This window comes from Spirosoma lituiforme, assembly GCF_054776635.1.
On record NZ_BAAHBO010000008.1, the window covers coordinates 1 to 115343 of the forward strand.

Consider the following 115343-nt stretch of genomic DNA (forward strand, 5'->3'; position numbering starts at 1 on the left):
AGCTCGTCTTCGACTGACGGTGAGCGATTTGCCCGATGGGGCGTATCAGGTTCGGGTCAGCAACGGGGTTGAGGTGACGACCCACTCCGTAACGTTGGCTACCCGGCAGCCCAGCGCGCCCAGCCGTCTGATAGCCATCAACTGAGTTTAAATTCGTATCACAACGACACCCTAAAAAAGCAGCCATTCGGAAGAGTGGCTGCTTTTTAGCATGAACAGAATTTGCTCAATTAATAAAAAAAATAAATCTGATTTACAGAGGTTTAATTTCTCGCCAGAACCGCCAGATAAACGCCCGTTCTTTATGGGAGACGCCATCGTGGGCCTTGGCCACCCGAAGCAGGAGATGAACAAACCGCTTTTTCGTTTGCTGGCTGAGTTCGTTTCGTTTATACGCCATTCGTCGCAGGCCAAAGGCGAAAGCCTCTTCGACGCTTTCGCCTACCGTATCGCGCAGGAAAACGGAGCCAATGGCCAGGCTACTGTGTGGATAGTCAGCCAACAACTGACGAACGGCTTTTGCTTCTTTCGGCTGCAATTGACCGTCTGATTTTAATAGCGCGTAGACAATACTGCCTAGCCCCATCGCTATATCGGGAGAATACATAATTCAGGAAAAGAGTAAGGGTTAGTCTTTAAGCGAATGTCTGTACTTACTGCCCCGTTTGGGAAGTCGGTTGGCTGGACGTCGAATTACCGGACTTAGCTAGTTCGCCAGATGTAGAATTCGGCTCGCTCACCCGCTGAATTTTATAGTTTCGCAGCGTTACATCCGTTTCCGGCGTGTGTGGCACGACTACACCGCCTATTGGCGTGGCACCCGGTACGGGCTGTTTATAGTTTGCCAAAGGACCTGTGCTCAATCCGGGTGCACGAACCGAAGCCCCCGACTTGTTTTCCCACTGGCGAGCCGCAGCAGCTTTGTTGCCGTGCTTGTAGTTATGCGTTGAGTACGTGTGATCGTTCCGTACGTTCTGATTATCCTGAGCCGAAGCTGTTATGAACGAGAAGCTGATAAGGGCTGCAATGAATGATATCCGTTTCATGGTTTGTCGAGTTTATCGTCATCCAGATCGCCGTAAGATCAATTGACCTTATCCGCTGGTTGACTTGACAAAGGTCGCACCCCGGTGTTAGGCTCGTGTTAGAGCCACATTAGAACGGAATTAGAAATGCAGTTAGTTGACTGGGGGCTGGGGGAGTAGACCGAGTCACAAATTCGGGCTCTTAGTGTGGTGTCAGGTTCAAGAACCTGACCTAGAAAAGGCGGTACGGCGTCGGGCAAAAAATTAAAAAATGGTAACGGCCTATGGTATCAACGGGGGAGGATAACGGTAAACGTCGTTCCGGCTTCAACGGACGAATCGGCCCGGATTTGTCCCTGGTGCAGGTGAACAATTCGCTCCGTGAGCGCCAGACCGATGCCGTGTCCGGGGTAGCCGCTGGCGTTACGTCCCCGTTGGAAGGGGCTGAAAATAAGGGCTAGCTGGTCGGGAGAAATAACGGAGCCCGTATTGTGGACGGTCACCTGCATGGTGGTGTGCTGAGCGGTCAGCTGCACGAAAACGGTATGATCGAGTGAAAATTTTCCGCCATTATCCAGCAAATTGTAAAAAGCCGTTCGCAACAGGGGCTCGCTACCCATTAGTTTCCAGACAGCCGGGCCAGTCGCTGTTGAATCAATGCGTAAATGAATTGTGTACGTTGGCTGAATTCGTCGAAACTCCAGTTGGATTTGTTCCAGCAACGTATCCAACTGAACGAGGTCCATCGGTACGGCAGACGTATCCATGCTGGCATTGGCCAGGGCCAGTAGTCCATTGGCCATTCGGTTTAACCCACGCACATCATCCAGAACCGACCGGAGCGTAGCCCGTATTTCGTCGGGTTCATCGTCGGCCAGGAGCGAGACTTCCAGCTGACCCGTAATAGCCGTAAGGGGCGTTCGTAATTCGTGGGAAGCGCTCGATACGAACGAACGCTGCAACCGAAAAGCTTCCTCCAGTCGGCCCAGCATTCGGTTAAAGTGCTGAGTCAGCTGGGTCAGCTCGTCACCCTGAGAGCCTTCGGGTAGGCGCAGCGAGAGATTGGAGGCCGTGATAGCGTCGATCTGCCGGTTAATCCGGCCAATGGGCCGAAGCGTACGGCCCGCAAAAAAACGGCCCGCCAGCAGGAGCAGACCAATCATGACACACCAGCCGATACCCAGCAGGTTGCCAAGGCTCGTTACAGTACGGTATCCATACGTATCCACCGCGGAAGCAACGATGATAAACGGCTGACGATGGTTGGTAAACAGGATACCCACAATCTCGCGGTCTGCTTCTTTCCAGACCACGCGTTGGTTTTGTCGTATCTGGTTCAGTTTTTCGGGGTCAGGCGAGAGGTAGTCTGTCCCGCTTTCGTACACCAGTTTATTCTGCGTGTTGTAAATAATGATCTCTTCGTCGGGAAGAACCGTCAGCTGATTTTTGTCTAATAATTTATAGAGGGTTGGTCCCACTCGTTCCTGCGTCAGCAGCAAATGACCCGCCGTTGTTGCTTCGGCCTGTAACCGTTCCTGAAACTGGCTCTCCCGGTATTGCCCGGCCAGTTTGACTAGAAGCCCGCAAAACAGAGCCAGCAAAATGGAGACAATGGCGGTGAACAAAAGCGTTAGTCGGGTGCGAAGGCTCATTTTTCTTTCAGCACATAGCCCATGCCAATTAGCGTGTGAATGAGCTTGACGGATGAATCTTTGTCAATTTTCGCGCGCAGATAGCTAATGTACACGTCAATCACGTTGGTGCCGGTATCGAACCCAATGTCCCAGACCTGTTCGGCAATGTCGACCCGCGAAACAACCCGGCCAGCATGACGCATCAGGTATTCCAGCAGCGAAAACTCACGGGCGGTCAGGTCAATTGTTTCCCCCCGCCGACGGGCTACCCGCTGGTGAAGGTCCAGTTCCAGATCGGCCACGCGAAGGATCTGGCTTTCTTCTTCGTTCGGGATTGATCGGCGAAGCAGGGCTTTAACCCGGGCCAGTAACTCAAGAAAATCAAATGGTTTGGCCAGGTAATCATCGGCACCGGCGTCAAAACCCAGTAGTTTATCGGCGGTCGTATCTAGCGCCGTCAACATCAAAATGGGTAGCCGACTCTGCTGGCTGCGGATGTACTCGGCCAAGTCGAGCCCGCTCATACCGGGCAGATTAACGTCCAGAATAACCAGCTTGTAGGGCGTGGTATCGAAAAGTTGCTTGCCTTCTTCGCCGGTCAACGCCACATCGACCGTGTAGGCCTGGGTCTGAAGCCCTTTCTTGATGAACGTAGCTACCTTGGGCTCGTCTTCAACCACCAGCAAATGCGCACTGACACCCGACATCATAAGGTTACGGTTAATCCGGGAAACAAAACCGATTCCAGGTACATGACACAACGGATGGCAAGGTAGGCATCAATATGATTAGTTCGTTCTTGGCTGCGACAGACTAACGTCGAAACAGGTTCCCTGTTCGGGAACCGAGCGAATGGTGATTGACCCGTTCAGCGTATCGACCAGGTGCTTGACAAGGGGTAATCCAAACCCGTAGCCCGACTCCCCGTCCGTACCCTGGCTCGACTGCCCCTGACCGTTCAAGATATGATTGACCTTTTCCTCACTCATGCCCACGCCGGTATCCCGAACCATAAGGCGGAGCATGTTGCGCGAGCCCTCCATGGTTAACCTGGTGTGAACCTCAACGCGGCCCGCCTGCGGGGTGAACTTGATTGCGTTGGAAATCAAATTTCCCACAATCTGAAGCACTTTATTGCGGGAAAAGGGCATCATTTCGGTCGATGTTTCCGTAGAAACGGAAAAATGTACGCCTTTTACTATGGCCTGAGGGGTATACAATTTTTCGAGGGTGTCCTTTAGTTTTACCTGATGGAACACCTCCTCGGACGGCTTGTTCTGACTTTTCCACTTGTCGTCCTGCACCAGTATTTCGTCTGCCAGTTCAAGCAGCGATTTGCTGCTCATTTGAATCAGTTCGATAAAATCCAGTATTTCTTTCAGCTTGAAGCTGTCTCCACTGGCAATAACCAGTTGAGCCATGGACATAATGCCACCCAAAGGCCCGCGAATATCATGGGCTACTCGTTTACGGGATTCGTTCAGTTCAGCCGCTTGCTGTTTTAAATAGCGTATTTCCCGAATGGTATTCAGACGGCTAACGATTTCAGCGGCTACAATTCGCAGGAGTTCAACTTTTTCCGGATCAAGTTCTTTAAGGCGGGTGTCAAACACGCAAAGTGTACCAAGGGAGTTGCCCCGGCTGGACTTAAGGGGTATGCCAAAATAATACCGCAATCGGGGATCGTCAGTTACGTACGACTGATGGGCAAATCGCTCATCGTTTTGCATGTCCTTAACCTCGAAGCTATCGTTCTCCAGAATGGTGTATTGACACACAGCATCTTCGCGAGGCATAAACGTTAAATCCAGTCCATGACTACTGATGGTCCACAGGGTATACGAGTCAATCAGGTTGATCAGGGAAATATCAGTGCCCGTAACTTTGGCCGCCAGGGTAGTCAGGTCTTTAAACTTATCCTTCAGGGTTGTATAGTCGAGATCGAAGTCAGCCAGATCAACAAGACGGTCAAATTCATTTTCGGCAATTGGGTAGCCAGCGTTCATAAAGTATAGAAAAGAAGAAGTTCGTTTTTTTATGATTCAAATTGTACGTCAGTCCACCTAACGTTTTTGTACGTGCCGCATACAACAGATTTCGTTGAAGAAGTATAACTTTTTTACGACAGGCTGATCGTTTAGGTCGGCTATTGATCACACCCGGCAATTTACCTTACGTCCATTAATGGTAAACCGGTATTTTCATATATTTAATAAGTGGTTAATAGAGTAAGCGCTCTGGTAGAAAGCGTAACTGCTAAAGAAGCCTCGGCAATAGCCGCTATTCGGGAGAGGGTCAACACCAGCGGCTTATGGGCAATGCGGGAGAGTCGTCTGGAGGTTAAGCTGTGGGAAGACAGGCAAGCAATGGTTGAAGAACAATGCGCCATGTGATGAGTTAGGCTTACAATCACCCATTTTCCCAAGCCTGTTATGTCTTTTGAGCACCTGGTACTAACCTACGGCTATCCTATTTTATTCTTAGGTGTGCTGATTGAAGGGGAAGCTTTTTTACTAGTTGGCGCTTATCTGGCCCATAAGGGCTATTTTTCGATGCCGATCGTGATTGGGATGGCTGCTCTGGCAACTACTCTGGTCAGTCAGATTTATTTCTACATCGGTCAGCATTACGGGCAGCAGTTCATACACAAACGGCCAACATGGCAACCACGATTTCAGCGGGTGCAGCAATTATTGACCAGGTACGGAGCCCTACTGATTGTTGGTTTTAGAGCCTTGTACGGACTTCGGATAGTTATTCCGGCTGTAGTGGGCGCGTCGGGATATGGATGGCTGGGCTTCTTGCTGCTCAACGGATTGGGGGGCGTGATCTGGGCATTATTGCTGGGCCTGGTCGGTAATCAATTGGTACAGTTAATCGAGCCAGTGCTGGCCGATATCCGGCACCACGAACGATTACTGGTGGGAATACTGGTTGGATTGGGCCTGGTATGGGGTGCTTACCGGCATTACCGTCAACCGCGGCTGATTCAACAGGCAATCGAAGAAGAATAGGGAACTGAGCAATTCCACCAATGCAGTAAATCCGTACGGTTCAGCTTCGTCCAAATTCAATCCTGTATTTCGAGGGTGTCGTCTGCTTGATTTCTTTGAATTTTTTGCTGAAATGAGCCCAGCTGTTAAAACCACTCTTAAAGCAAATATCCAGGATGGGCAAGGTCGTGTCCGACAGAAGTTTACAGGCGTGGCCCACGCGTACTTCCTGAAGAAAATCGAAATAACTCTTCTTAACATTCTTTTTGAAAAACCGGCAGAAGGTCGGAATGGTCATACTTACCTCGGCAGCCACCTGCGACAGGGTTATGGGCGTCAGGTAATTCTTGAACGAAAACTCAAAAATGGCTTCAATCGTGGGATCGATTAATTCTTCCTGGGTTGCCCGATAATTGGTTAATGCAGACCAGGAAGTGGAAGCCGCTATCTGGTCCAGGCAGCGTAAAAGAGTGCTTAGGCTGGTAAATCCATTTTGTTGCCCAAGCACGACTAGCAGCTCTCTGGTCTTATCCTTCAGATCTTTCTCCAGGCGAATACCTTCCTGCCTTTTTAGAAGCTTATGAATCGCTTTTAATTCGGGCATTTCTAAAAAAGTATCACCGAAAATATCCCGTCGGAAGTGAACGACAATGGCACTCCCAACCATCTCCGGATTTTCTTTTCGGAACGAGTGAGGAAGTTTACTGGCTATGAAATAAATCTCGCCGGTATGGTAGAGCCCGATGTAATCGCCCATTAGCAACGTTCCGTGTCCACGGGTAATCAAAATAATTTCGTAGTCGTCATGTTTGTGCCAACTGGACTCGAATTCGGGTGTAGTATACTCCCGGCAGGCAAACGAATGGAGGGGATCAATCTGAGGCTTCTGAATAAGTGTCTTGCGTTTCTTCATTTAGAATAGGCATTGACTACCAGACCAACAGGTTGCGGGTAGCTAATACATTACAGTTGGTATTTTAACCAAACTATTGGTATATAATGTAATTTAAATGATAAAATAACGGACTTTTTTCTGAAAATAGGAGTTGCTTCATCGCCAGAGGGTGGGTTATTTTGCACTATATTTTATGGGCAAAATGCAATAGTTAAAGGTATTCCTTTATCTTTTCTTAATAACTATTAAAAGAAACTACCCCACTCATTGGCAAAGCATTAAACGTGCTGAACTACTGACTGGTCATTCCTTAACCCAAACACCTATGTATTATGAATAAAATTTTCACTGGAAAATGGCGACGCAGCCTTTACATCGGGTTTTCCCCGTTTTTATGTGTACCGGGTAGCGTTTTTGCCCACGACATGGTTCTGCCGGGTAGTCAATCGACGGATCGGCGAATACATGTAAATGAATCGAAAGGTGTTTTCGCGGGTGCAGGAGGTTCACTAAAAAAAGCAGGTAGCTCCGTATTGGCTGCGAATCTGGCTGACCGCGCCATCACCGGTACGGTGGTCGATGAGCAGGGGGCTGTATTACCCGGCGTTTCCATTGTGGTTAAAGGCAGTCAGCGGGGTACTACCACCGACAAGGACGGAGCCTACCGGCTCACGATTCCAGACGGGGGAGTGACGTTGACATTCAGTTTTGTCGGCTATTTGCCGCAGGATGCCGTTGTCAATAACCAAAGCGTTGTCAATATTACCCTGAAAACCGATACCAAGTCGCTGGACGAAGTTGTGGTAGTGGGTTACGGTACTCAGAAAAAAGCCGACGTTACCGGGGCTACGTCTACGGTAACCTCCAAAGAGTTCAACGCCGGGGTTATCAACAACCCGCTGCAATCGGTACAGGGTAAAGTAGCCGGGCTAGTCATTCAATCGCCCAATAGCGATCCCACCAACAACCGCCCGGCCATCCGGTTGCGGGGTACATCGTCTCTGAGTGCCAATAGTGAGCCTCTGATCGTGATCGATGGAGTATCCGGGGCAAACCTGAACAGCGTAGCACCCGAAGATATTGAGCGCGTAGACGTCTTGAAGGATGCTTCGGCGGCCGCCATTTACGGGTCGCGTGGAGCAAACGGCGTAATCGTTGTCACGACCAAACGGGGTAAAAGCGGCCAGACCCAGATTGAGTACAATGGGTTCGTCGGCGTTCAGAACGTGGTCAAAAACCCGGACGTTCTATCGGCCGATGCCTTCCGGCAGAAAGCGCAGGAACTGGGCGTCAAAGCCATCGACGGGGGAGCTAGTACCAACTGGTTCAAGGAAATGGAGCAAACGGCCATTAGCCACAATCATTCGATAGGCATTTCGGGGGGATCGGATAAATTCACCTACCGTGGATCGCTGGTTTACCTGAATCAGCCGGGGGTTGTCAAAAACTCGGGCTATGACCGGCTTAACGCCCGGCTGAACCTGACCCAGAAAGCCTTTAACGATCGTCTGGAAGTTCAGCTGCTGGTTTCTCAGCAATTTTCAAACAAGAAGTTTGTTGACTATAATGCGTTTCGGGCGGCTATTAAAATGAACCCGACCTATCCGGTTTATAACGCCGACGGGTCGTTTTTTCAGCTAGCCAGCCCGCAGATCGAAGAAGAGAATCCGGTAGCCCGTCTGATGCAGATACAAAATGACGCCAAAGAAAAGCAAACGCTTATTAACGGCAAGGTATCGCTGGAGGTCGTAAAAGGGCTGAAGATCGGTGTCAATGCGTCGCTGAGCGACTACAATTATTTTTCCGGTTATTTTGTGCCAAGTACCTTCCGGGGTTATGCCAATACGGGTAAATCGCTGGCCAACCGGAATCAGCGCGAAGTAATCGATAAGCTCATTGAGTCCACCATCAGCTATACCAGGGCATTTGGCAAAAGTAATTTGAACGTGCTGGCCGGGCATACCTACCAGAAACTGAGCAGTGAGGAATTTTTCGCCGAGAACCGGGATTTTCCGGATATTTTCGGTTACAACAACCTGGGTGCTGGTAATCCCCTGCCCGACGGCGGAAATACACGGGTTGCCACGTCGAACAAGTACGAGGCTATTCTGGTCGGTTTGTTGGGCCGGGTCAATTATTCCTACGATGATAAGTACCTGCTGACCGCTAACATTCGACGGGATGGTTCGTCCCGTTTTGGGGCCAACAACCGGTGGGGGGTATTCCCCTCGCTTTCGGTGGGCTGGCGCGTTAGCCAGGAAGCGTTCCTGAAAAACAGCCGCGTCATCAACGATCTGAAAGTACGGCTGGGCTACGGCGTAACGGGTAATCAGGACGGGATTGGGGACTATGCCTCCCGGCTGATTTTTACGCAGAGCGGCTTCTACCCAACCAATGGGGGGTTCCGGTCGGCTTACTCGTTTACGCAGAACGCCAACCCCGATCTGAAGTGGGAAACCTCGGCCATGACGAACCTGGGTTTCGATTTTTCGCTGCTTAATTCGCGCTTGCAGGGATCGCTTGAGTTTTATAACAAAGACACCAAAGATCTGCTGTTCAATTATCCGCTGGCCATTGGCCAGAAGTACGGTTCGGAAAATCTGACCGCCGTGGTGAACAACATCCTGGCCAACGTAGGGCAGGTCAACAACCGGGGTGTCGAATTGAGCTTAACGTACCAGGTGATCGACAAAGCAAAATTCAGCTGGCAGACAACCCTCAATCTGGCCCATAACCGGAACCGGGTCGGGTCGTTGAGTAACAGCTTCTACTCCTACAATACGTCTAACCCAACTACATACGGTGGAATCGGTAGCGGACAGGGCGGCTTTGCCAACACATTCCCCATTGTGCTCCAGGAAGGCTACCCGATCGGTGAGTTCTATGCGGCCCGCTTTCTGGGATTCGATGATAAAGGGAATTATATTTTCCAGGACAATGGCGGGGGCGGCAAAGATCCGGGTGGAAAAGATCGTACGTATCTGGGTAGTTCACAGCCTTCGCTCACCCTTGGCTGGAACAACAATTTCCAGTACGGCAATTTCGATCTGAACTTCTTTATCCGGGGCTCATTGGGGCAGAAGGCTATCAACGGGCCGTACATACTGTACGCTAACCCCGGCAATTTTCCCGGTAATAACGTTCTGAATTATGCGTTTCAGAGCGGCATTGGCCAGGGGGTAGCGTCGCAGCTGTCAAGTTTGTGGCTCGAAAATGCCTCATTCATTCGGTTGGATAACTTCCGGTTAGGTTACCGGATTCCGGGTCTCGGCCGAAATATCAGAAACCCGCAGGTATACGTTTCCGGTCAGAATTTGTTTGTCATAACCAAGTACCGCGGTATTGATCCGGAATTACGTACTGGATCGTCACGCGACGTGTACGGCGGACCGACTGATAACAACGTCAACCTGTCGCCAGGTATCGACCCGGTCAGTTTCTATCCGCGAACAAGATCATTCGTTTTAGGCGTCTCTGTCGCATTTTAAGTATGGTCTCACTTGAACGATATAAAAAACCTATGAAATACTCCCTCATCGCCAGCCTGCTGGGCGTTCTTACGATCAGCCAGTCGTGTACTGACCTGGATTCGCAGGTATTCAATCAGGCATCTGCCGACAAGTTTCCTTCATCCGCCGATGAATTAAATTCGATCGTCGGGTCTGCCTACGGACAATTACGGTTTGCCATCAATGACGTGCGTACCTGTAACGAAGCCGCATCCGACGAAATGGTTGTGCCCACCCGCGGTCCCGACTGGTTCGACGACGGACGCTGGCAGAAGTTTGCCCGTCACGATTTTTCTTCGGTGACGCCCCCGCAGATTAACGGTTCCTGGAACTACGCCTACACGGGCATTGCCCAGACGAATCTGTATCTCTCGTACCTCAACGCCAGTACGCTGACCATTCCTGGTAAGGCGGCAACCGTGGCCGAATTGCGTACGCTCCGCGCCTGGTATTATTACGTCCTCTGCGATTTCTTCGGTCGGGTTCCGCTCATCACGGAGAAATCACCGGCGGGCAGCGTAGCCCAGAGCGAGCGAAAAGACGTTTTCACCTTTATCGAGAGTGAACTGAAAGCGGCTTTGCCCGACTTGAGAGCCGATATTTCTACGGAAACCTACGGACGGATGACCCAGGGAGCAGCTCAGGCATTGCTGGCCAAACTATACGCCAATGCGGAAGTGTATACCGGCACAGCCCGTTGGCAGGATTGCGCAACGGCCTGCGATGCCGTTACCAAGCTGGGTTACAAGTTAAATAGTGATTTCTTCGGGCTGTTCGCTACCAACAACCAGAGTAACGGCGCCAACGTTGAGAATATCATCGTCGGCGTATTCGATAAGAACTACGCGACTGGTAACAACCTGACCATGGAAACCCTGCACCCTACATTCAAGGCTAAGTACAGCTTGGGGGCCGATAGTCCCTGGAACGGATACGCCACCTACGCCGACTTCTACGGTACGTTTGCCAACAATGACGTGCGTAAGAATCAATGGCTTCAGGGGGTGCAGACCGATAAAGCCGGTAGTCCTATTATCTACAATGACGCTGTAACGGGCGAAACCAACAAGACGCTGAACTTCACCGCTAAAATAAACTCGATCGAAAAAGCGGCTCAGAACGAAGGTGTCCGGCTCATCAAATACCAGATTCAGTCAAACTTACCTGGTAACAATGCCGATAATGACTGGGTAATTCTGCGTTACGCCGATGTACTGTTGCTGAAAGCCGAATCGTCATTACGTCTAGGTAATACGGCAGACGCGCTGGCGTCGCTGAATCAGGTACGAACTCGGGCGGGACTGGCCGCTGTAACGACGCTGACACTTGATGAGGTGCTGGCCGAACGAGGCCGGGAGCTAACCTGGGAAGGCTGGCGTCGGAGTGATCTGATCCGGTTCGGTAAGTGGGAGGGTAACTGGACCACGAAAGCCGAAAACTTTGCCACACCATTTGAACTGGTTAGCCGCGACCCTAGCCGCCGGATATTTCCAATCCCCGCCAATCAGCTATCGAGCAACCCATTGCTTAAACAGAATCCGGGTTACTAAAATTTAGTCGAGTGTACGCTTTTACCAGACAGACTTGATGGGTTCTTTTACCTGTCAAGTCTGCTCTATTTCATAGTCAACATACGTTTCATGCGCGTTAGCCTGTTTTTGCTGCTGTTTTGCAGTTTGTTTGGTTGCCGGAATGAGGCTGAAACGGAAGATCGGCTGTTTGAGAAACTACCATCTGCCGAAACGAACATTGCGTTCAGCAACACCGTCGCCGACGATAAGGAATTCAATATTTTCAACTACCGGAACTTCTACAATGGGGGAGGAGTGGCCATTGGCGACATTAACAACGATGGCTTTCCGGATGTGTTCCTGATTGCCAACATGGGCGAGAATAAGCTGTACGTAAATAAAGGCAAACAGACCGACGGCTCCATTCAGTTTGATGATATCACGACCAAAGCAGCCGTGGGCGGCAAAAAGGCCTGGAGTACAGGTGCTACATTTGCCGACGTCAATGGCGATGGACTACTTGATCTGTACGTTTGCAACGCCGGAATTCGTCCGGGCGACGACCGGGCGAATGAACTCTACATCAACAACGGTGATCTGACCTTTACCGAAAAAGCAAAAGAATACCACCTGGATGACCGGGGGTATTCGACCCATGCCGCTTTCTTCGATTACGACCGGGATGGGGACCTGGACATGTATCTGCTCAATAATAGTTTTATCCCCGTCTCGCGGCTGCAATACGCCAACATTCGGGATCAGCGTGATTCGCTGGGTGGCCATAAACTGATGCGGAATGACGGGAATCACTTTACCGACGTCAGCGAGCAGGCGGGTATTTACGGTAGTCTCATCGGGTTCGGGCTGGGTATCACGATAGGTGATGTCAACGACGACAACTGGCCGGATATTTACATCTCCAATGACTTCTACGAACACGATTATCTGTATCTCAATAACCACGACGGTACCTTTCAGGAAGCCGTAAAGGAGTCGATGCCACACATTAGCATGTCATCGATGGGCGCTGATATTGCCGATGTCAACAACGACGGGAAACTGGATATTTTCGTGACCGATATGCTGCCGGGTAACGACCGACGGCTGAAACTGACCTCTACGTTCGAGAGCTATGACCTGTTTCAGCTCAAACTCGGCCGCGATTTTCATTACCAGTACATGCAGAATACGCTGCAACTGAATCGGGGCAGCACGGCTCCGTTGGGTGGAAAATCGGCAGTACCGTTATTCAGCGATGTGGCCCGATTTGCCGGGGTTCATGCCACCGACTGGAGCTGGGGCGCTCTGATTTTCGATATGGATAACGACGGGCAGAAAGATATTTTTGTGGCCAATGGCATTGCTAAAGATCTGACCAATCAGGATTTTGTCAGTTACCTGGCCGACCGCGAAAACATGGTTCAGATTGCCCGGCAGGGCACGCTCGATCCGAAGAAATTCCTGGATCAGGCCCCGTCCGAACCCGTGCCAAACTACGCGTTCAAAAACAACGGAAACCTTCAGTTTGTCAACAAAGGGGTGGCTTGGGGACTCAGTGAACCCGACTTCTCGAATGGGGCGGCCTATGGTGATCTGGATAATGATGGTGATCTGGACTTGATCGTCAACAACGTTAACGCGCCCGTGGCCGTTTACAAAAACTTGTCGCGGGAGAAGAACGGGTCGAATTACCTAACAGTAAACCTGATTGGAACGGGTAAAAATCGCAATGCCATTGGGGCCAGCGTTTACCTGTATGGACCGGATTCAAGCGGCAACAAACGGCAACAGCTGCTCCAGCAAATGCCTAACCGGGGCTTTCAATCATCGGTCGATCTGTCGCTGCTGTTTGGTCTGGGCAATCAGACCCGAATTGATTCCGTCGTTGTTGTCTGGCCCGACGACCGGACGCAGACGATTCGACAGCCCAAAGCGAATCAGGTATTAACGCTCCGTCAGCAGGACGCAGCGACCACCCGGCAGCCTTCCGGCAACCAGCCAGCTCCCTGGCTCACTGATGTAACAGCGGGTAGTGGGTTGACGTACACCCACCAGGAAAGTGCCTTTGTCGACTACAACCGAGATCCGCTGCTAAAACAGATGCTGTCTACGCAGGGACCGGCGCTGGCCGTTGGCGACGTAAACGGGGATAAACTGGACGATGTATTTTTTGGCAGTGCCGCCGGTAAACCGCACAAGTTGATGATTCAGCAGTCCAACGGCCACTTTCTCGACAAAACGCCCCCTGCGCTCTTACAGGACACAAAGATCGAAGCCGTCGATGCGCTTTTCGTTGATGTGGACCAGGATGGCGATCAGGACTTGTTCATGGTGTCGGGGAGCAACGAATTTAGTGCGGAAGCCGACGAGTTGCAGGATCGGCTGTACCTCAACGATGGTCGTGGTCATTTCAGTCGGGACACCCGTCTGCCCAATCTGGCGGCCAGCGGCTCCTGTGTCAGGGCTGCCGACTTCGACCAGGATGGCGATCAGGACCTGTTCGTTGGCTCGCGGATGGTGCCGGGCCAGTATGGCTACATGCCGCCCAGTTACCTACTCGTCAACGATGGAACGGGCGTATTTAAAAATTACACCAAACGATTCCTGCCCCAGGCGGCTCAGCTGGGCATGGTGACCGACGCGGTGTGGGCCGATCTGAACGCCGATTCGTACCCGGAGCTAATTGTTGTCGGTGACTGGATGCCAATTATGATTTTCGACAATCAGCGGGGAAAGCTGGTCCTGCGCAATGAAGGGTCTATTCAACACCAGACCAACGAACCCCTCAAAACTGGTGGCTGGTGGAATTGCCTGAAAGCGGGAGACGTTGATGGGGATGGTGACATCGATCTGGTTGCGGGCAATTTGGGTACCAACAGCCGGATAAAAGCGACCCAGACTACTCCGGCAGAATTATATACGGGCGATTTCGATCAAAATGGCACCATCGAACAGATTATCAACTGCGCTGATGAGACCGGCAAGCTGTACCCGATGTTGCTGAAGCAGGAATTTCAAAAACAGATGCCCGGAATCAAGAAAAAGTACGTTAAGTATACGGAATACGCGGGTCAGCAAATCGACCAGTTACTCAACGAGAGTCAGTTACGCAGTGCTGTCGTGAAGCAGGCAAATTTGGCTGAGTCGGTTGTTTTACTGAATACCGGTCAGGGCAAGCTAACCCTCAAACCACTGCCGATGGAAGCGCAGCTATCGCCGGTTTGTGGTATCGAGATCAGCGACGTTAACAGCGACGGGAAGATGGACCTGGTAATGGGAGGTAATTTCTACGACGTACTGCCCGAACTAGGTCGGTACGACGCCAGTTACGGACTTGTTTTGCTGGGTCTGGGTAATGGGCAGTTCAACGCTCTATCTGCGAAAGCCTCGGGGTTAGTGGCCAAAGGGCAGGTTCGCCGGGTAAAACGCCTGGCGCAGGGGCAATTTGTTTTTGCAAAAAATAACGCATCCGCGCAGGTGTTCGCACCCCGAAAGCGTTGATCAATTTTGATAGTTTACTGAACACCAATGAAATTAGTTTATTCCGGATTACTTGTTTCGCTTCTTCTTTTCGGCTGTCTGGGCTGTACAAAAAAAAGTGAGCCTGCCTTGTTTGAGCAGCTGGACTCCACCAAAACGGGTATCACCTTTGTCAATCAGGTGGCTGCAACGGCCAAGTTAAATATTCTGGAATACCTTTATTTCTACAACGGGGGGGGCGTATCGGCGGGGGATGTTAACAACGACGGAAAACCGGATCTGTACTTCGTCTCGAATCAGGGAAAAAACCGGCTATATCTGAACCAGACGAAGCCGGGGCAATCGCCAGCCTTTGTGGATATTACCGAAAAAGCGGGCGTTGATGGCTTTTCCGATTGGCAGACGGGGGTCACGATGGCCGACGTCAACGGGGATGGCCGGCTGGATATTTACGTCTGCGCGGTTGGTAACTACAAGGGGCTGGAAGGCAATAATGAACTGTATATCAACAACGGGAATGGCCCGGATGGCGTCCCTACCTTCACCGAAAAAGCCGCGGAATACGGGCTTGATTTCACCGGGTTTTCAACGCAGGCCGCTTTCTTCGATTACGACCACGATGGCGATCTGGATTGTTTTCTGCTGAACCACGCAGTCCATACCTCCCGCAGTTACGACCGGGCTTCGGCGCGCACCAGCCGTCAGCCTGAATCAGGAGACTACCTGTTCGAAAACCCACTTATTTCGGCCGATAAATCGACGCCATTAACATCCCCAAAATTTACCGACATCAGTGCGCAGGCGGGCATCTACGGTGCCGCAATGGGCTACGGATTGGGGGTATCGGTGGCGGACCTGAACAACGACGGATGGGAAGATATTTACGTCTCGAACGATTTTCACGAGAACGATTATTACTACGTTAATAATGGCAAAAAACAAGCGGGTGGTCCCGCCTTCACGGAGAATGTCCAGAACGCATTTGCCCATGTGAGCCGTTTTTCGATGGGAAATGACATTGGTGACGTGAATAACGACGGCTTTCCGGATGTGATGACGCTGGATATGTACCCGGACGATGAGACGGTCGAAAAATCATCGCAGGGAGAAGATGCGCTGGACATCTACCTCTACAAACTGTCGTACGGTTACATGAACCAGTACAGCCGCAATTGTCTGCAACTGAATCAGGGTGGGCAACGGTTCGTAGACATTGGTGCGCTGGCTGGCGTGGCAGCTACCGACTGGAGCTGGTCACCGCTGCTGGCCGATTATGACAATGATGGCATAAAGGATTTGTTTATTGCAAACGGCATTGCCCGTCGCCCCAATAACCTGGATTACATCAAGTATGTCATGAGCGACTCGGTTCAGATGGCGCTGACTACGTCGCGATCGGTAGCCGAAAAGGCCATAAGCCGAATGCCCGAAGGAAAAGTGCATAGTTACCTGTACCGGGGTACGCCCAGTCTTCAGTTTGAGGATAAATCGCTCAACTGGGGCTTCGACAAGGCAGGGCTGGCCAACGGAGCCGCCTACGCCGACCTGGATAATGACGGCGATCTGGACCTGATTACCAATAACATGAACGAGTCGGCGGGCGTTTACCTGAACCACGCCCTCGATCTGTTTCCGCAGAACCATTATCTGAAAGTCAGTTTGCGGGGCAGCGGGGCTAATACGTTCGGTGTCGGGGCTAAAGTGATCGTGAAAACCAAAACCGGTTTGCAACTGCAGCAACTCATCCCAACGCACGGGTTTGAGTCATCCGTCGAACCGGTGCTGACCTTTGGCCTGGGAAGCCAGACAATGATCGACTCCTTAATTGTCATTTGGCCAAACCAGCGGATGGGCGTTCGGACAGGCGTACGCGTCGATCAGTTGGTCGACCTCAAACAGACCGATGCCAACCTGGATGGCAGCACGTACCGGTACACAGCAGCCGAATTGCCGGCGCTCCTGTCTGATGTTACGACTCAATATCCAACTCTGTTCACGCATCGGGAAAATACCGATTACTATGATTTTTTCCGGGAATCGCTCATGCCCTTCAAGGTATCGACCGAAGGCCCGAAGCTGGCTGTCGGCGACGTTAACGGCGATGGGCTGGCCGATTTTTACGCCGGTGGCGGTAAGTGGCAGGCGGGTATACTGCAACTTCAGCAGCCGAACGGACAGTTCAAGCCATCGCCCCAGGCGGTTTTCCGGCAGGATTCACTCAGTGAGGACGTCGACGCGACCTTTTTCGATGTTGATGGCGACAAGGATCTGGATTTATACGTCGTATCGGGCGGTAACGAGTTTTCCGATAAAGCTCCTCAACTCCTGGATCGTCTGTATCTCAATGATGGGAAAGGGCAGTTTAGCCGCTCCACCGGACTGCCCCCTATGTATGATAATAAAAGCTGCGTTCGGCCGTATGATGTCGATCAGGATGGCGACTTGGACGTATTCGTTGGTGGCCGTGTTCTGGCAAAAGCTTACGGGAAAAGCCCCCGGTCTTACTTATTGATCAACGATGGACGTGGTCATTTCAGCGATCAGACCGATCGGCTTGCTCCACAACTCCGGCGGGTCGGTATGGTAACGGACGCCACCTGGACCGACATAGATAACGACAAGCGTTTTGACCTGGTCGTTGTCGGCGACTGGATGTCCGTTGAAGTTTTCAGCAACAAAGGCGGCCGATTAACCCCCCGAGCCGATGTGGTTGGCCCGGAGGCAGCACTTAAAGGGTTCTGGCAATGCGTGACAGCCGCTGATTTTGACGGGGATGGCGATCAGGATCTGGTGGTAGGTAATCTGGGGCTGAACAACAAATTCAATAAACATGCCTCGCCCGAACTGGCCATGTGGGTTAAAGATATTGATGGCAACCAGACCACCGACCACATCCTGGCCTGCAAGCGAAACGATGCGGCAGGTAAGCCCCGCTGGTATCCGGTAGCCTTCAAAGATGAACTGGGCAAACAAATGCCGGGCGTGATTAACAAACGCTTTACGGATTACGAGCAGATTGCCGGTAAAACGATCGAGGAGATTTTTAATGATGGGGAACTGGCTAATGCCGAGCAGCACATTGTTAACCAGTTTGCGTCGGTTTACCTCGAAAATAAAAATGGTCAATTTACGGTGCGTTTACTGCCAATGCTCGCTCAGGTATCCAAACTCTACGCCCTGACAGTTGCCGACATCGACCATAACGGAAAACCTGATTTGCTGGCGGGGGGGAATTTTCATGGGGTCAGTACGTACCAGGGGCGGTACGACGGCGACAACGGGCTGGTTTTACTGAACCAGACTGGGGGGCAACCTAACGAAAGTCCGTTTAGGGCACTCATGTCGACCCAAAGCGGTTTTCTGCTGAAGGGGGAGATCCGGGACATAAAGCCCGTAACGACGTCGGCTGGTTTGCTATGGATAGTTGCCCGAAACAACGCCCCGTTACAGATTTTTGCACCAGTAAGCTCACGTAACGCGAATAAACTTCAGTAGTTTCCTGGGACGATAAATCGTAAGCTCGCTCAAAAGCTTGCATCCGTTCGAAAGTCATAGATATGAAAAATTAGTATGTAGCCACCACATAGCCTAAAATAAAATGGAAAATCAGAACGCAAATCCACTCCTGTGCGACATTGAAACGGGTCTTTGCCAAGTTCCTTCTCCTACAACAGCTGAAAATACGTCGGCTATTCAGTCTGACAGGAAGCCTGTTAAACTCATTTATTTTACTGACCCAATCTGTTCGTCCTGTTGGGGTATTGAGCCACAGCTCCGGAAGATGAAGCTCGAATATGGGTACTTTCTGGATATCGACTACCGCATGGGGGGGCTGCTGCCCGACTGGAGTTACAATAGCGGAGGAATTAGTAAGCCGTCGGATGTTGCCCATCACTGGGATGAGGTGAGTCAGCATTATGACATGCCCATCGACGGTGACGTATGGCTGGAAGATCCGCTCAATTCCTCCTACCCGCCCTCCGTTGCGGTCAAGGCCGCCCAGATGCAGGATGCCGAGCTGGCTGTTGACTTTTTGCGTAAACTTCGCGAGATGGTTTTCCTGCAAAAGAAAAACATCACGAAGTGGGAACATATGGCCGAAGCCGCCCAATCGGTAGGGTTAAATGTTGCCCGGCTGAAAGCTGATTTCGAAGGTGAGGCCAACAAGAAGTTTGAGGAAGATTTAGCCCTGGGAAAGACGTTGGGCGTCCGGGGATTTCCATCTATGTTTTTTGTCGATGACGCGGGTCATCAGGAATTCGTTTACGGAACCAAGCCCTACCATGTCTATGAGAATGCCTTGAAAACGGTACACGCTTCGATCGAGAGAAAGGAAATCGACCCGCAATGGTCCAGCTTGTTTTCAAAGTATCCATCGCTGACCACCCGTGAATTTGCGGAATTGTCGGGTGTACCGCGCCAGAACACCGAAGCGTATTTACAGCACCTGGCCGATCAGGGAAATTTGTCCCGGCTCAGGACAAAAAACGGCGATTTATGGACACGTGAGTCTGCCGGACAAGCCATATCGATCGATTAATTTGACGAATCGGCAATTCTTGCCAGAACGAACTCGATCTCCTTGTCCCGATTGAGCAGCACATCCTCGATCGTATACGCAGGCATATAATCTGGCACAAGTCCGGTTCGTTGGCTTGATTTGTCATCCAGAATTAACCGATAAACGGGAAAGCGAATCTGCATTTTTGAGTGGGGGAGGGTGATAAGCGGAAAACTTCCCCCATTGTTTCCATTATAACCGCCTGCCGCCTGACTGCCCACAAACACCGCGCTGGTGTGCTGCTTAACCCAGGTAGTTACCATGGTGGCCGCAGAAGCGGTAAACCCATCGGTCAACACATACAACTGGCCCCGGTAGCTTTCTTTAACAGGCTGATAGCGATACCGGAACTCTGTACCAAACCCGGTTCGGTGCCGCTTGAAAAAATGACCTACCTGATACTTGAACCTGGAAAGGAGTAAATAAAATCGGCCGGTTGGGTTCAGAAACGGTCCGGGCCGAAGCTTGGGTTGTAAAATCGAATAAGAGAAGGGTTGATCAACAAGCTGTTTTGCCAGGGTGACGCTCGCGCTTCGGTTGCCTCCCGTATTACCGCGTAAATCAAGGATAAGATTGGTCAGCCCCGCTTTCTTGATTGTCTCAAACGCTTGTTTGATAAAGGCCACGTCTGATCGGGAAAAGGTCTTGACCGTCAGCAAAGCAACCCCGGGGGCAAGTTGCGCAAACCGATTTTCCTGATTACGCAACAGGCTTGTTTCTTGGTTAGAAGGTCTGTAACCCGTGACTGGTGTCTGGATGGCCGCAATGACTACATCCTGATCCGGGAACTGGAGCTGATACTGATCCGGGTAGTTGAAGTAAAAAGCCAGTAAGCCAGTGCTGGCCCGGTTAATGTACTGCTGCGCGAAGGCCTGCCCCCCGCCATCGCTGGCTGCATACTGGAGCAACTCACCGACAATCTTACGAACAGAGACGCCATTGATGGCTACAATTTCCTGGCCTTCATACGCCTGTTTATCCGCAGATTGCCTGCCGACGTATAGTTTTTGATGAAGAAGATACGTAACAAAAGGAAAGTATCGGGACGGATGATGCTCTGAAAGGGGATTCCTGACCACCGACGTATGAACACACCCAATTCGTTGCAGCGCCGAGCCGATCACCAGTCGGTAGGCGCTTACGGACAAGCTTGTCTCGCCCAGGGTGTTAACGCTGTCGATGAGTTGAGCCAGCGGTGCCGCATCCTGGTGCTCGTAATTGACGGGATGCCCCCGTCTGACGGCCTCGTTCAAAAAGGTCAGATCCTGCGCCAGTCCCTGCCTGGAAAGCGTTTGCCCCAGCGAACTGATCGTCAGGCAAAGTAAAAGTAACGTACCGGCAACGTGCATGCGAAGTGTTTCGTTTGTTTACGAGCTAGCGAGCCATTTTCCGGCTGACGACAGTACTATACTATGTCTAAGCCACTCGGCTAAAAATCACCTATTTGTTTTTCAGCACGCCTTTCTTCTTGTAATACCGAACGACATAGTCTATCCAGTCGGGATCAGTTGGCGAAATAGAAACATCGGGTGAAAATCCCTGGTTGTCGATCGGATTCGTATCTACCCAGCCCGAGCGCGTAGTGGGCAACCGGAGCGCAAACCGGGGGCAACTCATTACCTGAGCGCGTACGTTGCCGTAATCCATGACGCCCCCCGTATGCTGACCGAACAGGCGCGTTTTCCGGCTTTGTTTGGCGTAAAAGGCAAAATACTCTGCACTGCTGTAGCATTTATCGTTGATCAGTACGGCCACCTGAGCCGGATACGTCAGTACTGGGTCGACCAAGATCCGTTCGCCCTCGGTTCGATAAAGCTGGTCAGGATGCTGTTTGGCCTGGGCAACTTGGCCTGCCCAGGCGTTGAGCACACTGTCAACGTCCCATTTTCCGGCTCGGGCTCTGGCTACCATCGCTTCTTCGGCGGCAATGTTATCCGGTGAGGTACGCATATAACTATGGGTATCCTGAAAATTATCGGTATTCATCAGCCGTAACAGGGGGGTGAATGACGAATTACTGCCACCAGCGTTGTTGCGAATGTCGATGATCAGCAGCGGTGAGCGCGCCAGGGCCGACCCATTGGCCAGCACCATGCTGTCAACCTCCGACTTGGGTACGTTAAAGGTATTCACGCGTAGGTAAGTAACCTGAGGATTGATCTGCCGAAATTCAAGGGGTTGTTGAGCGCGCTCATACGTTTGCCGTTCGAGGGCCGTGATAGTTTGAGGGAATAGCCTGATCCAGGTGCCGTAACCACCAATGTCGAAGAAATTACCCCGCTGGGTAAGCTGAACGACCTGATCGTCAAAGGCTGCATTGCGGTAGTGGGCATCGAACGTACTGGCTTTTGTTGGCGTCAATTCCATCTTGACAGTGCCGGGTTTCCAGTTGGTATTAGCCGCCGTTAGTATCACACCGACCAGCGAACCGTTCTTTTCGGGGTCGGGTACAATGGCAATCTTATAACCGTGATCCGGAGTTTCCCAGATGCCTTCTATCGGGCTGCGCTTTTCTTTCCGTTCGAGAAGTTGCCGCTGAATGTCCGCTTCGAGCAGGGTAATGCGCCGGAGAGGAATGGCAGGCTCGGTGGTTGATGAACGCAGCGATACCTGAAAATGGCCGTCGCGGAAAAACGCCTTGTACCGTTTGAGCAGGGTCATACAAGCCGTATCGGAGGTCGTCTTTTGGGCTAGTGCCTGAAGACTGTCCACCAGAGTAGTGAAGGCGGGGCGGGTTTTGTCGTTGACTTTATCGGCCCAGCCAGCATAGTTAGCGGCCGTTCTCTGGTGAACCTGCTTGAACACCTGGCCACAGCGGCACGAATCAATTGATGGTTGGGCATGTAGGCTGGTGGTCAGCAGCCATAGCCCCATTGGCAGGATAAAGGTACGCATGACGTGAAAGGATTTGGCGAAGATAAACCGGATGGAGCTGATTGACGTTGATGTTTCGTAATAAAAATTGCTACTGCAAACTTGTGTGGAGTTTGCGGTTTACTTAAGTAGGTTACCGCGTTGTATACATTCAGACCTTAACATCCACACAGGAACAACGTCATATATATTGATGTTTTAATGCAATTATAGTCAGCTTACTTAACGTCAAGACCCGTATGAGCAGTGCTTTTTTGAAAAATGAAACGGCAGACGCGCCGGTTGTTATTCCGGCCCGTGCGCCGTTGCCACCCGGCACGCCCAATTACGTTACGCCCCACGGTCTGGCGCTGCTGCGTGCCGAACTCGTTGATTTAGAAACGGAGCGTGCTCATATACAGGCCGCACAAGTCGAGGACCAGAATGAGCGTAGCCGACAGCTCGCTTTGCTCAATGGGACTATCGCTAACCTGAATCAGCGAATCGCCAGCGCTAAAGTGGTTGATACGCAGGCGCAGGAACTGGTTCGATTCGGAGCAACGGTTGTATTGCGCGTACAGTCGGGGAAGCTGGCCGGTACAGAACGGCAGTTTACCATTGTGGGGGTCGATCAGGCCAACGCTACGCAGGGGCTTCTTGCTTTCACCTCGCCACTGGCCCGCGCCCTGCAGGGGAAGCGAATTGGCGAAACGGTTGCCTGGCCTACCCCAAACGGCCAGCAGGTCATGTATGTACTATCGATCAAATGATGAAAAATTTATAACCATTGTCTATAGAATTAGTTAGGTAAAGCAACAGGCATTTGCCCGCAAACCGACTAAACAGCACTGGTATGATCTTAAAAATGGACCGGCTTCCTATTGAGTTGCCAATTCCCAAAAACCCCTCGGCCAACGATGCTGCGGCCATTCAAGAGTTGTTAGGTGGGAAATTTGGCGAGATGTCCACGCTGATGAACTACACCTTTCAGTCGTTCAACTTCCGGGGCCGCAAGAAGATACGCCCTTTTTATGACGTCATTGCCAGTATCGCCGGCGAGGAGTACGGCCATATTGAAGTGGTGTCGTATGCCATTAACCTGCTGTTGACCGGTGTTACCAAACGGGGACATGATCCGGTACCCGGTCCGTTGGCCGATGCCGTAGATGCTCGTAACACGTATCATTACATTGCCAGTGGTCAGGGCAGCCTCCCCGTCGACTCGATGGGTAATTTCTGGAGTGGTCAGAATGTGTTCAGTAGCGGCAATCTGAAACTGGACCTGTTGCATAACTTTTTTCTGGAATGTGGAGCACGCGGTAACAAGATGCGCGCCTACGAAATGGTGACGGACCCTACGGCTCGCACTATGGTCGGGTATCTGCTGGTACGGGGTGGTTTGCACATTGTGGCCTATGCCAAAGCCTTGGAGAAATTGACGGGTGTAGAGGTAACCAAACTGTTGCCCATTCCGAACCTGAGTAACAATGCGTTTCCAGAAGCCAAAAAATTCATGGAGCAGAAGTTGCACTTGCAATTGTACACGTTCAGTCAGGACGACTACAAGCAGGCGGGGCTGATCTGGAATGGCCCTCATCCAGACGATGGCCAGGAGTGCGTTGTGGTAGAAGGCGCTATGCCTGGTTTCCCGGTTCCGGATCTGGAAGAGGAACCCCAGCTCAATTCACCGGGTGCCGATGATTTTGACCCCCAGGTATTTTCGGACATGGCGAAGAAAATGGGTATCAAATACGATTATTGAGAAATGAATATAAGGTAAACGAGCTAGGCCCCCATTGACTCAGGATTGAGTCGATGGGGGCCTAGCTCGTTTGTATCTTCTCCGGGTTAACCGTTGTCACCAGCGTCACCCTCAATTTAGTTAGTGATCTGTTCGTCGATTGGGCTGCTAAACGTTATTGCCTGTCCTGGCGAGTCATCGTGAATTTTCGGTGGAGTAGTTTGATGCCTTTGTAAATGGTAACGTTAATGGCATCTGGTTTGGACATTTGTACCTCGGCGCTTAACGAAATTCCCGTTTTAGGATGAATCAGACGGCCTCCCGACCAAACTGCTCCGTCGTAACGGAGGTCACGGATCAGAACACTATCTTTCATTAAGCCAAAGTTTTGCTCACCGGCCTGGTCAACCCGGGCTACCCGGGCAAAATACAGGTCTCCCTGTCGATAAATATCGACGCTGGACCCTTTGCTCGGAAATTGCCAACGGCCAATGAGTCGGTCGGCTGGTTGATCAGGTCGAGCCCCTAACAGTAGCAGAGGCACTAACAAAGACCAAACTCGACATCGATACAGAATGATGCGTACGGGTTGCGAAAAGGATCTCAAAAGAGACAAGTCTTTAAGTGAACAATAACTGACCAGAATGATAAGTAACAAAAATAACATCGTGGCCTTATTTCGCAAGATACGCCGAGACTTTTGTAAAGTATACGCCATACCCCGTAAAAAGCCTGATAGGCTTGTCGGGCCTTTAAACAATTGGCCGTTGGCTAAGGTTGTTCTCCCACTACTAAATAGACAAACACAATGAGCAAAGGCGCCCCCCAACCAACTGTCCGTGACATGGCTGACGAGACTAAAAAGTACGAGTTAAATACTAATTTGCCCGACGAAGCCCAGGGTAAAACCTCACGGGGTAAGCATAAAAGCAAACAAAGCACTGAGGATAAGCATGATGCGACTGGCTCAGTTGAAAAAGCACATAAAGGTGAACACGATCACTCGGACCAAAGCAGCGAGGACGAATCGGATACGGAAAAAGACGCCTAGTCATTTAATTGCCCTGTCCGAACGGTCTGTAAACGAGCAGGCAATACAGACTGTTACGGAATACGCTAGACCACTAGTGTACGTAAAGACGGTTTTTGTGAAGCTCATTTTGAGTAATTTCCTAAAAGCCACATTCTTTAGAGGTACCTGTGCTAATACACAGTGTATAACAGCAAAGGCCCACCTCAAACGAGATGGGCCTTTGCTGTTATGTATGAAATCAATACGAACAGGCAGATTGGCGCTTAGGGCCGCAGTAGCTTGAGACTCTGCTGCTGCGTGTCGGTGCTGACGCGCAGCAAAAGCTGACCTTGGCTGCTGCCCAGCGGCAGGCTCACATGCTCAGTGGTACTTGCTTGTTCGATGCGTTGTTCATGGATGGCGCGGCCCTGTAAATCGACCAACTTCAGATTGACCGCCTGACCTGCTACGCCCGTAATTTCGACCTCGGCACGGTTACCTACCACCGGATTTCCCAACAGACGAGTCTGTAAACGAGCCGTACTCTCCAGCACGCCAACCCGGGCCGGTGCCCCCGAAGGTGGGGTTCCGTAAATGAGCTGGTTGTTCAGATAAGCCGTGATTCGGTTATTGAGTCCCACGGTGCCGTAGTTAGCCCCGTAGGAATAGTCGTTATTCTGGTCAAACAAGCCGTTGTCCGAACGTACCAGCCGAAAGTCAATCACGCCTAGGCTGCTTAGCGCGTTTACCTGCATGGAGTTTCCCGCAAAGCTTAGCTCCACGTAGCTATCGGCCCCGTTGACTGGCGAGGGTAGCCGGACCACCCGGGCCTGCACATTGCTGGCGCCGATATCGGCGTAGTCTACGAAGACGTTGGCCGTCTGACCGTTGTCAGAGGTAAAGTAATACCGAAGCTTGAGGCTCGAGACGGCTAGTGCCACATTACCCGTGTTGCGCAGTTCTACCCGGGTCTGAATCTGGGAGGTTGTCGTGCCGTCTTTCGCTTGGGAGTAAACTTGCACCGCTGTCTGGGAGGCCACCGCTGTTGGCTCCTGACCCCAGACAATGGTCCCATTGCGGTAGGCCGTTACCCGCACGTTGGGGATATAGTCGGCGTAGTTGGCCTGGTAAGAGTAATCGTCGGATTCATTGAAGTTTGACCCGTCGGTTTTCTGGATGCCATTCTCAATGGGCCCTGAGTTTCCGTTCGCTGGTAGACTACCACCTCCGGGAAAGCTGTACTCCACATAGCCAAGTGCTCCTTGCCGTGGCTGAGCCAGGGCTACGTACTTCGTAGAAACAGCCCCTAGCTGAGCGTAATAGACGGCCAGGTTGGTCGGCAGCGAATTACCTTCGGAGGTAAACCAGTAACGCACCGTCACCTCACCGTATGGGATAGATTGACCACCTGCATTGGCCAGCTTCAGGAAGGGCTTGATGATGTTATTGCCCGTGTTGCCATAATCGGCATCGCGGTACAACACACTAAGCGTGGTGGGCACTACCGTCAGAACGAAACTGGCCGCAGGGCTGGTACAGCCGTTCTGGGTACAGGTAGCCGTATAGGTTTGGGTGCCGCTGTTAGCCGTGGAAATAGTAAAGCTACTGGCAGGGCTGCCGTTAGCCAGCAGCTGGCCGTCATTACAGCCCGAGGCTATCAACCTGACGGGTCCTGTGTTCTGGCTGATGGTCAGGCTGCTCACCCCAGCGGAATAAGGGTAACCATTTTGAGTCACTAGCGTTGGTGCAGCCGGCAGGGGTGTGACACTTAAAGTAGCGCTGGCGGTAGCCGAGCAGCCATTACTGTTGGTACCCGTTACCGAGTAGGGACCGGCCACGCTCACCGAAATGCTGGCCGTTGTTGCGCCTGTACTCCATTGATAAGCATCCGCGCCTTGGGCTGTAAAGGTTGCCGACTGGCCCTGGCAGATGGTCTGGGCAGTTGGACTAATGCTCACGCTGGGCGGAGTGGGGTTACTCAGATCAACCGTTGCGTTACTAGTGCCCGTACAGCCGTTACTGGTTAAACTGAAGCCGTAGTAGCGCCCACCCGATAAGCCCGTTAAGGCTAGCTGCCCATTGGTAACAACCAGCGAAACAGTTTGAAAGCTCCCGGCATCTTTTCGATAGCTGAATGAATAGCTGCCATCGGCCAGGTTGGTGGTAAAGCCCACCTGCCCGTTGGGGGTGTCACACCGGCCGGACGACGCGGTACGGCCTGCATCAAAACTTAGCGTCGGGGTAAGTTTTACCGTTAACGTTGCTGTTGCCGTTGCCCGACAACCGTTGGCCGCAACTCCCGTTACGGAGTACGTGCCTGTTTCACTCACTGAAAGGTTGGCTGTGGACTGACCATTACTCCAGCTATACGTCGATGCCCCCTGAGCGGTGAAGATGGCGGTTTGCCCTTGGCAGATGGTCTGGGCAGTTGGACTAACACTAACATTGGGCGCAAGGGTGTTGCTGGAGACGATGGTGGTAGCCGTGGCCGAGCAGCCACCCGGTGCTGTAACGGTGACACTGTAGGGCCCGGCCTGGCTTACCGTAGCGGTAGACAGGTTGGCTGAATTGGCTTGAGCACCACCGCTGTAGGTATAAGTTGCACCCGTCGGTCCGCCAGTAGTTATCAGGGTGACCCTGGTCTTGGCACAGGTCAACGGGCCGTCATTGGTCAGGTTTGATGTGAAAGGAGAACTGACGGTAATCTGTTGCGATGCGCACGAACCGGGGGTTACACAGCCCCCTTCGCCCCGGACATAGTAGGTCGTCGTTGAGCCAGGGCTTACTTGTATGGATGAGCCGGTACCTACCAGCGTGCCTCCGCAGCTACCTGAATACCATTTCCAGGCTGTAGCATCATTCAGGCTTCCGGTCTGAATGGATAACGTGGTATTGCTTCCGGCGCAGATCGCTGTTCGTGTGGCAGATATCGTGGGTACGGTTGGGTTTGTGCAGGTGTTTTCTCCTCCAGTAGAAACTACCGTAACTCGAATTGACCAGCTTGTCCCAACGCTATAATCGACTGAGGCCAGACCGATGTACGGATTGCTGGCCGAATTGGGTCCCAAGTCACCCGAGCGTGTAACGTTTACTCCATCGCTACTAGAGAATGAAGCCGCTGAGTAGCCACTGTAGCCATCGGCAAATGCCACAAATCCGGAAGGCTGTTGCTGAGAGGCACCCCCGGAAGCTTGAAGAACGGCTTTAGTTATCTTAAACCCCGTTGGTATAATCACCTTGACCGCATCCTGCTGATCATTTGGTGTTTGAACGGTACCCGAGAAGGTGTAGTCACCAGCCTGGCTTAGTACATAACTGGCTGCCCCGGATATGCTGGGAAAATCGTTGCCTTCAGAATAAGTCGTTTGCGCCATCAACGTAGTGGCAGTCAACCAACTCACCAGGAGCAGACAAATTCTCAACCAGGTGAAGGAAGTAAAAAGTTTATTCATAAATAACCTTGATTAGTTTTTAACTAGTTGATAATAAACAGGCAAGCGTAATAAAGAAGAGCCAGGAAGACTTATAGATGAACTTCTTGGTCATTGGCAAGTAAGCTAGCGATAGTCATGCGTAGAGACTGGTTGTAAAAAGAAGTAACTGGCCCGGATGTATAGCTCTATTGGGATACAAAAGCCTGGCTGTAGTATATAAATACTATACATCAAGCAGATTTATTTTAGAGTAACTTTCTGTGTATGAGTCAATAATCAATTTGTTGACTCGATCAGAATAGTATTTTACCGCTATAGTAGCTTTCGCTTCACGGCAAGGCGATCAGGTTGGTGAGTTGGAGTTTTCACAGCAAGGATTTAAGGGAACAATTCTTTTGGGGACTGGTGCAGGCCCATGCCTTGTGTAATCCGCCAACTGGCGATTCAAGAGGGGTGCCTATCCGCCGAAAGGAGCCGCTGAAAGAAATGATAAAATCCGCTGATTGTATTTATTGGAGAAGCTGGGTATAAACGTAACTCGACAAGCAACAAATTAAAATAGTATATTTTCTATAATAGAAACCCTATCCCAGGGGTTGTGGTATAGCTTACTATGTTGGTTTATAGGGTAATAGCACACGACCGGCTACCGCTTGTCCTCGATGTTAATGCTCACGATCATCGTCGTTCACGGGCCAATCCTCTTCGCCCGGCCAGGTGCTTTGCTGACGATCTGCGGGAGGTACGGCAAAAATATAGGTTAGCCAGGAATGGATTTGGTTGATAAGGCGAGTCCATTGACCAAAAACGTAATAAGCACCAGCCAGCAAAGCAAAACAGCCTATCGATTTCCACAGATAGGGAGTAAGAACCAGAAGCATACGAAGAGTGAAAGTTAAAGCAGTTTGTTACAGAAATAGACCAACCACATAAGGACATCGATCTATTGACTGAGATTTACTTTACCGAATTGTGTTTAAACAGTAGACAAAGTAACTAACAAAAAGGTAAGATCGATTTATTTTTAAACTTGTTATTGACTAAACGGGCTAATAATGAACTAAATGCTTTGGTGCCTGTATGGACCAGACCTATCTATATATATCTTGGTGACCAGACATAGTTGCCTGTGTGCTGGTAGTCGGCGTTTTATTATCGAATGACGACGGTATCCTTAGACTGATTAATAAGCGAACAGGTTACCGGATTGAGAAGGACACATCGCAGTTGTATCCTCTCAATCCGGTAACCTGTTTCCTTTTGCTGTTAGAATCGGTAACTGATGCCTAGCCGAGAGTTGCGGCCCGGCTCGGCCTGCCAGTAATAATAGGTTCCGTATGGCGAGCCAGAATACAAATAGGCATCCGTCAGGTTAAAGACGTTCGCTGTAATCCGGAAGCGATCCTGTTCCCAAAACAGACCACCGTCAAGTTTGGCATAGTCGGGCAGCGCCTGCTGGGTCGTTGCGCCAGTCCAGGCCCAGGTTGTGCGTTCGCCCTGATACGTAAAGCCCAGCGAAGCTCCGAAGCCGCGAAGAGCCCCCCGCTGCACCCGGTAGCTTAGCCAGGCGTTGGCGTTGTGCTTGGCGTAACCGGGCACCTTGTTACCCACCTGCGACTCCGTAGCGGACTCCGAAATCTTTGAATCGGTCAGCGCGTAATTGGCGACCAGGTTCAAGCCCCGAACGATTTCTCCACGCAGATCAAACTCAATGCCCTGTGTCTTCGTCTGGCCAAACTGAACCACAAACTGTTCGCTTCCCCGGTTGGTGGGATCCGCTGCGTTCTGGTTGTTTTGCAAAATGCTGTACAGAGCGAGTGTTGTGCTCCAGCGACCACCCAACCAGTCACGCTTGATACCAATTTCCCGGTTATTGCCCGTAACAGGCTTAACGTCGCCACCGTCGCGTCGTATACCCGTTTGGGGTACGAAGGACTGGTCGTAAAGAGCATAGACTGATGTCTGCGGATCGAGCGAAAAACTCAGGCCCACACGGGGGGTGAAGCGCTTGCCGGTGGTGATGGTACTGTAAGCATTCTGCCGAACGTCGGTGTAGCGGCCCGCCAGCGTCAGGCGGATGCGGTTGTTGAGAAAGCCCAGCTCGTCCTGTACATAAGCCCCCGTATAGGTCTGCGAAACGATCCCGTAGATGCCCGCCCGTTGTGCCAGACTCTGGCTCCGGTTGAAAGTGGGAAAACCACGAAGGGGCAACCCGCGGCTGGCCTGATCACGATAGATGTTGAATGAACTGGCCGAATCCAGGTTATAAGACTGGTTCCAGTCGGCCAGGTATTCTTTGCTGCCCATATCCAGGCCCGCCAATATCCGGTGTTGAATGCCGCCCGTTTGCGCCGTGCCGTTCACATAAACCTGCCCGAACTTCATGATGGCTGATGCATCCCAGATGCTAACGTACCGAACGACGTCACCGTTGGTTGCCACCGAATTTACCCACATCGAACTGCCCATTTGCTGGTAGTTGAAATACGATCCCTGTGCGGTGATTTTCCAGTTTGGGTCGATCTGGTGCTGTAGGTTAACCGTCAGGTTATGATCGTTAATGGTCGTGGGGTCAAGGCCGCGTTCGGCAAATGTAAAGTCGCGGGGCAGCGTGCCGTAACCACGCGTATCGAAGACGTAATAACTGCCTACGTTCGACATTTTCGCGTATTGATAAATGTACTCAGCCGTTAGCGTAGTACGATCGCTCAGCCGATAGCTGATAACCGGTGCAATGCTGTATCGATTGTTGTATTCGTAGGGGCGGAACGAGTTTTTAGTCTGTCCCATCGCATTGAAGCGGTAAAGCAATCGCCCATCAGAACTAAGCTTCCCATCCAGGTCGAGGGTGGCGCGGTAAAAGTCGTAGCTGCCCATGATCAGGCTGGCTTCCCCCTTGGTAACGCCGGTTGGCCGTTTGGTCACTACGTTGTAAATACCCGTCGGGTCGCCGTTCGACATCATAAAGCCAGCCGGGCCTTTTACGAATTCAATATGATCGACAAAGCTCATGTCTTCGGTGAGCGGCCCCCAGGTAGAGGTAATGTTCATGCCGTTGCGAAAGGCTGATAGCCGACCACCACGCGCGTTGACCCGTGAATACATATCGCCCCAGTGTTCGAGTTTGGTGGCCCCGCTGACATTGCGAATCACCCCGTCGCTCATACTGGTAACCAGCTGATCTGACAATACTTTGCTCGTAACAACCTGAATGTTCTGAGGAATTTCGATGATTGGCGTGGCCAGCCGTAACGAGGGCGATACATTGGGATCTGTGTATTTACCCTGTCCGGCGGTTACCATCACCTCCTGAAGCTGGTTCGTATTTTCATTCAGCATGATGGTCGGTACATCCGTGGTTTGATCAGCCTGTACGCGTACCGCCTGCTCCTTTGTTTCTAACCCAACCAGAGAAATCTGTAGCGTGTAGTCGCCTGCTTTGACCGTTTTAAATTCGTAATGGCCATCTGTCGTCGACATAGTACCTTGTCGGGTTCCTTTCAGACGTATGGTAACGGCCTCAACCGGGTTACCGTCTGCCGAGACAACCTTCCCGCGAAGAGTACCTGTCTGGGCAAACAAGGCGTTGCTGCAAATGCCCAGCAACAGCACAAGTGTATATAATTTAGTCATCGTGTATGTGATAGTACAGACACAAAAGTACGAATCATTTTTATTTAGACCATTTATAAACAATTTTTATCGCATGAGGAAACCTCATGAGGAGCCATCGGCTTCACTCATGAGGGAAGAATCAGTATCTAGCGAGTGTATTTCAGATGAATGGTACGCGCAACAACACATGCCCTTACAGACGTCAATACCCGCAAAGGGTAAAACGGCGGCTTATGAAAACAGGCGTTGTATTCGGAGTACACGTTTCCCCGTTAACGCATTAGCGGCTGATAATTTTAACCAGAGAGCCTCTCGCGACACGGTCATCAGCCTTCAGGCCGTTCAGTATACCCGCTTCTTCGACCCGACTCGCCGGTACGCCCAAGGCGGTTACTACCTCACGAAATGAACCATCACGGGGAGACGATTTTACATAGACGCGCTCGGGTTTGCGGTTGAGTTTATCCGGATCGGAGAGGGAGCGGAAATTCTCGGCTACCTGCTTGAACGTGCTGTAGCTGGAACTGAAATCGGCTCCGGCCGACAAGCCATGCAATGCATAAACGGCATTGTTGTACTGAATCAACCAGGTGCCGATTTGAAGTGCCGTTTTAGGGTCTTGCTGCTGCTGCGGCTGGCCCTGCTGTTGCTGTTGTTGCCGCGAAATGAGTACGTAGGCCGGATTGCCATTGATGGTGGTTTTACTGTTTTCCAGTACGTTCAGGCTTAATTCTTTCACTAAATTCTGAGCAGCTTCGTCCAGTGAGCTTCCTTTTGCCAGCGTGAGAATCATGGCAGATTTACCGTCTTTTGCGGCCATCTGAAACTGACTCGGCGAGTTCTGCGACTGCCAGCTACCAGGAACCGGAAATTGAAAACGTAGCTCAGGATGATAAAAATAACCGTTCTCGACAAAGCCCTGTTTAGGGTCCTCACCGTACATAATTCCGTTGATAAGCCGCAGGTACTGATCCCGATCTACCTGGTACGAAGCGGGATTTTTGGCCTGGTATTCTTTGGCCAGTTCATGCACGCGCGTGTACCGATTGCCGGGATCGGGGTGAGTCGACATAAACTGAGGAATGGCTTGTCCGGACTTTTCGGAAAGGCGTTTGAGCGTACCAAAAAAATCGGCCATCTGGCGGGCATCGTACCCAATTTTACTGGAGTACTCCACCCCTAGTTTGTCGGATTCCGATTCGTGATCGCGGCTGTATTTCAGCGACAGAAGTCCGATTCCCTGTTGAAGCGCTTCAATGTTCTGGCCAACAACCTGAGGAGCCAGCACCGCTCCACCGATCAGCGCAATCGTACTGAGTAACTGGCTTTTCTGTGAGCGGGCTGCGTGCTTTGCCGTAATATGACCAATCTCGTGGCCCAGCACCCCGGCAAACTCGGCTTCATTGTTGAAGTGGGCCAGAATACCCCGCGTGAAATAGACATAGCCACCCGGTACGGCAAAGGCATTAACAATCGGTGAATCAACGATGTAGAACTGGTAAGGAAGGTCGGGCCGGTGCGAAATTTTAGCCATTGCTTTCCCTTTCTCGTTCATAAACGCCTGAAGGTTTTTGTCTTCGTACAAACCCATAGTAGCCACAACCGACGGGTGAGACTCTTTGCCTATGGCAATTTCCTGCTCGGTCGACATCAGGTTTATTTCCCGCTTGCCGGTAACCGGATTACGGGCGCAGGCGGATACAACCAGTACTGCGATGACGACAACAATTTGTTTGTAGTAAGTGAATGGATACATGGTAGGTGTTTAAAAAAGGTGGAGAGTGTCGCTTTATCTAAATTAAGGCAATCAGATTGTTACTAAACCCACCATAAACACCAAACAACCTACCCTTTGTTTAATCCGATTTTAATAGAATGGCGTTGTTCTCCGCTATATACGTCCCTGTATCTAGGCCAGCGGAGCAGTCGAGTGGGGCAATAAAATAGTGAACTCGCTGCCTTCTCCTTCCCGACTTTCTACCAGCAACGACCCTCCGTGCCCTTTGGTAATGATGTCATACGAGAGGGATAAGCCCAACCCTGTACCTTCTCCCGTCGGTTTGGTGGTAAAGAAAGGCTGAAAGATTTTTGCTCTTATCGGCTCAGCTATGCCCGTTCCATTGTCACCAATCTGTATTTGGGCGTGCCCATTGACAAGACAGGTCTGAAGGGTAATTTCAGGCCGATAGTCGGAGATGGCGGCCTGTTGCTTTTCGCGCATGGCATAAAAGGCGTTCGTGAACAGGTTTAACAGCACGCGGCCAACGTCCTGGGGTATCACCTCAACGAGTGGTAACTCAGCGTCAAAATTGGTGGTCAGCTCGGCCATAAATTTTTTATCCCTGGCGCGCAGGCCCTGGTAAGCGATCTGAAGATACTCGTTCGCCAGCGCGTTCAAATCAACGAACTGGCGCTCGCCCGAAGTTGACCGGCTGTGTTCGAGCATACCCTTGACAATGGCTGAAGCCCGCTTGCCATGCTGGGTAATTTTCTGGAGGTTTTGCTTGATGTCAGTTAGTAGTTCCGTTTCCAGGTCGGTATCGCGGACCAGCTTCTGCTGTTCAGCCCGTAACTCATCGACCAGCTCGTCCGAAACTTCGGAGAAATTGTTGACAAAGTTGAGCGGGTTCTGAATCTCGTGGGCAATACCCGCGGTCAGTTCGCCCAAACTGGCCATCTTCTCTTTCTGAATAAGTTGCTGTTGAGTACGACGCAAATTCGCCAGTGAGTGAGTCAGCTCGGCGGTTCGTTCGGCTACCTGCTGTTCCAGTAACTCATTCTGGCGGGCCAGCAGGTGCTGTTTTTCCTGCTCCTGACGCAGCGTCTGCGCCGATAGCTGTTCAACTTCCTGCCATTTCGCCTGTAGTGTCCGATACGTACGGGCGTAATCGCGCACCAGTGAGAACGATAAACCCAGCGGAATACTGAACAACGCAATAATAACCAATAGCAAGACGGGAACCATAACCCAATCCTGCGCAGTATCTATCCTGAGTGTACGCACTAAAATACTCATCACGATGGCGATCGGAATGGTTGCCAGTCCAGCATACAGGGTTACTCGTAACGAATTCCAGGGTAGCCGGGCATCGGCATCGGAATGGTGCCGTTTGGCCAGCCAGCTTACCCGGATGTATTCGATCAGTATAGCCGCAGAGGGAATCCAGAACAAATTCTGGGGTAAGGGTGCAATAAAAACGTCGTAGCATGCGGTGATCATCTGCACCGCTACCAGACTCCAGAATAGCCTGCCCGGCGGTCGACCCAGGTAGGTGTAAACCGACAGGAGTAACAATGCGAAAGCAGCATTGATATTGAGTTCCTCTACAGACCCGTTCAGGGAGTCGAGGGTTAACGTGCCAACATAATATTCCGCATATTCAGCTATGAAGGTCAGGGCAAACGCCAGCATGGTGGCGCTTAACACCCGATGGACCGGTTGCGACGGATTTGCCCGGTAAAATAGAAAATGCAGTAAACTCAATAATCCGAAAACGCCGAACATCAGTCCAGTCAGGCCCGCTTCGAGTTGCTGAACGTCGAGCAGGTTAATGCCCGCCCGGTCAGTAAATCCAATACCCAACTGAAGTGCTTTCTTGTTAATGACAGTACCAATCAGCGGGTCTTTCCGGAAAGCGTAGCGTATTGCCAGCGTATGCCGATTGGTATCGGCAATCGGAAGGGGTAGTAGCTGCACGATCTGTTGGGAGCCACCGGCGTCGTAGCGAACAGGTTTGAAGAGGGCCAGCCTTCGCCCATCGAGGAAAATCTCCGAGCGACCGAACTGCTGCACAGATAGTGTCAGGCTCTTGCCAGAAAGTCGATTCAATCGAAATGTTTTACGGAACCAGCCGTGCCCTGCCTGCCAGAGTCGGGGGTTTTCGTCCAGCGATATGCTGGGTGAAGCGTACGACCAATGGCGGTCGTTGTACGCAGGGCTGGCCCAGCCCGTACTGTCACCAGCTCGAAATAGCCATTTGCCATCAAAAAACAACCGGCCATCGACTGTTTCGTTAATAACGGACTGAGCGGTTGCACGGCTTCCGCCAGCCAGCAGCCCCACACTCATCATCAACAGGCACAAGAATCGCATCATCGAGCCAAGTTACGCTTGGTAGGCTGGTTGAGCAAAAGTTGAGATTGCGGCTTACCTAAACATTTACCCCCTGCCGGTACTTATACCCGACATATCTACTAGTATTTTCATGAAAGCCATAGCTTTTAGTGTAGGTTCTTTCGAGGAGCCTTTTCTGCGCGACACCAACCACGACCTGACGTTGGTGAAGGATCGACTAAGTTCCGATACGGTTGATCAGGCTGATGGCTACCAGGCAGTACTGATTTTTGGAACCGATGATGCCTCCAAAGACGTGCTTACCCGACTTCACCAACTCGGTGTACGGTACGTGTTAACCCGGTCGGCTGGTACCGATCACATTGATCAGCCAACGGCCGATGAACTGGGCATAGCGGTCAAAAGCATTCCGGCCTATTCGCCCGGAGCCATTGCCGAGTACGCCGTTGCGCTGATGCTGGCGCTTGGCCGTCATTTGAGGCAGTCGACGGATAATGCGCGTGCGTTCAACTTCAAGCTAACCAGGCAACTCGTCGGTTTCGAACTTCGGGGAAAGACTGTGGGCATTGCTGGCTACGGAAACATTGGCCAGACACTAGCTACCATCCTGGCCGGTTTTGGCTGTAAACTACTGGCTTACGATACCAATGCTGAAGTAGCTCGGGAAGAGCAGCAGGTGCCCATCGAATTCGTGTCCCTGGAGGATTTGCTCTCCCGGTCGGATATCATTTCGGTACACTTACCCCTGACCGATCAAACAAAGGGTCTGTTCAATAAGGGAACCTTTGAGCAGATGAAACAAGGAGCTATGCTGATCAATACGGGTCGGGGTGGGGTTCTGAACACTCGCGACGCCATTGGAGCATTAAAAAGCGGGCAATTGGGATACCTGGGTATCGACGTTTATGAGCACGAAAAGGGCTTGTTTTTTGAGGACCAGTCGGATGCCGACGACCACGATCCACTCGTGGAAGAGCTGTTATCGCTGCCGAACGTGCTGGTAACGGGGCATCAGGCGTTTCTTACCGAAGAGGCTTTGCAGGCCATTGCTCACCAGTCGATGGAGATTTTAAGCGAGTGGGAAAAGTAGACGTTCTGGCCAGACCTAACAGGTTAATCGGAGGCAATCGACCGGGTAATGAAAACAAAACACGAGTTCAAACTGAATGATCTGGTAACACTGATTGACCCGAAGGCGGCTCAGGCCTTCGAAACGGCCAATCCTGATATCGACTGGCCTGTACCGGTGATCAGTCAATACGGGCAGCGGGTGCATTGCTGGAACAGCCAACGGCGCGAGTTTACCATTACTCTGAGCGCTACAGAAATTAAGAAAGCAGACTAGGAAGCAAGACCAATACAGCTATGATTTATGGTATGTGCTTCGACGGCAGCGTTGTGCGGGGGCGGGGTGACGACGGTCGCTGGCTGCATTTCTCCAACACCTGGGCTACGGGCCACAAAAGCCAGATGGAGAATAACTACCGGCGGGGCCGTCAGATGGGGATTACCCTCTTTCGCGATACGGTGCTCTGGGACGAACTAAACCGCTGTCCGGATTATGCCTGGCTGGACCGTCTGCAAGCCACCAGCAACGGCCAGACTGAGCTGGTTTTGAATCACTACGGGTTACCCGAGTGGATCGATGAAGCGATGTTCTGGGACGGGCAGGCTGCCGATGCGATGTACGAGCAAGCTTATCAGATTGCCAAACGTTACCGGGGCGCTTTTCGCAGTTACAACATTGGGGTGGAGCTGGGCATCTGGACTGATTGGATTGCAACGCCCAACAACCGGCAGTGGCCTTTCGGTGGCCGATCCTGGTGGGAGGTCTATCGCCAAACCAGCGCCATCACCATCGCCATTGCGAGAGGGCTTAAAGCGGCTGATCCTGCCTGCCTGACGGCCATGAGCGAGCCCTGGGGCTGGGGCGATATGCCTTATCCAGACCAGGCCCGGCCTTTCGCTACCGTGTTGGGGCAGAACGACGAGGTGGCCCGGCAAAACAACTGTTTCACCTGGCAGCAGGGCCACGCGGGCTTACTCGACATCATTGGTCTGAATATTTATTTCGAGAATAATATTCCTTATATGCTGGTAGCGGCCCGGAATTTGTTTCCGGGAAAAAAAGTCGTGGTAGCGGAGACGGCCAACATTTACCGTCCCGACTGCCACCCGCCCGCGTTATGGTGGGCGAAGTTCGAAGCCCTGAACGAAGCCGAACTGGAGGTGAGCTGGAACCCAGGATTTAGTATGCTGACCCATGAACTGGGCGAACCAATGGCGGGGAATCTGCTGAGTCCAGATGGCACGCAGCACTGGCAGAAACCCTGATGCGAATCCGCCGTTGGTCAGAACTCAACATGCGTTCGTAACGCGAACAGATTGACCGCCGATCGGTCGCCATTGTAACCGGGATGTTGAACAAGCTGATAATTCAGCGTCAGGTAAAGCGTACGGGCCAGCCGGGCTTTGTAGAATGTTTCCAGAATGTTCTCCGGCTTGTAATTCGGCAAACTACCGTCGCCCAGCATAAATCCGCTTCCACCGGCGTTGAGGAAAGCCGCATGATCGGCCGAAATGCCATTTTTGGCAACGGCGATTCCAAGCACATCGTTTGATCGGTGCCAGCGCCTGCCACCCACATAAACGCCCAGGGTGAAACTCTGGTCAATTTCGGTGAATGCCCAGGTGGCGGTTTTACCATTGTTCCAGCTGATTCGGCTGAATACACCACCGACATCCCCCAGCGGCTGTTCGGCGTTGAGTCCGAATCCGTATTTCACCCCTCCATAATTAGTTCCGGTGAGGATGTACGGTGGGGAATCAGGGTATGCGTTCGACTCCAGCAGTTGCGTGGCCGAGGTATAGGTAGGCGCTTTGGTCACATTACGAAACGCCAGCAAGCGCACAGTACCTGGTCGACGCAGTAGCCGGAACGCATGTTCTACTTCGACGGTCAGTGAATGGGCTTTCCCGATATGCCAGTCCAGCACATTACCATTAGCGGCAATCGGCATCAGAGAAGCGCCCGCTCTGATGGCATACGTAGGTTGGATATACTCCGTTACCAGACTCCAGGTGTAACCGCGTGTGTTGGCCGGATAATCCCAGGCTCCTAGGTTCATCAGCGACCAGTTGAAGAACTGACTTCTGGGGTCATGTGCGTAAGCATTGTTGTCGAACATATCGGCAATGGAAAATTTGCCGGCGGTTATCACGACGCGGGAAGCAGGGATGGAATCTTTAACCTGATTGGCTTCCGATTCGGCTTCTGTACGTGAACTCCCGTTTAGCGGAATGATCTGCTCAACATAGAAGCGGGCAATGTAAAGCGCCGGGCGGGCACTACCGATCCGAAACGTTTCGCCGTTTGGGAAGCCCGCAATACCGACGGCTGGCGCGTACAAACTTTCCTCGTAGGGAGACTGGCTATTACGGTGGCCAACGCCCCGGCCACCCGCCAGTTCGGGATTCAGATACACCGCAGCCCCGCGCCACAACCGACGTCCCAGAAAAAGCGTCGTTGTCACAGACAGCGCCGTATCGGCTTGGGCACTCAACGTATTACGGCCATCGTAGCCCGCCCCGTTAAAACCGGCGTGACCCTGTACAATGGTCGTAAACTGGAAATGCAGGCTCCATTTTTGGAGCGAGTCGAGGTAATTATTGTTATTGTCCTGCTGAGCCTGAATCGGCCCCGCGGTCAAGATAAGAAATAACAGAAACCAGCCTGGCAATGGAAGCCACAACTTTAAATGAACGCAACGCCCTCCGCAGATTCGGGGTTTGCTACCTACTTGTACCATTTCTTGCATGTCAACTAACGCAGGCAAATGTAGTACTCTTCACAAAAAAGTGCTTCACATTTGTGTTAAGCGTAAAGTAACAATTGCCCGGCACGCAGTCGCAGCAAGCCGTTAAAAGTAAGGTGGTCCGTTCACTAACTGCGTCTTAACAGCGGCCTGATTAACACCCATGAACGGAGCAGTTATTTTAGAGGTAACTGATTAACTGCTGCACGGACTTGTGATACGCGTTGGCCGCCATAACCGACAAGCTGTTCGAAATGACTTTGGTACAGGATGCGTTCAGATTAAGGCCACCTCCGTATACTGTTGAGTGTCGCTTGTCAGCTCATTGTCAATCCCTACAAATAATGAACTGATCCCTGTCGAGCAACAACGTTTTTATAGCTTAACTAAGTAAAACAGGCTGTGGAGTTAATTAAACTTCGCTGATGGTAATAATCAAACAAGATAACCGCTATAGGTTGGTCGCGTCATAAACTAGTAAAGCCACAAAAGGGGTTTATAGAGTGCATGCGTACAGGAAAGAGGTAAGTTAAGCCGATAACCAAAAGGCATGGCCTGGTTTCGTATATTACGCTCTTAGGTGAGTAGGAGCATAGCCATAATGGGCTTGAAAGACTTTGGCAAAGTAGGATGGCGAACTAAAACCAACCTGGTAGGCTACCTGCGCGACGTTCAATTCTCCGGCTTGCAGTAACTCGGCCGCCCGCGCTACGCGTATTTGCTGAATAAATCGGTTTGGGCTTAAGTTGGTCAGGGCGGACAGTTTACGATTTAATTGCGTGCGACTCATACGGGCCTGAGCCGCCAGCCAGTCAACGTCAATCGATTCGGTCATGAGGTTGTCTAAAATAGTTTGACGCAACCGGTTCAGGAAACGGGCTTCCCGCTCATCAGACAGGTCCACCGAGGGAGTTAACAAGGCGGAATGGGGAGACGGTGAAAACCGTTTCTGCCAGTTTTGACGGGTGCGTAACGAATTCCGAATCCGTAAGACTAACTCGAGCAGGCTGAAGGGTTTGACTAAATACTCATCTGCTCCGGCGTGCAGACCCTGCATGCGGCTTTCGGAAGCAGATCGGGCCGTTAGCAGGATAACCGGAATATGACTCGTACGCTCGTCGTTTTTGAGCCGATCCAGTAGCTGATATCCGTTCAGTTCGGGCATCATCACGTCGCTCACGATTAAATCCGGCACTTGGGCCAGTGCCTGACGCCAACCGTCCCCGCCGTCGACGGCGGTCAACAGCTGATAGTCACTGGTCAAGTAGTCCACCACCTGCGTTCGTAGATCATCGTTGTCTTCAATTACGAGTATCAGGGGCTTATCCGGCGCACGCAAAGAGGCAGGTTGGTTGAATAGATCAGAATGGGAAGAGACGACGGTATACGCCAGATTTCCGACGGGTTGATCATTCACCGCTGGTGCTGACGCGAGGGCCGGGGGGGCTTGGTCAGCCGCAGTCAGCGGTAACTCCGTGGTAAAGGTACTTCCCTGTCCCACCTTACTGGTCACCCGTACCTGACCCCCTAACCACTGGGTTAACTCCCAGACCAACGCCAGGCCAAGGCCCGTACCCGCATAAGCCCGGGTTGATTGAGCATCGAGTTGGTGAAAGCGGTCAAAAATCCGGTCTAGTTGATCGGCCGGAATGCCAATGCCTGTATCACTCACTTGGAGCGTGAACTGGCTGGTTGTGCTAACCAGCCCCGTTACCTGCACCTGCCCGCCGGGGGGTGTAAATTTCAAGGCATTGCTGAGAAGATTATAAACAATCTTCTCCCACTTCTCTCCGTCAAACCAGTGGAAGTCTTCATCCGGCGAAGCTACTAAATTAGTGGCGGGATGCGCATTGTAGGTAAGAATGATTTCCCGCTGCTCAGCCAGCCCCGCAAACTGCGCGACGATCTGTTCAACAAACCAGACGGGATTGCCCCGTTGTGGGTGCGCTTCCAGCTGGCCGGCCTCCAGCCGGGCGATATCAAGCGTTTCCGTAATTAACCGCAGAAGCTGAGTTGCCTGCCGCTGAATGAGTATGATGGCGGGTGATTGTTCCGAATGAGCGGTTCTGGTGGACAGTTGCTCGGCTGCATTCAGAATAATCGTCAGTGGGGTGCGAAACTCATGGGTGACATTGTTGAAAAACCGGGTTTTCAGTTCGTTAAGTTGCCGCTGATTGGTGGCTTCCTGCTGTTGGTGAGCAAGCAGTCGGGTAAGTTTACGCCGTCGGTAATACAGCCGAATGAAGTAAAAACCCAAGGCCGCGACGGTTAATAGAACAACACCTAAAAAGAGAGGTGTCTTCCAGAAAGGCGCGACAACCACAATGGTCAGCGTCGCCGGTGTTGTTTCCCAGACGCCGGCGCTGTTCCCTCGAACAACAGCCAGGGTGTAGGTACCCGCCGATAACTGATAGCTGGCCTCGCCCGTGGAGTGCTGAACAGAAGCCCACCCGAGGTCATACCCTTGTAAGCGCCAGCGAATTGTACCCGGTTTATATTGGGCCTGCAACGTAAATTGCAGGGTAAAGGGGTCATTCTCGCGGACGGTCAGCGTGGGGTGCCCATGCGCGTCGTAAGTCAGATTCTGCGTAGCGTTTGTATTGTCCTTTAACGGGGTTCCGTTGATTAACAGCCGGGGAAACAGCAGCGCAGGGTACACCCGGTCTGGGCTCAGGGCGTATTGGTAAAGTTGAGTTGTTGAGTTGACCCAGAGTCGGTTACGTGAATCTACGTATACGCTGTTGACGTAATGCGTAGGGGCGTGAAGCCCAAGTTGCTGAAGGGCACCCGCTACCGTGTATCGGAAGATGCCCTCGTCGGTGATGAAGTATGCATTGCCCTGATTATCAAGCCTAAACCGGACCACGGCCGACTGGAAGCGGGCATCGGGGGTCAGCGGAAAATGGGTGTGTAAGCCGATGGGTGTAAACTGCTCATTAGTGGGCGAGTAAATCGTTACCTCGTTGGTAAGCCCTACCAGCAGGCTGCCATCGGGCCGGGCTAGCACCCCAAACGTAGCGTCATTACTCAGGGAGGTCGTCTCCTGCTCGTTGTGCTGGTAGCGGGTTATGCTACTCGTTCGGGGATTGTAGCGGTAAAATCCCCGGTTGGAAGAGGTAAAATAAATGATCCCCTGCCGGTCCTGAGCAATCCCCCGAACATCTAGTCCCTCATCTATAATAGACTTTACAGCGAACGTATGTGAGTCAACTTCCAGTAGCCCGTGGTTTTTCAGGCCAATCCATAAGGTGCCATCGGCATCGACAAACACATAATGAGAGCCATAACTAGCTAAGTAGTCGCGTACCAAGCGGGTTGTATCAGGTACACGAACAATGCTGGCCTTTACGGGGTCGAGGTAGGAGAGTGAATGGCCCGAGCCCATCTTGAGCCAGATTCGCCCATCGGGGGCGGGCACCACCTGGTAATAAAAATCACCTTCTTTGAGGAGTGGATCGTGAAAGACCCGAAACTGACGACCATCGAAGCGAACAATTCCATTGGTAGAAGCTGCCCACAAAACGCCCCGCTGATCCTGAATGATGTCGGTCAGGGTTAGGGTTAGCCCTGGCTTTCCTTCGAACTGCCGCAACAGTCGGGGAACGACCAGCTGGCCCGCACCAGGTCCGGCAGTCAGGCTTAGTGACAGACAAAAAAAGAAGCTACGCAGCCACATAAAAAAAGGAAGGATCAGAGGCTAATGATTCCAGGCTCATCGTTCGTAACCGACCGAACGTTTAATGGCTGCTTTCGTCAGCAACACCGATAAGAAATCCGCTCGTCGGCTGAGCGGGTTGTGACCAGTTAAACTAGCCAATGATTAGTACCCAATGATGGGTCTACTGTTAAAGCCTAACTTCATTCTACTGGTAAGGGTTTGGCGGAAATTAACATCCAGCGAAGAAAAATAGCCTTTTAAATACCCATATTAACTGGATTAGCCGCTTCGGTTTAGGCGACGCTGCTGGATCTCAAAAGGACCGTTCCCCGTTGCATATACTCCAACTCTTTACCTTTTGAAGCGCATAAGTACCTGAACAAAACCATAAAATGGTTCGATTATGAGCATAATGGTTCGATATCGATAGACTTAATCTAGTTGAATGCGCCACTTTTGTGCTCATCCAACAACTGCCCGGAAACGGCTAATGTATTACCTTATGAAAAATGTATATAGACTTCTTGCTACGCTGACATTACTTATTACACTCAGCACAGCGTACGCGCAAAAGATCACGATGGAGCTAATTAAGTACAGTAATAATAGTTCGCTTCCGACCTATACGGCTCCTATTCCGGTAACGAGTGCGCAGTACAGTTTTAGTCAAACCCTGAACCTCAGTTCTCAGTCATCGGGAACTGGAGCGGGTAAAGCGACTTTCCTCCCTATGGTTATTACCAAACAGGTAGATGGGTCTACTGCATCTCTGCAAACGTCTCTCTTTACCGGGGCACCTTATCAATATGTACGGCTGAGTTTCTACCGGGCTGACGGAACGCTGGCCTACCGGGTTGTGCTGGGTTTGGTTGCCGTCAGTAATTATTCAGCGAGTGGGGCCACGGGCTGTACCAGCGGTTGCCCCGCCTTATCCGAAACGGTCAATTTTGAGTACGGCGCAGTAGCCACGTACGATCCCACAGCGAACACCATTGTGCGGTGGAGTCGAATCACGAATACGTCGAATAGTAATGACATACCTGATTCTGTCATCAAGCAATAAGCCGGGTATTTATTCATCTCCTAGAGCGCACAACCATGAGACAGCTATTCCAGATAGCCGGGTTACAACTAGCCTTGCTGGGAATTATGGCGGTTTGCGGGCTGATTGTATCGGTTCAGGCGCAGGTCAGGCCCCCTCGTTCGGCCACCCAGCGAACCGTCGACAGTTTACAACAACTAACCCAGCCGGGATACTATAGTGCCCTTTTTGCCGCTAAGCAGTCCACTTTGGACACCCATCCGGTGATTAATACCTGCAATACGTACCTATGCACGCCCACGAACACGCCCCCTGTTGCAACAACTAACGCCAATCAAACGACCGCTGTAGGGAGTACGTTTTCTTATACGGTGAATGCGTTCACGGATGCCCAGACTCCCAACAGCCTGACCTACGCGGCTGTCGTTACCCCAGACAGTAACAATACCCTGAGCCTTAACTCCACTACCCGCGTGTTGTCGGGTCGGTTCAGCGCGCCCGGTTCGGTCAGCGTAACTATTACCGCCACCGACCCGGGCGGGCTAACGGCCATCACCAGTTTCACAATTCTGGTCAGGCCATTCATTGTGGGTAACTCACCCCTACGAGCCAGTTTGGCAGCCAGTTCCCCAACGCTGCTAAGCACAGGGACAACCGCGCTATCTGCAACCGCAACGGGTGGAACAAGACCCTACAGCTATCGCTTCACCGGGCCGGGTACCATTACCCCCACCAGCAACACGGCGATCGTATCCGGATTACCCACGGGTGTGCAAACGTTTACGGTACTGGTCACCGATGCCGGCTCACCTACCCCCCAGACTATCAGTGCAACGGTCAGTGTGACGGTTACCGCCCCGCCAGCGGCCAGCCTACAGGTACTGTATCAGGATGCGGATTACGGAAACACAGGCAACGCTATTGTTAAGCCTTTTCTGCAACTCAGCAACACGGGTGAAGAAGCCATCCCTTATCAGGCGCTAACGCTGCGTTACTGGCTAACGGCCGAGGGTAATGCGCCCCCCACCGACCTGGCGGTGTACTATGCCCCGCTAGGCGCCGTTAACATGAAGTATGTCCCATTGGGTCAACCTCGCCAGGGTGCCTTTGGGTACATTGAGTACAGTTTTCCTACGGGCGGTAGTCTGCCGGGCGGGGGCAATTCAGGACCTATCGAAAACGGCATTCGGAAGACCGACGGGTCAGCGTTCAACGAACTGGACGACTACTCTTACCAGGCCAATTCGGGCACTTACCAGCCTAACGCGCGGATTACGGCGTATCGTCTGGGAGCCGATGGGAAGTCAGTACTGATCTGGGGCCAGGAGCCGACGCCGGTAGTCTCTCAAACGGCGGTGGCTATCTACTCAGCGGCTAAAGACAGTCCAGCCACCTCCCAGATTCAGACCCGACTGGAACTGCGCAACACGGGCAACGTAGCCCTGCCGGTGGGAGATCTCAAGTTGCGGTATTACTTCACCTCGGATAATAACCAGTTAGCCAGTATCTACGTGGACTACGCCGACATCGGAGCTTCCAGTGTAGCCGCCCGGGTAATTAAACTGGCCTCGCCCGTGGATGGAGCCGACAGTTATGCAGAGCTGAGCTTTCCGGGCAACACCACGCAGCTGAACGCGCTGAGCAGTCTGGGGGGTATCGACTTCCGACTGGTGCGTTCGGATTACGGACTATTTGATCAGACAAATGATTACTCCTATACGTCCAATTACGGCAGTGTCGGTTTAAACAATAAAATAACGACTTACCTCAATAACCAGCTCATCTTCGGTACTCCGCCCTTAGGAGCTGCGGCCCGGGTAGCGGTCTCTGAGCCGGTGTTAGCCTTGCAGGTAAAGGCGCTGGGTAACCCGGTGGTGAGTAGTCAGGCTCAGATCGAGATTCGGGGAGTCCAAGGTCAAGCGGTTACCTTGCGGCTGGTCGATTTGCAGGGTCGGTTAGTCCATGAACAGTGCATTGAGCAGGCCGGTGACATCGAGCAGGTGAGTTTGCCACTGGGTACTGGACAGGGGACATTGCTGCTGAACGTGAGCACGGTCAGTCAGCAACAATCGCTGAAGTTGCTACGGCCTTAGGACTCGCCCCATCTGCATTCGTTGCCTTCCTGTATGCCGACCAATGCCCCTCGCCTGAGTAGGGCGTTGGTCGGGTAATCAGTAGGGATCGCCAACGAAAACAAAACAATGGACCGCTAAACTGGTCTGCCTCCTTTATTGACTTTGTCGGTCTCAGGGAAGCAGTTGGTGAGCGTAGATAAACACGGATCTACTTGCCCAATTTTACTCGCGGACTCTCATTTACCGAGCTGATTCAGCTTATCGACTTAAACGAGCCGGGAAGTCTTTCTTACTTAGTTGAGGTATGAGCTAGACGGCCCATCCGGTGGGGTTCAAAAATAAAGTGCCCGAAGCCAACCAAACGATGGGTAAATTCATCATCTCCGGTATGCCATAGTTCCGGAGCCGATATGCCCTTTAGTTTCCTGATCCGTACGCTGAATGAGCTGATCAGCTTGTGGCTTACCGACTGATTCACAATAAATTAGTTTGTCTTTTCGAAAAAGAGTATCACCATGTACGCACGCATTGTTCGCGCTTCGCTGACGGCCGAGACGGCCCAAGAAGCTGTTATGTATTTCCAAAACACAGTACTGCCTGCCCTCAAGCAACATGCTGGATTTGTGTCGGGTTATTGCTTTTACGCGCCGACGGATCACCATATGCTGATGGTATCGGTTTGGGAGTCGGAGGAAGCCCGCCTTAGTGCGGAAACCAGTGGTTTACTCCATGAGGCAGTCAGTCACCTGAGCGATTACTTCGAGGGCAAACCCACCGTAGACTATTACCAGGTAGCGATTTAAACTGGCTGGTCCGGGTCCTTCGCTTCTAGGCGCAGATTGCGGCAATGGGCACGGCTCAGCCGTGCCTATTGATCACTCTTGCCGGGTACAAAAGTCATCCAGGCTACGTAACAAGAGTTTGTGTTAAGAGCTGGCAGTACCAGGATCCAGTTCTTAACACAGCGGTTACAACATCGTTTCGAAGCATAGACGCACGCACAAGCCGAAGGCGCGTTCGTGAAGATGACTGATTACACTGGTAAATACCAAATTGGGTTTGACTATCTATAGGAAAAGCAATTTTTCGACCAGCACGTAAAAACAGCGTCTTCCTAGGCTAATTTGTTTTTTATAAATGTCAACACTAGTCCGTTGCATACGGAATCCATATTATGGTTGCTTCATTTACAATTCGCCCCTATCAACCAGCTGACTATGAGGCTCTAGCTGCCGTCATAAAAGCCAGCTATGATTACGTAGATGACGATATCGCTGCTACCCGCCTGCAGGTAGACCTATTGCATAAGCTTCACCCTAGCGGACAACTTACAGCTTGGGTAGGAAACCAATTAGTAGGTGTTAACTTGACTCGTAAGGTACCTGCTTATCGTTATGGAGATGGGCACACTGAAGCGACGGCTTTTGATACGACTCTGTTTGTCGAGGATGCTCAATTAGCTGATTCGCTATACTCCCTGGACTTAGTTGTTCTGCCTAGTTTTCGAAAGTTACAGATTGGAAAAGCACTCCACGAACAGCTCATGCAGCAAGCATTTGCAGAAGGCTTTACCTATGTAATTGGCTTGAGTCGACTCAACGGTTACCACCGTTACCAACAGCAACTCAGTGCTGAGGAGTATGTCCAAAAAGTCCTCGCTCGGGAGTTAACAGATCCGTCGCTGACGTTTAACCTTCAGTTTGATCCTAGAGTAATGGGCGTTGTGAAAAATTGTATTCCCCGCGATACCAAATCTTGTGGGTATGCGGTAGTTCTTCATGTAATCAATCCTAGATTCACACCGCTGCTTAATGGTTCACAAATAGTCACAGAATCAACTGAATGATAGGCTGGCTAAAGCAAAGCTTGTTTGTCGTTGTAGCCGCTCATGCTTACGGTTGTTCTGGTAAAATCAGTAAAGCTTACCAATCTATCCAGACTCAGCTGGAAAATGTTGAGGGAGCTTACCCATCACCACGGGTGCACGTATCAATACGGATGGGGCGAAACACTGTTTTTTAGCTGGCTATCCGTAGGTTTCTGCCTGACGGTGATGGTATCCGATTGGTCGATCTGTATCAGGCCCAAGTCTGCAAATGCGTTCAACCAGCGCTGCATGGGCAACACATGCCATTTTTGCTTATACCGGGTTGCGTTCTCAATAATCGACTCAAAATGGTTTACCGGCGGATCGTGCTTGTCGTGATATTGGTGTAATACGTAGTCGTGTACAAAGATCAGCTCGACACCCGCCCGATAAAACAGCATGGCAAAATCGGTATCTTCGGCCCCATACCCTGTAAAGGATTCGTCAAAGCCACCAATCGTGTCGAACGTTTGCTTTTGAATCGCGAATATCAACGACCAGAATTGAAGATGATCAACCGGCTGGCCGACCGGTATGCGCTCCCGGGCGGGATGCGGTACCGCCTGGTGCTGTAAATCACTATAATTACCCGTATCCGGCACGATCGGCAAATACAAGGGGTACGCTGCTAGTATCGTTTCAGGTTCCAAACTCACCAGCATAGTAGCAAACAGAGTTGGCGAAACGATGCAGTCTACATCGATAAAGATGACATTGTCCGTTTTTGTCGCGGCAATCCCCCTGTTCCGGGCGGCAGCCAGTGGCAACGCATGGGTTTCTTTACTGACATGGATACTCACGGGCAAACCCTCAGGAATAGTAATTCCGTCCGGGTCGTCCATACAAACGATTTGTATATCGTTGGGGAGGATCGTCGAGGCTTTTACCGCGTACAGAAGATTGGCTAACTGCTTTCGCCTTCCTTTAACAATCGTTACCACACTGAATTCAGGCATACCAGTCTCTTAGTTGATGCGCTATGGCTTCGGGTGCTGATGCATTCACCAGATTTTCGTACGAAGGGGTCAATACGTTCGCTTTTTGCCGTATGTTTTGCCACTGCTCAGGGCTGAACGTTTCCTGCGCTAACAGGGCAATATGCTGATTCGCCAACACTGTTGCATGGACCAGTTGCTCGTCATAGGGTCTGGGCTCCGGAAGCAGGATCAACCGTTTGTTAAGCGACAACAGTTCGGCAATGGTATTTTGACCGGCGGCAGAAATCACGATGTCTCCGGCAATCGCTTCGCTGATGTCTTTAACCGGGCCGAGCTGTACACAGTTTTCAGTTAAATCATACTCTTGCTTATTACCGATAATGTTAAAGAGTGTGTTTTGATCATTTGTGATCGTTCTAAGCACCGATCTATCGTAATTATCATAGCCTAGCAAAATTGTTACATTGTTGATAGGCAAGCGGTTATCTGGCTTCAATCCACGGCCAGCGTACTGTGACATGTAGCCGCTGTAGTACGTTTTGGCCGCAAATGAGTAGTTCGCCTGTTCCAAGGAAGCCGGAAAATGAGCGACGATATGATCCGCCAGTTCATGCGCAAAAACCTGTGTCGGATCGTTCATGACATGTCCGGGCAGGTGGACCAACACGACGGGTACTCCCATGCCCCGAACCATGATGGCCAGCTCAGGAACACCGTCGCAGTAGAAAGCTCTGGGCCGGTAGCGCTCGATCGCTTCGGCCAGTGCTTGGGCCCGCCCGGCCGGTTCAATCGCGTACGGGGTCACTTCAAACGCTTTTGAAAACGTATGCGCTGGTATGGCGTAGCCCGCCGGGTATTTTGGCGGCAGCTCCAGCACGTCAACGTCGTGTTTTTTACGCAAATACTCCGTGACTTCGTTGTTCGTCGTTAGCGCGATAACCTCAAAAAAAACGGACAATGCCGGGTACAGCAGATTGAAGGTTGCCCGATGGCCGTTCCCGTGCGCATGTACGAAATAGAATATCGTTGGCTTCTTCATCAGATCCTGGCCGGTTGCATTACGCGTTCGTAAACGTTTACATACGCTGCCGACATGTTTGCCATATCGAATGTGGCTGCAAACTCCCGACACGCTTCCGGTTCCGACTGTTTAGCAATAGCCAACGGCCCTATCAGATCCCGCCAGTCCTGGGAGTCAACGGCTATGGATACGTTTTCGTGGCGCAGTTCCGGAGGGATGGCGGTCGTAAAACCGACCACGGGTAAACCGCTGGCCAGCATTTCCACCGTACTCAGGCCGAAAGGCTCCTCCCAGCTGGCCGTTGCCAGATAGGCCGAAGCGCCTGCCGCCAGTTTACTTAATTGCTGCTGGGTGGCATGGGGTATATAGTCAATATATTCGTTTAGTTGCGGCTGCACGTGGTCGCGGAAATAGGGGTTGTCAAACACGGGGCCGACAATCTTGAGTGGCTGTTTTAAATAAGTAGCCAGCTGGATGGCGGCTTCCACGTTCTTTTCTCTGGCAATTCGCCCGCTCCACAACAAATATCCGTCAGCCTTTCTTGCGTGTAAGGGCCACTTGTGGAGTACGATTCCATTTAAGATTACGTCTACATCCTTGTCGAGTGCAGCCTTCCATTGTTCGCCCATTCGATTTGAAATACCGATCGGTACGACAGGCGCATGCTTCATGAAAAATGTATACATCAGGACAAATTTCTCGGTTGGCGGCAGGTGCAGTGTGAGTACACTTGGCGTTTTGACGAGTGCACCGACGGCATAGATTTCGGGTATAAATGAATTGTAGTGAATGACATCGTACTGACTAACGTCGAACAGTCCGTACTGTAGCGTCTGATAGTGCTGCTGGCCGAGTAATTCCGGAGTTGGTCGGTACGAATCATCTTTCATGCTGAGCGGGCTTTCGCGAAATTCAACTACCTGAAACAGATTTCTTTCGTCGGCATCTTTGGCTATAACATCAACGGTATGCCCCAGGCGTACTAATTCGTTGGCGAGCTCAACAATGAATGCTTCCGTGCCGCCATTATAGGGCTCACGCAGCGAGATGAACGGACCGGCAACCAGGAGTATCTTCATCGTACGTTCTCAAAATACGTTATGTAGCGCTCAGCCATTGTTTTCAGCGAAAATGTTTCGGCGTGGCGCCTTACGTTGGCGCTCTCCAGGGGTATCGCAGCGACGATTGCTTTAGCGAGCGATTTTACGTTTTTCTGATCGGCCACAACTCCGCTTTCCGCATTTACCAGCTCCCGAAAAGCACCGCGGTCAAACCCGGCCACCGGCACGCCCGACGACATGGCTTCGATGGTCGTGAGGCCAAACGGCTCTTCCCAACGGACGGCATTGACCATAGCGGCTGCCCTTTCCAGGTGCATCCGTATTTCAGTCTGGTTTAAGTGACCAAGGTAGGTATCAGTTTCCGTCATGCGTGGCCTGATCTGGTCCTCAAAATACGTTTTATCATCGAGCGGTCCGGCAAACTTTACCGGCATGTTTAGCTCGTGTGCTGCGTCAATCACAATGTCCAGCCCTTTAGCGTGCACGATCCGGCCAAACCAGAACAAATAGTGCCGGTTTTTGCGGACCAGCGGCCACTCCACTAGGTCGACACCGTTAGGAATGATGGTGGAGCTATTATGCAGGTAGGGCTGCCACGTAGCATCAAACGATTGGGATGGCACAACAAAATGAAGATTTTTGGAACCCGAGCAAAGCGTAATCGCTGCTTTTAATTTGCTGATGGGGGGCGTATGGATGGTTGTGACCACCGGCATCTTGGCCTTCATCCCCCATAGTATGGGTAATTCATGCGTCGAATTGTTATGAACGACATCAAAATCATGTTGCTCAATATCCGCCAGTATGGATAGGTATTCGTCGGTCTCATAGAGGTCGAATAGCCTGTCTTCCCGATGCGCATCGCCGTAAAATCCTTTCACATTCAGCTCAGGGTCGCTATCGGCATGGGCATACAGCGTAATGTTGTGACCGAGACGTATGTACGCTGTGCATAGTGCATGGGTGAACGCTTCCAGGCCTCCTCGAAATGGCTCCGCTATCGGTAGTCTCGTTTTGGCTATAACCGCAATTTTCATGGGCCTACGTTAAGGGTTGTGGTTGGTGAGCGGTCCCTGGTAATCCGCGTTCTTCCACAAGAATGGCTTTTTCGCCAGTCTCTCGTTGCCGCAATACGGCTCTGTAGAGCTTCACGTAGTTCGACGTCATGTGTTGAATATTCATGTTCGACGCAAAGGCGGCACAGGTACCTGGACTGATCGTATGACTTTTTTCGACCAGCTCTACTAAGTCTTGCCAACGGAGCGACGCCGTTGTGGATACACTTTCATGCGCCCAACTGGGCGGAACAGCCGTATCAAACCCTACGACTGGCACACCACTCGCCAGCATCTCCAGAGCCGCCAACCCAAACGGCTCCTGCCAGGTTGCCGTTGCCAGGTAAGCAGACGCTTTTTTGGCCAGGCTGCTCAGTTCACGCTGCGTTACGTGCCCGACATACTCAATTTGATTGTCCAGATGCGGTTTAACCCGCTTATCAAAATAATGCTGGTCCGCAATTCGGCCAGCGATCTTCAGCGGCAGCTGCATGTGTTTTGCTACGCGAATGGCCGCTGCAACATTCTTTTCTTCGTTGATTCGGGCCGACCACAGCAGGTACTCACGGCCCCCGGAGCTGCTCGTCGGCCAAAGGTTCATGTCGATGCCGTTGTGTATGAGTGGTATATCGATGCCGAGCGCCTGGTCCCATTCCCGTTTGACCCTGTCCGATATGGCAACGAATGTCATATCGCTTCGCCGGGAAAGTTCTTTGTACACGGCTATTCGTTTTTTGTCAGCCGGTGAATGCAGCGTCAGAAACGAAGGTTTATTGAATGGCAAGCCTGCCCTTAACAGATGCGGATAAAACATGTTGTAGTGAATCACGTCATAGGAATCGACAGCCAGCTTTTTGAACTGACGCTTTTCCCTGAAGCGTTCAAAAAAATTAGGTTTATCAGTAGCCGATCCGGGAAACGGATTGCTAAGTGTGAATTCAGCGTCGGATGCTGCCTCGCCTGCAACAACATCTACCACATGCCCTTCATTAACTAGTTGGCTGGCGAGTGAAACTATAAACGCTTCTATGCCACTGTTATAAGGTTCTTTGAGTGATATACCAGGACCTGACACAAGTAAAATATTCATAGTAAAAACAGCCCTGTGGGCGCACCACATTTAACACGAGTTAAGAGCGTGTTGGGGGATTATGTTTGGTAGCGGGCTGTATATCGGAGTCATGGCCGTAGCGAAATAGCCTGATCCAACCTTAGGTTTTGCTGCCGGTACGTGTGGGGTTATTCGTCTATGTAGTGCATCATGCGGCCGAACAGCCTTGTCGCCTTCCAACTATGTTTTGGTTACGTATCTTTTCCAGATTAAGCAATGATCCAGGCGGGATTTTAGCAAGCAGGGGGTTGCTGAACTGACCGCTTGTTCTATGACCTACAGACCCAAGCCCTGCTCAATATCCACGGCAGAACAGACTGATAGCGATCTATCTTCTCATCGGTGTTGATTATCCCGCTCCTGTTATCGGCATCAAGGCCACTAGTGTTCATGCTCGTGCCTAACTTGACCAGCCGCATTAAAGCAAATGAAACCTAAAGGCACACTCATTTTTCTCTGTTTAAATACCACGATGGTCCGCTCTAAAATACAGATTAATTTTATTTGATATTTTGCTGCAAGTCCCAACTAAGTCAGCAAACAATATCCATAGACAATTGGATAAACAAGTAAACTCAGTATAGTATTCAGCCTCGTGAAGCCCGTTTTCTTTACTGAAAACTAGAATCATTCCAAAGCGGAATAAGTCGAAACTGACTCACAAAAATTTACAGCCAGCCTGATTAAAATAGTATTGAGTATCAAGCCTCTTAATAAACTGCCTGATTATCGGTCAGTTATGGTTGGGAACAGGGGCTGTAACCAGCGTGCCTGTAGGCTTGATATAGCTATACTTCTGGTGTTCGCTAAAAAATGAATAGCAATTCACTTGGTTGCCCTGAAGAAGTTGATCAACAGGCAACTAAGCGCTGGTTGAGCAGTGAACTTTTCAGGTGTCAATAGTGAGCGTGTTTGACCAACCAGGAAGAGGTCAACACTCATTCAAATTTTAAAGTAACTCTATGAAGAAAACACTACTACTGAATTTACTAATGCTGTTGACAACCCATTCGATGTTATGGGCGCAGGGTCGTGACATTACCGGCATCGTAGGTATGGCGGACGCAAACGGCGGTTTTGCCGGGGCAACGGTCATCGTGAAAGGATCAACCACAGGTACCGTGACAGACGCAAACGGAGCGTACCGCCTGACAGTTCCCGCGTCGGCTACGGCGCTGCTGTTCTCAGCGGTGGGCATGCAAACCATCGAGGAGCCTATCGGCGGGCGGACAACAATCAACGTGCAACTGCAAACCGATACCCGGCAACTCAGCGAAGTCATCATTACGGCCATTGGTACGAAAGCTGAACGCGACAAGTTTGCCTCGTCTATCACCACGGTGGAGGGTAAGGCCATTGCTAAAACGGGCGAAACGAGCCTGCTGACGGGCCTGAGTGGTAAAGCCGCCGGGGTACTTATCACCCGTAACGGTGGCGATCCCGGCGCGGGTGCTTACATCCAGATTCGGGGACAAAACACCATCAACGGCAATATTCAGCCCCTGTTCATCGTCGACGGGATGCCGGTCAGTAACGCTAGTGACAACCTCGGTACGGCTGCCGGAAACGGAATCGTTCAACAGTCGCGTATCAACGATATTAACCCCGAAGACATCGAAAGTCTGGAGGTGCTGAAAGGAGCGTCGGCGGCTGCGCTGTGGGGAACGCGGGCGGCCAATGGTGTGGTCGTGATCACCACAAAAAAAGGGCGAAATACGAACGGGAAGGTGAACATCACGTTCAAATCGACGGTTTCGTTCGACCGGGTGAACAAAATGCCCGCGCTGCAACAGACTTACGGGCAGGGCTCGGGCGGGCTGTACGTACAGGGGCAGCGGAACAGTTTCGGCGATCGGATTGCCGACCGGACGGGTGGTTCGGATACCTACATCACCGATCCCACGGCGGCAGGTTATCAGGGATTCGTTACATTTCCCGACGGTAGCCAGCGGTACGCCATTGCGTCGGGGACAGCGGCCAGTCCGCATGGGGGCAAAAATACCCGCGACACCTACGACCACACCACCGATGCGTTCCAGACAGGTCATTTCACGGATAACAGCATCAACATCAGCGGGGGCAACAGCCGGTCGAACTTTCTGATCAGTTACGGTAACCTGAACCAGGAGGGAGTTATTAAAGCGTACAGCAATTATCAGCGGAATACGGCTCGCATCAGCGTATCGAGTCAATTTACCGACTGGTTTCGGGCGTCGGCCAACGTGGGCTATACCAAAACCTATTCATCACGGACGCAGGAGGGGGACAACGTCGATGGGATTATGCTGGGTGCCTTGCGGACCCCGCCCGATTTTGACAACGGCTATTATACCGGTACATACACCAACCCAACCGGGCAGGTATTCAACAATGCCCACGTTTCGTACCGTAATCCGCTGGGTAAGGATCTGAGCACCATCTATTCCAATCCCATCTGGACGATCAATAACAACCGCAACACCAGCGATGTCGACCGGCTGATCGGTAATCTGGAACTGGACATTACACCCGTGTCGTGGCTGACCATAACGGGTCGCACGGGGATCGATAATTTTACGGATAACCGGCTGGAACGCTTCGCCCGTAATTCGGCTCTGCAACTGAACGGTTACCTGTCTAAAAACTGGATCACCGAGAAGCAGTTCAACACCGATGTATTCGCCAGCGCCAACAAGACGTTCAGTAACAATTTTAGTGGGTCATTGCTGGTAGGCGTCAATTACAACAGCCGCCGACGGGCCACGCTATCGGATGCCATCACAAACCTGATCGTGCCAACGGCCCCCGACATTCTGACCAACGCGCTGAACTCGAACCTAACGGCGGGAAACTATAATTCGCTCATTCGCACGTATGCTTACTACGCCCAGGCGGAGGTTCAGGCGTACAATCAATTGTTTCTGACGCTAACGGGCCGTAGTGAGAGCGCGTCAACGTTTGGCGCTAAAACGGACCCTAGTTTCTTTTTTCCTTCGGCAGCACTGGCCTGGCAGTTCAGCAAGCTGGGTACGCTTGAGAACAGTTCGTGGCTTAGTTTCGGTAAACTGCGGCTCACGTGGGGGCAGGTTGGTATTCAACCGCAACCCTACCTGAACTTCACAACCTTCGGTCCAGCCGGGTACGCCGATATGTTTACACGGGGCCTGACGGGGACGAGCGCGCTTTATGGTGGGGGCTACATTCGCAGCAGCGTAGCGGGCAACGATTTCCTCCGTCCGGAACGCAAAACCGAAGCCGAGATTGGCGTTGATCTGCGCTTTTTCAAGAACCGGTTCAGCCTCTCCGCGACCGCCTACAGCAATTACACCCGCGACGTGATTTTGTCGCTCAACGTACCGAACGAAACCGGCTATACCATCCGGAACACCAACGCGGCCGAACTCTCAAATAAAGGGCTGGAACTGGAAGCAAGCGCCGACCTGATTCCACGTGGGGATTTTCGCTGGAACCTATCCGCCAATTATTCGATGAACCGCAACAACGTGGTGTCGCTGGCGGGAGCATCCGTTTATACCCTGCCCGATAGCTACATGCAGAATTCGTCGCTGATGCCGGGGCAGCCGTTCGGTATTTTTTACTCCACCGATTTCCGCAAAGATGAGTCGGGGAAGTACATACTAGATGCCAACGGGTTTCCGCAGGCGGGCATCAATAATGAAATCATCGGTGACCCAAATCCCACCTGGCGGGGTGGGCTGGGCAGCACATTCGGTTACAAAGGACTATCGCTGTACGTGCTGTTCGACCGGGTAGCGGGGAACGATTTTTTCAACGGTACGCGGGGATCGCTTTACAATTTTGGCGTTCACGCCGACCAGGGATACACGGTAGTGGCCCCGGCTGGTGGGCTGAAAGATGTCAACGGCAACACGATTGCGGCTGGCACGGCCTTTCAGGGACAGATTCAGGATTTCGGGGCCGGTCCGGTCGCCATCAATCAGGCATGGTGGCAGGGGCGGGGTTCAGCCTCGAACTCAGCCTCCTACAAGCAGTTTGTGGAAGATGCCAGCGTAACACGATTGCGCGAGATTACGCTGATGTATAGCCTGCGCAGTCCGGGTTTCCGCCGGTTCACGCACCTCTCTACCGTCGATTTCAGCCTGACCGGGCGCAACCTGGTATTGTGGACCAAGTATACCGGCACCGATCCTGAGGTCAACATTACCGGCGCGGGCCTGTCGCGGGGGCAAGACTGGTTCACCAATCCCAACACGAAGTCACTGCTTTTTTCGATCAAAATAACGTACTAACCCCGTTGGCGTCACTGCCGTACATCGGTGTCAATTCATGAAAAAATCGATTTCCTATAAAGTCATTATTGCGCTGCTGGCCGTTAACCTGCTAAGTGGTTGCCAACGCCTGTTCGAGGAGCCCGCCATCCAGAGCAATCCCAACGCCGTAACCGACGTCGATGTAGCAACGCTGCTGGCGGGTACGCTCCTCGGCGTTTCGTTCCTGCACGAAGATACCGACGTCCGGATTGCGTTGATGTGGGCGGGTGAGTTGAACGGCCTGTCGCGGGCGCATCAAGGCTTTGCGCAGTACATCGTCTCGTCGCAGAGTTTTACGTGGAGCCCCCTGTATCCGGTGGCGGGGCAGGCCCGGCTGATTCAAACCAAAGCCGATGCCGTGGGCGACAAATGGACAAAAGGCGTAGGGCAGGTACTGGAAGCGCTGGTCATTGCCAAAGCAACGGACCTTTACGGCGACGTTCCTTACAGTCAGGCATTTGATGACGTAATGTATCCTACTCCGGTCTTCGACAAACAAACAGACGTGTACACCGCGTTGCACACCACGCTTGACAATGCCATTCAGAATCTGTCGGCCTCATCGGGATTGGCTTTTACCAGTCAGGATTTTATTTACAAAAGTGACGTCGCCAAGTGGCGGGCGGCAGCCAATACGCTGAAAGCCCGGTTGTATCTGCACACTGGCGAGTATGCTAAAGCCGTCACCAGCGCCAGTTCGGGCATCAGCAGCCCGGCGGGTGACGCCTTGATTCCGCACGGTACGAGCCTGGGGGTAGATTTGAACCAGAACTATGATTTCTTCCGGGTCAACCGGGCGGGCGATACGGGTTTCGACGGAGCGTACCTGCCCGTATTGCTGCGATCACGCATTGGGTCAGCTAACACTAAAACCGACGAAACGGCGCTCTATAACCATTACATCAAAGTAGGTATTACGGCCACGGGAGCACTGGACCCCAACACTACAGACGGAGCGTTTACGGCCAATGCGCCCCATCCCATCCTGACGTACTACGAGAATCAGCTGATTCTGGCCGAAGCGCAGGCCCGGCTGGGGGCGTCCGACAAAGCGCTGGCGGCTCTGAATACAGTTCGTGTAGCCCTATCTGCCGGATACGTGAACGGTAAGACAATTTCGGCCACCGGTCGGAAGTATGACGCCTACACCCTGGATGATTTCGGCCCCACCGGACTGGCTAACCAGACGAAATTGGCGACGGTACAAACTGCACTGCTGTACGAAATTATCAGCCAGCGGTTTCTCCTTTTTTTGATGCAATACGAAGCGTTCAACGATTACCGACGGCTGGCAAAAGCGGTGCCCGTTGTACAGTTACCCATTCCATTATACACCGGTTCTCAACGCCCGCAGCGGTTCATTTATCCGCAGGTCGAGATCAATACGAATCCGAATGTGCCCAAACCGCTACCCGATCAGTTTACCAAAGTAACGGTGTTCTGATAGAACGCAGATGGTTATGATCCTTGCGATTTATTGGGAGCATAACCATCTGCGTTCCAGACGTTCTACTACCTCTTTCTAACCACTTGATTCACCCTCGATGACTACCCGTACTAGTTTGCCGGTCCTTTCGGAAAGTGCCTTCTGGCGGTATTTCGCGTTTACGGCCTTGTACTTCGCGGAAGGGCTCAATATGGGACTATTGTTCGTCGGAATTCCGGCCTGGATGGCCCAGAACAGCAAGACGCCCACCGAAATCGGTCAGTTTGCAGCCGCCTGCGCCCTACCCTGGACGTTCAAATTCATCGTGGCCCCACTCATGGATCGCTATGCGTACCTGCCGATGGGGCGTAAACGGCCCTGGGTGTTGTTTGGGCAGCTTGGCCTGATGGGAAGCCTGATCGTGATGGCGTATATTCCCGACCCGTTGAACAATCTGAATCTTTTCGCGGGAGCCGCCTTTCTGGTGTCTTCGTTCGGGGCCATTCAGGATGCCGCTGTCGATGGCATGGCCGTTGACGCGATTCCCGGTGATCAGCAGGCCCGCGCCAACGGGTTTATGGGGGGTGCCCGCATGATCGGCAGTTCGCTGTCGCTGGCCGGTGGTAGCTGGCTGATGAACCAGTATAATTTTACGGTATCGACCCTGGCCCTGGCGGCTCTGATCGGGCTGATGACGCTGGTGCCCCTCGTGTTGCGGGAAGACCGGGGCGAAAAAATCCTCCCCTGGACGGCAGGAGCGATTTCCCCCGAAGCGCAAAAGATGCAGATTACAAGCTGGACTACCATTCTGCAATCGCTGTACAGTCTGTTTCGCCTGAAAAATTCGTTGCTGGTGGCGCTGCTGATGTTTATCACGATGGGGTCGTACAACTACTTCGAGACGCTGCTACCCCTGTTTGCCGTCAACGTCTCCGGCTGGACTAACGTTTCGTACTCCCAGGCGTTTGCTTCGGCCGACCTAATCGGGGGTGTCAGTGGTATTTTGCTGGGTGGCGTGCTAATCGAACGGTTTGGGAAGAAACGAATGATTGGTCTGTATTTTCTGGGTATCATGGGCATTACGACCGCCCTCGCCTTACTGACGCCCTATTGGACCAACAGCGTATTTATCCAGGGCTTTATTATCGTTTACCGCTGGCTGAACGCCTTTGCCAAAATCGGCGTCTACGCGATCGCCATGGAGTGCTGCTCGAAAAAAGTATCGGCCAGCCAGTTTACATTCTACATGACCATCGGAGCCGTTGGATCAATGGTTGGCGCGACGCTGATTGGCCCCATTAAGGAGAATTTTAGCTGGCCGTTTACGATGCTGTTATTCGTGGGACTGATCGCTCTTGCCTGGCTGGTGATGCGGTTGCTGAACATCAGTAAGCTGGAAACGCAAATCGCGCAACTGGATGAAAAGACTATGGAGGATGAAGTATATTTGATGAATTGAATCCATAATACGAGAAACAAATTAACGGTTAACTCCGCTGCCTGTTCGGTCCGCCGATTTTTTATCGGCCATGCCGCAACAGCGAGACTGCCGGGTAACTGATCGCGTGCTATGGATACGGGACTACCTCTTTAGTCTCAGTCGACAGCAGTTGGCTAAGTAAGGGCGACTAGGTTAGGGTTCAGGTACGTACCAGAATGGAATCGTCGCCAGTTCATCGGCTTCTTTTTTTCGGGGGTCTTGCAGGGCCACGCGGAGTAGGTTACGGCCTGTTTTGAGATTGCCTGGCACCAACACGGTTTGCCAACCCCGTTGCTCCTGAATTCCGGTTTGGGTGAACAGCAGGTCAGGCTGGGCACAGGTCGAATCGTTAACGGAGATACGAATCAGCCGATTGATCTGCTGGTTGCTCCAGACAGCCTGCTGTTGCCGACGCGCTTGCCTTGACAGCGTATCGCTCCAGACTGGTTCGGAGGCCACCTGCCTGAGCTTCGTATCGAGCGCTTTGGGATAGGCAATGAACAAGCGCAGGTAGGGTTCCCGAATCACGTCCGACTGGATGGAAGCCGCGCTGACAAACGCTCCCTCGGGGCGCTGGTTGTCATAGGCCGTAGGCTCGATGTAAAGACTATCGACACGGGCCGAGTAAAGATGTCGGCTGTTGAAAAGTGACGTCCGCCCGCTGGTACGCGAGATATCGTTGGCGTATTCAAGAAAGAACACCCCAAAAAATACGACTATGAAAATCGCTGCCGTCTGAATTAACTTGCCGGGCCGGATATTGGTGTAAAATGTGTTGGTAACATAGGACGAGTGTTTGTACATGCCCAGCATCATCAGTCGCCCCACTTTGGTAAACCGGTAGTTGAGTTGAATGCCCCTGGGTGTTTCTTTTATTTTCTTCTGACTCAGCAAGATTGAAGCTAAGAAAAATAAGGCCATTAGTATACCCAAGGCAATTTTGACCCCAAACCAGACGTCGGGGGTTACGTTGGGCTGGACCACTAAGTAGACCAGCAACCCCAGCAGGTAGAGTATGGCAACGACCACCAGCAGAAATACGAACTGAAACGAGAGGGCAAACACGATGTTGCACCGTTTGTCGAGCCAGAGAATATAGCGGTCCAGTGGGCCAAACTCGTCGGCCAGGCGCTGCTGGGTATAAGGCGTAGAGAAGGGAATACGGTCGTAGTGGATGCCCGACGGAAAAACGGCCAGCAGACCGACCAGACCCACCCAAAACGCCCGCATCACAAAATTGGTCAGAAAAGCCGCGAACAAGACGTGACAAGTGGCTCGAATCAAGCTATACACCATCGACGGCAACATGACCGCTGCACCCTCGGTGTGGGTCATGTAATTGTATCGGATGTAGCCAAACGCTGACTCCAGCAAATCGGGCAATTGCAGGATGGCGAACATGGCCACCCCGGAGATGGCTAGTTCGAGGTTCCAGCTCTGGGTGGTTAATTCCCGGAGCTTGTCTTGCTCGTCAGGTGTAAGGTGGGAAGCGGGCGATGGGTTGTTATCAGACATGAACGATCGTGTATACGGACGGTTGTAATCTAAGTCGTAGAATCATCTTTATAGTAGCCAAAATACGAAAATACCACGCTAACAACAGTCATTCGCGTCTTCTGAAAAACAACGTTATTCGCTGTATCCATTCGGCTACGGGAAGTTCGGTGGGTTGGTTGGCTGTTGGCCGGTAGGCTGCCGATTGGCGTACCCGGCTCCGTGGCAATGGCGTCTGATTTAGGGATGACCAATTGCTGGGAAGCGTATAGGCTGTGATGACCCGACATCAGGAAACTAATTACGCAGGATACGGCGGCATAGGGGGCAATCTGCGCTCCGAATAATTCGATCGCTAAAATACTGGTTGCGATGGGCGTGTTGGTTGTTCCGGCTAACAGGCTCACAAAACCAATGGCTGCAAAGGTGGATTGGTCGGCCCCGACCAGGTGGGCAAAGAAACTTCCCGCCGTGGCACCGATAAACAGGATTGGTGTGATAACACTACCACTGCGGCTGATGCTGAGGGTAATGATGGTGAACAAGGCTTTCAGCAGAAATGCATACCAGTTAACCGACAACCCTTTAATGCAGTCCTCCATCAGATTCAGACCCAGTCCTAAGTAGTCCCGCGAAAACAACAGGGTCAGGCCGACCAGCACCATCCCGCCCAGTAAGCCTTTTAGGGGGCGCCAGATCGGAATGGCCTGGGTAAGGGTCGTACTTTGCTGAATGGCCCGAATCAGGGCATAGGCGCACAACCCGAAAAACAGTCCTCCGGTCAGAAGCTGTAGGAAAAAGCCCTGTCCGAAAGCCGGAACGAACGTCAGGGGGTAATAAAAAAAGGTGACACCCAGGGCTGATGAAACCTGATAGGCCGTTACGGAAGCCACAAAGGCGGGTAGTAATACGTCGTAAAAAATAACCCCAACGGCCAATACCTCGATGCCAAACAAAGCCCCCGCCACGGGAGCGCCGAAGACACAGGCAAAGCCGGCACAGAAGCCACACAAAACCATCTTCCGGCGATCAATGTCATCGACCCGAAACAGATTGGCGCACACACTGCCGATGCCCGCCCCGATCTGGGCGCACGGACTTTCTTTTCCCGCCGAACCGCCCGTCGCCAGAATGAGCACTACATTGATGACTTTAGTCGGGATGAAGCTACCCTCCAGCTTACCGTACTTGGTGTTGATGGCATCGATCAGGGCGTCGGTTCCCAAATGGCGTTTCAAGACAAACTGGCTGAGCAGATTAGCCAGAAAAAAACTGAGCGGCAGTAGATAAAAAATGTGCTGGTAGTGATTGCTCTGCTCGATGATGTAATGAAGCGAGAGAATGAAACCCGATGCGACAGTACCAACCACACAGCCAATGATACTGGCCACAACCAGCCATTTCAGGATGGAAAAAAATAAGATGAATTCGTTCGTGACCCGCATCAGGGTGTAAACTTACTAAATGTGCTCTCAGTATCGATCTTCCGTTGACCGACCACGTAGCTCACTACCTATTTTTTACCACTACTGAGCCGCTGGCAGCGTTATACAAGTTGCCGGGGTCTCGAGTTATATTGTTTTTGGTTTATAGAAACTGTTGATTTCCTGGAAAAGTAACTTAACAATTTTCATGTAAGGCATTAGAAAAGCAGTTCACTTTGCTATTTAGAAAAACAAATTGCACTCAATTTGACTAGTTACCGAGTTTTAGGAAACAAGTACATACTAAGAAGCCAGTACATACTATGGAAAACTCGGGTCCATAACTTGCAGAATACCGCCATGTATGTCTTACGTATAGGTATTTCTTATTCAGTAAAAGGCCCGGTATTACTTAAGCAATTTTTCCACCAATAATTATGTAACTCTATCATTTTAGTCTATTTCCAAATTAAGCAGTATTGAAACTTTCGCCCACTAGTAATGTTGAGTCAATATGAGATCAGTTATTGCCTTTGTGTTAGCGTGCTGGATGCTGGGTGGGAGTTTACTCCCTGGCTTCGGCATTGATCAGTCGGCCCACTGGGGCGATCTGATGCTGCACTTTCAGCAACACCGACAGACCGATCCTAGCCTGAATTTTACGGAGTTCCTCAAGATGCATTACGGAGCTAATTCTGAGCACCAGAAGCATCCGAACCATTCACACCAGAATCTTCCTTCCAGCAGTCATTCTGTCTCGGTTTACACCCCGAACGCGGTTCAGTTGGTGGCTATTTCGCCAATACAGTTGCTGATTTCAGCCAGAGCTGATTTCTTCCGCAAGGCGGACCTATATGCCTTTCTGGCGGTTTTCGCCATGATCACCCCCCCCCGAGCGTAGTTTGTAGTATGCTCCTGGCCAAAGTGCGTCCATACAAATCGTATAGTATGGTTACTCACCTGCCCCAATCGCTGTCTTTTTACGGATTATTTACTGTTCAGTAGCCTTCGAGACCGGATTTACCGCGCTCTGGGTTGTAGTTATCCTGTTCGCTTAGGCGTACTGGACACCGCTGACTAATCTCTCTCGTTGATGCCAACCGCACCAATGAGTTCTGCACCCGGCTGACCATCTTCAGCTTATTGTATACCCATTTACCCTAAAAATTCATTTCGTATGCATCTCAATGGAGCACACTGGCACCTGCTGGTGAATCACTTCCCAATTGTTGGTAGCCTGCTGACCACTATCATACTGGGCTATGGCCTCGTTCGTCGCCAAGAGTCTATTGTTCAACTCAGTTTTGGTCTGTTCATTTTAATGAGCGTCGCGACGCTGCTTACTAACCAGACGGGTGAGCGTGCGGAACATTATTTGAACTCGATCCACGCGCTCGACCGGCCACGGCTACATGTACACGAAGAAGCGGCCGACGTAGCTAATATCGGTATGTACCTGGTGGGCATCCTGTCCTTACTGGCGCTAAGCTGGCAACGAGCCCGACAACTTCGGTTTTTGCCAGGGCTGATCTTCGTTCTGTCGATCATCACCTTTGGCTTGATGGCCAACGTGGGCCGTTTGGGGGGTCTTATCAGGCACACTGAGTTGTATGAGGAATCAACTAATAGCGCCCCAACGACCAAATAGCTTTTTCATCGCGAATACCAAGTACCTATTTTATAAACAGTTCATCTTTTAACTCAATTTTATTAAGTCAATAGTTATGAAAATTCAGCGTAGTAAATTGAAAATGTGTATCGCCAGTGGTGTAGTTGTCCTGGTACTAGCCGCTCAACCTGGCCTGGCGCAAACCCGGCGTAACAGCGCAACAGCCCAGCCCAGCCCTGCCGGGACAACCCCTGCACCGGGTGTTTCATCCGGATCGGAGTTAGGTAATTACCGCAATGAAAAAGCGGATCAATGGATTCCGTTGGAAGCCGAAAAGCGGCAGGCTATTAACACCGATTTGCAGGCTACGGTGGTGGAACTGCTGGAGCTTTTTCACGACGCCAAACAATCGCACTGGAACCTGCGCGGACCACTTTATTTACCGTTGCACGAACAATTGCAGGAGTACGCGGATACGTACCGCCAACAGGCTGATCTGCTGGCCGAGCGACAGCTTCAAATCGGTATTCCAACCGACGGGCGCACCGAAACAATCGTGCAAACCGCTAGTCTGCCCAAGTTTCCGGCTGGCTTCCTGTCAGATCGGCAGGTGCTGGAGATCATGACCGAACGCATTTTTACCATCGCCAAACGCGTCCGTCAACGGGTAGAAAGCACGGCTAAAAATGGCGACGAGGTTACCTCCAATAAATTTCAGGACCTAAGTTATATGCTGGACAAGCAGGTTTGGCAGTTCCGCGTACACATGCAGTAAAGCGTCGGCTATCCGATCCCATCACTACACTACCTTTTTTTAATTAGTACACCGGTTTATTCATTACAAAAATTCAACATGAACTTCATTGATAATCCCGAAGGACTTGAGCAATGCCCATTCAGAGGCACCCGCGTAGGCGGTGCCTTGGGAACCGCCCCCCAGATTGACGATTGGTGGCCCAACCGCCTGCCGGTCGAACTGCTTCACCAGGATCAGCCAGCGGCCAATCCCCTGAGCGACGAGAGTTACAAAGAACTGTTCAACAAGATTGACTTTCCGCAACTCAAGCAGGATATCAAAGCGCTGCTCGTCGATTCGCAGGATTGGTGGCCCGCCGACTATGCCAACTATGGGCCGCAAATGATTCGCATGGCCTGGCACTCGGCGGGTACCTACCGCATTGCCGACGGACGAGGGGGCGCGGGACAAGCCATGCAGCGCTTTGCACCCATCAATTCCTGGTGGGATAACGGCAATACCGACAAGTCACGCCGGTTGCTGTGGCCCATCAAGAAAAAATACGGGGCGTCGTTGTCCTGGGCCGATCTGATTGTATTGACCGGCAACTGCGCGCTCGAAATTATGAATTTCCCTACGTTTGGCTTCGGGGGCGGACGCCGGGATGCCTGGGAGCCCGACCGCAGTACGTACTGGGGGCCTGAGTTCTGGGGCGGCAAACCCGTCGATCAGGTGCCGGCATCGGCCAACCACAAAGGCCACCCCGACGAGATGGTAAACAACAACTTGCGCTGGGTGGGTCAACCCAAAGATGCCCACTACGATCTGGAAAACCCGCTGGCCGCTACTCACCAGGCGCTGATTTACGTGAACCCGGAAGGACCGGCCAACAACGGCGATCCGCAGGATTCGGCTCGCGAAATTCGCGAATCGTTTGCCCGGATGGCCATGGGCGATGAAGAAACGGTAGCCCTGATTGCCGGTGGACACGCCTTCGGAAAGAGTCACGGCATGGTGGCCCCGGAAAAGATTGGCGCTGCTCCCGAAGCTGCCCCCATTCACGCCCAGGGCTTTGGCTGGCACAATCCGGTCGGTTCGGGCAACGGCGTAAACACCATGACGAATGGGATTGAGGGTTCCTGGACCCAGCATCCTACCCAGTGGGACAACTCGTACCTGGAAAACCTGCTCACGTTCGACTGGAAGAAGGTGGAAAGTCCGGCTGGTTCGACCCAATGGACGCCTATTGATCCAACCGCACCTAAAACGCCGGATGCCCACGTCGCTGGTCAGCTGAACAATCTGATGATGATGACCTCCGACATCGCGCTCAAAGTAGACCCGGAGTACCGCAAAATATGCGAGAAGTTCCTGTCTGATTTCGATTACTTCACGGACGCGTTTTCCCGAGCCTGGTATAAGCTGACGCACCGGGATATGGGCCCAAAAGAACGCTACCTGGGTCCCGAGGTGCCCGCCGACAACATGATCTGGCAGGACCCCCGACCCGATCGGGATTACGAGCTGATCGACGAGGCTGATATCGCTACCCTGAAGCAGCACATCCTGAACAGTGGTCTCACTGTGTCGGCGCTGGTATCGGCGGCCTGGTCGGCGGCTTCGGTGTATCGCCATTCGGACAAGCGGGGTGGTGCCAACGGGGCCCGCATCAGTCTGGAACCCCAGAACAACTGGGAACTCAACCGACCCGACGAACTGAACCGGGTGTTGCAGACATTACGCGGTATTCAGAGCGAGTTTAACAACCGCCAGTCGGGAAACAAACGCGTTTCGCTGGCTGATCTGATCGTACTGGGTGGCTGCGTGGCCGTCGAAAAAGCGGCCCATGATGCGGGCGTTGCGGTGAGCGTTCCGTTTACGCCGGGCCGCGTTGATACGACCCTGGAACTGACCGATGTGGAAAGCTTCAACTGGCTCAAGCCGGTGTCGGACGGGTTCAAGAATTACCATAATGACAACGTAGGCTACCGGGTGCCTCCCGAGCGGATCTTCCTGGATCGGGCTCAACTACTGACGCTGACCGCGCCGGAGTGGACGGTACTGGTGGGTGGCCTGCGGGTGCTGGACCAGAATTACGATTACTCGAAGCACGGGGTGTTTACGGACCGTCCGGGGCAGTTGACCAACGACTTTTTTCAGGTGTTGACCAGCATGGATTATGTGTGGTTTCCTCAGGATCCGCAGGAGATGTTCTTCAACATCCGGGATCGGAAGAGTGGCGATGTCAAGTATACGGCTACCCGGTGCGATCTGATTTTTGGGTCCAATGCGCAGCTGCGTAACATCGCTGAAGTGTACGGGGCCGATGATGCACAAGAACGTTTTGTGCATGATTTCGTGGCGGCCTGGAACAAGGTGATGATGCTAGACCGGTACGATGTCAAAGACGAATAACGTCTGGATACATAGAGACTAATGAATCAATGCCCGGTACCTCCTTGGAGTGGTATCGGGCGTTGGTTTGTGAACCTACGAAGCCGCCATTTCATCATCTGTAACCAATTGGTCTCTGACTGGCTGGTTTACCGTACCCATTGCAGGCGAACGCAACACGTAATTCATTCCTAAATAGATGGCAGATACGGGTTATATCCACCATGAACAGCATCTCCGCAGTTCAGCCATGATTTCCGACATCGTTATTGGTATGTCGGACGGATTAACGGTACCCTTTGCTTTAGCCGCAGGACTGAGCGGTGCCGTGGCCGATTCATCCCTGGTCGTTACGGCAGGTATTGCCGAAATTGTAGCCGGATCGATTGCCATGGGCCTGGGTGGCTACCTGGCGGGACGTACCGAAGCCGACCACTATGAGTCGGAACGTCGGCGTGAGATGATAGAAGTGGAAACTGTTCCCGAACGCGAAAAACAGGAAGTCCGGGAAGTCTTTGCAGAGATGGGCTTGAGTCCGGCCTTGCAAACGACTATCGCCGATGAACTGGCGAAGGATAAAACCAAGTGGGTGGACTTCATGATGCAGTATGAACTGGGGCTTGACGAGCCGGACCCCAACCGGGCCACGAAAAGTGCGCTAACCATCGGGCTTTCCTACGTAGCTGGGGGACTGGTGCCGCTATCCCCTTATTTCCTGCTTGCCAGCCCGCATGAGGCCCTGCTGTATTCGTGCGGACTGACCCTGATCTGTTTATTCGTCTTCGGCTACTTCAAGAGCAAAGTCACTGGACAGCCACCTGTTAGCGGGGCGTTTAAGGTTATGCTGATTGGTGCGTTGGCGGCTGCGGCTGCCTTTGGCGTTGCCCGTTTAATTCAATAGATTACCCGTCCCCGTACAGTCCATTTGCTATGTTATTCATCAGCAAACCACCTGATACAACATAGCCGATGCTGTGCGGTTGTTGCTGTATACGCACACGATACCGAGCGTAAGGCCATCCCTGCTTCGTAAAACGGTGTCGTTCCTCAGCGACCACCGGGCATCCTGTTAGCCAAACTAAATCAGTTAGCGGCACCTGTTTCAACGAAGTAAAGAGTTAGTTTCTGATCTACAACAGAACAGGTAGTGCCGCTCTTCTAATGTTAACTTCTGTACCGGCTACTGGTTGGGTGCTTTTATACGTACTTATCTATACTCATTATATATAGATTGTTAATTGCCACGATCTGGAATTACTCAACGTAACCATGGATAACTACTCAATCGTTTATCACTCCCTGTACTTGTATGACTCGCTATGAGTTTCTAAAATCAATGGGGTTTACGGGCGCTGCGCTGATGGCGGCCCTGACATCCTGCGTTCGGCCCGAAGATACCGTCGTTGATGCATTAACGATTCCCGGCACAACGGCTCCTGTCTCCAGTACGACTACGTCACCGACAACCACCACGGCTACATCGGGCACCACCACATCACCGTCCACGACCACCACCGCGAGTGGCGTCGACCTGAGTACCATTACAAACCGTCTGCTGACGATCGATCTAACGGCGTCGGCAGCGTCGGCGCTGAAAGCGGTTGGTGGCTATCTGGTGCAGAGTGGCATCGTGGTGGCTCAGACAAGTGCCGGTGTCTACGCAGCCGTCACTCAAACGTGCAGTCACGAACCCAAAAAGGCCATTATTTTTAACAAAACCGAGTTTTACTGCACCGTACACGGCGCCCGGTATGATCTGACGGGTAAAGGCAAAAACAGCTTTGGCAGCAAAGGAATCGCCGTGTACAAGGTCGCTATCGACGGCAAAACGCTCGTCGTTTACAGTTAAAAATCACCGTATAGTCAACGAATCAGACGTATCATGAAACTGCTGTTATTATCGCTCCTCTTCGGTCTGTTGACCATCGCGCCCACCTGGGAACTCAACTTCGATCGGGCAAAAGCCGAAGCGGCACAGGCGCATAAATTTATTTTGCTGAATTTTTCCGGATCAGACTGGTGCGGTCCCTGTATCAAACTCAAAAAAGATATTTTCGAGTCGGCTGAGTTCGGGCAGTTCGCCACCGATCACCTGGTGCTGGTGCGGGCCGATTTTCCGCGCAAGTCAAAAAACCAGTTAGACGCCAGTCAGATAACTCACAACGAGGCTCTGGCCGAGAAATACAACCCGCAGGGGAAGTTTCCGTACACGGTTTTGCTGGATGCCAACGGTCGCGTGCTGAAATCCTGGGATGGCTATCCCCAGGCGCTCACGGTCGCGTCTATGGTTGGGGAAATTCAGGCGGTTGCGTCGGTGGCTAAATGAATCAAACGCCTTGTCTCCACCAGCGCGTCCAGCGGCTCATGGGCAACCGGTTCGAGTTAAGCGTTGTCAGCCCGGATGCCGATTGGGCGAATGACTGCATCAGTGCCGCCATCGCCGAAATCAGCCGTATCGAGCGGCTACTTACTACGTATAGCGACGACAGTCAGACGGCTCGGATCAATGCAAATGCGGGGCTTCGACCCGTGCCGGTTGATGAAGAAGTCTTTGCACTGATCGAGCGGTCGCTTCGGTTGTCGGCCCTGACCCAGGGGGCGTTTGACATTACGTATGGATCGATGGATAAGCGACTCTGGAATTTTGACACGACGCTTACCGCGTTACCCGACCCCAAAATCGCCCGGCAACTGGTTCGGCTGATCAACTACCGGAACGTAGTGCTCGACGCCAAGCAGCGTACTGTTTTTCTGAAGGAGAAGGGAATGCGTCTTGGGTTTGGCGGGATTGGCAAGGGCTATGCCGCCGAGCAGGCCAAACGTATTCTGCGCGAGCGGGGCGTCGAAAGCGGCATTATTAATGCGGCTGGCGACCTGACCACCTGGGGAATGCAACCCAACGGCCAGCCCTGGACCATTGGTATCGCCGACCCTGATCAGGCCCAACACCAGGCATTTTCGTGTCTGGCTATCAGTGATATGGCCGTCGCTACGTCGGGTAGTTACGAAAAATACGCCCTGATCAACGGCAAACGATACGCCCACACGATTGATCCAAAAACGGGTTATTCGGTATCGGGTCTTAAGAGCGTAACCATCATCGCCCCGAATGCTGAACTGGCCGATGCGCTGGCGACACCCGTGATGGTAATGGGCGTTCGGGTGGGGCTGGATTTGATTAACCAGATGCGGCACATCGCCTGCATCATCATTGACGATAATGACAGGCTTTACACATCAACCAACATTCGAATCAAGGCATCTGCCGACGTCTAGCGACGTAGTCAACCTTAAGCTCATGACCGTACAAACCACGCAAAAGGCGCTGTTATTGAGCCTGCTCGTACTCTGCCTGTCGGGCTGTGTTACGGTGAAAGAATACCAGAAAAACCGCATCAACGACGCAGAAATGGAACTTTCGGCCCGGAAGTCGGAGAAGTTCGAGCAGAATTTCTATCTCTACCGGGAAGGTGCTGCCGGTGCCAATGGTGGGAAAAGTGGGGGCGGCTGCGGCTGTAATTAAAGAGCTTAAATCATGAAAAAAATCTGTATATCGGTGGGCGTTCTGCTTGGTTTACTGCGGGCAGGCTATGGCCAGTCTGTGACTCAACCGGCTTATGAGGCCCGTAAACTCAAGGTCGAGGAGATAAACCTCGTGTCGAGTTACTACCAGCAGGACGGCAACAATTCCGCCGTGACGGGGGGCATCGGTTCTGAACATTTAACCGATTTTGCCCAATCGATCGATTTGGTTCTTAAAACGACCAACCGCCGGAACCGCGAACATACACTCACGTTTGATCTTAACATCGATCATTATACATCGGCCTCATCGGACCAGATTGATCCCCTGACGGTTTCGTCGGCCTCGCGGAGCGATACGCATATTTACCCGTCAATATCCTGGGCTGTGCACAACCCGGATCAACGGACCACGAAGGGAATTGCGTTGTCGTACTCGACCGAGTATGATTACAAATCGTATGGGCTCAACCTGAATTTTGCGAAAGCGTCGGCCGATAATAACCGGGAAATAAGCTTCAAAGCGGGGGCCTTCTTCGATACGTGGAAAGTCATTCTACCCGCCGAACTCCGGCCCGAAGGCTATGGGTCCGGTGCGCACGGCGACCGGGATCCGGTGGATTATAAACCCCGTAATTCCTACAACGTCGGCGTGTCACTATCGCAGGTGATCAACAAACGGTTGCAGGCCTTTCTAACCATAGAGCCCGCTTTCCAGCAGGGATTGCTGAGTACGCCTTTTCACCGCATGTATTTTCAGGACGGCTCCGAAACCGTGGAGCGCTTACCGGGAAATCGGCTAAAACTGCCCATCGGTTTCCGGTTGCACTACTTCATGGGCGACCGGGTTATTGTTCGGGCGTTTTATCGGTATTTCATCGACGACTGGGGCATGCAGGCGCATACCGTCAATCTGGAAACGCCTATCAAACTAACCTCCTTTGTGTCGGTGAGCCCGTTCTACCGATTTAGTCACCAGACGGCTGTCCGGTATTTTGCGGCTTACGGTCAGCATCGCTCAACCGATACGTATTATACGAGCGACTACGACATTTCGGGGTTTAACAGTCAATTTATAGGAACGGGCATCCGGCTGGCACCGCCGGGGGGCCTGCTGGACATTGGTCCCTGGCAGAGTGTCGAACTACGCTATGGGCACTACGTCCGCACTACGGGGATGGTCGCCAATAGCTTAACGTTATTGGCCAAGCTAAAGTAGAAATATAGAGTTTAAATAATTTGGGGTTGAATAAGCGGTAACCTGTTTTGAAGAGAGTTGAGTACGAAGCAGATACCTAGCCATCAATGAAGCTGTTCAATTTAATAGGTTGCTACTCTTCTCTCTGCACAAGTATCTTATCCGTATTACTTACTGTCTATTGCCATTTATATTGATTCGCACCAACGCATGGCACAAAAAAAGCACTTAACATTTTCGTTAAGTGCTTGATTATTAAGAGCCTCCTATAGGACTTGAAATTTATTTGTAAATAGTTGACAATTAGTAATTTAGATATGTGTGGGGGAGTAGAGGACAAATAGTCTAGTAGAGGGCGATAGTTCAAACTATTTATTATTGTGCGGGACAGGCATAGCACCACAACACTAACTTTGTAATAAATTGAGTGGCCTGTATTGATTCAACTTGGTCTGGTCAGAGCCGGGCGCGTGGTTCCCCCAACCTATTTTTATTGAGCAGTCCGTGACGCTAATGACTTATTTCTTTTGCAAAAACTCTTGTACTGCTCGCTCTAGTTTTTCAATACGTTGCTGCTGAGACTGGTCACGTTGTCTAGTGTCTTGGCTGGCCTTTTCCAGTCGAATTGTGTATAAAGTCAGCTCTTCGATCTTTTCTAGCAGTAAGCTATTCATCTTCACCAAGTCAATACCGTCTTGTTGTACTTGTTCGGCTGAAGGAATACCCGGTAAATGTCCCTGCTGGTTCACATAAGCTGCTACGTCGTCTATCGGCCGTAGTTGGTAGGTAGGGCTGAATACTTTATCGCTCCATTGGCTAACATCGCTGATGCGTAACTGGTAGCGGGCTTTAATGACATCACCCTGCGCATTAACTGTTAAAAAGGCATCTGTTGACTGATCGGTTGGGCTGTTAGACGTTAAATCCGCCAGTCGAAAACCAGATTTGTCAGCCTGTCCACTTCTAACATGAAGTCGGACAGCAGGTGCAGAGATACCAATACCAACATTGACTCCGTTACCAAGTACCATTGCATTACTAGTGGCTACATATGAGCCAGCACCGATAGCCGTCGCGTTATGCAAACCGTCTTCAGCCTGGCTGTTGTAGCCCATTAGCACGTTGTCGCTACCATCTGTAATCGTTCTCCCCGATGTAGGGCCAATAATGATGTTGTTACTGCCGGTCGTTACGTTCTTTCCTGATTCAAACCCCAGAAAAGTATTATTAGCACCGGTAGTGTTGCTGTTACCTGCGTCAGTACCAAAGAAGCTATTAGCAGAGCCTGCATTATTTTTAAAACCCGAACCTGTACCTATGAAACAGTTGGCTGAACCAGTTGTATTACTATAGCCTGTAGTATTACCTAGGAAGCAATTGAGGAATCCATTAGTATTGTTAAATCCGGCCCTGCTACCTATGAAGCTGTTCAAACCACTTACCGTATTGTAGCCTGCATCAGCACCTATAAACGTGTTGCCTTGAGCAGTGGTAGTAGTGTATCCTGCTCCAGATCCTACGAATGTATCGAGGACTCCCGACGTCAAGTTATAGCCGGCCCGATAGCCTATAATCGAATTATCGATTCCATTTATACTGTTGCTACCGGCCTGGGGTCCCACCAACGTATTATTAGTACCGGTCGAATATGCGTTGGCTGCATTAGCCACATAATTGGTCTGTGCTCTAGGTGAAATCGAAGCAGATAGACTTAATGCTAAAATGTATAGTAATCTCATAGACAACTGATCAAATAGTGTTCTGCAAATGAATCCAGTATAGCGCAATTAATATGCTTTCAATATATGAAATGTTAAAATTTAGCTACGTCAATTTTGACACGGTCTTTTCTTGCCTAGGCTAGCGGTTGGTAAATGTCTTTCTTTTGAATAGTTTACCTGCCCCTCCCTCTATAAATCTATTTCGTAGTTCGTCCCTCTCCGGTACTCAATTCCAGCCTGTATGCAGTTCGGTCAATTGTGTCTTATTAAATGCAAACAGTGGCGGCCATTGTTTTCCTTTCAGATAATCCTTCAGTCATCATAGCGGATTTTTGAACTGATTGTCGTGGGCATTGTGGATATTATGAGCCATGTAGTAGCATTGCCTATCTAAGTTGGCCCCAACCTGTTTTATACTCAGGAATTGCGTTGCTACTCTGCTAAATATAGGTCGGGCGGTACTGTATAGATTCTATAAAAAAAGGTTAATTCGTTTTAGAGTGATTTCACTCTAAAACGAATTAACCTAAATACCTTCTGTGAGCCTCCTATAGGACTTGAACCTACGACCCCTTCATTACGAATGAAGTGCTCTACCAGCTGAGCTAAGGAGGCTTATTACTGCTGTGCAGTAGCTTTTGGGAATGCAAATATAACAGAGTTGAATTTAAGAACGCAAGTATCCGTTCTATTTTTGGTAAATTTGCAACCATGATTTCCATTACGAACCTGTCGTACTACCTCGGTAGCCGGGCTTTATACGAAAATGCCTCGTTACACATTAAGCCAAACCAGAAAATCGGCCTGATCGGTCTCAATGGTACGGGCAAATCAACACTACTGCGCATTATCAACGGTGAGTACCAGCCTGATGGGGGTATTATTTCCAAAGCGGGAGATGTGTCCATTGGCTTTCTGAATCAGGATTTGCTATCCTACCAGACCGATGACTCCATTCTCTCCGTAGCCATGCAGGCGTTTGCCCGGCAAAATGAATTGCAAATCAAGATCGAGGAACTGCTCCACAAAATGGAGACGGACTACACGGACGATCTGGTCGATAAATTAGGAAAGGCGCAGGAAGAGTTCGATGCGCTTGATGGCTACACAATCCAGTCTCGGGCAGAGGAAATTCTGGAGGGGCTGGGCTTCTCGACGGACGATCTGGCTAAGCCACTCAAGCTGTTCTCCGGGGGCTGGCGGATGCGGGTAATGCTCGCCAAACTACTGCTGGAAAAGCCATCTTTGCTGATGCTTGATGAACCGACCAACCACTTGGACTTACCGTCCATTCAGTGGGTTGAAAAATACGTTCAGAACTACGAGGGGTCCGTTATTGTCGTTTCTCACGACAGAGAATTCGTTGACAACGTGGTTGATACCATTGTAGAAGTGTCAGGAGCCAAGCTGAATTATTACGCTGGTGATTACTCGTACTACATGGAGGAAAAATCGCTGCGGAACGAGATTCAGAAGGGAGCATTTGAAAACCAGCAGGCTAAAATCCGCCAGACGGAACGCTTTATTGAACGCTTTAAAGCGAAGGCTTCGAAGGCTAAGCAGGCCCAGAGCCGGGTGAAGCAGCTGGAACGAATGGAACTGGTCGATGATGTGATCGACAGCAGTGCGCGGGTTAACTTTAAGTTTAACTTCTCGCAGCAGCCCGGTCGCCATATTCTGCACTTAGATGATATCTCGAAGGCCTACGGGGAGAAACGAATTCTGACGCATTCTACGGCCCGGCTCGAACGGGGCGATAAAGTTGCCCTGATTGGGGCCAACGGACGGGGAAAGTCTACGCTGCTGCGCATCATTTCGGGCTCCGAACCCATCAATGGCGAGCGCGTTTTGGGTTACAACGTTTCGTTCAGTTTCTACGCCCAGCACCAGCTGGAATCGCTTCGGGTAGAGGATTCGATGCTGGAAGAGCTTAAACAGGCCAACCCGACCAAGTCGGATGGTGAACTGCGTGGCGTATTGGGTTGCTTTTTGTTCTCGGGCGATGATGTGTTCAAGAAGATCAAAGTGCTGTCGGGGGGCGAAAAGTCGCGAGTAGCGCTGGCGAAAGTGCTGCTTTCTCAGGCCAACTTCCTGCTGTTGGATGAACCGACCAACCACCTCGACATGCAATCGGTTAATATCCTGATTCAGGCGCTGCAACAGTATGAAGGCACGTACGTGGTTGTTTCCCACGATCGCTATTTTGTCTCGCAGATTGCCAACAAGATCTGGTACATAGAAGACGAGCAGATTAAAGAGTATCCTGGTACGTATGATGAATACGAGTGGTGGCAGGAAGAGCGTAAAGCGCAGGGTATCGGTACGGGTAAGCAGCCCGCCGAAAATCCGAAGACGCAGCATGTAACCAGTCCGGCACCCGCCACCAATGGTCAGTTGCCGAACGGCAACGGTCAGAAGCCAGCCAGCGGTCGGGCATCGGACGATGAACGCAGAGAGTGGCAGAAAACGCATAAAAATCTGACCCGTCAGGCCGAAGAAGCCGAAACAAAAATCGGTCAGCTGGAAGGCCGGAAAAAGAAACTCGAAGCTGAACTGGCCGATCCGGCTACCTATGGCGACGATAAACTGATGCAGGCTAAAAACGACGAGTACCGACACGTGACCGCCCAAATCAATCAGTTGCAGGACGAGTGGGAAAATGCTATGCTCGAAGCCGAAGAGTGGGAGAAGAAGCTGAATTAACGAATAGATAGCAGGTAGATAAATGGGAAGTGGCTGGTACGTGATAAGCACACGTACCAGCCACTTCCCATTTATCTACCTGCTATCTACTGAAGCCTATTTTTCGTATGAAAAGCCCTTCGGATTTTCGCTCAGTCGGTCAGCCTGGGCCAATTGTTCGGTGTGATCGAATGTCTGCGTAACCGTTTTGTGAATGCCTTTGCAGATCGTGTCCAGCGGGAGGTCATTGTCATCGATACCGAACGGGTTTTCTATTTCTTCGGCAATAACTTCCAGGCTGGCAAGTACGTAAAAAACGAATACCACGAGCGGGATCACCAGAAAATGGAGGTTCGATACGTAGCCGAAGGGTAGGGTAAGGCAGTACATAAAGATAAACTTCTTGATAAATGAGCTGTACGAAAACGGGATAGGCGTGTTTTTAATCCGCTCGCAGGCACCGCAAACGTCCATCAGCGATTGAATCTCCGGATTAAGCAGCAACAGGTGTTCGGGCAATAGTACTCCCTGCCGTTGCAAGTCGTTCATTCTGCCGAAAATCGACATCGCAATCTGCTGCGGAACGTGCTCACTCAGGCGCAGATTCTTTATGCCAAACAATGCACTTTCTGTAAACTCGGACTCGACAGGGTGCTGACGCAAATGATTTTTCAGCGCATAAGCGAAATTGGGGATCATGGCCCGAAAAAACTGACGGGCATCAACCTGCACAGGCTCCAGTAACTGATCCATCTTGAGCGCCATATTTCGGCTGTTATTCACCAGAGAGCCCCATAATTTTCGACCTTCCCACCAGCGGTCATAAGCGGTGTTGGTGCGAAACACCAGCAGCATCGAAATAACGAAACTTAGCAGCGTATGCATGAGCGAGAAGTTCTTGAGGTGGGCGTTATCGCTCAACCCCATGGACTCGATGATGTAAACGACAATAAACGAATAAACGCCAACCATCACCAGAATGGGTAATAGCTTGCGAACCGTATCGGCCCGGTTAAACGTGATAATAAACCGGAACCAGTCTTTTGGATTATAATTGACCATAGATGTGCTGCGTAACCGCCAGGCTTACGGCATTTTGCTGAAGTTATCAACAGTCGGGCGTAACGAATGTTAATAAGGTTGTATAATTCGATCAGGGCAATGGCGTTCATGCAGTATACTAAAAACAGATTGATGCGTAATTCCGTAAAAATTGTTACCGTTCTGTTCTGCCTAATGCCGGCATTGTCTTTACGGGCCCAGCAACTTCAAACCATTGACCACATTTACGATCCCAAAATTGAGACTGTGCTCCTGTTTCCGCAAGTCAGTACCAATCAGCTGGACCCGGCGCTTACGCTCAACCCACCCGTTATCTCACTCGATGAGTCTGTTCCCCTCCAGCTTGAATTCGATGATCTGACGGCCAATTACCGGTCCTTTCGGGCGCGGCTGATTCATTGCAACGCCGATTGGCAACGGTCAATTCTGAACGATATCGAGTTTACCTACGAATACAACGATAACCCGATTACCGACTACCAGATTTCGATCAATACCAAGATTTCCTATTACCACTACCGGTTTACCTTGCCGCGGGTAAAGTTACCCGGTAACTATGTGCTGGTCGTGTACGATGAGCGCAATCGGAACAACATCCTGTTTACGCGTCGGTTTTGCACGTACCAAAACCGGGTAACGGTGGCGGCTGCTGTTCACTTTTCGTCCAACCCGGCTCGCCAGTTCAGCGATCAGCAAATTGATATGACCCTGAATTACAAAGGCTACCAGGTTATTTCACCCCAGGACGACTTTAAGGTCGTTATCCGCCAGAATTACCGCGACGATCGGGAAATCCGGGGTCTCCGGCCAACCAACGTGCAGGCATTCGAACAGGTGCTGGAATACCGGTTGATTGATCAGAGTAATACCATGCCGGGTGGCAATGAGTTTCGCTTTTTCGACACCCGGACTATCCTGTCCCGCGCCAATTACATCGACCGCATCGACCGCCCCGCCGACCGTAACATTGCCTATGTGCAGGTCGATCAGCCGCGCAACCAGGGCGTTTATATTCAAAGCGACGATTTCAACGGGCAGTTCGTGATCGATCACCGGGAAACAGGGAACGGGGCAACGAACGCCGATTATATTGAAACGGTTTTTACGCTCAAGATGCCGGAAGTATCGGGGTTTGATGTGTACGTAAACGGAGCGTTAAACTTCTGGCAACTCACCGATCGGAACCGCATGACCTATGACCCCCTGTTGAGCGCTTACCGGGCTACGATGCTGCTGAAACAGGGCGTCTATAACTACGATTACACCGTTGGCACAACCGGACCGCAACCAAAAGTGGATGAGAACTTCATTGAAGGAAGCTTCTCATCCACCGAAAACGACTACGAAATATTTATCTACCATCGTCCGCCAGCTTCCCGCGCCGATCAGCTGATTGCTTATCGGCGGGTAGGGGTGAACAAACGAAAATAACGCGGACAGGACCGTGGCCGTCCGAGCGGTTCACATTAGGTTAGGCGCTGTGCAGGAACTCCATAATGTCGCCGTCCTGCACGATGTATTCTTTTCCTTCGACAGACAGTTTTCCGGCTTCCCGAACACCGGCTTCAGTTTTGAACTGTGCGAAGTCGGGAAGTTTCATGACCTGCGCCCGAATGAATTTCCGCTCGAAATCGGAGTGAATGACACCGGCCGCCTGGGGCGCTTTCCAGCCCCGGTGAATTGTCCAGGCGCGAACCTCTTTGACACCCGCCGTGAAGTACGTGATCAGACCCAGCAATTTGTAAGAAGCTTTGATCAATTTACTCAAACCCGACTCGGTCAGACCATATTCACCCAGGAAAAGCTCGCGTTCTTCGGGGTCTTCCATTTCGGCAATCTGCGACTCGATACCCGCGCTAATGACGATTACTTCTGCCCCTTCATCTTTCACCGCTTCACGAAGAGCGTCTGAATACTGGTTGCCTTGTGGCAGAGACCCTTCATCGACGTTAGCGACGTAGATAACGGGCTTCACGGTCATCAGAGAAATGTCACCAATGGCGGCTTCGGCATCTTCGGGCGATACCTGAACCGTACGGGCACTTTTCCCCGATTCGAGCGCTGTTTTGTAAAGCTTCAGAATTTCCAGTTCGGCTTTCGCTTTGGCGTCGCCCACGCGAGCGGCCTTGTCGATCCGCTGAATCTTTTTATCGACCGAGTCCAGATCTTTTAGTTGAAGTTCGGCGTCGATAATTTCTTTGTCCGACACGGGGTCAACCTTGCCCTCAACGTGCACAATGTTGTCGTCTTCAAAACACCGGACAACGTGCACGATGGCATCTACCTCTCGGATATTGGCCAAAAACTTATTGCCCAGTCCAGCACCCTGGCTGGCTCCTTTGACCAACCCTGCAATGTCGACAAACTCGATAATAGTTGGCACTACGCGCTGGGGCTTTACCAGTCCTTCGAGCGTATCCAGTCGTTCGTCGGGCACCGTCACTACCCCCACGTTGGGTTCTATTGTACAGAACGGGTAGTTGGCGGCTTCGGCCTTCCCGCTCGATATTGCATTAAACAGCGTCGATTTACCCACGTTAGGCAAACCCACGATTCCACATTGAAGTCCCATAAAGAATTGTGAAAGAGCAAAAGAGTGAAAGAGCGAAAAAGCAGGGCGAACTAATCGCTCTTTCACTCTTTTGCTCTTTCGCTCTTTATTATTTTCTGCAAAAATACAACCGCAACGGCGGACCACAAAAAAAGCCTTCGGCATAGATAGGCCGAAGGCTACGGATGTGGTTGGTAAGAAGACTGATGTATTGGGCAAAAAAATGAGTAGTAAAGTCTAATTCATTCGTAAATGGTAAAGGAGTCGCTCGCGGTCGTCCGGTATAGATTGATCGTATTTATTCCCACTTCAGTTCACTGGCGAAATCGTCCTGCTCATCCCGTTCGCGCTGAACGAACTGCGAGAAATCAACTTCGGGCATCAGTTCGGTTTTAACGTGGTCGACCGTTTCCTGGAGGGCTTCAACAAACTTGTCAAAGTCTTCTTTGTAGAGGAACATCTTATGCTTTTCGTACACAAATCCCTCGCCCTGTGGGTGCCGCCGGCTTTCAGTAATTGTTAAATAATAGTCGTTCGTGCGGGTTGACTTAACATCAAAAAAATACGTTCGTTTACCCGCCCGAACCCGCTTTGAATAAATCTTTTCCCGTTCTTTTTCGTCCACAATTCAATAGGTTTAGTCAGTTCACGGGCGCTAAAGTACGTTCAATCAGAATAGAACAAAATAAATGAACTCAAATATATTTTGTGGCGAAATAGCCACAAAAACGGACGTGTTTGTGGAGGCCGTTCCACAGTTTTTTGGCTAAATGCTTGGTTATAAAGCTCGTGAAGACTATCTTTGTTTTACAGGAATTGTACTTTTTGGGGGCGTACGGTAGGTAGCACAATAGTAAATACACCTTACGTCTATTTTTTCACGTAACCAAGAGCTGTATGAGTTTAATCGTGTCCCTTATGTTGTTTTTCGGCAACATGAAACCGGCGGAGGCTCTCCCGAGCCTCATACAGAAAGGCAAAGCGTCTTTTTATTCCAAGAAGTTTAATGGTCGGAAGACCGCCTATGGCGAGCGCGTTAGCTCAGAATCCCTCGAAGGAGCCCATCTTAACCTGCCCTTGAATACGTTGGTGGAGGTGACAAACCTCGACAACCAACGATCCGTAGTTGTACGAATCAATGATCGGGGGCCTTTTGCCAAAGGCCGTGTCATTGATATTACCCTTGCCGCAGCGCATGCCCTGGGTATGGTTTCCAAAGGAATCGCGAATGTGTCGCTCCGTGTTGTCGGCAAAAGTCAGGCAATTGCCATGTCACCCTCTGCTTTCACAACACCCGTTGCTTTTCAGTCCATGCTAGAGCCCGTTATGTAAACCAGTTCTGGCTTTCTTATCAGATCCGTTCGATATTTCCCTGTGCAATTCCTGCCTGAGATGTCGAACGGTTTCTTTTTTGCGTTAGATTCAAAGAGCGAACGAGTAAAGGAGCGAACGAGTGAAAATTTCCGCGCCAGCTTTTCGCTCGTTCACCTTTTGAAGTTTATGAAACAACCCCTTAATCTTAGCCAAGTACGTTCGTTCGGGAACGTTGAATTTTTGGCTCGTCAATTGGTCGAAGGATTTATTACAGGGCTCCATAAATCTCCCTTCCATGGTTTCTCGGTCGAGTTCGCCGAACACCGGCTCTACAATACCGGTGAAACCACCCGGTATATCGACTGGAAGGTATTTGGGAAGACCGAAAAGCTATTTGTCAAACGTTACGAAGAGGAAACGAACCTGCGCTGTCACCTATTGATCGATACCTCGTCGTCAATGTATTATCCGGAAGCTGACTACGGGAAGATGACATTCAGTGTAATGGCATCGGCCTGCCTGGCCTTCATGCTCCAGCGCCAGAAAGATGCCGTTAGCCTGACGACCTTCGCCGATCAGATTGACTTGCAGACACAGGTAAAATCAACGCCTTCGCACGTGCATAAGCTGTTTACTCAGCTGGACTTGCTCATGCAGCAACCCAAACCGCTACGCAGAACCTCGGCCGCCGATGTAATTCACCAGGTAGCCGAGAAGATCAACAAACGGTCGCTGGTTGTTATTTTCAGTGACATGTTCGACAATAGCGAAAAGGCCGACGCACTGTTTTCGGCCCTCCAGCATTTGCGTCATAACATGCACGAGGTATTGCTATTTCACGTAACGGACAAAAAAACGGAGGAGGATTTCGCTTTTGATGAACGCCCTTACGAGTTCATTGATCTTGAAACGGGAGAGAAAGTAAAACTTCAACCAGGCCAGGTACGCGAAACGTACCAGCAAGCCGTGAAAACCTATTTTCAGGAGTTAAAAATGCGTTGCGGCCAATACAAAATCGACTTCATCGAGGCCGATATTGCGCAAGGCTTCGACCAGATCTTACAGGCTTATCTGGTGAAGCGAACTAAAATGAGGTAACGCAGACAGGGTTGAGGCCGCCCGCGTAGCCCGCATCACTTTTTTACGCTTGCTTTGGCTGAAGCGACCGGCTTTTTAGCCGCTTGTTGCCGTTTGTGGAATAGCACAAAATCTTCAATCTGCTCGACTGGTAGCTTGCGGGCAATAATTTTCTTGTCCTTTTCGAGCACGTATACGGTTGGCGTAGTCCAGACGTCATACTGTTTTCGGTAGTCGGTGCGGAGCGTATAATCGTAGCCGTTAATGGCATTGCCGAGTTTGAATTCCCGGATAAATTTCTTCCATTCTTCCGGGCTTTGATCAATCGCAATAGCGACGACTTCCACGCCTTTGCCTTTGTAATCATCCACAAATTTCTTGAGCTTAGGCGCACTCTCGCGGCAATGCCCGCACGTAGGAGAGTAGAAAAAGACAACGGTATAGTCGGCTTTAACCGACTGAAAAGCAATTGGTCGACGCAGGGTATCGCTGATGACGGGCGGCACAAAGGCTTTTCCGATTAAGTTCGGCTTCATCGTAGCCACCCGTTCGCCAATGCTTTTCAGCGTCGACGAATCCGAAACCGTCATCACGCCCGTCTTGTAGTATTTCTCGAACATGTGCACAAACAGGCCGTCGGTCCCCATTACTTTGGGCTGTTCATACTGGCTTGTAATGTAATAAATGGTGTAGTACTTAATCTCTTTATTCTTACCCGCTATGGCCTTATTGACCAAAAAGTCAGCCTCTTTAATGAGCGAGTCGGGGACCTGCACGGTTAGCTCTTTGATGTACCGCTCGATTTTGCGCTGCATAATAGGTGTTCTGACGAAACGCTCATCGGCGAAGTCGTAATCATCCCAAAAATGCTGCTTGAAATAGTTGAATACCCAGATCGAATCGGGCCGGCCGTTGGCGGCTTTGGGAGCGGGCGGTACATCGGGCTCGGCGGTCGCTTTAAGCAGTTTGACCGCAAACGTACCCGGATTATCCTGGAGGAATTTGGCTCGGTACTCGTTGGCTTGTTTTTGCAGGTCAATCAATTGCTTGTTGGCCAGGGACGTTGACGCGGCATCACTGCGTTGTTTCTTCTGCATGGTCAGCGCCTGGGCTTCTTCTGATAATTTGCCAAGCTGCTGCTGATACCCGTAAAAAATCTCATTTTCCTTGGACCCCGTTATCTTCATGTTTTTGATAACATCGGCGGTGTCGGTCTCAAACGAGAATTGCTGATCGGCGGTCATTAAAAACTCAATGTACCGGTTCTTGGGTGTTACCACGATAAAAAGGCCTTCGGGTAAGGTCTTTTTTCCTTCGAAAACCATATTCCCCTCGCCATCTACCCGGGCTGTATCTTTGGTTATGTATTGGGTTGAGCCAAAATAGTGGGCCAGCACACAGGTTGTGTCTTTCAGGCCCTTAATGCGACCGGTTATTTTGAAGCCTTCGCTGGTTGTTGGCGATGCAGATTGCGCCCAGGCTTGCGGCAGTAAAGCTAACCCAAGCAGGGTGGTTACAAGGAGATTTTTCATACAGGGTGGTCCGTATCTTCGCAGCGGAATAAAGTCAAATTTACGGTATTTTGCTGGTACGTTTGTTATCTATCAAAACGCTTGCCACGCCCACTATAGTCTATGTTTTATTTCTTTTCTAAAACGATTACCTACTTACTTACGCCCGCTGGATGGCTCATAACCACCCTGTTACTGGCTTTTTTTGTAAAACGAGCACAGTACCGACGCCGACTCCTCGGGGCAGCCATAGGCATCTTCTGGCTATTTGGTAACTCGTTTTTGATGAATGAACTGGCGTTGTGGTGGGAGTATCCGATTCCGCCTAATCTGGCTGCTTCAACCGATTCCACCAATCGAATTGCTGTTGTGCTGACGGGTAGTCTGATCAATACATTGAAAGAAGTACCGGTATCTGTACCGACAAAATACGGCACGTCCCGTTTTTTGCTGGGACGGGAAATTGACCGCGCCGGGCAGGCTTTATTTTTGTATAAGACGGGGGCTGTTCAAAAAATCCTGATTAGTGGTGGCAACGGAGACTTACCCATACAGGTTAAACAGGCGAGCGACGAAGGTGAAATGACGGCTCAGTTTCTGGTCGTGGCGGGTGTTCGGCCAGATGACATCGTTCTAGAGCGAAGGTCCAGGAATACGCATGAAAATGCGTTTTTTACGGCGCAATTGCTGAGAAAGCGCTTTAACGCAAACCAGTGCGTGCTCGTCACGTCGGCCTGGCATATGCGCCGGGCGGTTGGGTGCTTTCAAAAAGAGGGTATTCAGGTAACGCCTTTTGCCAGTAGCTTCATGAGCAGAGAGCGCTCGTTTCTGCCGGGAGAATGGCTGCTTCCGCACGAATCTGCTTTCTTCGACTCGTATTACCTGGTTCGGGAACTGGTTGGCTACCTGACCTATCAGCTTGTAGGATATATGTAGCCCTATCAGGTTTCTGATAGCCTGATAGGGCTGTTTACGTTCGTTAAACGGACAGGATCTTTACCATTCGTAGCAAATCTTCACTAATTGGCTTGGGCAGCCGAATGGTGTCGCGGAATGGGGTATAAACCAGTTCGTTGTTGATAATACCCGCCATTACGTTTTGTTCGCCGTTCATCAAGCCTTCCAGCGCGCCAAGCCCCAGTCGACTGGCCAAAATACGGTCGTAGGCGGTTGGGATGCCGCCCCGCTGAATGTGGCCCAGCGTTGTCACCCGCATATCAATATCGGACTGAATTTGCTGACGTATCTTCTCGGCAATTTCGGTAGCGTTTCCGGCTTCTTCTCCTTCGGCAATGACCACGATAGAGGAGGATTTCTGACGGCTCCAACCCGATTTCAGCGTTTCAATAACTTCCGAGATGGGCGTGAGTACTTCGGGAACCATTACCATTTCGGCACCACCGGCAATACCCGACTGGATAGCAATGTAGCCCGAATCGCGGCCCATTACTTCGATGAAGAAAATCCGGTCGTGTGAATCGGCTGTGTCGCGAATTTTATCAATCGCTTCGAGTGCCGTATTAACGGCGGTGTCGAAACCAATGGTATGGTCAGTTCCGTAAAGGTCATTATCAATGGTGCCGGGTGCGCCAACGGTTGGGATGCCGTATTCATCGAAAAAAAGTGTGGCACCCGTAAACGTACCATTTCCACCAATGGCTACCAGTCCTTCAATATCAAATTTCTTGAGTTGATCGTATGCTTTGGCACGACCTTCGGGGGTCATGAACTCTTTGCTGCGGGCCGATTTCAGAACGGTGCCTCCTCGTTGCACGATGTTACTCACCGAGTGCGAAGACATCTGAAAAATGTCGCCATTTATCATTCCGCTGTACCCCCGGCGGATACCGAAAACTTCCAGCCCGTGATAGACCGCCCCCCGAACTACAGCCCGGATACAGGCGTTCATACCCGGTGCATCCCCACCCGAGGTAAAAACAGCTACTCGTTTCATAGGTTACATCAATTATTTAGGGAAATTTCACAAAAGGTTACGAGGGTATCGTTTTAAACCCCGCAAATTTATCCGCATTTATTAATCTATGGGCACTGAACCAGGAATTATCCCATCGTTTTCACACAAATTTCACAAAAAGACCCGAACAAACTGGTTTTAGCGTCCCTATTTTGGTGCATCTCATCGTCTATCCCTGCCGAATATTGTTTTTCCTGCGTCGGCTTGCTGCAAATTATGTATTGGTTTTGAATCTTCCGGCCCGCCATATGATCTGAACATGATTGATTAAGGTTGTTATCAGGCCAAAATGCCGGACAAGAACGTTGAACCGATCCAGCAGCGACCGACGATGTTGCTGCACCGACAATCCGCCAATTAAGTAAGTACACAAAACAAAAGGCAGATACTCTACGTGCTGGGCCTTCTTCAGGCAGCGAATTTCCCAGTCTAAATCGGCGCTCAGGTTATCGAGTAAGTAGTCTGGAGCGAGCGCCCGCTTCACCACAAAGGCTTGGTGGCATACTTTCATGCCGAGTGCCATGTCCTGCCAGGTCAACCGTGTCGGCAAAGTATGTGGGGTTACCTGACTGCGTAAGCCCACGGGAACTGTCCGGATAGTTTCTTGTTCCACAACATCACGTACAAAGAGCGCGTCACTGTAATACACGTCGGCCCGAGTTGCTTCCATACGAGCCAGAAGCTTGGTCAGGGTATCGGGTCCGTAGATTTCGTCGCCCGCATTCATGAACCAGACATACCGCCCCGTAGCCTGGTGAAGCCCTTTGTTCATGGCATCGTACAGCCCTTTATCGGGCTCCGAAAGCCAGCGCGTAATGTTCTGTTGATGGTATTTAATAATGGACAACGTGCCATCTGTCGAGGCTCCATCAATTATAATGTACTCCACATCGGCTACCTGCTGGGCAACGATGCTACGGATCGTACGCTCCAGAAACCGCTCGGCATTGTAGGTGATGGTGATGATGGAGAGAGTTGAAGGCATGATGAGTGAAAGAGCGAAAGAGCAAAAGAGCGAAAGAGTACCATCCGGCGCCACTCTTTCACTCTTTTGCTCTTTCGCTTATTAATGTCTGGTACAAATCAATGTGTTGCCGGGCGACGACATCTTCCGAGAAACGAATTTCAGCTGCCTGACGGGCGTTCTGACGTAATTCATCCAGGTTGGGGTGCGTTAAAATGAACGCCAGCCCATCGGCGAGTTGCTGCACCGATCCAACATCGGCCAGATAGCCATTTTGTTGATGGTCAATCATTTCCGGAATGCCACCCGTTCGGAAACCCACCACCGGCGTGCCGCAGGCCATGGCTTCGATGACGGTGTTGGGGAGGTTGTCTTCCAGAGAAGGGACGACCATCGCGTCGGCTGCGTTATAAGCCGCTACGATGTCATCTTCGTTCGTCAGCAAACCGAGATGACGGACCGTGTAGGGCAACTCGTTGATCAGGTAGGAGCGGCCTTTGCCGAACAAAATAATTTCGGGAGTTAGCTCGGGGTGCTGCTGGTTGAGTAACGTTAGCGCTTCGGCAAACTGTTTAAAGCCCTTACGAATATCGGTCACGTTGGCACTACCGAACAGGAGCCGGGGAGAACGAACACTCGACTGTGAGTCGGCATCCGGCAAATTGAGTTGAGCATTAGCCTCGCTTCGATCCATTGGCCGAAATGCCATTTGGTCGATGGCATAGGGAATAACCGTAAACGGAAACGCACGAAGTAACGCGCTTCGCTTTGCTTCGTTGGCCAGCCAATGGCTGGGCGGAGTGAAATGCACGTGCGCATCATGAAAAAGTAGCTCTTTCTGGTCAAAAACCTTGTCCGATAAATCGTGCTCACCCGGCTTTTTCAGGTACGGGCAGTTCCGGCAATGGCTCAGAAAATGATCGCAGCCCCGCGCGTAATGACAGCCACCCGTAAAGGCCCACTGGTCGTGTAATGTCCAGACAATGGGTTTTTGCAGGGCGAACAGAGACCGAAGTCCGTCAATTGACAAAAAGCCGAAATTGATCCAGTGCAGATGCAATACATCGGCCTGTTGGATGGCTGGATGAAAATTGAGATTAGCCCCAAACTTGGCGGGCGAAAACTGAAACCGTACCGACGGGTCACGTTCGTGCGGCAGGAAGTACAGGCGTTCGGCCACGAACCGCCCGAAGGCCGTTTGCTCAGCCAGAAAGTTATTCGCCAGGTAAAGCACTCCCGGTGCCGGACGGTGCTTTTCGAGTCGGTTGGGTACACCCACCAGCATAGTGCTCTCAATACCGGGCATTGTCCACACCTGTTTTTGCAAAGCCCGGTGAAGCCGATTAGCTGCCACGGCCGCTCCGCCAAACAAATGGTAGTTGCTCAGGTGCGTAACTCTCACCGGCCTAGCAGTTTATCGAACTTTTTGACTACCTCGGGCCAGAACCCCAGCCCAAATACCCGCCCCCATATGCGCCGACGGGAGTAGGCTTCCATCTCGGCGAAAATTGGGTCCGTAGAAAGGCTCTTGGCTTTCTGCGTTAAAATCAAGGCAAAACCATGCTGCTTCAGGGTTGTAGCAAAAACCCAGCCCAGTAATAGGTTGCGCTGCGTAAGCGTGGTTTCATCAACAAAGCGGTTCAGGTAGGTCATTTCGCCCCAAACGGCACTGTTCTTTAATGAAAACAGGACAAACTTCTTTACCAGTGGCTGACGGCTGAAACTATCCAGTAAAGCGGGGGTTATGCGGGGTGAGCCTTTTGGCAGTAGTTCGGCCAGCCAGTGGCTACCCGTTTCTTCCATGAATTGCAGTACCTGATAAAGCTTGTCTTCGCCATCGTAAATGGACGCAATACCCGGCTCAAATTCGGCGGTAATCACCTGCCTGGCCCGCTCCGGACCGAGGTTGCGAAATAACCGGAGGTCGGTGCCCTGCGAGTCAGTTTTGAACCAATCGACCCGCTTTATATTCAGGCTGTCGAGTGTTGATCGAAGGCTTCTGGTTTTTAACTGAACTACTTTCGTTGGCTCAAATTTAGGGGCGAACGCGTACTCCTGAATCAGATCCGGTCGGGGGCGTAACAAACTGGAACAATGGGGCGATACGGTCAGATAAAAGTCTGATTTTCCGGGGTTGGATGTAGCTGTACTATCCTCATCCGGCGTTGGCCCGGTAACAATGTTATTAAAGGTATACAACTTCCGAAAATGCCCGGACTCACTTTCTACATAGCCAAAATCACGGTCGTCGGCATCGAAGGCAATACACACAGCGTACTTGGCAAACGCTTTCCAGCGACCATGCAGTTGACCCGATGCGCCAATATCCACGAGCACCGGTGGCTCAGTTTGGAACTCGGGACGAGAAAGTATTTTGTCGATCATTTGTTTCTACGGTAGTCAGCTTGTGGTTTACGGTTGCCCGTTCTCTTTCATGACTTATGTTCTTGCAGGTCATGAGACAAAATGGAAGCAACCGTAAACCACACACCTATTTTCTGTACGCAAAGATATTCAATTGTAAATCCATGCTGTCGTTGCCTTTGTAACGGTGGTTAACCAGCGGTGCATGGCGGTACTGACTGGTGTTAATATAATAGCGGAAACCACTGGATTCCAGCACCTGAACAACTTCGGCCAGGGTTTGCGGATGGTCATGGTAAGCGTGGAATTCAACGAAAAGGTTCTGGACATGCGCCAGTGCATCCCGGCAGTCGGTCAGTACTGCTGTTTCGGCTCCTTCTATGTCCATCTTGAGCATATCAATTCGGGTTTCGCGCAGCAGAACATCGCGCAACCGGACCGAAGGAACCAGCTTACGGTCGGTTTGTGAGAAGATCGATGCCGAGTCGGCCTGGTCACTTCCGAACCAGATGCCTTCGTCGTTTGTCCAGACAGCTTTCGTCACGACTTCAACCCCCGAAATCTGATTTTTTCGAAGGTTGTCCTGCAGAATGGTACTGATTTGCTCATCGGCTTCGAAGGCCACAATGCGGGCGTTGGGGTATGTCTGACGAAAATAGGCGACGCTTGTGCCAATGTTGGTGCCACAATCGAAGATAACGGGTGTACTACTTGTCGTGTAAAATCTATAGAACTCATCCACGAAAATCTCCCGAAACTGCCAGATAAACGATAGGGCATCCGGTACCCGAAATTGGTAGTTTCCGAACGTAACATCCGTAGCCTGATTGCGTGGTTTGCTACCGTACCGAACCGCTAAACCCAGTAACCGACGCCCTTCCACGGCGCGCAGGAGCCGGGCTGTTTCTGTAAATAAAAAGCGAAAGACCCACATTTTTTTGTCATGCTGGCGTACCAGCATTATAGAAATTAAAAAAATCGTTTCATCAATCCAGCCACCGTCTGGTTGATGTCCGATGATAATCTGAGGGCAACAACGGAGCCACCAAATAGCCCGGTAATCAACGCCGATCGCCAGCCAATGTCCAGTATGAAGCGCCATTTGGGCTCACCTGCGGCAGGATACGGCACTTGAACCACGACCCACCAGACCGCGAGACCTAGTAAAAGAACAACGAGATTTCGCCAGGTGAATGGCTGCATCTTAAAAGCGAATCCCACAAACAGCGTCCGGGCGAGATTAAACAACGTTGTTGCCAATGCGGCTCCGATAGCAGCTCCGTTGATACCGAAACGGGGTATCAGGTAAAGATTGGCCGCAATGGTAATGAAAACAAGTGCCACAAAAAATAACGAATCGTAGGTATAGTACCGGGACGTATTTAGAATGACGCCATTCACACCGGTTGCCATGTCGATCAGTTTGCCCAGACCAAGCCACAGAATCACATAATAACCGGCTTCGTAACTGGGGGGTAGAAACCGGAATACGTTGGGTAGGTTAGCGGCTACGCCCACAAACACCAGACAGCCGGCAATCAATTGGTTGAGACAGCTTTTTCGGTAGATACTGGCAATGTTTGCCAGGTCGTTCATTTTCCACGATTCAGCAATCAGCGTTCCAGAAACTTTGTAAAGGGTTGTTGCTGGAATCGCAATGACCGTGGCAAAATAAGAGGCTGTGCCATAGATACCGGTATCGCCGAGGCCCTGGCGGCTGTTGATCATAAACTTGTCGATTGTCCAGACAATCTGCGTCGACAGGGCCGAGGTGAACGTTAAGCCGGCATAGCGCATCATATTTCGGCGCAAATCCGCCTTGACAGACACGAACTTACGTTTGAAAAATAAAGCCTCATCCTGTGCAACACTGATGATCATCAGAACCAGTGGAATCAAAAACGCTACTAGCCAGACGCCCAGAAACTGCGGCAACGTAACCCAGTCCAGCCAGTACAGGCCGCCTGCCAGAAGAATCAGAATACGCTGAACGAACTGTTGCAGGAGGGTCCCAGTAACGGGGTCGTAGAGCAACCGGGCGTAATTGTCGAATACGGTAAAATAGACCGTGAAAAAGGTAAGTGGAATGAGCAGATAATAATACTCGACAAAAAGGGCCGAGTCTTTCTGATACCAGTCGATCACCCAGGGGCGCGCCAGCCACAGAAACAGAGTACACAGACCGAAGCCGATGAGCGTGGTCAGGCAGGCAATGAACAGATACCCGTTATGCTGTTTTTCAACGTCTCGGAAAAACGGAAAATAACGGCCGCCTGCGCCATTTACGCCTAGGTTCGAGGCCTGGGAAAGTACCTGCGCCAGCGAAATCAGCAAGGTCAGCAACCCGACAACCTGAGTTCCTTCAAACAAATTCGGAAACCAGAGCCCCTGCGTAAAAAAGCCAACAGCAACACCCGCGTAGGCGTACACCGAACTCTGAATGGTTTGCCGTTTTATGATACCCATCGGATAAAGAGCGAAAGAGTGAATGAGTGAATGAGTGAAAGAGTGGCTGGCGCGTCAGAGGTACTTATGCGTCAGCCACTCTTTCACTCATTTACTCTTTCGCTCTTTATTAAATCCCAGGTCAGCGCTGTGCCTGCGGAAATGTCGGTGGTGGCGGTTTTGCCAAGGATGTCTTCGTAATAGCGCGTATGCAGGCCATTGGCCGGACGTATGCTGCGAACGTTTTCCGGGGTGAATCGTTCGCCTGCTTTTACTGCCTGCACCACATATAGCGACCGCTTGAACTGCAAACTCTTAGCTTCTTTGGGCGTGAGGGTATAGCTAACCTGACCCATTGCCAGATGCGCTCGTTCAGTTTCGACAACGAGATTTTTTAACTCGTCCGGCTCCAGCGAAAACGCGGAATCGACACCACCATCGGCCCGGCGTAGGGTCACATGCTTCTCCAGGACAACGGCACCCAGCGCTACTGCCGCGACAGCTGCGCCGATGCCCATTGTATGATCCGACAAGCCCACGGGTACATCGAACAGTTGCCGCATGTGCGGTATGGTCCGCAAATTGGTGGATTCGGGCGTGGCGGGGTAGGTGCTGGTGCACTTGAGCAGGATCAGGTCTTTACAGCCGTTTGCCCGGAGAACCTTGACCGATTCATCAAGATCGGCAACGGAGGCTACCCCTGTACTCATAATGACGGGCTTTCCCGTACGAGCTACCTTCTTCAGCAAGATATGGTCCGTGTTTTCGAAGGAAGCAATCTTGTACAGGGGAACGTCAAGTGATTCCAGAAAATCAACCGCGCTGGTGTCGAAAGGCGAGCTGAACGCGATCATGCCGCGCTTCTTGGCATGGTCGAATATAGGCTTGTGCCATTCCCAGGGTGTGTAGGCATCCTGGTACAGTTTGTACAAATTTTTGTCGGCCCAAAGCGACTTGGCGTCCCGAATGTAAAACTCCTCCGAAGCCCCATTGAAGGTAATGGTATCGGGGGTGTAGGTCTGGAGTTTGAGCGCGTGCGCTCCGGCATCGGCCACGGCATCGACGATCTCCAGCGCGCGTTCCAGCGACTGGTTGTGGTTGCCCGACATTTCGGCAATCACAAATGGCCGGTGCGCCGGGCTGATGGTATACTGGGCAACCTGAATCGGTTGATTACTACTCATTGACTATTTACGTAAAGCAAACACGGCTTGTCAGACGCGGCCCGACCTGATGCGGTCCGACCGGAATTGTCAAATTTACCGCTTTCGCCCGACAATCTGAAACCCGCCCGTTCGAAGGCGCGTACCGATGCCTGATTTTCGGGTTTGATATACGCATGAATGGTAACGGCTCCCCACTGGTCGCGGCATACGCGGCACCCTTGCGTAATGAGGTCAACAGCTAATCCTTTGCCCCGCTGACGGGCATCGACCGACAGGCCGATGACGATTTCGTCGGGCATATCGGCTACGGGTGTCCGCTCGAAACGTACCTGACCGATGGGCTGCTTTGTTTCATCCGTAAAAACGAGCAGCAACGCATTAGGGTCGACTAGTTTGCGGGAAAACCAGGACGTATGCGTTTCCAGCGAAATAGGGGCCGAATGAAACGACTGCCGACGGGTGTCGGGGTCGTTGGCCCAGTCGAAATAAAGCCGGGCGTCAGCGGGTTGGGCAGGTCGGTAAGTAAGCATAGTTGTGGCCATAACGTCTTGACGTACCGAATTACGCATTTAATTGGCGCAACACACTAGCTACCACTTAAAGTTTGGAATAGCGCTCGGAACCGTTCAGGCGAGTGGCCATCAAAAAAACGGCGTTGACTGGCTAATGAATCTGCAACAATTTCGGGTGAAAACTCGAAGGCCTGAATGGAAAGTTTCAGCATCTGGTCTAAGGCAATGACCGGCGTCAGGCGCGTGAGCAGTGTGGGGAAATTAACCGATAACGCCAATTTTTCTTCCGATAGAAATTGCGCCAGCCGCGCCTGGTTGTCGGCCGTTACGATGGTGATCAGGGGGCGATTGATGGCGCATACTTCATAGGCAATCGTACTGCAGGCCGTGATGGCTAAACGGCAGGCTGTGAGTTCATCAACCATTTGCGGAGCCGTCAGATTTTGCCGGATCGTCAGGTTTGGAAGCTGCTTCCGGAAAGCCTCGATAGCCGCCCGATTCGGGTGGAAGGGCCCCAGAATAAGATGAACAGGCAACGTAGCATCAACCTGCCAGATGGCCTCCAGTACGGTCAGCGATATGTTTTGCGGGTCGGCTCCTCCCAGACTGACAAAGATGGGGCCTTCTGCCGGTGCGGAACCAAAACCAGCCGGATTCAGAAAGGCTGGCCGGAGCAGGGCATAATGGGGACCAACGCAGAACCGCGTATCCGATGAGGCATCGTACTCCGCTTCGGTGACGCCACCTGCGTGGTTGATCAACACATCGGCAACCTGATGGCCGGTTGGCAAGTCGTCAATAAAAACCAGCTTCTTCGCCCGGGAGCGAACCGATTGCTGAAACAGTTCATCGAACGAATAGCCATCCAGGATCACTATATCGTCTGGCTCGATTAAGTCCAGAAAAATGCGCTGCTGGTCAGTTGCCGGCAGACTAAGTACAGATAAACCAGCCTGTTCAATCATCGAAGAAACATTGGCCGCTGGCTCGACGATGGCAAACCGCATGGCGTAGTCGTTCTTCAGCATATCGGCCAGGGCCAGGCAGCGCATCACATGGCCCAGTCCAATCTGCGCGTTTCCATCGGCCCGAAAAAGTAGTTGAGTCATCGGCTGGTCAGTAGGTTGAACTTCAACTCGGCCAACTGCCAGTCTGTTTCTGTATCAATGTCCTGCGCCTGCATCTCGGAGATGATGATACCACCTGAGTGGTTGGTAATCAGGCGATGATTCTGTAGAAAGGAGGCTGTCTGAAAGAAATAAAACTGCCCGGCGTCGTGATAGGTGGGTTCCAGGTCCTGAGAGCGGGTAAGGGCGTGTTCGGGCTGGCACCAGTGCACCTGGGCATCCCGCAGCAATACGGCCCGCTGAATAGGGAAGCTAAACGGCTGAACCGGATAGACTGTGTCGAACTGGTTTTCGATAAGGGTGGCGAACGCGTTCTGCAACAGAGTAGCTGTAACAAACGGGGCCGTGGGGTAGAGGCAGCAGGCGTAGTCGAATGTCTTCCCCTGCTGCGCATATTGTTCTAAAACCTCAATCAGCACATCGGCGGTTGTGGCGTAATCATCGGCGGTTTGAGCCTTGCGCAGAAACGGAATGGACGCGCCATACTGCCGGGCAATATCGGCAATTTCGTCATCGTCGGTCGACACCATCACTTCATCGAACAGGCCTGATTGCAAAGCCGCGTCGATGCTGTAAGCAAGAATGGGCTTACCCAGAAAAGGCCGGATGTTTTTGCGGGGAATGCGTTTGCTGCCACCCCGCGCGGTGATGATGGCTACGGTACTCATGCGCCCACAAATTCCTTAACCGATTCAATCACATAGTCCTGTTCGGCATCGGTAAGGGTTGGAAACATGGGCAGACTCAGGCACCGGGCGTAGTAGCGTTCGGCATGCGGGAAATCGCCCGGCTTCCAGCCGAATTGTTTGTAGTACGGCATCAGGTGCACGGGAATATAATGCACCTGCGCCATGATGTTTCGGGTTCTCAAAAAGTCGTACAGCCCTTTCCGATCATCGACCTGAATCACATATAGGTGATACGCATGACCGACGTTATCAGGTGGTATGATTGTGTGAATGACAGTTCCGGCAAATGCATCGTCATACCCTTTGGCAATGGCCCGCCGACGAGTCAGCATGGCTTCAACGCGCGTTAACTGGCTATTTCCCAGAGCGGCCTGCATATCGGTCAGGCGGTAGTTGTAGCCCAGCTCCTGCAATTCCATGTACCAGCCACCGCGCTCGGGTTCGCCGGGATACTGCTCCGTAAAGTCGCCGGATTTATTGGTGATGCCATGAGTCCTGAGCCGGAGAAGATGCTTGTATAGGGCTTCATCGTTGGTGGTAATCATGCCCCCCTCGCCAGCCGCAATGTGCTTAACCGGATGAAAACTAAAAATGGCCAGATCCGCCAGCGATCCATCGCCACACCAGTGCTCAATACCATTCTTATCAGTGAACGACCCGCCCGGCGAGTGGCAACTGTCTTCCAGCAGCCACAGTTCATATTCGTTGGCTAGTTCGCGGAAAGCAGCCATATCGACGGGATAACCCGCAAAATCGACCGGAATAATGCCCGAAAAATAGCCTTTGGGATGTTGCTCCAGCAACGTCCGAACGGCGTTAATATCGAGCAGCGCCGTTTCCGGATCGACATCGGCAAAAAAGACTTCACCCCCACAATACCGAACGCAGTTGGCCGAAGCCGAAAAGGTAATGGGCGTGGTGATAACCCGTGTACCAGTTGTCACACCCAGGGCCATGCAGCACAGGTGCAGGGCAGCCGTACCGTTGGCTACGGCTACGGCATACTGGCAACCGATGTATTGAGCAAAAGCAGTCTCGAACGCACCGATATGCGGCCCCTGGGTCAAAAATGGGCCACGCAAAACGTCAGCAACGGCGGCAATATCTTCGTCGGTAATGTGTTGCCGACCGTAGGGAATGGCTTGATTCATACGTTATTAGTCGGTTGGTTATCCGTCCGTCAATGAGTTAAACCGCAAAGGCTGGATCAACGTGCTCCCGGATCTGCTCCCGTAGCTGGTCTACGTTGAGCCATTCGGTGTTGGTGCCGGAGTTGTATTTGAAGCCCATTTCGACCTGCCGACCATTGAAAGTCTGCATGTACTCGTCAACACTCCAGGTAGGCGTTGAAGGGGTAATTACGTAATATTTGTCCGTTTCGACCGTGTTGAGCGAGTCCGTTTCGGTGATCATTTCCTCATGGAGTTTCTCGCCCGGCCGGATGCCCACCAACTTTTGTTCACAATCAGGGCCAATGGCTGTGGCTACATCGGTGATGCGGTAGGAGGGGATTTTGGGAACAAAAATCTCACCACCCCAGGCATGTTGCAGGGCATGGAAAACCATCTCAACCCCTTCCTCGAGTGAGATGTTGAAACGCGTCATGTCGGGGTGTGTAATGGGCAGAATGCCGTCCTTGCGTTTTTCGAGAAAGAAAGGTACTACCGATCCCCGTGAGCCAATTACATTGCCATAACGAACAACCGAGAACCGTAAATCGCGGCTGCCTTTCATGTTGTTGGCCGCAACGAACAATTTGTCGGAGCAAAGCTTGGTCGCGCCGTACAGGTTGATCGGTGCCGCAGCTTTGTCCGTCGACAGGGCCACTACCCGTTGCACCCCGTTATCCAGTGCCGCGTTGATGACATTTTCAGCCCCGAAAACGTTGGTTTTGATACACTCCATCGGGTTGTATTCGGCGGCAGGGACCTGTTTCAGCGCAGCCGCGTGAACAATAATGTCGACGCCTTCGCAGGCACGCTTGAGCCGTTCACCGTCCCGTACATCGCCGATAAAAAACCGAATGGATTTGTACGTCGATTGAGGGTAGTGTTGCGCCAACTCAAACTGCTTGAGTTCATCGCGGGAATAAACAACCAACCGTTTGATGTTCGGATAGCGCTGGTACACCATCTCGATGAATTTCTTGCCGAACGAGCCGGTACCACCGGTGATTAGAATGGATTTATTGGTCAGGTCAAGCGACTGACCTGGTTGGTGCTGATTCATAGATAATTGCCTTCTTATATGGTTCTCTGTTTGACCAACCTGACAGGGCCCAGAGCAACCGTACCTTTTTAGATGCTTTTGACCGCAAAGGTAGGGTTATTGGAGGAATCAATATTGCTGGATCAGTTAAAGAAGTTCTAGCGCAAAGAATGGGTCACTGATCGACTGGTTGCATGGTGCTTGCGTAACGAAAAAGCTAGCATCAAAAACTTATGTAATCTATCTACAACAGGTTCAGCTATTTGGGGGAGTTTAATATCTTGCCGTGATTTTATACTAAGCAACTTTCACTTGATTAATGTATGAAAATTTTTTACCGCCTTACGTTACTTTCTAAACTTTTACTGACGGGTATGGGTCTATCGCAGGCGCAAAACCTGATACTAACTACTCCTGCTTCTCAAACACCTGGTAGCGCCAATGTTATTGTTAATCCAACCTGGGTATATAGCAGTCAGTCACAGAATAGTATAAACAACACGATTGTTGGCCATGACGCTGGTATTAACCTGACAACGGGTTTGTCAAATACGTTTATTGGCAAATCGGCTGGCTTTGCCAATACAAATGGTGATCAGAATACATTTATAGGAACTGATGCCGGTCGTAATAACACGACCGGAGGGCAAAACACGTTTGTTGGTTTCAATGCCGGACAAAGCAGTACGAACGCTGGCTCTAATACATTTTTGGGTTACTTCGCCGGATTTAAAACGACAAATGCGATAAACAATACAATTGTAGGGGCAGGAGCCGGAAAAGAAAACACAACCGGCGGAGGAAATCTATTTGTGGGTACCCAGGCAGGTATCTATAATACGACAGGAACAGATAATGTCTATTTAGGGTATGGCGCGGGTGGCGGTAACTCAGGCGGATCAGAAAACGTCATGATTGGTAAATTAGCAGGGCAGTTAAACGCCGTCTCTCACAACACGTTTGTTGGCACGCAGGCCGGTTACCGCAGTCAATCGGGCGCTAGAAATACGTACTTCGGTTACCAATCGGGTTATAACGCTGTTGCTGACTCCAATACATTTGTCGGCTATCAAGCCGGTTACACCACAACAACCGGGAAAGGCAATACCTTCTTTGGAACATCGTCGGGGCGGAGCAATACCACAGGCAGTCATAATACATTTGTTGGGAACGGTGCTGGTCCGGCAAGCAGTACAATGGATGATAACGTCTACATCGGTTTTACTACTGGTAACCACGATAGCGGCTCAAAAAATACGTTTTTGGGGACCGGAGCGGATGCCATTGCCCAGAACCTGATCAACGCTACGGCTATCGGGGCTGGTGCCCGTGTTGCTGTTAGTAATGCCGTTGTGCTGGGCAATCAGGCGAACGTCGGTATTGGTACATCAGCTCCTACCGCTCGGTTAGACGTCAACAGCGGGATTGAGCACGAGTCAGGTATCCGGATGAGCCGACTGACGGCCAGTAGTCCCGTTCAATTGGCTTCGACAAATAAAGTACTTACGGTTGATGCTGGTGGCCGGGTTGTTCTGACTCAGACAGGCCATTATTCAGTTGGTCAGGTGAATGACTGGTCAGACAAGGTGTTTGCTTCGTCTTATACACTTCGTTCCCTGATCGACGTAGAACAGTTCATTCAAAAAAACGGGCATCTGCCAGGGATACCGTCGGCCGAGCAGGTTGTTCGGGAAGGAGCCGATGTCGGTAAGATGGATGCTAAACTACTGGAAAAAATCGAGGAGCTAACCCTGTACAGTATCCAGCTTGAAAAAGCAGATCGGGCAAAGCAACAGGAACTGCAAAAACTGAAAGCAGAAGTAAATGAGCTGAAACAACTGGTGAAGCAACTCGTACAGAAGAAATAAACTGCACCTTTAATCCGTCATCCTCACAAGTCAGCCGGTAGCACCGTCATTGCCGGCTGCTTCGTGAGGATGATAGCTTACCGACATCAAGTTAGTTGCCCGTTGTGGGAAGCTTGATCGGCGTTCGCTCAAACGCATCGATGTAGCTTTTGGCGCTGGCGTTTACAATGCGAACACCCCGGTAGTCGGCATAGTTACGTAGCACTTCGTAACCCCGAAAAACTTTGTGCAGGGATAAAAACTGCGAAGCCATAGAAAAGGTGCGTTGCCGCTGGGCATCCGAATAAACGGGCTGGTGGGTTAGATCTTTGGGTTTGTCGTAAAAATGTATCTGCTTGATCAATAGCTGATTCTGGTCGTTTAGTCGAATTTGCTCATGCCAGGATGTATCGGCCCCGAACAGGTAAATAGTATCGAACTTTCGGTTGATCATCAGCGTCAGGGCGGCAATAATGACCGTTTGGGCCTGGGGCATACCCAACCCTTTTGAGTAGAGCCAGTACGTTAATTTCTGGAAACCACGAACAACTGTGTAGTTAAAGTAAACGACCTTGATTTGAGGATTACTCCGCTCAATCACGTGCAGCAAATACGAACCCCTGGCAAAATGGGGTACGTACAGATACATGGGCCAGTTAACCTGCTCCTGAAAAATCGACAGGGTTTTTCGGATGTCGTCGCGATCAGTGGTGTGTTCGGTAAAAACAAAATAGTTTGGGTCGGATATAACGTAATCCTGCGGACGAAGCCGGAGAAAGATATCGGCGTGGGCAAAGTTATTGACGCAGACAACTTCGGTTTGCTGGATAAAGTCGAATTGATCAGCCAGCGATTCATTGAGGGATGGGCCATTCCCCAGAACGGAGCAGACGGCCCGTTGCCGGTCGGGTAAGCGGGTGGCGTGCCGACCACGGATTGCCACTTTCAGTAACGATACCAGTGATGCGAACAGGTCGCTCAGAAATTGACTAATGTGATTGAAACCAGCTTCGACCATGCAATCAGCACCTGTTGGGGTGCCTTTTTTCTACAAAACAACGAAAAAAACAGCAGAACTGACTAGCTAACAGGCGTACGGAATGGCGGGTAAGATTTGGGTACTGCGCTTACAACGCCTTTTCGAAGGTACACTTTGGGGATTCAAGGGCGCCAAGGTTACGCTTAAACCGCATCAGACTTGGTTTTGGTTGGTTATTCGCATCGAGCGACACGCCTAAATCGAGCAGTCGTATCGCCTGTTTCTGGCAATACGTGAAAAGGCCATCGGTGAGCATAACCATTGGACTTATTGTCTGGTAGTCGGGATGCGACGCGGGCAAAAAATTATACAAAATATCGTGCCGGATGCGTACCGTCAGGGCTACCGCAGCCAGACGCGATCCATCTGTTACCGTGAATGCCACGAATTGATCGGGAAACTGGGTGCATAAGGTAGCCAGCTGGCAACTGCTTATGGAAAGTGGGTAACCTTTCCGCCGTCGGGTTTCCTCAATGAAACAGATCAACTTGCTCATGTCGGCCGATACCCATTGGTTAAACTGGAGACCCGCCCGCTGGCCTTGCCGCAATCGCCTGCACTCGGCGGGAACAAGCTGATCCGTAAACGATTGACGGCCGATTGGTATGTAGTAGGTAGGGTGAACGGATCGTTGCGTAAAACCGTGGGCAAGAAATGCTTTGGTCAGTCTCTCGGCCTGCTGTGGTGCATAACAGTGTGGATAATTTACGATTTTTAGCATTTTTGCTCCTTCGTCACGAGCAGCCCCCGTTAGCTTAAAAAGAAATGTAGCCAGCATTTGATCGGGTAACGTTTCCGAAAATTCAATAGAGCCGAAAGGTGCCGCTGCGGGACTGCAGGCTTCATCGGAACGGATAAAAAAGGCGCAACGCGCTTCAGCGTGTCGGGTTTCCGGATGTACTGCCGAGAGCAAGGTGAATTTTCCAGCCTGTTGCAGTAAATGGGCGTGTTCATTAAAAAAGAAGCCCGGTTGGTAAAAAGATGGGATGGTTGTTCGCGTTGGGCATCGTTGATGTAAGAAGATATACTCGTCCATACCGTACAGGTGTTAGAGGTATATAGACAATCCAGGTAGACGAAAAGTAACCGGGGGCGCTTTGTTCCGGCGTGACGGACAATAGATTATGAAGTCGAAATAACGTATATATACACCAGTACAGGATAAGTAGATAGGCGTGGTTTTCATCAATCAGCCACCAGAAAAGATATCCTATAAAAATCAAATGGGGAGAATAGTGCTTGTACTACAGAATGGCTGGCGGCAGTCCTGGTCGGGATGGCTTCGGCTTACGTTCTCGATATTGCCCGCTCTGATGGGTACATTCGTAGCCAGGGCGCAGGTCAGTTCCTGTCCCAGTATCACCAATGCGAGTCCGACATCGCTAACGGTCTGCACCGTAGCCGTTATCGAAAGACTAGAGGTCAATACCAACGTTTCGCCGTCCGATACCATTGAGTTTGTGCGGTTTGATACCTACCAGACCAATCCATATACTGATAAGGGGGGGGTGCCGCTGGGCAACGCCAGACCCCGGCAGGGAAAAGCTGCGTTACGAAATGTGATTTTCCCCGCCCACTTCGATCTGCCCGACCGGGTTTATTACGTGTATGCCCGTCTGAAAACGGCCCCTGCCGACCCCAATTGCGCACCGGTTGCGTCAATCACGGTGTTTATTCGAGCGAACCCAATGGCTGCGGTAGTTGTGAAGGAGGCAACCTGTTATAATACAGAATCGCAGAGTGACGGGCAGGTGTCAATAACCGGATACCAGCCCAACGACACCTACGAGATGGCCGTTGATGGCCGTTTCTCGGGGCAAAAAACGGCTATTCCTTCTGATGGGGTTATTGCTGGTGGTATCAGCCGATCCGGTGTTCCGAAGACCTATAGCGTTCGCATCTACAATTCGCTGGGCTGTTACACCGACCGGACCATAACCATGAGGAACACGGTGTGCACATGCGCCTATACCCAGTGCATCCCCATGGTTATCGCTAAAACAAAAAGCAGACTGACCGCAAAATAAAATCCGCCCTGATACGAGAACCCCCGGCCTGCATTCGTCAGGCCGGGGGTTCTCTTTTTTGCCAGTCTATGGGCGTTGAATCACTTCCGCTTTTTCACCTGAGCATAGACCTGTTGGATAATTCCGTCTTTCAGGCCTACATCCGGCACTATAATCTTGCTGGCTCCTGCCCACTTCATAACCGATATATAAATGTCGGCGGCTGGCACGATTACATCGGCCCGGTCGGCATTCAGACGCAATTTATTGATGCGATCTTCCTGACTGAATCCGGCGATAAAATTTCGAATCCGTTCGATCTCGGCGCGCGTGGTTTCGGTTTCTGAACTCTTGGAGGCCAGGTTGAATAATTTGCTGATGTTTCCCCCCGTACCAACGGCGGTCACGTCCTGAAAAGAATCGATGTTATCTTCTACCCAATCTTCAACTTTTCGCCAGGCTCCTTTCTGTTCCTTGCCTTCCAGCAGGCGTACCGAACCAATTTTGAAGGATTTGGAGTTGATCTTTTCGCGATTTACGTACACGTTCAGTTCCGTACTGCCGCCACCAACGTCAATGTGTAAGTACTGCCGGTCGTCCAGCGCGTGTACCACAACATCATTGATTAATTCGGCTTCCCTGCGTCCGTCGATAATGTGAATCTTGATGCCCGTTAGCCCTTCAATTCGTTTGGCTACTTCCTGACCATTAGTGGATTCCCGCATGGCCGAGGTGGCACAGGCCATGTACCCCTCCACCTCATGCAGTTCCATTAGTAGTTTGTAGGCCTGCATCAGTTTGGTCGTGCGGGCCTCACTTTCGGGTGTCAGCGCGCCGTAATTAAATACATCGTGACCGAGCCGAAGCGGGAACCGAACGTATTCAACGCGCTTGAAGCTAACCAGGTCATCATTATGCAATACCGTCGAGATTTGCAGACGGGCTGCGTTTGATCCAATATCAATAGCTGCCAGTTTCACTATCTATAGAGCTTTGTGAGTGGGCCAAAGGTAATTTTTTTGTGTGTATGAGCGAAACGTGGACCCTTATTTTCGACGGTGTATCGTTTGTGCCCTTGCCAGCTTAATCTGTTTTGTCAACTCCAAACGACAGGCTGGCCATGAGTAGATTTAGGTTAATTAACGGCTTGTCTACTCACTCGATCGAAGAAATTCAGATAAATGTCCGAACCATTCGCGCTCGACCGGGATCAGTATCTTACTGGTTCTGTGGCAATGAGTAACTCGTTCGTACTAGGTTTAGCTGATTGACGACATAGAACAGAATTAATTCATTTCTGAGGCATCACAAATGCCCATAAACTATCAAACCATAGGCGTCTCCGTCAGGAATCTATTATGCTCTTCAGTAAAGTATGGGTCAGGGGAATAACGGTATCGTTGATCAGTTTTATTCTCAGTTGGCTGGCCCTGGAAGGCGTTTCCAGTCTCTTGCTGCAGTTGAAACAGACTGGTCAGCGCCTGACAACCGGTCATCCCACACCAGCGGGCAACGCCGATAGCCCAAAAAATTCGCTCGTGCTGGTAAAAAATGATGCCCTGGGTATTGTCAGACCAGCCCCCGGTCCGTACGAAGTCAGCTACCCCATAGCGCAACCGGATGCAAAGGAAAACCTATCCCAACCCGATAAACAGATTTCGATTACCTATCATATCGATAGCCTGTCCCGACGAGTCACCCCGTTCGATAATCGCCGGGCCGTTGGAAAATATGCGTTATTTCTGGGCTGCTCATTCACCTACGGCGAATCGGTGCCCGATACATGTACAATGCCCTATTATTTCGGCAAAACAACCGGGTTTCGACCTTACAATTATGGCGTATCGGGCTACTCGCCGGCCCACATGATCGCTCTTCAGCAGGCAGTGAATATGCGAAAAGAGGTTATCGAAAAAGACGGGATTGCCATCTATACGTACATTGAAGATCACCTGGCGCGGGTGGCTCCCAGCACCAAATGGATTTATAATTCGAATGGATACTGGCCCTGTGTCAACCCCAGAACGGTCAGGGTGGAAGGGACGTATGCCGACAAACATCCCCTCCGTTTGCAGCTGATCAGAGGGATGTATAAGAGTAATATTGTCAATCTGTTTAACATCAACTTTCCCCGGCGATACAGCACAGAACAGTATGAACAATTTGTTACGATTGTCAGGAAGTCGGCAGAATTATACCGAAACCAGTTCGGAAATGATAAGTTCTACGTGGTCGTCTTTCCTGCCTATCCTATGGCCCCCGAACTCCGCGAATGCTTCCAGCGCGCTCAGCTAAAGGTGATCGATTATTCTGCCCTATTCTCCTGGAAAACAACCTTTGATCGCATGCACCCTGATGGCGACGCGTATAAACGAGTAGCGGAAAAGCTGGCCAACGACCTGCCTATTCAATCTAAGTGAACGTTTGACACCGTTTTACGCATCTGGCAGGACTATAAACAAGTATCGTATTTCTATTATCAAAAAGTTACCGGTAGGTCAACAGCCGTTACCTTTTTAGTGGACCGGAAAGTAATTGGTACTGAGTTAGATGATTCGTTTGAAAAAAAAACCGTTACTTTTGGCCTCGTTTGACCAGTAACATAGTTCATGACCATATTAGGCATTTCTGCTTTTTACCACGACTCAGCAGCCGCAATAATTGAAGACGGACGTATCATTGCCGCTGCTCAGGAAGAGCGGTTTACCCGTAAAAAGCACGATCCCGGTTTTCCGGCGGAGGCCATCAAATACTGCCTCCAGTACAGCGGAGCCGATCTCAATAAGTTAGATGCCATTGTCTTTTACGACAAGCCACTGCTCAAATTTGAGCGACTGCTGGAAACGTATTACGCGTTTGCTCCCCAGGGGTTACGATCCTTCCTGATGTCGATTCCGGTTTGGCTCAAAGAAAAGCTGTTCCTGAAGCGACTCATCCGGCAGGAACTGGAGAAACTGGGCTACGACCCATCCCGTAAGGTAAAACTGCTGTTTCCCGAACACCATCTCTCGCATGGTGCCAGCGCATTTTATCCGTCGCCCTATGAGCGGGCGGCTATTCTCACGATTGATGGCGTGGGCGAATGGGCAACGGCATCGATCGGGCTGGGCGAAGGTAAAAATATCTCTATCCTCAAAGAAATGCGCTTCCCGCATTCCTTGGGCCTGCTCTATTCTGCTTTTACGTATTTTCTGGGCTTTCGGGTTAATTCCGGCGAGTACAAACTGATGGGACTGGCTCCCTATGGCGATCCAACATCGCCCGATGTAGCCCGGTATATGGCGATCATAAAAGACAAACTGGCTGATCTGAAACCGGATGGCTCCGTTTGGCTGAATCAGGAGTACTTTGATTACGCTACGGGGCTGAAAATGGTGAACGAGGCCAAATGGGCCGAGCTGTTTGGCTTTCCCAAGCGGCAGCCCGAAGATGAGTTGTTGCCCCAGCATTGTAACCTCGGTCTCGCCATCCAGTATTTAACCGAAGAGGTGGTGCTGAACATGGGCAAAGAAGCCAAACGCCTGACCAATGCCGATGCCCTGGTACTGGCTGGTGGGGTTGCGCTCAACTGTGTATCGAACGGAAAGCTTCAAGCCTCGGGTCTGTTCAAGGATATTTTCATTCAGCCAGCCGCGGGCGATGCCGGTGGGGCGCTGGGTGCTGCACTCGCAGCTTATCATATCTATTTTGGCAAAGAGCGGATTGTTACGACTGAGCGCGATGCCATGCGGGGGTCTTATCTGGGGCCAACCTTCTCTGATCTGGACGTGGAGCTGATGGCCAAAAAATACAAAGCCGTTGCGACGCATTACACCAACTTCACCGATCTGACTCAGGACGCGGCCAAGCTGCTGGCTGAAGGGAATGTGCTGGGCTGGGTGCAGGGACAGATGGAGTTTGGACCGCGGGCACTGGGCGGACGCAGTATTCTGGGCGATCCTCGCAATGCCGAGATGCAGAAAAAACTAAACCTTAAAATTAAATACCGCGAGTCGTTCCGGCCGTTTGCGCCGTCGGTACTGGCCGAAGATTGTGCCGAGTATTTCGACTACGATGGCATCTCGCCGTATATGCTGCTCGTTCATCCCGTTGCGCAGAAACGCCGGACGCCGGTACCGGCTGATTACGCCAGTTTCCCCCTGCGTGAAAAACTCTACTACCAGCGGTCGGACCTGCCCTCTATCACGCACATCGACTATTCGGCTCGTATCCAGACGGTCCACAAGGATACGAACCCCCGTTATTACGAACTGATCGAATCATTCAAGAAACTGACGGGCTTCGGGGTTATCGTGAATACCAGCTTCAACGTACGGGGCGAACCGATTGTCTGCACGCCCGATGATGCGTACCGCTGCTTTATGCGTACCGAAATGGATTACCTGGCCGTTGGTAACTACCTCTTCGACAAACGCAAACAGCCCGAATGGCAGGAGAAAGATAACTGGAAAGAAGAATTTGTTTTAGACTAACGAACGATCTGTTTTAATGCAATCAAAACTTGTTTCCAGCGCTGTTCGCCTGTTGCTGCTGGGATTTTTAACTTTATTTGTTTTCTACGGCGACCATTTCGGGGTTAGTTTCGACTATCCTCATAAAGGCTTATTCGACAACATATACGTCCGTCTGATCAAATGCTGTCTGTTTCTGTTGCTGATCATGGAGATCTTGCGCGTGTATTATTACGGCGTTGTTAAAAACCCGAATCCGCCCAAATTGCTCGGCAACATAGCGACCCTGTTTGTGCCCCTGATCGTGCTGGTGGTTTTTGTCGAGATGGGATTTATGTTTATCTCGCAGAGCCAGGAAGGTGGTCTTACGCTGGCATCGCACATCTGGTTTGAGCGTTACTGGCCACCCATGACGGGCGACTACCGCGACGCGCCCAAAACCGATACGCTGGGTAAAAAGAAGGTGTTTGTGGTTGGTGACTCGTTCAGCGCGGGGCACGGATTAAAAGCTGCCGAAGAGCGGTACGGCAATATTCTGGGAGAGAAATTAGGCACGGATAAATACGTAACCTATAACCTCGGCATATCCGGCTCCGATACGCGCGATGAATACGCCCGACTCCTGAAGTTCGGGAAAACACCCGATATTCTGATTCTGCAGTACTTCCCGAATGATATTGAAAAAGTGGCGCTAGAGCATGGCCTGATCCCGCAGGGGTTCCGGCCTTATTCCGATCTGCCCCGCGCCATTCAGTCGTTGTTTCAGCGGTCGTATCTGCTCAACTACCTGTACTGGCAGTTTCCGCACGGCAACTTCTCGCCGTTCGATGTCTATGCCCACACGGCTTACGGAACACCGGCGATCATCAACGACCACCTCAGCGACCTCACCAAGTTCATCACGTATGCCAAAGAACACAATTGCCGTCTCTACGTGGTGATGTTCCCGTTTTCGCACAACATCGAGAAGACAGCCGAGTATGTAAAGCCGGTTGTTACTCTTTTCCAGACCAATAACGTAGCGATGCTGGACGTGGGGAAACTGATGACCGATCTTGCTCCTAAAGACCGGGTTGTGGGACGTAACGACGGCCATGCCAGTGCCCTTGTAAACCAACGGGTGGGCGATGCCCTGTTCAAACTGGTACAAACGAATCCGGGAACTGGTCAGTTGGTATCTATTAATAAGTAAGTTAACTCAAATTAAACTATGGAATTCTTACAGGATATTTTCAAGTTCATGAAGCAGCGCAAGAAATGGTGGCTGGCTCCGATGATCATTTTGTTACTACTGATTGGGGTTCTGATCGTCATTGGCGGTGGTTCAGCGGTCGCTCCGTTTATCTACACACTGTTTTAACGACATGGATATTACCGAAAAAGTAAAAGCCCAGCTCGTTATTGTAACGGGGTTGGTTGTCCTGTATTTCATCACCAAATCGCCCTGGTTTCTGTACGGCGCAGCGGCTGTAGGCGTGCTGAGCCTGGCCATTCCGGCCGTTGGTGATCTCATCGTAAAAGCGTGGTTCAAACTAGCTGAGGTGTTGGGAAACATCAATGGTAAAGTCATTTTATCCATCCTGTTCTTCGTATTCCTTTTTCCCATCGCTCTATTGTATCGCCTGTCGGCTAAAAATCCGCTGGCGATCAAGCGTACCGATAACGCGTCGTTCTACACCGAGCGAAATCATTTGTACACGAAAGAGGACATGGAAGACGCCTGGTAAGCACGCACAAACGCACATTGATTTCGGGCGTCTCGATTGTCGGGGCGCCCGATTTTTTGTTTAGTTTTGTAAACGCTTATCCAGAAAGACGGAGGGATCGGACCCGATGATGTCTTGGCAACCAACCATCCCCAGGAAATGGTGCCAATTTCCTCCCGCTAGTAAGTGGGATAGATAAGTTAGCCCTGAGCTATCTGTCTTTCTGTACCCAAGCGGTTTTATTTATTGGACTTTTTTTAGTGGACCCGTTGTTGGTACACTACGGATCACGCCTTCTATTACTGCCTTTGAAAACGATACACGAACTTCTTCACGAACGTATCCTGGTCCTCGATGGGGCCATGGGAACGATGATTCAACGGTATAACCTGACGGATGGTGACTATCGGGGCGAGCGATTTCTGGATTGGCCACATGATCTGAAGGGAAACAACGATTTGCTGTCGCTGACCCGGCCCGACATCATTCAGGCTATTCACAAGCAGTACCTCGAAGCCGGTTCTGACATCATCGAAACCAACACCTTCAGTGCTACGTCCATTGCTATGGCCGATTACCACATGGAGGAGCTGGCTTATGAACTAAACTATGAGTCGGCCCGGCTTGCTAAAGAGGTAGCGGTTGAGATCAGTCGCCAGCAGCCCGACAAACCCCGGTTTGTGGCTGGTGCTATGGGACCAACCAACCGTACGGCTTCGCTGTCGCCCGACGTAAATAACCCGGCTTACCGGGCAGTAACGTTCGATAATCTGGTTGATGCCTATTATGAGCAGGTAAGTGGGTTGGTGGATGGCGGATCGGATCTGCTGCTCGTCGAAACCATTTTCGATACGCTCAATGCGAAGGCGGCTATGTTCGCCATTGATAAGTATTTCAATCTGAACCCTCAGAAAGCGGCCCTGCCGATCATGATTTCGGGCACCATTACGGATGCCAGCGGTCGGACACTGTCGGGGCAGACAACGGAAGCGTTTCTATATTCCGTTTCACACCTGCCGTTGCTGAGCGTCGGGCTCAACTGTGCGCTGGGAGCAGCTCTGATGCGACCCTACATACAAACGCTCTCGAAGGAAGCGCCCTTTTTTACGTCGGCTTACCCGAATGCGGGCTTGCCCAACGAATTTGGGGAGTACGACGAAACGCCGGACATGATGGCGTCGCAGATGGAAGACTTCATCAAGAGTAGCTTTGTCAACATTGTTGGTGGTTGCTGCGGCTCAACGCCCGATCATATTCGGGCCATTGCCGGTGTAGCCGCCAAGTACCCACCCCGGCAGTTACCGGAGCCGGAGCCCTACCAGAAACTGAGTGGGCTGGAGCCGCTTAAAATCACGGAGCAAACGAACTTCCTGAACGTCGGTGAACGAACGAATGTAACGGGTTCCAAGAAATTTGCCCGGCTCATCAAAGAAGGTAATTTCGATGAAGCGCTGAGCATTGCCCGTGGTCAGGTAGAAGGGGGTGCCCAGGTGATCGACATCAACATGGATGAAGGGATGCTGGATTCAGTGGAAGCCATGACAACGTTCCTGAATCTGATTGCCGCCGAACCCGATATTGCCCGCGTGCCCATCATGGTCGATTCGTCCAAGTGGGAAGTGATTGAAGCGGGTCTGAAATGCGTTCAGGGCAAGGCCATTGTCAACTCTATTTCGCTTAAAGAAGGTGAAGATGCGTTCATTGAACGGGCTCAACTGGTCAAGCGATATGGGGCTGCTGCCGTTGTAATGGCCTTTGACGAGGACGGACAGGCCGACTCCTACGAACGGCGAACCGAGATTTGCGAACGTGCCTATCGGATATTGGTCGACAAGGTTCATTTTGCCCCGCAGGACATTATTTTCGATCCGAATATTCTGACCGTTGCCACGGGTATCGAGGAGCACAATAACTACGCGGTCGATTTTATTAACGCTACCCGCTGGATCAAGCAAAACCTGCCGCTGGCCAAAGTAAGCGGTGGCGTATCCAATATCTCATTCAGCTTCCGGGGTAACGATGTCGTTCGGGAAGCCATGCACTCGGCCTTTCTGTACCACGCCATCCGGGCGGGTATGGACATGGGGATCGTGAATGCGGGCCAGCTGGAAGTCTACGACAGCATTCCAAAAGAGCTGCTGGAGCGTTGTGAGGATGTCCTGCTCAACCGCCGGGATGACGCCACTGAGCGTCTGGTGGAGTTTGCCGAAACGGTAAAAGCCAAAGGCAAAGCAATTGTTCAGGATGAAAGCTGGCGGCTGGAGCCCGTTCGCGAACGGCTCAAATATGCGCTGATCAAGGGCATTACCGATTACATTGACGAGGATGTGGAAGAAGTTCGCCTACAGGTCGAACGGCCGCTGCACGTCATCGAAGGGCCGCTGATGGACGGCATGAGCGTTGTTGGCGACTTATTTGGGGAAGGTAAAATGTTCCTGCCGCAGGTTGTTAAGTCTGCGCGGGTCATGAAAAAAGCCGTAGCGTATTTAACCCCATTTATCGAAGCGGAGAAGTCGGGGGAAGGCTCGTCCTCGGCCGGAAAAATTCTGCTGGCTACCGTCAAAGGCGATGTGCATGACATCGGTAAAAACATCGTTGGCGTGGTGTTGGGCTGTAACAATTACGAAATCATTGACCTCGGTGTTATGGTGCCTACCCAGAAAATTCTGGATGCCGCCCGCGAACACAACGTCGATATTATCGGATTGAGCGGTCTGATTACGCCTTCGCTGGACGAAATGGTTGGTGTTGCCAAGGAAATGGAGCGGCAGGGTTTTACGATGCCCCTGCTGATCGGTGGCGCTACCACGTCGCGCATTCACACCGCGGTTAAAATTGATCCCCATTATTCCGGTCCGGTTGTTCACGTATTGGACGCCAGCCGCAGCGTACCCGTTGCCGGAAAGCTCGTTAGTGAAACGGATGGTACCAAGGAGAAAATATTCACGGATATTAAAGCCGAGTATGTCAAACTTCGTGAAGATCATGCGAAACGGCAGAAAGAGAAAGCCAGTCTGACGATTTCAAAAGCGCGGGAGAACCGCACGAAAATAGACTGGACTACGTTTGAACCCACCAAACCAACGTTTCTGGGCAATCGGTATTTCGAGGATTACGACATCGGTGAATTGGCTAAATACATTGACTGGACCCCATTTTTCCAGACGTGGCAATTGCATGGAAAATACCCGGCCATTTTCGATGATGCCATTGTCGGGGAAGAAGCCAAACACTTATTCAACGATGCAAACCAGCTTCTACAGGAGATCATTGACAAAAAATTGCTGAAGGCTAAAGCGGTCGTTGGGTTCTATCCTGCCAACTCGGCTGATGATGATGTGCTGTTACACGATTTCGAAGAATCCGTACGGGAAGTTCCCTGCGAGCGGCACGGTTCTCACCAGCACATTGAATACAAGATCAGCAAGGCACAATCGCAAACGGCGGTTACCCCGGCTGGTGAGCTGATTTACGACACAAAGACCGTGCTCCATTTCCTGCGTCAGCAGAACCAGAAAGCACCGGGTCTGCCGAACTTTTGCCTGTCGGATTTTATCGCTCCGCTGGAGAGCGGCCGGGAAGATTACATCGGCGGCTTTGCGGTAACGGCGGGTATTGGCATCGAAGCCCTGCTTGACAAATACGAGCGCGACCATGATGATTATAACAGCATCATGGTAAAAGCCATCGCCGACCGGTTAGCCGAGGCCCTCGCCGAACGGATGCACGAGCGTGTCCGGAAAGAGTTCTGGCCGTATGCCACCGACGAAAATCTGGCCAATGAGCAATTGATTAAGGAAGCGTACCAGGGAATTCGGCCCGCGCCGGGCTACCCGGCCTGTCCCGATCATACTGAGAAGCAAACGTTATTTGAGTTGCTGGATGCCAACAAGATCGACATTGAGTTGACGGAAAGCTACGCCATGTATCCAGCTTCATCGGTAAGTGGCTTTTACTTCTCGAACCCTGAATCGAAGTATTTCGCCGTTGGAAAAATTAACAAAGATCAGGTGATGGATTATGCCCAGCGGAAAGCCAAGCCCGTAGAGGAGATCGAGAAATGGCTCAGCCCCGTGCTGAGTTATGATGCGTAGGGTTACGACATTGACGATGCTGATAAAAACAAAATGCCCGACCTTACGGTCGGGCATTTTTTAGTCAGTTGGATAAAGCGCAATTCCTTATTGAGGCATTAATACGGTGTCGATAACGTGAATGACCCCGTTGGATTGGTTTACATCGGCAATGGTAACCGTAGCCGTACCCCCTTTAGCATCGACCAATTCAATTTTTTTGCCTTTCATCTTTGCGGTCAAGGTACCACCCGATGCGGTTTTCAGCGCAGCTTGTCCACCGCCATCCGTGATTGCTTTTGCCAGATCGGCTGCGCTCATTTTGCCCGGTACGACATGATAGGTAAGAATACCTGTCAGCGTTGCTTTATTCTCTGGTTTTACCAGTGTTTCAACAGTGCCTTTAGGCAGTTTGTCGAACGCTTTGTTGGTTGGAGCGAATACGGTAAATGGACCGGGACCCGATAAGGTCTCAACCAGATCTGCCGCTTTAACAGCCGCTACCAGGGTTGTATGGTCTTTCGAGTTCACGGCATTCTCGATAATATTTTTCGACGGGTACATGGGCGCACCACCAACCGTTACGGTCTTTTCCTGAGCGAAAGAAACCTGACTGATTGCCGACAAAGCGACTATAGAAAAAATTAAGTTGAGCGTCTTCACGTTGTTGTGTCTTTAAAAAGTTGAAATACGTACTGAATGCTTACTGTATTTGTTGATCAACGTGCAGACTTACGGTAGCTCTGTAGTAGTTGGATTTAAAAAAGTTTAAAATATTTGTAATCGACTGATAAATAGAGTTATAATTTGTTCTCTAACTTATAGAAGTATAGTCATTATAACCGTATTTATACTCAGTAGTCACGGCGTTTATACGCTGGAACAAAGACGTTCTTTACTTAGCTGACGGCATAAAGTACAAAAACGAAGCCTGGACTTTCTTCCGTAACGAAAGAAGAAAGTCCAGGCTTCGTCCTGATGTAGTATTGGCTAGTCTACAGGAGGGATAACCAGCGCTCGTAAGCATTTCGGTAACTTTCCTGTGCCCGCATATCCGGCTCGATTGTCTTGGTTACCTGAAGGCCAGCGAAAGCTTCCTGCGCATTTTTATAATGACCCAGACCCAGTCCGGCTCCCCGGGCGGCCCCCTGTGCCCCGTCGGTGTTATAGAGTTCGATGGTGGCACCCGTTAGGTTAGCCAGTGTATCGCGGAAGAGCGGACTCAGAAACATATTAGCCTCGCCCGCCCGGATCGTCTGCAACCCTACGCCCACGCTTTCCATGATCTGAATGCCATAATACAGCGCAAAGACAATGC

The 115343-nt window shown here is 51.2% G+C and carries 88 protein-coding genes, 1 tRNA gene and 1 riboswitch (1 of these 90 running past the window's edge); of the genes, 43 read left to right on the forward strand and 46 right to left on the reverse strand.

Annotation, left to right across the window (positions count from 1 at the left end; translation table 11 throughout):
• Positions 1-253 precede the first annotated feature (253 nt).
• The 5 genes from ACYU87_RS22405 to ACYU87_RS22425 all read right to left on the reverse strand — a co-directional run bounded on the left by ACYU87_RS22405 (position 254) and on the right by ACYU87_RS22425 (position 4665).
• Positions 254-607, reverse strand: a complete 354-nt coding sequence (locus ACYU87_RS22405; protein ID WP_461136340.1) for a TerB family tellurite resistance protein — start codon at positions 605-607, stop codon at positions 254-256.
• 46 nt (positions 608-653) lie between these two features.
• A complete protein-coding gene (locus ACYU87_RS22410; RefSeq protein WP_461136341.1) occupies positions 654-1046 on the reverse strand; it encodes a hypothetical protein in 393 nt (130 codons plus the stop codon).
• Positions 1047-1315: 269 nt separating this feature from the next.
• On the reverse strand, positions 1316-2677 hold the full coding sequence (locus ACYU87_RS22415) for a HAMP domain-containing sensor histidine kinase (protein ID WP_461136342.1): 1362 nt from the start codon (positions 2675-2677) through the stop codon (positions 1316-1318).
• On the reverse strand, positions 2674-3369 hold the full coding sequence (locus tag ACYU87_RS22420) for a response regulator transcription factor (RefSeq protein ID WP_461136343.1): 696 nt from the start codon (positions 3367-3369) through the stop codon (positions 2674-2676). Before ACYU87_RS22420 ends, ACYU87_RS22415 begins: the two co-directional genes overlap by 4 nt.
• 78 nt (positions 3370-3447) lie before the next feature.
• Positions 3448-4665 (reverse strand): GAF domain-containing sensor histidine kinase, encoded by a 1218-nt coding sequence (locus tag ACYU87_RS22425; protein WP_461136344.1) that lies wholly within the window; start codon positions 4663-4665, stop codon positions 3448-3450.
• Between the two features lie 210 nt (positions 4666-4875).
• On the opposite strand from ACYU87_RS22425, the gene ACYU87_RS22430 reads away from it, so the two are divergent.
• Together ACYU87_RS22430 and ACYU87_RS22435 are read left to right on the forward strand one after the other, a co-directional pair.
• The gene (locus ACYU87_RS22430; RefSeq protein ID WP_461136345.1) at positions 4876-5052 is read left to right on the forward strand and encodes a hypothetical protein; all 177 of its coding nucleotides are present in this window, start codon (positions 4876-4878) and stop codon (positions 5050-5052) included.
• Between the two features lie 39 nt (positions 5053-5091).
• On the forward strand, positions 5092-5673 hold the full coding sequence (locus ACYU87_RS22435; protein WP_461136346.1) for a DedA family protein: 582 nt from the start codon (positions 5092-5094) through the stop codon (positions 5671-5673).
• Between the two features lie 40 nt (positions 5674-5713).
• Here the strand turns inward: ACYU87_RS22435 and ACYU87_RS22440 are convergent, their stop codons facing one another.
• Entirely contained in the window at positions 5714-6565 is an 852-nt protein-coding gene (locus ACYU87_RS22440) for an AraC family transcriptional regulator (RefSeq protein WP_461136347.1), read from the reverse strand.
• A 314-nt stretch (positions 6566-6879) separates the two neighbouring features.
• Between ACYU87_RS22440 and ACYU87_RS22445 the strand changes: the two genes are divergently transcribed.
• The 5 genes from ACYU87_RS22445 (at position 6880) to ACYU87_RS22465 (ending at position 19587) form a co-directional block, all read left to right on the forward strand.
• A complete protein-coding gene (locus tag ACYU87_RS22445; RefSeq protein ID WP_461136348.1) occupies positions 6880-10035 on the forward strand; it encodes a SusC/RagA family TonB-linked outer membrane protein in 3156 nt (1051 codons plus the stop codon).
• Positions 10036-10067: 32 nt separating this feature from the next.
• Positions 10068-11606: a RagB/SusD family nutrient uptake outer membrane protein gene (locus ACYU87_RS22450; protein WP_461136349.1), complete on the forward strand. Its 1539-nt coding sequence runs from the start codon at positions 10068-10070 to the stop codon at positions 11604-11606.
• Between the two features lie 90 nt (positions 11607-11696).
• Positions 11697-15068, forward strand: a complete 3372-nt coding sequence (locus ACYU87_RS22455) for a VCBS repeat-containing protein (RefSeq protein ID WP_461136350.1) — start codon at positions 11697-11699, stop codon at positions 15066-15068.
• A 27-nt stretch (positions 15069-15095) separates the two neighbouring features.
• Positions 15096-18542, forward strand: a complete 3447-nt coding sequence (locus ACYU87_RS22460) for a VCBS repeat-containing protein (RefSeq protein WP_461136351.1) — start codon at positions 15096-15098, stop codon at positions 18540-18542.
• Between the two features lie 103 nt (positions 18543-18645).
• Positions 18646-19587, forward strand: coding sequence for a ClpXP adapter SpxH family protein (locus ACYU87_RS22465; protein WP_461136352.1), 942 nt, complete (start codon positions 18646-18648; stop codon positions 19585-19587).
• Here the strand turns inward: ACYU87_RS22465 and ACYU87_RS22470 are convergent.
• Together ACYU87_RS22470 and ACYU87_RS22475 are read right to left on the reverse strand one after the other, a co-directional pair.
• Complete coding sequence (locus ACYU87_RS22470) at positions 19584-20957, reverse strand: S41 family peptidase (RefSeq protein ID WP_461136353.1); 1374 nt, start codon at positions 20955-20957, stop codon at positions 19584-19586. The genes ACYU87_RS22465 and ACYU87_RS22470 overlap by 4 nt on opposite strands.
• Positions 20958-21048: 91 nt before the next feature.
• Positions 21049-22503 (reverse strand): S41 family peptidase, encoded by a 1455-nt coding sequence (locus ACYU87_RS22475; protein ID WP_461136354.1) that lies wholly within the window; start codon positions 22501-22503, stop codon positions 21049-21051.
• Positions 22504-22721: 218 nt separating this feature from the next.
• Between ACYU87_RS22475 and ACYU87_RS22480 the strand changes: the two genes are divergently transcribed.
• Complete coding sequence (locus tag ACYU87_RS22480; protein WP_461136355.1) at positions 22722-23231, forward strand: GreA/GreB family elongation factor; 510 nt, start codon at positions 22722-22724, stop codon at positions 23229-23231.
• A gap of 83 nt (positions 23232-23314) precedes the next feature.
• A complete protein-coding gene (locus ACYU87_RS22485; protein ID WP_461136356.1) occupies positions 23315-24223 on the forward strand; it encodes a manganese catalase family protein in 909 nt (302 codons plus the stop codon).
• A 154-nt stretch (positions 24224-24377) separates the two neighbouring features.
• Here ACYU87_RS22485 and ACYU87_RS22490 read toward each other — a convergent pair whose 3' ends face one another.
• Positions 24378-24746 (reverse strand): DUF2147 domain-containing protein, encoded by a 369-nt coding sequence (locus tag ACYU87_RS22490; protein ID WP_461136357.1) that lies wholly within the window; start codon positions 24744-24746, stop codon positions 24378-24380.
• A 264-nt stretch (positions 24747-25010) separates the two neighbouring features.
• Here ACYU87_RS22490 and ACYU87_RS22495 point away from each other — a divergent pair, with 264 nt between their 5' ends.
• Complete coding sequence (locus tag ACYU87_RS22495) at positions 25011-25253, forward strand: hypothetical protein (RefSeq protein ID WP_461136358.1); 243 nt, start codon at positions 25011-25013, stop codon at positions 25251-25253.
• A gap of 245 nt (positions 25254-25498) precedes the next feature.
• Here ACYU87_RS22495 and ACYU87_RS22500 read toward each other — a convergent pair whose 3' ends face one another.
• The 5 genes from ACYU87_RS22500 to ACYU87_RS22520 all read right to left on the reverse strand — a co-directional run bounded on the left by ACYU87_RS22500 (position 25499) and on the right by ACYU87_RS22520 (position 36359).
• Positions 25499-28666, reverse strand: a complete 3168-nt coding sequence (locus ACYU87_RS22500) for a cellulose binding domain-containing protein (protein WP_461136359.1) — start codon at positions 28664-28666, stop codon at positions 25499-25501.
• Positions 28667-29313: 647 nt separating this feature from the next.
• Positions 29314-29529, reverse strand: coding sequence for a hypothetical protein (locus ACYU87_RS22505; protein ID WP_461136360.1), 216 nt, complete (start codon positions 29527-29529; stop codon positions 29314-29316).
• Between the two features lie 385 nt (positions 29530-29914).
• Positions 29915-32281, reverse strand: a complete 2367-nt coding sequence (locus tag ACYU87_RS22510; protein ID WP_461136361.1) for a TonB-dependent siderophore receptor — start codon at positions 32279-32281, stop codon at positions 29915-29917.
• A 262-nt stretch (positions 32282-32543) separates the two neighbouring features.
• On the reverse strand, positions 32544-34019 hold the full coding sequence (locus tag ACYU87_RS22515) for a M48 family metalloprotease (protein WP_461136362.1): 1476 nt from the start codon (positions 34017-34019) through the stop codon (positions 32544-32546).
• Between the two features lie 153 nt (positions 34020-34172).
• Complete coding sequence (locus ACYU87_RS22520; RefSeq protein ID WP_461136363.1) at positions 34173-36359, reverse strand: sensor histidine kinase; 2187 nt, start codon at positions 36357-36359, stop codon at positions 34173-34175.
• A 109-nt stretch (positions 36360-36468) separates the two neighbouring features.
• Here ACYU87_RS22520 and ACYU87_RS22525 point away from each other — a divergent pair, with 109 nt between their 5' ends.
• Genes ACYU87_RS22525 through ACYU87_RS22535 form a run of 3 tightly spaced genes read left to right on the forward strand, consistent with a single transcriptional unit; the run spans position 36469 to position 38672 of the window.
• A complete protein-coding gene (locus ACYU87_RS22525) occupies positions 36469-37428 on the forward strand; it encodes an NAD(P)-dependent oxidoreductase (protein WP_461136364.1) in 960 nt (319 codons plus the stop codon).
• 48 nt (positions 37429-37476) lie between these two features.
• Positions 37477-37683 (forward strand): hypothetical protein, encoded by a 207-nt coding sequence (locus tag ACYU87_RS22530; protein ID WP_461136365.1) that lies wholly within the window; start codon positions 37477-37479, stop codon positions 37681-37683.
• Between the two features lie 20 nt (positions 37684-37703).
• Positions 37704-38672: a hypothetical protein gene (locus tag ACYU87_RS22535; RefSeq protein WP_461136366.1), complete on the forward strand. Its 969-nt coding sequence runs from the start codon at positions 37704-37706 to the stop codon at positions 38670-38672.
• A 17-nt stretch (positions 38673-38689) separates the two neighbouring features.
• On the opposite strand, the gene ACYU87_RS22540 is transcribed toward ACYU87_RS22535, so the two are convergent.
• A complete protein-coding gene (locus ACYU87_RS22540) occupies positions 38690-40048 on the reverse strand; it encodes a carbohydrate porin (RefSeq protein ID WP_461136367.1) in 1359 nt (452 codons plus the stop codon).
• A 673-nt stretch (positions 40049-40721) separates the two neighbouring features.
• Positions 40722-43829 carry a hybrid sensor histidine kinase/response regulator transcription factor gene (locus ACYU87_RS22545; RefSeq protein WP_461136368.1) on the reverse strand — a complete coding sequence of 1036 codons (3108 nt, stop codon included), beginning with the start codon at positions 43827-43829 and terminating at the stop codon, positions 40722-40724.
• Between the two features lie 484 nt (positions 43830-44313).
• Here ACYU87_RS22545 and ACYU87_RS22550 point away from each other — a divergent pair, with 484 nt between their 5' ends.
• From ACYU87_RS22550 to ACYU87_RS22565, 4 genes are all read left to right on the forward strand, one after another.
• A complete protein-coding gene (locus ACYU87_RS22550) occupies positions 44314-44874 on the forward strand; it encodes a type VI secretion system tube protein Hcp (protein ID WP_461136369.1) in 561 nt (186 codons plus the stop codon).
• A 35-nt stretch (positions 44875-44909) separates the two neighbouring features.
• The gene (locus tag ACYU87_RS22555; protein WP_461136370.1) at positions 44910-46946 is read left to right on the forward strand and encodes a cellulose binding domain-containing protein; all 2037 of its coding nucleotides are present in this window, start codon (positions 44910-44912) and stop codon (positions 46944-46946) included.
• A 497-nt stretch (positions 46947-47443) separates the two neighbouring features.
• Positions 47444-47731, forward strand: a complete 288-nt coding sequence (locus tag ACYU87_RS22560; RefSeq protein WP_461136371.1) for an antibiotic biosynthesis monooxygenase family protein — start codon at positions 47444-47446, stop codon at positions 47729-47731.
• Between the two features lie 371 nt (positions 47732-48102).
• Positions 48103-48774 (forward strand): GNAT family N-acetyltransferase, encoded by a 672-nt coding sequence (locus ACYU87_RS22565; protein WP_461136372.1) that lies wholly within the window; start codon positions 48103-48105, stop codon positions 48772-48774.
• 143 nt (positions 48775-48917) lie between these two features.
• Here the strand turns inward: ACYU87_RS22565 and ACYU87_RS22570 are convergent, their stop codons facing one another.
• From ACYU87_RS22570 to ACYU87_RS22590, 5 genes are read right to left on the reverse strand one after another with little or no spacing between them, the layout of a single operon-like run.
• Positions 48918-49751 carry a glycosyltransferase family 2 protein gene (locus tag ACYU87_RS22570; RefSeq protein WP_461136373.1) on the reverse strand — a complete coding sequence of 278 codons (834 nt, stop codon included), beginning with the start codon at positions 49749-49751 and terminating at the stop codon, positions 48918-48920.
• Complete coding sequence (locus ACYU87_RS22575; RefSeq protein WP_461136374.1) at positions 49744-50772, reverse strand: glycosyltransferase; 1029 nt, start codon at positions 50770-50772, stop codon at positions 49744-49746. Before ACYU87_RS22575 ends, ACYU87_RS22570 begins: the two co-directional genes overlap by 8 nt.
• Positions 50772-51833 (reverse strand): glycosyltransferase, encoded by a 1062-nt coding sequence (locus ACYU87_RS22580; RefSeq protein WP_461136375.1) that lies wholly within the window; start codon positions 51831-51833, stop codon positions 50772-50774. The genes ACYU87_RS22575 and ACYU87_RS22580 overlap by 1 nt, the downstream gene beginning before the upstream one ends.
• Entirely contained in the window at positions 51830-52852 is a 1023-nt protein-coding gene (locus ACYU87_RS22585; protein ID WP_461136376.1) for a glycosyltransferase, read from the reverse strand. Before ACYU87_RS22585 ends, ACYU87_RS22580 begins: the two co-directional genes overlap by 4 nt.
• A gap of 4 nt (positions 52853-52856) precedes the next feature.
• Positions 52857-53960, reverse strand: coding sequence for a glycosyltransferase (locus ACYU87_RS22590; protein WP_461136377.1), 1104 nt, complete (start codon positions 53958-53960; stop codon positions 52857-52859).
• Between the two features lie 983 nt (positions 53961-54943).
• Here ACYU87_RS22590 and ACYU87_RS22595 point away from each other — a divergent pair.
• The 3 genes from ACYU87_RS22595 to ACYU87_RS22605 all read left to right on the forward strand — a co-directional run bounded on the left by ACYU87_RS22595 (position 54944) and on the right by ACYU87_RS22605 (position 61137).
• The gene (locus ACYU87_RS22595) at positions 54944-58231 is read left to right on the forward strand and encodes a SusC/RagA family TonB-linked outer membrane protein (protein WP_461136378.1); all 3288 of its coding nucleotides are present in this window, start codon (positions 54944-54946) and stop codon (positions 58229-58231) included.
• Between the two features lie 37 nt (positions 58232-58268).
• Complete coding sequence (locus ACYU87_RS22600) at positions 58269-59696, forward strand: SusD/RagB family nutrient-binding outer membrane lipoprotein (protein WP_461136379.1); 1428 nt, start codon at positions 58269-58271, stop codon at positions 59694-59696.
• 100 nt (positions 59697-59796) lie between these two features.
• Complete coding sequence (locus ACYU87_RS22605; protein WP_461136380.1) at positions 59797-61137, forward strand: MFS transporter; 1341 nt, start codon at positions 59797-59799, stop codon at positions 61135-61137.
• A 174-nt stretch (positions 61138-61311) separates the two neighbouring features.
• On the opposite strand, the gene ACYU87_RS22610 is transcribed toward ACYU87_RS22605, so the two are convergent.
• Both ACYU87_RS22610 and ACYU87_RS22615 read right to left on the reverse strand, forming a co-directional pair.
• Positions 61312-62673 carry a hypothetical protein gene (locus ACYU87_RS22610; RefSeq protein ID WP_461136381.1) on the reverse strand — a complete coding sequence of 454 codons (1362 nt, stop codon included), beginning with the start codon at positions 62671-62673 and terminating at the stop codon, positions 61312-61314.
• A gap of 29 nt (positions 62674-62702) precedes the next feature.
• Entirely contained in the window at positions 62703-64097 is a 1395-nt protein-coding gene (locus ACYU87_RS22615) for a chloride channel protein (RefSeq protein ID WP_461136382.1), read from the reverse strand.
• 493 nt (positions 64098-64590) lie between these two features.
• On the opposite strand from ACYU87_RS22615, the gene ACYU87_RS22620 reads away from it, so the two are divergent.
• From ACYU87_RS22620 to ACYU87_RS22665, 10 genes are all read left to right on the forward strand, one after another.
• Entirely contained in the window at positions 64591-64977 is a 387-nt protein-coding gene (locus tag ACYU87_RS22620) for a hypothetical protein (protein ID WP_461136383.1), read from the forward strand.
• 276 nt (positions 64978-65253) lie between these two features.
• Positions 65254-65724 (forward strand): DUF2231 domain-containing protein, encoded by a 471-nt coding sequence (locus ACYU87_RS22625; RefSeq protein WP_461136384.1) that lies wholly within the window; start codon positions 65254-65256, stop codon positions 65722-65724.
• Between the two features lie 76 nt (positions 65725-65800).
• Complete coding sequence (locus tag ACYU87_RS22630) at positions 65801-66460, forward strand: Dps family protein (protein WP_461136385.1); 660 nt, start codon at positions 65801-65803, stop codon at positions 66458-66460.
• A gap of 78 nt (positions 66461-66538) precedes the next feature.
• Positions 66539-68836 (forward strand): catalase/peroxidase HPI, encoded by a 2298-nt coding sequence (katG, locus tag ACYU87_RS22635; protein ID WP_461136386.1) that lies wholly within the window; start codon positions 66539-66541, stop codon positions 68834-68836.
• A 178-nt stretch (positions 68837-69014) separates the two neighbouring features.
• Positions 69015-69716, forward strand: a complete 702-nt coding sequence (locus tag ACYU87_RS22640; RefSeq protein WP_461136387.1) for a VIT1/CCC1 transporter family protein — start codon at positions 69015-69017, stop codon at positions 69714-69716.
• 408 nt (positions 69717-70124) lie between these two features.
• A complete protein-coding gene (locus ACYU87_RS22645; RefSeq protein ID WP_461136388.1) occupies positions 70125-70664 on the forward strand; it encodes a Rieske (2Fe-2S) protein in 540 nt (179 codons plus the stop codon).
• 33 nt (positions 70665-70697) lie between these two features.
• On the forward strand, positions 70698-71141 hold the full coding sequence (locus tag ACYU87_RS22650; protein WP_461136389.1) for a thioredoxin family protein: 444 nt from the start codon (positions 70698-70700) through the stop codon (positions 71139-71141).
• Positions 71138-72091: an FAD:protein FMN transferase gene (locus tag ACYU87_RS22655; protein ID WP_461136390.1), complete on the forward strand. Its 954-nt coding sequence runs from the start codon at positions 71138-71140 to the stop codon at positions 72089-72091. The genes ACYU87_RS22650 and ACYU87_RS22655 overlap by 4 nt, the downstream gene beginning before the upstream one ends.
• A 22-nt stretch (positions 72092-72113) precedes the next feature.
• Positions 72114-72338: a DUF4266 domain-containing protein gene (locus tag ACYU87_RS22660; RefSeq protein ID WP_461136391.1), complete on the forward strand. Its 225-nt coding sequence runs from the start codon at positions 72114-72116 to the stop codon at positions 72336-72338.
• Between the two features lie 12 nt (positions 72339-72350).
• Positions 72351-73556 (forward strand): DUF3570 domain-containing protein, encoded by a 1206-nt coding sequence (locus ACYU87_RS22665; protein WP_461136392.1) that lies wholly within the window; start codon positions 72351-72353, stop codon positions 73554-73556.
• Positions 73557-74053: 497 nt separating this feature from the next.
• Here ACYU87_RS22665 and ACYU87_RS22670 read toward each other — a convergent pair whose 3' ends face one another.
• Positions 74054-75274 carry a hypothetical protein gene (locus ACYU87_RS22670; RefSeq protein ID WP_461136393.1) on the reverse strand — a complete coding sequence of 407 codons (1221 nt, stop codon included), beginning with the start codon at positions 75272-75274 and terminating at the stop codon, positions 74054-74056.
• Positions 75275-75798: 524 nt separating this feature from the next.
• Positions 75799-75871, reverse strand: a tRNA-Thr gene (locus ACYU87_RS22675).
• A 96-nt stretch (positions 75872-75967) separates the two neighbouring features.
• On the opposite strand from ACYU87_RS22675, the gene ACYU87_RS22680 reads away from it, so the two are divergent.
• Positions 75968-77959, forward strand: a complete 1992-nt coding sequence (locus ACYU87_RS22680; protein WP_461136394.1) for an ABC-F family ATP-binding cassette domain-containing protein — start codon at positions 75968-75970, stop codon at positions 77957-77959.
• 96 nt (positions 77960-78055) lie between these two features.
• Here the strand turns inward: ACYU87_RS22680 and ACYU87_RS22685 are convergent, their stop codons facing one another.
• Positions 78056-79000, reverse strand: coding sequence for a bestrophin family protein (locus ACYU87_RS22685; protein ID WP_461136395.1), 945 nt, complete (start codon positions 78998-79000; stop codon positions 78056-78058).
• Positions 79001-79174: 174 nt separating this feature from the next.
• On the opposite strand from ACYU87_RS22685, the gene ACYU87_RS22690 reads away from it, so the two are divergent.
• Positions 79175-80431 carry a type IX secretion system plug protein gene (locus ACYU87_RS22690; protein WP_461136539.1) on the forward strand — a complete coding sequence of 419 codons (1257 nt, stop codon included), beginning with the start codon at positions 79175-79177 and terminating at the stop codon, positions 80429-80431.
• Between the two features lie 40 nt (positions 80432-80471).
• Here ACYU87_RS22690 and ychF read toward each other — a convergent pair whose 3' ends face one another.
• A complete protein-coding gene (gene ychF / locus ACYU87_RS22695; protein WP_461136396.1) occupies positions 80472-81572 on the reverse strand; it encodes a redox-regulated ATPase YchF in 1101 nt (366 codons plus the stop codon).
• Positions 81573-81849: 277 nt separating this feature from the next.
• Positions 81850-82176, reverse strand: a complete 327-nt coding sequence (locus ACYU87_RS22700; protein WP_461136397.1) for a DUF3276 family protein — start codon at positions 82174-82176, stop codon at positions 81850-81852.
• A 272-nt stretch (positions 82177-82448) separates the two neighbouring features.
• Between ACYU87_RS22700 and ACYU87_RS22705 the strand changes: the two genes are divergently transcribed.
• Together ACYU87_RS22705 and ACYU87_RS22710 are read left to right on the forward strand one after the other, a co-directional pair.
• On the forward strand, positions 82449-82883 hold the full coding sequence (locus ACYU87_RS22705; RefSeq protein WP_461136398.1) for a septal ring lytic transglycosylase RlpA family protein: 435 nt from the start codon (positions 82449-82451) through the stop codon (positions 82881-82883).
• A gap of 168 nt (positions 82884-83051) precedes the next feature.
• Complete coding sequence (locus ACYU87_RS22710; RefSeq protein WP_461136399.1) at positions 83052-83963, forward strand: DUF58 domain-containing protein; 912 nt, start codon at positions 83052-83054, stop codon at positions 83961-83963.
• Positions 83964-83998: 35 nt separating this feature from the next.
• On the opposite strand, the gene ACYU87_RS22715 is transcribed toward ACYU87_RS22710, so the two are convergent.
• Positions 83999-85474: a thioredoxin-like domain-containing protein gene (locus ACYU87_RS22715; RefSeq protein ID WP_461136400.1), complete on the reverse strand. Its 1476-nt coding sequence runs from the start codon at positions 85472-85474 to the stop codon at positions 83999-84001.
• A gap of 102 nt (positions 85475-85576) precedes the next feature.
• Here ACYU87_RS22715 and ACYU87_RS22720 point away from each other — a divergent pair, with 102 nt between their 5' ends.
• Positions 85577-86389, forward strand: coding sequence for a YdcF family protein (locus ACYU87_RS22720; RefSeq protein ID WP_461136401.1), 813 nt, complete (start codon positions 85577-85579; stop codon positions 86387-86389).
• 43 nt (positions 86390-86432) lie between these two features.
• Here the strand turns inward: ACYU87_RS22720 and pfkA are convergent, their stop codons facing one another.
• From pfkA to pseB, 12 genes are all read right to left on the reverse strand, one after another.
• The gene (pfkA, locus tag ACYU87_RS22725; RefSeq protein ID WP_461136402.1) at positions 86433-87407 is read right to left on the reverse strand and encodes a 6-phosphofructokinase; all 975 of its coding nucleotides are present in this window, start codon (positions 87405-87407) and stop codon (positions 86433-86435) included.
• 235 nt (positions 87408-87642) lie between these two features.
• Entirely contained in the window at positions 87643-88413 is a 771-nt protein-coding gene (locus ACYU87_RS22730) for a glycosyltransferase family 2 protein (protein ID WP_461136403.1), read from the reverse strand.
• Between the two features lie 58 nt (positions 88414-88471).
• Positions 88472-89794: a glycosyltransferase family 4 protein gene (locus ACYU87_RS22735; RefSeq protein WP_461136404.1), complete on the reverse strand. Its 1323-nt coding sequence runs from the start codon at positions 89792-89794 to the stop codon at positions 88472-88474.
• A complete protein-coding gene (locus tag ACYU87_RS22740; RefSeq protein WP_461136405.1) occupies positions 89791-90777 on the reverse strand; it encodes a hypothetical protein in 987 nt (328 codons plus the stop codon). The genes ACYU87_RS22735 and ACYU87_RS22740 overlap by 4 nt, the downstream gene beginning before the upstream one ends.
• Positions 90778-90883: 106 nt before the next feature.
• On the reverse strand, positions 90884-91690 hold the full coding sequence (locus ACYU87_RS22745) for an FkbM family methyltransferase (protein ID WP_461136540.1): 807 nt from the start codon (positions 91688-91690) through the stop codon (positions 90884-90886).
• 35 nt (positions 91691-91725) lie between these two features.
• Positions 91726-93222, reverse strand: a complete 1497-nt coding sequence (locus ACYU87_RS22750) for a lipopolysaccharide biosynthesis protein (protein WP_461136406.1) — start codon at positions 93220-93222, stop codon at positions 91726-91728.
• Positions 93223-93305: 83 nt separating this feature from the next.
• On the reverse strand, positions 93306-94385 hold the full coding sequence (pseI, locus tag ACYU87_RS22755) for a pseudaminic acid synthase (RefSeq protein WP_461136407.1): 1080 nt from the start codon (positions 94383-94385) through the stop codon (positions 93306-93308).
• The gene (locus tag ACYU87_RS22760; RefSeq protein ID WP_461136408.1) at positions 94382-94897 is read right to left on the reverse strand and encodes a GNAT family N-acetyltransferase; all 516 of its coding nucleotides are present in this window, start codon (positions 94895-94897) and stop codon (positions 94382-94384) included. The genes pseI and ACYU87_RS22760 overlap by 4 nt, the downstream gene beginning before the upstream one ends.
• A 56-nt stretch (positions 94898-94953) precedes the next feature.
• A complete protein-coding gene (gene pseG / locus ACYU87_RS22765; protein ID WP_461136409.1) occupies positions 94954-95988 on the reverse strand; it encodes a UDP-2,4-diacetamido-2,4,6-trideoxy-beta-L-altropyranose hydrolase in 1035 nt (344 codons plus the stop codon).
• Positions 95985-96674 carry a pseudaminic acid cytidylyltransferase gene (gene pseF / locus ACYU87_RS22770; protein WP_461136410.1) on the reverse strand — a complete coding sequence of 230 codons (690 nt, stop codon included), beginning with the start codon at positions 96672-96674 and terminating at the stop codon, positions 95985-95987. Before pseF ends, pseG begins: the two co-directional genes overlap by 4 nt.
• Positions 96671-97846 carry a UDP-4-amino-4,6-dideoxy-N-acetyl-beta-L-altrosamine transaminase gene (gene pseC / locus ACYU87_RS22775; RefSeq protein WP_461136411.1) on the reverse strand — a complete coding sequence of 392 codons (1176 nt, stop codon included), beginning with the start codon at positions 97844-97846 and terminating at the stop codon, positions 96671-96673. The genes pseF and pseC overlap by 4 nt, the downstream gene beginning before the upstream one ends.
• Before the next feature lie 37 nt (positions 97847-97883).
• Positions 97884-98924, reverse strand: a complete 1041-nt coding sequence (gene pseB / locus ACYU87_RS22780; protein WP_461136412.1) for a UDP-N-acetylglucosamine 4,6-dehydratase (inverting) — start codon at positions 98922-98924, stop codon at positions 97884-97886.
• A 302-nt stretch (positions 98925-99226) separates the two neighbouring features.
• On the opposite strand from pseB, the gene ACYU87_RS22785 reads away from it, so the two are divergent.
• Positions 99227-100771 (forward strand): autotransporter outer membrane beta-barrel domain-containing protein, encoded by a 1545-nt coding sequence (locus tag ACYU87_RS22785; protein ID WP_461136413.1) that lies wholly within the window; start codon positions 99227-99229, stop codon positions 100769-100771.
• A 91-nt stretch (positions 100772-100862) separates the two neighbouring features.
• On the opposite strand, the gene ACYU87_RS22790 is transcribed toward ACYU87_RS22785, so the two are convergent.
• Both ACYU87_RS22790 and ACYU87_RS22795 read right to left on the reverse strand, forming a co-directional pair.
• The gene (locus ACYU87_RS22790; RefSeq protein ID WP_461136414.1) at positions 100863-101768 is read right to left on the reverse strand and encodes a hypothetical protein; all 906 of its coding nucleotides are present in this window, start codon (positions 101766-101768) and stop codon (positions 100863-100865) included.
• Positions 101769-101877: 109 nt separating this feature from the next.
• Positions 101878-102825, reverse strand: a complete 948-nt coding sequence (locus ACYU87_RS22795; RefSeq protein WP_461136415.1) for a GNAT family N-acetyltransferase — start codon at positions 102823-102825, stop codon at positions 101878-101880.
• A 199-nt stretch (positions 102826-103024) separates the two neighbouring features.
• On the opposite strand from ACYU87_RS22795, the gene ACYU87_RS22800 reads away from it, so the two are divergent.
• Positions 103025-103816 (forward strand): hypothetical protein, encoded by a 792-nt coding sequence (locus ACYU87_RS22800; RefSeq protein WP_461136416.1) that lies wholly within the window; start codon positions 103025-103027, stop codon positions 103814-103816.
• Between the two features lie 80 nt (positions 103817-103896).
• On the opposite strand, the gene ACYU87_RS22805 is transcribed toward ACYU87_RS22800, so the two are convergent.
• The gene (locus ACYU87_RS22805; RefSeq protein ID WP_461136417.1) at positions 103897-104775 is read right to left on the reverse strand and encodes a Ppx/GppA phosphatase family protein; all 879 of its coding nucleotides are present in this window, start codon (positions 104773-104775) and stop codon (positions 103897-103899) included.
• A 378-nt stretch (positions 104776-105153) separates the two neighbouring features.
• Between ACYU87_RS22805 and ACYU87_RS22810 the strand changes: the two genes are divergently transcribed.
• The 6 genes from ACYU87_RS22810 to metH all read left to right on the forward strand — a co-directional run bounded on the left by ACYU87_RS22810 (position 105154) and on the right by metH (position 114046).
• Positions 105154-106215 carry a hypothetical protein gene (locus ACYU87_RS22810; RefSeq protein ID WP_461136418.1) on the forward strand — a complete coding sequence of 354 codons (1062 nt, stop codon included), beginning with the start codon at positions 105154-105156 and terminating at the stop codon, positions 106213-106215.
• A 189-nt stretch (positions 106216-106404) separates the two neighbouring features.
• The gene (locus ACYU87_RS22815; protein ID WP_461136419.1) at positions 106405-108267 is read left to right on the forward strand and encodes a carbamoyltransferase family protein; all 1863 of its coding nucleotides are present in this window, start codon (positions 106405-106407) and stop codon (positions 108265-108267) included.
• A gap of 16 nt (positions 108268-108283) precedes the next feature.
• On the forward strand, positions 108284-109438 hold the full coding sequence (locus ACYU87_RS22820) for an SGNH/GDSL hydrolase family protein (protein WP_461136420.1): 1155 nt from the start codon (positions 108284-108286) through the stop codon (positions 109436-109438).
• 18 nt (positions 109439-109456) lie between these two features.
• Positions 109457-109606 carry a DUF5989 family protein gene (locus ACYU87_RS22825; protein WP_012928744.1) on the forward strand — a complete coding sequence of 50 codons (150 nt, stop codon included), beginning with the start codon at positions 109457-109459 and terminating at the stop codon, positions 109604-109606.
• 4 nt (positions 109607-109610) lie between these two features.
• Complete coding sequence (locus ACYU87_RS22830) at positions 109611-109973, forward strand: SxtJ family membrane protein (protein WP_461136421.1); 363 nt, start codon at positions 109611-109613, stop codon at positions 109971-109973.
• A gap of 73 nt (positions 109974-110046) precedes the next feature.
• A riboswitch (SAM riboswitch) is annotated at positions 110047-110154 on the forward strand.
• 106 nt (positions 110155-110260) lie between these two features.
• Positions 110261-114046 carry a methionine synthase gene (gene metH, locus ACYU87_RS22835; RefSeq protein ID WP_461136422.1) on the forward strand — a complete coding sequence of 1262 codons (3786 nt, stop codon included), beginning with the start codon at positions 110261-110263 and terminating at the stop codon, positions 114044-114046.
• A gap of 87 nt (positions 114047-114133) precedes the next feature.
• Here the strand turns inward: metH and ACYU87_RS22840 are convergent, their stop codons facing one another.
• Together ACYU87_RS22840 and ACYU87_RS22845 are read right to left on the reverse strand one after the other, a co-directional pair.
• Entirely contained in the window at positions 114134-114688 is a 555-nt protein-coding gene (locus ACYU87_RS22840) for a fasciclin domain-containing protein (RefSeq protein ID WP_461136423.1), read from the reverse strand.
• 332 nt (positions 114689-115020) lie between these two features.
• A protein-coding gene (locus tag ACYU87_RS22845; RefSeq protein WP_461136424.1) for a xylulokinase crosses the window boundary here: on the reverse strand, positions 115021-115343 show its 3' end. Its footprint extends 1150 nt past the window's final position; only the last 323 of its 1473 coding nucleotides appear in the window; the start codon falls outside the window, past its right edge; its stop codon occupies positions 115021-115023.

What these genes read in the sequence shown, in the direction of transcription:
- ACYU87_RS22520 (WP_461136363.1), bottom strand. Translation starts at nt 36,359, where the DNA reads ATGATGCGATTCTTGTGCCTGTTGATGATGAGTGTGGGGCTGCTGGCT.
- ACYU87_RS22480 (WP_461136355.1), top strand. Translation starts at nt 22,722, where the DNA reads ATGAGCAGTGCTTTTTTGAAAAATGAAACGGCAGACGCGCCGGTTGTT.
- ACYU87_RS22785 (WP_461136413.1), top strand. Translation starts at nt 99,227, where the DNA reads ATGAAAATTTTTTACCGCCTTACGTTACTTTCTAAACTTTTACTGACG.
- ACYU87_RS22510 (WP_461136361.1), bottom strand. Translation starts at nt 32,281, where the DNA reads ATGACTAAATTATATACACTTGTGCTGTTGCTGGGCATTTGCAGCAAC.
- ACYU87_RS22555 (WP_461136370.1), top strand. Translation starts at nt 44,910, where the DNA reads ATGAGACAGCTATTCCAGATAGCCGGGTTACAACTAGCCTTGCTGGGA.
- ACYU87_RS22585 (WP_461136376.1), bottom strand. Translation starts at nt 52,852, where the DNA reads ATGAAAATTGCGGTTATAGCCAAAACGAGACTACCGATAGCGGAGCCA.
- ACYU87_RS22750 (WP_461136406.1), bottom strand. Translation starts at nt 93,222, where the DNA reads ATGGGTATCATAAAACGGCAAACCATTCAGAGTTCGGTGTACGCCTAC.
- ACYU87_RS22580 (WP_461136375.1), bottom strand. Translation starts at nt 51,833, where the DNA reads ATGAAGATACTCCTGGTTGCCGGTCCGTTCATCTCGCTGCGTGAGCCC.
- ACYU87_RS22450 (WP_461136349.1), top strand. Translation starts at nt 10,068, where the DNA reads ATGAAATACTCCCTCATCGCCAGCCTGCTGGGCGTTCTTACGATCAGC.
- ACYU87_RS22475 (WP_461136354.1), bottom strand. Translation starts at nt 22,503, where the DNA reads ATGCGTACCTTTATCCTGCCAATGGGGCTATGGCTGCTGACCACCAGC.
- ACYU87_RS22535 (WP_461136366.1), top strand. Translation starts at nt 37,704, where the DNA reads ATGATTTATGGTATGTGCTTCGACGGCAGCGTTGTGCGGGGGCGGGGT.
- ACYU87_RS22420 (WP_461136343.1), bottom strand. Translation starts at nt 3,369, where the DNA reads ATGATGTCGGGTGTCAGTGCGCATTTGCTGGTGGTTGAAGACGAGCCC.
- ACYU87_RS22715 (WP_461136400.1), bottom strand. Translation starts at nt 85,474, where the DNA reads ATGAAAAATCTCCTTGTAACCACCCTGCTTGGGTTAGCTTTACTGCCG.
- ACYU87_RS22640 (WP_461136387.1), top strand. Translation starts at nt 69,015, where the DNA reads ATGGCAGATACGGGTTATATCCACCATGAACAGCATCTCCGCAGTTCA.
- ACYU87_RS22595 (WP_461136378.1), top strand. Translation starts at nt 54,944, where the DNA reads ATGAAGAAAACACTACTACTGAATTTACTAATGCTGTTGACAACCCAT.
- katG (WP_461136386.1), top strand. Translation starts at nt 66,539, where the DNA reads ATGAACTTCATTGATAATCCCGAAGGACTTGAGCAATGCCCATTCAGA.
- ACYU87_RS22435 (WP_461136346.1), top strand. Translation starts at nt 5,092, where the DNA reads ATGTCTTTTGAGCACCTGGTACTAACCTACGGCTATCCTATTTTATTC.
- ACYU87_RS22645 (WP_461136388.1), top strand. Translation starts at nt 70,125, where the DNA reads ATGACTCGCTATGAGTTTCTAAAATCAATGGGGTTTACGGGCGCTGCG.
- ACYU87_RS22810 (WP_461136418.1), top strand. Translation starts at nt 105,154, where the DNA reads ATGCTCTTCAGTAAAGTATGGGTCAGGGGAATAACGGTATCGTTGATC.
- ACYU87_RS22655 (WP_461136390.1), top strand. Translation starts at nt 71,138, where the DNA reads ATGAATCAAACGCCTTGTCTCCACCAGCGCGTCCAGCGGCTCATGGGC.
- ACYU87_RS22505 (WP_461136360.1), bottom strand. Translation starts at nt 29,529, where the DNA reads ATGCTTCTGGTTCTTACTCCCTATCTGTGGAAATCGATAGGCTGTTTT.
- ACYU87_RS22615 (WP_461136382.1), bottom strand. Translation starts at nt 64,097, where the DNA reads ATGCGGGTCACGAACGAATTCATCTTATTTTTTTCCATCCTGAAATGG.
- ACYU87_RS22680 (WP_461136394.1), top strand. Translation starts at nt 75,968, where the DNA reads ATGATTTCCATTACGAACCTGTCGTACTACCTCGGTAGCCGGGCTTTA.
- ACYU87_RS22500 (WP_461136359.1), bottom strand. Translation starts at nt 28,666, where the DNA reads ATGAATAAACTTTTTACTTCCTTCACCTGGTTGAGAATTTGTCTGCTC.
- ACYU87_RS22525 (WP_461136364.1), top strand. Translation starts at nt 36,469, where the DNA reads ATGAAAGCCATAGCTTTTAGTGTAGGTTCTTTCGAGGAGCCTTTTCTG.
- ACYU87_RS22405 (WP_461136340.1), bottom strand. Translation starts at nt 607, where the DNA reads ATGTATTCTCCCGATATAGCGATGGGGCTAGGCAGTATTGTCTACGCG.
- ACYU87_RS22815 (WP_461136419.1), top strand. Translation starts at nt 106,405, where the DNA reads ATGACCATATTAGGCATTTCTGCTTTTTACCACGACTCAGCAGCCGCA.
- ACYU87_RS22570 (WP_461136373.1), bottom strand. Translation starts at nt 49,751, where the DNA reads ATGCCTGAATTCAGTGTGGTAACGATTGTTAAAGGAAGGCGAAAGCAG.
- ACYU87_RS22565 (WP_461136372.1), top strand. Translation starts at nt 48,103, where the DNA reads ATGGTTGCTTCATTTACAATTCGCCCCTATCAACCAGCTGACTATGAG.
- ACYU87_RS22620 (WP_461136383.1), top strand. Translation starts at nt 64,591, where the DNA reads ATGAGATCAGTTATTGCCTTTGTGTTAGCGTGCTGGATGCTGGGTGGG.
- pseC (WP_461136411.1), bottom strand. Translation starts at nt 97,846, where the DNA reads ATGAATCAAGCCATTCCCTACGGTCGGCAACACATTACCGACGAAGAT.
- ACYU87_RS22665 (WP_461136392.1), top strand. Translation starts at nt 72,351, where the DNA reads ATGAAAAAAATCTGTATATCGGTGGGCGTTCTGCTTGGTTTACTGCGG.
- ACYU87_RS22530 (WP_461136365.1), top strand. Translation starts at nt 37,477, where the DNA reads ATGAAAACAAAACACGAGTTCAAACTGAATGATCTGGTAACACTGATT.
- ACYU87_RS22830 (WP_461136421.1), top strand. Translation starts at nt 109,611, where the DNA reads ATGGATATTACCGAAAAAGTAAAAGCCCAGCTCGTTATTGTAACGGGG.
- ACYU87_RS22670 (WP_461136393.1), bottom strand. Translation starts at nt 75,274, where the DNA reads ATGAGATTACTATACATTTTAGCATTAAGTCTATCTGCTTCGATTTCA.
- ACYU87_RS22790 (WP_461136414.1), bottom strand. Translation starts at nt 101,768, where the DNA reads ATGGTCGAAGCTGGTTTCAATCACATTAGTCAATTTCTGAGCGACCTG.
- ACYU87_RS22720 (WP_461136401.1), top strand. Translation starts at nt 85,577, where the DNA reads ATGTTTTATTTCTTTTCTAAAACGATTACCTACTTACTTACGCCCGCT.
- ACYU87_RS22610 (WP_461136381.1), bottom strand. Translation starts at nt 62,673, where the DNA reads ATGTCTGATAACAACCCATCGCCCGCTTCCCACCTTACACCTGACGAG.
- ACYU87_RS22445 (WP_461136348.1), top strand. Translation starts at nt 6,880, where the DNA reads ATGAATAAAATTTTCACTGGAAAATGGCGACGCAGCCTTTACATCGGG.
- ACYU87_RS22745 (WP_461136540.1), bottom strand. Translation starts at nt 91,690, where the DNA reads ATGTGGGTCTTTCGCTTTTTATTTACAGAAACAGCCCGGCTCCTGCGC.
- ACYU87_RS22705 (WP_461136398.1), top strand. Translation starts at nt 82,449, where the DNA reads ATGAGTTTAATCGTGTCCCTTATGTTGTTTTTCGGCAACATGAAACCG.
- ACYU87_RS22825 (WP_012928744.1), top strand. Translation starts at nt 109,457, where the DNA reads ATGGAATTCTTACAGGATATTTTCAAGTTCATGAAGCAGCGCAAGAAA.
- pseG (WP_461136409.1), bottom strand. Translation starts at nt 95,988, where the DNA reads ATGACTCAACTACTTTTTCGGGCCGATGGAAACGCGCAGATTGGACTG.
- ACYU87_RS22605 (WP_461136380.1), top strand. Translation starts at nt 59,797, where the DNA reads ATGACTACCCGTACTAGTTTGCCGGTCCTTTCGGAAAGTGCCTTCTGG.
- pseB (WP_461136412.1), bottom strand. Translation starts at nt 98,924, where the DNA reads ATGAATCAGCACCAACCAGGTCAGTCGCTTGACCTGACCAATAAATCC.
- ACYU87_RS22660 (WP_461136391.1), top strand. Translation starts at nt 72,114, where the DNA reads ATGACCGTACAAACCACGCAAAAGGCGCTGTTATTGAGCCTGCTCGTA.
- ACYU87_RS22760 (WP_461136408.1), bottom strand. Translation starts at nt 94,897, where the DNA reads ATGCTTACTTACCGACCTGCCCAACCCGCTGACGCCCGGCTTTATTTC.
- ACYU87_RS22545 (WP_461136368.1), bottom strand. Translation starts at nt 43,829, where the DNA reads ATGTGGCTGCGTAGCTTCTTTTTTTGTCTGTCACTAAGCCTGACTGCC.
- ACYU87_RS22460 (WP_461136351.1), top strand. Translation starts at nt 15,096, where the DNA reads ATGAAATTAGTTTATTCCGGATTACTTGTTTCGCTTCTTCTTTTCGGC.
- ACYU87_RS22730 (WP_461136403.1), bottom strand. Translation starts at nt 88,413, where the DNA reads ATGCCTTCAACTCTCTCCATCATCACCATCACCTACAATGCCGAGCGG.
- ACYU87_RS22710 (WP_461136399.1), top strand. Translation starts at nt 83,052, where the DNA reads ATGAAACAACCCCTTAATCTTAGCCAAGTACGTTCGTTCGGGAACGTT.
- ACYU87_RS22410 (WP_461136341.1), bottom strand. Translation starts at nt 1,046, where the DNA reads ATGAAACGGATATCATTCATTGCAGCCCTTATCAGCTTCTCGTTCATA.
- ACYU87_RS22690 (WP_461136539.1), top strand. Translation starts at nt 79,175, where the DNA reads ATGCCGGCATTGTCTTTACGGGCCCAGCAACTTCAAACCATTGACCAC.
- ACYU87_RS22425 (WP_461136344.1), bottom strand. Translation starts at nt 4,665, where the DNA reads ATGAACGCTGGCTACCCAATTGCCGAAAATGAATTTGACCGTCTTGTT.
- ACYU87_RS22600 (WP_461136379.1), top strand. Translation starts at nt 58,269, where the DNA reads ATGAAAAAATCGATTTCCTATAAAGTCATTATTGCGCTGCTGGCCGTT.
- pseF (WP_461136410.1), bottom strand. Translation starts at nt 96,674, where the DNA reads ATGAGTACCGTAGCCATCATCACCGCGCGGGGTGGCAGCAAACGCATT.
- ACYU87_RS22515 (WP_461136362.1), bottom strand. Translation starts at nt 34,019, where the DNA reads ATGTATCCATTCACTTACTACAAACAAATTGTTGTCGTCATCGCAGTA.
- ACYU87_RS22415 (WP_461136342.1), bottom strand. Translation starts at nt 2,677, where the DNA reads ATGAGCCTTCGCACCCGACTAACGCTTTTGTTCACCGCCATTGTCTCC.
- ACYU87_RS22820 (WP_461136420.1), top strand. Translation starts at nt 108,284, where the DNA reads ATGCAATCAAAACTTGTTTCCAGCGCTGTTCGCCTGTTGCTGCTGGGA.
- ACYU87_RS22470 (WP_461136353.1), bottom strand. Translation starts at nt 20,957, where the DNA reads ATGCACGTTGCCGGTACGTTACTTTTACTTTGCCTGACGATCAGTTCG.
- ACYU87_RS22795 (WP_461136415.1), bottom strand. Translation starts at nt 102,825, where the DNA reads ATGGACGAGTATATCTTCTTACATCAACGATGCCCAACGCGAACAACC.
- ACYU87_RS22740 (WP_461136405.1), bottom strand. Translation starts at nt 90,777, where the DNA reads ATGATCGACAAAATACTTTCTCGTCCCGAGTTCCAAACTGAGCCACCG.
- ACYU87_RS22495 (WP_461136358.1), top strand. Translation starts at nt 25,011, where the DNA reads ATGAGCAAAGGCGCCCCCCAACCAACTGTCCGTGACATGGCTGACGAG.
- ACYU87_RS22630 (WP_461136385.1), top strand. Translation starts at nt 65,801, where the DNA reads ATGAAAATTCAGCGTAGTAAATTGAAAATGTGTATCGCCAGTGGTGTA.
- ACYU87_RS22590 (WP_461136377.1), bottom strand. Translation starts at nt 53,960, where the DNA reads ATGAATATTTTACTTGTGTCAGGTCCTGGTATATCACTCAAAGAACCT.
- ACYU87_RS22485 (WP_461136356.1), top strand. Translation starts at nt 23,315, where the DNA reads ATGATCTTAAAAATGGACCGGCTTCCTATTGAGTTGCCAATTCCCAAA.
- ACYU87_RS22560 (WP_461136371.1), top strand. Translation starts at nt 47,444, where the DNA reads ATGTACGCACGCATTGTTCGCGCTTCGCTGACGGCCGAGACGGCCCAA.
- ACYU87_RS22575 (WP_461136374.1), bottom strand. Translation starts at nt 50,772, where the DNA reads ATGAAGAAGCCAACGATATTCTATTTCGTACATGCGCACGGGAACGGC.
- pfkA (WP_461136402.1), bottom strand. Translation starts at nt 87,407, where the DNA reads ATGAAACGAGTAGCTGTTTTTACCTCGGGTGGGGATGCACCGGGTATG.
- ACYU87_RS22650 (WP_461136389.1), top strand. Translation starts at nt 70,698, where the DNA reads ATGAAACTGCTGTTATTATCGCTCCTCTTCGGTCTGTTGACCATCGCG.
- ACYU87_RS22685 (WP_461136395.1), bottom strand. Translation starts at nt 79,000, where the DNA reads ATGGTCAATTATAATCCAAAAGACTGGTTCCGGTTTATTATCACGTTT.
- ACYU87_RS22550 (WP_461136369.1), top strand. Translation starts at nt 44,314, where the DNA reads ATGAAAAATGTATATAGACTTCTTGCTACGCTGACATTACTTATTACA.
- ACYU87_RS22455 (WP_461136350.1), top strand. Translation starts at nt 11,697, where the DNA reads ATGCGCGTTAGCCTGTTTTTGCTGCTGTTTTGCAGTTTGTTTGGTTGC.
- ACYU87_RS22440 (WP_461136347.1), bottom strand. Translation starts at nt 6,565, where the DNA reads ATGAAGAAACGCAAGACACTTATTCAGAAGCCTCAGATTGATCCCCTC.
- ychF (WP_461136396.1), bottom strand. Translation starts at nt 81,572, where the DNA reads ATGGGACTTCAATGTGGAATCGTGGGTTTGCCTAACGTGGGTAAATCG.
- ACYU87_RS22465 (WP_461136352.1), top strand. Translation starts at nt 18,646, where the DNA reads ATGGAAAATCAGAACGCAAATCCACTCCTGTGCGACATTGAAACGGGT.
- ACYU87_RS22625 (WP_461136384.1), top strand. Translation starts at nt 65,254, where the DNA reads ATGCATCTCAATGGAGCACACTGGCACCTGCTGGTGAATCACTTCCCA.
- pseI (WP_461136407.1), bottom strand. Translation starts at nt 94,385, where the DNA reads ATGAGTAGTAATCAACCGATTCAGGTTGCCCAGTATACCATCAGCCCG.